General features: G+C 64.4%; 105 protein-coding genes and 5 tRNA genes. 32 read left to right on the top strand and 78 right to left on the bottom strand.

Features of this window, described 5'->3' with window-relative positions; translation table 11 throughout:
- Positions 1 to 178: 178 nt before the first annotated feature.
- From iolD to iolB, 3 genes are read left to right on the top strand one after another with little or no spacing between them, the layout of a single operon-like run.
- The gene (iolD, locus tag NCR34_RS09450) at positions 179 to 2,047 is read left to right on the top strand and encodes a 3D-(3,5/4)-trihydroxycyclohexane-1,2-dione acylhydrolase (decyclizing) (protein ID WP_250499701.1); all 1,869 of its coding nucleotides are present in this window, start codon (positions 179 to 181) and stop codon (positions 2,045 to 2,047) included.
- Positions 2,048 to 2,068: 21 nt separating this feature from the next.
- On the top strand, positions 2,069 to 2,971 hold the full coding sequence (iolE, locus tag NCR34_RS09455; RefSeq protein ID WP_250499702.1) for a myo-inosose-2 dehydratase: 903 nt from the start codon (positions 2,069 to 2,071) through the stop codon (positions 2,969 to 2,971).
- Entirely contained in the window at positions 2,968 to 3,774 is an 807-nt protein-coding gene (gene iolB / locus NCR34_RS09460) for a 5-deoxy-glucuronate isomerase (RefSeq protein WP_250499703.1), read from the top strand. Before iolE ends, iolB begins: the two co-directional genes overlap by 4 nt.
- A 1-nt stretch (position 3,775) precedes the next feature.
- Here the strand turns inward: iolB and NCR34_RS09465 are convergent, their stop codons facing one another.
- The 9 genes from NCR34_RS09465 to alaS all read right to left on the bottom strand — a co-directional run bounded on the left by NCR34_RS09465 (position 3,776) and on the right by alaS (position 13,176).
- Positions 3,776 to 4,474: an ABC transporter ATP-binding protein gene (locus tag NCR34_RS09465; protein ID WP_250499704.1), complete on the bottom strand. Its 699-nt coding sequence runs from the start codon at positions 4,472 to 4,474 to the stop codon at positions 3,776 to 3,778.
- Positions 4,471 to 5,208 carry an ABC transporter ATP-binding protein gene (locus NCR34_RS09470; protein ID WP_250499705.1) on the bottom strand — a complete coding sequence of 246 codons (738 nt, stop codon included), beginning with the start codon at positions 5,206 to 5,208 and terminating at the stop codon, positions 4,471 to 4,473. Before NCR34_RS09470 ends, NCR34_RS09465 begins: the two co-directional genes overlap by 4 nt.
- Complete coding sequence (locus NCR34_RS09475) at positions 5,205 to 6,317, bottom strand: branched-chain amino acid ABC transporter permease (RefSeq protein WP_250499706.1); 1,113 nt, start codon at positions 6,315 to 6,317, stop codon at positions 5,205 to 5,207. Before NCR34_RS09475 ends, NCR34_RS09470 begins: the two co-directional genes overlap by 4 nt.
- The gene (locus NCR34_RS09480; RefSeq protein ID WP_250499828.1) at positions 6,310 to 7,191 is read right to left on the bottom strand and encodes a branched-chain amino acid ABC transporter permease; all 882 of its coding nucleotides are present in this window, start codon (positions 7,189 to 7,191) and stop codon (positions 6,310 to 6,312) included. Before NCR34_RS09480 ends, NCR34_RS09475 begins: the two co-directional genes overlap by 8 nt.
- A 70-nt stretch (positions 7,192 to 7,261) precedes the next feature.
- Positions 7,262 to 7,699 (bottom strand): acyl-CoA thioesterase, encoded by a 438-nt coding sequence (locus NCR34_RS09485; RefSeq protein WP_250499707.1) that lies wholly within the window; start codon positions 7,697 to 7,699, stop codon positions 7,262 to 7,264.
- Positions 7,700 to 7,702: 3 nt separating this feature from the next.
- Entirely contained in the window at positions 7,703 to 8,851 is a 1,149-nt protein-coding gene (gene gbd, locus NCR34_RS09490) for a 4-hydroxybutyrate dehydrogenase (RefSeq protein ID WP_250499708.1), read from the bottom strand.
- A gap of 97 nt (positions 8,852 to 8,948) precedes the next feature.
- A complete protein-coding gene (locus tag NCR34_RS09495) occupies positions 8,949 to 10,004 on the bottom strand; it encodes a threonine aldolase family protein (protein ID WP_250499829.1) in 1,056 nt (351 codons plus the stop codon).
- 172 nt (positions 10,005 to 10,176) lie between these two features.
- Positions 10,177 to 10,413: a hypothetical protein gene (locus tag NCR34_RS09500; protein WP_206466657.1), complete on the bottom strand. Its 237-nt coding sequence runs from the start codon at positions 10,411 to 10,413 to the stop codon at positions 10,177 to 10,179.
- A gap of 138 nt (positions 10,414 to 10,551) precedes the next feature.
- Positions 10,552 to 13,176 carry an alanine--tRNA ligase gene (gene alaS / locus NCR34_RS09505; protein WP_250499709.1) on the bottom strand — a complete coding sequence of 875 codons (2,625 nt, stop codon included), beginning with the start codon at positions 13,174 to 13,176 and terminating at the stop codon, positions 10,552 to 10,554.
- Between the two features lie 258 nt (positions 13,177 to 13,434).
- Between alaS and NCR34_RS09510 the strand changes: the two genes are divergently transcribed.
- A complete protein-coding gene (locus tag NCR34_RS09510; RefSeq protein ID WP_250499710.1) occupies positions 13,435 to 14,655 on the top strand; it encodes a CaiB/BaiF CoA transferase family protein in 1,221 nt (406 codons plus the stop codon).
- Positions 14,656 to 14,662: 7 nt separating this feature from the next.
- On the opposite strand, the gene NCR34_RS09515 is transcribed toward NCR34_RS09510, so the two are convergent.
- Positions 14,663 to 14,875, bottom strand: a complete 213-nt coding sequence (locus NCR34_RS09515; protein WP_248320184.1) for an ornithine carbamoyltransferase — start codon at positions 14,873 to 14,875, stop codon at positions 14,663 to 14,665.
- A 314-nt stretch (positions 14,876 to 15,189) separates the two neighbouring features.
- On the opposite strand from NCR34_RS09515, the gene NCR34_RS09520 reads away from it, so the two are divergent.
- Entirely contained in the window at positions 15,190 to 16,899 is a 1,710-nt protein-coding gene (locus NCR34_RS09520; protein WP_250499711.1) for a glutamine--tRNA ligase/YqeY domain fusion protein, read from the top strand.
- A 76-nt stretch (positions 16,900 to 16,975) separates the two neighbouring features.
- Positions 16,976 to 17,893 (top strand): transporter substrate-binding domain-containing protein, encoded by a 918-nt coding sequence (locus NCR34_RS09525; protein ID WP_250499830.1) that lies wholly within the window; start codon positions 16,976 to 16,978, stop codon positions 17,891 to 17,893.
- Positions 17,894 to 17,909: 16 nt separating this feature from the next.
- On the opposite strand, the gene NCR34_RS09530 is transcribed toward NCR34_RS09525, so the two are convergent.
- From NCR34_RS09530 to NCR34_RS09550, 5 genes are all read right to left on the bottom strand, one after another.
- The gene (locus NCR34_RS09530; protein ID WP_250499712.1) at positions 17,910 to 18,371 is read right to left on the bottom strand and encodes an NUDIX hydrolase; all 462 of its coding nucleotides are present in this window, start codon (positions 18,369 to 18,371) and stop codon (positions 17,910 to 17,912) included.
- 22 nt (positions 18,372 to 18,393) lie between these two features.
- Positions 18,394 to 18,792 carry an RT0821/Lpp0805 family surface protein gene (locus tag NCR34_RS09535; RefSeq protein ID WP_250499713.1) on the bottom strand — a complete coding sequence of 133 codons (399 nt, stop codon included), beginning with the start codon at positions 18,790 to 18,792 and terminating at the stop codon, positions 18,394 to 18,396.
- 153 nt (positions 18,793 to 18,945) lie between these two features.
- Positions 18,946 to 19,401: a response regulator gene (locus NCR34_RS09540; RefSeq protein WP_250499714.1), complete on the bottom strand. Its 456-nt coding sequence runs from the start codon at positions 19,399 to 19,401 to the stop codon at positions 18,946 to 18,948.
- 268 nt (positions 19,402 to 19,669) lie between these two features.
- Positions 19,670 to 19,746 (bottom strand) — tRNA-Arg (locus tag NCR34_RS09545).
- Between the two features lie 79 nt (positions 19,747 to 19,825).
- Positions 19,826 to 20,656 (bottom strand): undecaprenyl-diphosphate phosphatase, encoded by an 831-nt coding sequence (locus NCR34_RS09550; protein ID WP_250472679.1) that lies wholly within the window; start codon positions 20,654 to 20,656, stop codon positions 19,826 to 19,828.
- Positions 20,657 to 21,165: 509 nt separating this feature from the next.
- On the opposite strand from NCR34_RS09550, the gene NCR34_RS09555 reads away from it, so the two are divergent.
- The 3 genes from NCR34_RS09555 to NCR34_RS09565 all read left to right on the top strand — a co-directional run bounded on the left by NCR34_RS09555 (position 21,166) and on the right by NCR34_RS09565 (position 23,250).
- Positions 21,166 to 22,071 (top strand): aldose epimerase family protein, encoded by a 906-nt coding sequence (locus NCR34_RS09555; protein WP_250499715.1) that lies wholly within the window; start codon positions 21,166 to 21,168, stop codon positions 22,069 to 22,071.
- A 119-nt stretch (positions 22,072 to 22,190) separates the two neighbouring features.
- A complete protein-coding gene (locus NCR34_RS09560) occupies positions 22,191 to 22,901 on the top strand; it encodes a peptidoglycan DD-metalloendopeptidase family protein (protein ID WP_250499716.1) in 711 nt (236 codons plus the stop codon).
- A gap of 28 nt (positions 22,902 to 22,929) precedes the next feature.
- Entirely contained in the window at positions 22,930 to 23,250 is a 321-nt protein-coding gene (locus NCR34_RS09565; RefSeq protein ID WP_502800067.1) for a hypothetical protein, read from the top strand.
- Positions 23,251 to 23,511: 261 nt separating this feature from the next.
- Here NCR34_RS09565 and NCR34_RS09570 read toward each other — a convergent pair whose 3' ends face one another.
- Positions 23,512 to 23,685 carry a hypothetical protein gene (locus NCR34_RS09570; protein WP_250499717.1) on the bottom strand — a complete coding sequence of 58 codons (174 nt, stop codon included), beginning with the start codon at positions 23,683 to 23,685 and terminating at the stop codon, positions 23,512 to 23,514.
- Positions 23,686 to 23,747: 62 nt separating this feature from the next.
- Positions 23,748 to 23,824: transfer RNA gene (locus NCR34_RS09575), tRNA-Pro, on the bottom strand.
- Between the two features lie 121 nt (positions 23,825 to 23,945).
- Between NCR34_RS09575 and NCR34_RS09580 the strand changes: the two genes are divergently transcribed.
- Entirely contained in the window at positions 23,946 to 24,404 is a 459-nt protein-coding gene (locus NCR34_RS09580; RefSeq protein WP_250499718.1) for a SixA phosphatase family protein, read from the top strand.
- 126 nt (positions 24,405 to 24,530) lie between these two features.
- Positions 24,531 to 25,352 carry a GNAT family N-acetyltransferase gene (locus NCR34_RS09585; RefSeq protein ID WP_250499719.1) on the top strand — a complete coding sequence of 274 codons (822 nt, stop codon included), beginning with the start codon at positions 24,531 to 24,533 and terminating at the stop codon, positions 25,350 to 25,352.
- Positions 25,353 to 25,367: 15 nt separating this feature from the next.
- On the opposite strand, the gene ppx is transcribed toward NCR34_RS09585, so the two are convergent.
- Positions 25,368 to 26,876, bottom strand: coding sequence for an exopolyphosphatase (gene ppx / locus NCR34_RS09590; protein WP_175944374.1), 1,509 nt, complete (start codon positions 26,874 to 26,876; stop codon positions 25,368 to 25,370).
- A 269-nt stretch (positions 26,877 to 27,145) separates the two neighbouring features.
- Between ppx and ppk1 the strand changes: the two genes are divergently transcribed.
- Positions 27,146 to 29,209: a polyphosphate kinase 1 gene (gene ppk1, locus NCR34_RS09595; RefSeq protein ID WP_175944377.1), complete on the top strand. Its 2,064-nt coding sequence runs from the start codon at positions 27,146 to 27,148 to the stop codon at positions 29,207 to 29,209.
- Positions 29,210 to 29,253: 44 nt separating this feature from the next.
- On the opposite strand, the gene phoR is transcribed toward ppk1, so the two are convergent.
- From phoR to NCR34_RS09650, 11 genes are all read right to left on the bottom strand, one after another.
- Positions 29,254 to 30,567: a phosphate regulon sensor histidine kinase PhoR gene (gene phoR / locus NCR34_RS09600; protein WP_250499720.1), complete on the bottom strand. Its 1,314-nt coding sequence runs from the start codon at positions 30,565 to 30,567 to the stop codon at positions 29,254 to 29,256.
- A gap of 39 nt (positions 30,568 to 30,606) precedes the next feature.
- Entirely contained in the window at positions 30,607 to 31,308 is a 702-nt protein-coding gene (gene phoB, locus NCR34_RS09605; RefSeq protein ID WP_159836615.1) for a phosphate regulon transcriptional regulator PhoB, read from the bottom strand.
- 40 nt (positions 31,309 to 31,348) lie between these two features.
- Positions 31,349 to 32,053, bottom strand: a complete 705-nt coding sequence (gene phoU, locus NCR34_RS09610; protein ID WP_250499721.1) for a phosphate signaling complex protein PhoU — start codon at positions 32,051 to 32,053, stop codon at positions 31,349 to 31,351.
- Positions 32,054 to 32,095: 42 nt separating this feature from the next.
- Entirely contained in the window at positions 32,096 to 32,971 is an 876-nt protein-coding gene (gene pstB, locus NCR34_RS09615; RefSeq protein WP_244846880.1) for a phosphate ABC transporter ATP-binding protein PstB, read from the bottom strand.
- Positions 32,972 to 32,986: 15 nt separating this feature from the next.
- A complete protein-coding gene (pstA, locus tag NCR34_RS09620) occupies positions 32,987 to 33,874 on the bottom strand; it encodes a phosphate ABC transporter permease PstA (RefSeq protein ID WP_175944385.1) in 888 nt (295 codons plus the stop codon).
- Positions 33,871 to 34,854 (bottom strand): phosphate ABC transporter permease PstC, encoded by a 984-nt coding sequence (gene pstC, locus NCR34_RS09625; RefSeq protein WP_244846881.1) that lies wholly within the window; start codon positions 34,852 to 34,854, stop codon positions 33,871 to 33,873. The genes pstA and pstC overlap by 4 nt, the downstream gene beginning before the upstream one ends.
- 175 nt (positions 34,855 to 35,029) lie before the next feature.
- Entirely contained in the window at positions 35,030 to 36,061 is a 1,032-nt protein-coding gene (pstS, locus tag NCR34_RS09630; protein WP_250499722.1) for a phosphate ABC transporter substrate-binding protein PstS, read from the bottom strand.
- Positions 36,062 to 36,267: 206 nt separating this feature from the next.
- Complete coding sequence (gene glmM, locus NCR34_RS09635) at positions 36,268 to 37,626, bottom strand: phosphoglucosamine mutase (protein WP_250472691.1); 1,359 nt, start codon at positions 37,624 to 37,626, stop codon at positions 36,268 to 36,270.
- A 106-nt stretch (positions 37,627 to 37,732) separates the two neighbouring features.
- Entirely contained in the window at positions 37,733 to 38,533 is an 801-nt protein-coding gene (gene folP / locus NCR34_RS09640) for a dihydropteroate synthase (RefSeq protein ID WP_250499723.1), read from the bottom strand.
- Positions 38,534 to 38,728: 195 nt separating this feature from the next.
- Positions 38,729 to 40,615, bottom strand: a complete 1,887-nt coding sequence (gene ftsH, locus NCR34_RS09645; RefSeq protein ID WP_175944393.1) for an ATP-dependent zinc metalloprotease FtsH — start codon at positions 40,613 to 40,615, stop codon at positions 38,729 to 38,731.
- A gap of 173 nt (positions 40,616 to 40,788) precedes the next feature.
- Positions 40,789 to 41,463, bottom strand: coding sequence for an RlmE family RNA methyltransferase (locus NCR34_RS09650; protein WP_250499724.1), 675 nt, complete (start codon positions 41,461 to 41,463; stop codon positions 40,789 to 40,791).
- A gap of 334 nt (positions 41,464 to 41,797) precedes the next feature.
- Between NCR34_RS09650 and NCR34_RS09655 the strand changes: the two genes are divergently transcribed.
- Entirely contained in the window at positions 41,798 to 42,337 is a 540-nt protein-coding gene (locus tag NCR34_RS09655) for a YhbY family RNA-binding protein (protein WP_250499725.1), read from the top strand.
- A 47-nt stretch (positions 42,338 to 42,384) separates the two neighbouring features.
- On the opposite strand, the gene NCR34_RS09660 is transcribed toward NCR34_RS09655, so the two are convergent.
- The 7 genes from NCR34_RS09660 to gloB all read right to left on the bottom strand — a co-directional run bounded on the left by NCR34_RS09660 (position 42,385) and on the right by gloB (position 52,430).
- A complete protein-coding gene (locus tag NCR34_RS09660) occupies positions 42,385 to 42,870 on the bottom strand; it encodes a DUF4149 domain-containing protein (RefSeq protein WP_284506523.1) in 486 nt (161 codons plus the stop codon).
- 35 nt (positions 42,871 to 42,905) lie between these two features.
- Positions 42,906 to 43,382, bottom strand: coding sequence for a transcription elongation factor GreA (gene greA / locus NCR34_RS09665; protein WP_175944399.1), 477 nt, complete (start codon positions 43,380 to 43,382; stop codon positions 42,906 to 42,908).
- A gap of 114 nt (positions 43,383 to 43,496) precedes the next feature.
- The gene (gene carB / locus NCR34_RS09670) at positions 43,497 to 46,751 is read right to left on the bottom strand and encodes a carbamoyl-phosphate synthase large subunit (RefSeq protein ID WP_250499726.1); all 3,255 of its coding nucleotides are present in this window, start codon (positions 46,749 to 46,751) and stop codon (positions 43,497 to 43,499) included.
- 21 nt (positions 46,752 to 46,772) lie between these two features.
- Positions 46,773 to 47,915: a glutamine-hydrolyzing carbamoyl-phosphate synthase small subunit gene (gene carA / locus NCR34_RS09675; protein WP_175944403.1), complete on the bottom strand. Its 1,143-nt coding sequence runs from the start codon at positions 47,913 to 47,915 to the stop codon at positions 46,773 to 46,775.
- Between the two features lie 522 nt (positions 47,916 to 48,437).
- Positions 48,438 to 49,670 carry an MFS transporter gene (locus NCR34_RS09680; protein ID WP_250499727.1) on the bottom strand — a complete coding sequence of 411 codons (1,233 nt, stop codon included), beginning with the start codon at positions 49,668 to 49,670 and terminating at the stop codon, positions 48,438 to 48,440.
- A gap of 109 nt (positions 49,671 to 49,779) precedes the next feature.
- Positions 49,780 to 51,432 carry a transglycosylase SLT domain-containing protein gene (locus NCR34_RS09685; protein ID WP_250499728.1) on the bottom strand — a complete coding sequence of 551 codons (1,653 nt, stop codon included), beginning with the start codon at positions 51,430 to 51,432 and terminating at the stop codon, positions 49,780 to 49,782.
- A gap of 149 nt (positions 51,433 to 51,581) precedes the next feature.
- The gene (gloB, locus tag NCR34_RS09690; RefSeq protein ID WP_250499729.1) at positions 51,582 to 52,430 is read right to left on the bottom strand and encodes a hydroxyacylglutathione hydrolase; all 849 of its coding nucleotides are present in this window, start codon (positions 52,428 to 52,430) and stop codon (positions 51,582 to 51,584) included.
- 17 nt (positions 52,431 to 52,447) lie between these two features.
- Here gloB and NCR34_RS09695 point away from each other — a divergent pair, with 17 nt between their 5' ends.
- The 4 genes from NCR34_RS09695 to NCR34_RS09710 all read left to right on the top strand — a co-directional run bounded on the left by NCR34_RS09695 (position 52,448) and on the right by NCR34_RS09710 (position 54,614).
- A complete protein-coding gene (locus tag NCR34_RS09695) occupies positions 52,448 to 53,251 on the top strand; it encodes a class I SAM-dependent methyltransferase (RefSeq protein WP_250499730.1) in 804 nt (267 codons plus the stop codon).
- A complete protein-coding gene (rnhA, locus tag NCR34_RS09700) occupies positions 53,251 to 53,712 on the top strand; it encodes a ribonuclease HI (RefSeq protein ID WP_175944412.1) in 462 nt (153 codons plus the stop codon). The genes NCR34_RS09695 and rnhA overlap by 1 nt, the downstream gene beginning before the upstream one ends.
- A gap of 22 nt (positions 53,713 to 53,734) precedes the next feature.
- The gene (dnaQ, locus tag NCR34_RS09705) at positions 53,735 to 54,472 is read left to right on the top strand and encodes a DNA polymerase III subunit epsilon (protein ID WP_250499731.1); all 738 of its coding nucleotides are present in this window, start codon (positions 53,735 to 53,737) and stop codon (positions 54,470 to 54,472) included.
- Positions 54,473 to 54,539: 67 nt separating this feature from the next.
- Positions 54,540 to 54,614: transfer RNA gene (locus tag NCR34_RS09710), tRNA-Val, on the top strand.
- A gap of 96 nt (positions 54,615 to 54,710) precedes the next feature.
- Here NCR34_RS09710 and NCR34_RS09715 read toward each other — a convergent pair.
- From NCR34_RS09715 to NCR34_RS09725, 3 genes are all read right to left on the bottom strand, one after another.
- Entirely contained in the window at positions 54,711 to 55,184 is a 474-nt protein-coding gene (locus NCR34_RS09715) for a DUF2214 family protein (protein WP_250499732.1), read from the bottom strand.
- Between the two features lie 53 nt (positions 55,185 to 55,237).
- Positions 55,238 to 56,035, bottom strand: coding sequence for a hypothetical protein (locus NCR34_RS09720; protein WP_250499733.1), 798 nt, complete (start codon positions 56,033 to 56,035; stop codon positions 55,238 to 55,240).
- A gap of 253 nt (positions 56,036 to 56,288) precedes the next feature.
- Positions 56,289 to 57,350, bottom strand: a complete 1,062-nt coding sequence (locus tag NCR34_RS09725) for a glycosyltransferase family 4 protein (protein WP_175944420.1) — start codon at positions 57,348 to 57,350, stop codon at positions 56,289 to 56,291.
- A gap of 805 nt (positions 57,351 to 58,155) precedes the next feature.
- Between NCR34_RS09725 and NCR34_RS09730 the strand changes: the two genes are divergently transcribed.
- A complete protein-coding gene (locus NCR34_RS09730) occupies positions 58,156 to 60,036 on the top strand; it encodes an ABC transporter ATP-binding protein (RefSeq protein WP_241269898.1) in 1,881 nt (626 codons plus the stop codon).
- A gap of 62 nt (positions 60,037 to 60,098) precedes the next feature.
- Here NCR34_RS09730 and otsA read toward each other — a convergent pair whose 3' ends face one another.
- Both otsA and otsB read right to left on the bottom strand, forming a co-directional pair.
- Positions 60,099 to 61,481: an alpha,alpha-trehalose-phosphate synthase (UDP-forming) gene (otsA, locus tag NCR34_RS09735; RefSeq protein ID WP_250499734.1), complete on the bottom strand. Its 1,383-nt coding sequence runs from the start codon at positions 61,479 to 61,481 to the stop codon at positions 60,099 to 60,101.
- The gene (gene otsB, locus NCR34_RS09740) at positions 61,478 to 62,230 is read right to left on the bottom strand and encodes a trehalose-phosphatase (RefSeq protein ID WP_250499735.1); all 753 of its coding nucleotides are present in this window, start codon (positions 62,228 to 62,230) and stop codon (positions 61,478 to 61,480) included. Before otsB ends, otsA begins: the two co-directional genes overlap by 4 nt.
- Positions 62,231 to 62,517: 287 nt before the next feature.
- Between otsB and NCR34_RS09745 the strand changes: the two genes are divergently transcribed.
- Together NCR34_RS09745 and NCR34_RS09750 are read left to right on the top strand one after the other, a co-directional pair.
- Positions 62,518 to 63,150 (top strand): SCO family protein, encoded by a 633-nt coding sequence (locus NCR34_RS09745; protein ID WP_250499736.1) that lies wholly within the window; start codon positions 62,518 to 62,520, stop codon positions 63,148 to 63,150.
- Entirely contained in the window at positions 63,150 to 64,013 is an 864-nt protein-coding gene (locus NCR34_RS09750; RefSeq protein ID WP_250499737.1) for a cytochrome c oxidase assembly protein, read from the top strand. Before NCR34_RS09745 ends, NCR34_RS09750 begins: the two co-directional genes overlap by 1 nt.
- 6 nt (positions 64,014 to 64,019) lie before the next feature.
- On the opposite strand, the gene NCR34_RS09755 is transcribed toward NCR34_RS09750, so the two are convergent.
- The 6 genes from NCR34_RS09755 to ltrA all read right to left on the bottom strand — a co-directional run bounded on the left by NCR34_RS09755 (position 64,020) and on the right by ltrA (position 69,766).
- Positions 64,020 to 64,514, bottom strand: a complete 495-nt coding sequence (locus NCR34_RS09755) for a GNAT family N-acetyltransferase (protein ID WP_250499738.1) — start codon at positions 64,512 to 64,514, stop codon at positions 64,020 to 64,022.
- Positions 64,515 to 64,629: 115 nt separating this feature from the next.
- Positions 64,630 to 64,703: transfer RNA gene (locus NCR34_RS09760), tRNA-Cys, on the bottom strand.
- Between the two features lie 80 nt (positions 64,704 to 64,783).
- Positions 64,784 to 64,859: transfer RNA gene (locus NCR34_RS09765), tRNA-Gly, on the bottom strand.
- Positions 64,860 to 65,017: 158 nt separating this feature from the next.
- Positions 65,018 to 65,614: a CDP-diacylglycerol--glycerol-3-phosphate 3-phosphatidyltransferase gene (gene pgsA / locus NCR34_RS09770; RefSeq protein ID WP_250499739.1), complete on the bottom strand. Its 597-nt coding sequence runs from the start codon at positions 65,612 to 65,614 to the stop codon at positions 65,018 to 65,020.
- Between the two features lie 118 nt (positions 65,615 to 65,732).
- Positions 65,733 to 67,901, bottom strand: coding sequence for an excinuclease ABC subunit UvrC (gene uvrC, locus NCR34_RS09775; protein ID WP_250499740.1), 2,169 nt, complete (start codon positions 67,899 to 67,901; stop codon positions 65,733 to 65,735).
- Positions 67,902 to 68,065: 164 nt separating this feature from the next.
- Complete coding sequence (gene ltrA, locus NCR34_RS09780; protein WP_250499741.1) at positions 68,066 to 69,766, bottom strand: group II intron reverse transcriptase/maturase; 1,701 nt, start codon at positions 69,764 to 69,766, stop codon at positions 68,066 to 68,068.
- Positions 69,767 to 70,908: 1,142 nt separating this feature from the next.
- Between ltrA and earP the strand changes: the two genes are divergently transcribed.
- From earP to NCR34_RS09800, 4 genes are all read left to right on the top strand, one after another.
- Positions 70,909 to 72,075 carry an elongation factor P maturation arginine rhamnosyltransferase EarP gene (gene earP / locus NCR34_RS09785; RefSeq protein ID WP_250499742.1) on the top strand — a complete coding sequence of 389 codons (1,167 nt, stop codon included), beginning with the start codon at positions 70,909 to 70,911 and terminating at the stop codon, positions 72,073 to 72,075.
- Positions 72,076 to 72,314: 239 nt separating this feature from the next.
- Positions 72,315 to 72,872 (top strand): elongation factor P, encoded by a 558-nt coding sequence (gene efp / locus NCR34_RS09790; RefSeq protein WP_175944441.1) that lies wholly within the window; start codon positions 72,315 to 72,317, stop codon positions 72,870 to 72,872.
- 105 nt (positions 72,873 to 72,977) lie between these two features.
- On the top strand, positions 72,978 to 73,502 hold the full coding sequence (locus tag NCR34_RS28190) for a BON domain-containing protein (RefSeq protein ID WP_350029428.1): 525 nt from the start codon (positions 72,978 to 72,980) through the stop codon (positions 73,500 to 73,502).
- Between the two features lie 185 nt (positions 73,503 to 73,687).
- Positions 73,688 to 75,079 carry a sigma-54-dependent transcriptional regulator gene (locus tag NCR34_RS09800; protein ID WP_250499743.1) on the top strand — a complete coding sequence of 464 codons (1,392 nt, stop codon included), beginning with the start codon at positions 73,688 to 73,690 and terminating at the stop codon, positions 75,077 to 75,079.
- A gap of 73 nt (positions 75,080 to 75,152) precedes the next feature.
- Here NCR34_RS09800 and nagZ read toward each other — a convergent pair whose 3' ends face one another.
- From nagZ to NCR34_RS09910, 22 genes are all read right to left on the bottom strand, one after another.
- Positions 75,153 to 76,181 (bottom strand): beta-N-acetylhexosaminidase, encoded by a 1,029-nt coding sequence (gene nagZ / locus NCR34_RS09805; RefSeq protein ID WP_250499834.1) that lies wholly within the window; start codon positions 76,179 to 76,181, stop codon positions 75,153 to 75,155.
- Positions 76,182 to 76,231: 50 nt separating this feature from the next.
- Positions 76,232 to 76,636 carry a holo-ACP synthase gene (acpS, locus tag NCR34_RS09810; protein WP_250472719.1) on the bottom strand — a complete coding sequence of 135 codons (405 nt, stop codon included), beginning with the start codon at positions 76,634 to 76,636 and terminating at the stop codon, positions 76,232 to 76,234.
- An 8-nt stretch (positions 76,637 to 76,644) separates the two neighbouring features.
- Positions 76,645 to 77,418, bottom strand: coding sequence for a pyridoxine 5'-phosphate synthase (pdxJ, locus tag NCR34_RS09815; protein ID WP_250499744.1), 774 nt, complete (start codon positions 77,416 to 77,418; stop codon positions 76,645 to 76,647).
- Entirely contained in the window at positions 77,415 to 78,287 is an 873-nt protein-coding gene (recO, locus tag NCR34_RS09820) for a DNA repair protein RecO (protein WP_250499745.1), read from the bottom strand. The genes pdxJ and recO overlap by 4 nt, the downstream gene beginning before the upstream one ends.
- 16 nt (positions 78,288 to 78,303) lie before the next feature.
- Positions 78,304 to 79,203, bottom strand: a complete 900-nt coding sequence (era, locus tag NCR34_RS09825; RefSeq protein ID WP_250499746.1) for a GTPase Era — start codon at positions 79,201 to 79,203, stop codon at positions 78,304 to 78,306.
- A 73-nt stretch (positions 79,204 to 79,276) separates the two neighbouring features.
- Positions 79,277 to 80,371, bottom strand: a complete 1,095-nt coding sequence (gene rnc, locus NCR34_RS09830) for a ribonuclease III (protein WP_250499747.1) — start codon at positions 80,369 to 80,371, stop codon at positions 79,277 to 79,279.
- 139 nt (positions 80,372 to 80,510) lie between these two features.
- Entirely contained in the window at positions 80,511 to 81,404 is an 894-nt protein-coding gene (lepB, locus tag NCR34_RS09835) for a signal peptidase I (RefSeq protein WP_244846912.1), read from the bottom strand.
- Positions 81,405 to 81,461: 57 nt separating this feature from the next.
- Positions 81,462 to 83,252, bottom strand: coding sequence for a translation elongation factor 4 (gene lepA / locus NCR34_RS09840; protein ID WP_250499748.1), 1,791 nt, complete (start codon positions 83,250 to 83,252; stop codon positions 81,462 to 81,464).
- Positions 83,253 to 83,376: 124 nt separating this feature from the next.
- Entirely contained in the window at positions 83,377 to 83,637 is a 261-nt protein-coding gene (locus NCR34_RS09845) for a glutaredoxin family protein (RefSeq protein ID WP_250499749.1), read from the bottom strand.
- Between the two features lie 9 nt (positions 83,638 to 83,646).
- Positions 83,647 to 85,188, bottom strand: a complete 1,542-nt coding sequence (locus NCR34_RS09850; protein ID WP_250499750.1) for a DegQ family serine endoprotease — start codon at positions 85,186 to 85,188, stop codon at positions 83,647 to 83,649.
- Positions 85,189 to 85,211: 23 nt separating this feature from the next.
- The gene (locus NCR34_RS09855) at positions 85,212 to 86,198 is read right to left on the bottom strand and encodes a MucB/RseB C-terminal domain-containing protein (protein WP_250499835.1); all 987 of its coding nucleotides are present in this window, start codon (positions 86,196 to 86,198) and stop codon (positions 85,212 to 85,214) included.
- A gap of 57 nt (positions 86,199 to 86,255) precedes the next feature.
- Positions 86,256 to 86,906: a sigma-E factor negative regulatory protein gene (locus NCR34_RS09860; RefSeq protein WP_250499751.1), complete on the bottom strand. Its 651-nt coding sequence runs from the start codon at positions 86,904 to 86,906 to the stop codon at positions 86,256 to 86,258.
- Positions 86,907 to 86,990: 84 nt separating this feature from the next.
- Positions 86,991 to 87,590 carry an RNA polymerase sigma factor RpoE gene (gene rpoE / locus NCR34_RS09865; protein WP_159836660.1) on the bottom strand — a complete coding sequence of 200 codons (600 nt, stop codon included), beginning with the start codon at positions 87,588 to 87,590 and terminating at the stop codon, positions 86,991 to 86,993.
- A gap of 95 nt (positions 87,591 to 87,685) precedes the next feature.
- Positions 87,686 to 88,147, bottom strand: a complete 462-nt coding sequence (locus tag NCR34_RS09870) for a protein YgfX (protein ID WP_250499752.1) — start codon at positions 88,145 to 88,147, stop codon at positions 87,686 to 87,688.
- A 32-nt stretch (positions 88,148 to 88,179) separates the two neighbouring features.
- Complete coding sequence (fabF, locus tag NCR34_RS09875; RefSeq protein WP_250499753.1) at positions 88,180 to 89,418, bottom strand: beta-ketoacyl-ACP synthase II; 1,239 nt, start codon at positions 89,416 to 89,418, stop codon at positions 88,180 to 88,182.
- Positions 89,419 to 89,564: 146 nt separating this feature from the next.
- Entirely contained in the window at positions 89,565 to 89,804 is a 240-nt protein-coding gene (acpP, locus tag NCR34_RS09880; RefSeq protein WP_004197638.1) for an acyl carrier protein, read from the bottom strand.
- Positions 89,805 to 90,043: 239 nt separating this feature from the next.
- Positions 90,044 to 90,784: a 3-oxoacyl-ACP reductase FabG gene (fabG, locus tag NCR34_RS09885; RefSeq protein WP_244846919.1), complete on the bottom strand. Its 741-nt coding sequence runs from the start codon at positions 90,782 to 90,784 to the stop codon at positions 90,044 to 90,046.
- Positions 90,785 to 90,795: 11 nt separating this feature from the next.
- Positions 90,796 to 91,728 (bottom strand): ACP S-malonyltransferase, encoded by a 933-nt coding sequence (fabD, locus tag NCR34_RS09890; protein WP_250499754.1) that lies wholly within the window; start codon positions 91,726 to 91,728, stop codon positions 90,796 to 90,798.
- A gap of 133 nt (positions 91,729 to 91,861) precedes the next feature.
- On the bottom strand, positions 91,862 to 92,851 hold the full coding sequence (locus tag NCR34_RS09895) for a beta-ketoacyl-ACP synthase III (RefSeq protein WP_175944475.1): 990 nt from the start codon (positions 92,849 to 92,851) through the stop codon (positions 91,862 to 91,864).
- A complete protein-coding gene (gene plsX, locus NCR34_RS09900; protein WP_250499755.1) occupies positions 92,851 to 94,002 on the bottom strand; it encodes a phosphate acyltransferase PlsX in 1,152 nt (383 codons plus the stop codon). Before plsX ends, NCR34_RS09895 begins: the two co-directional genes overlap by 1 nt.
- Before the next feature lie 139 nt (positions 94,003 to 94,141).
- The gene (rpmF, locus tag NCR34_RS09905; RefSeq protein ID WP_159836666.1) at positions 94,142 to 94,321 is read right to left on the bottom strand and encodes a 50S ribosomal protein L32; all 180 of its coding nucleotides are present in this window, start codon (positions 94,319 to 94,321) and stop codon (positions 94,142 to 94,144) included.
- Between the two features lie 133 nt (positions 94,322 to 94,454).
- A complete protein-coding gene (locus NCR34_RS09910; protein WP_175944479.1) occupies positions 94,455 to 95,072 on the bottom strand; it encodes a DUF177 domain-containing protein in 618 nt (205 codons plus the stop codon).
- Positions 95,073 to 95,343: 271 nt separating this feature from the next.
- Between NCR34_RS09910 and NCR34_RS09915 the strand changes: the two genes are divergently transcribed.
- Positions 95,344 to 95,955 carry a Maf-like protein gene (locus tag NCR34_RS09915; protein ID WP_250499756.1) on the top strand — a complete coding sequence of 204 codons (612 nt, stop codon included), beginning with the start codon at positions 95,344 to 95,346 and terminating at the stop codon, positions 95,953 to 95,955.
- The gene (locus NCR34_RS09920) at positions 95,952 to 96,671 is read left to right on the top strand and encodes an SAM-dependent methyltransferase (RefSeq protein ID WP_250499757.1); all 720 of its coding nucleotides are present in this window, start codon (positions 95,952 to 95,954) and stop codon (positions 96,669 to 96,671) included. Before NCR34_RS09915 ends, NCR34_RS09920 begins: the two co-directional genes overlap by 4 nt.
- A gap of 12 nt (positions 96,672 to 96,683) precedes the next feature.
- Here NCR34_RS09920 and NCR34_RS09925 read toward each other — a convergent pair whose 3' ends face one another.
- Genes NCR34_RS09925 through NCR34_RS09940 form a run of 4 tightly spaced genes read right to left on the bottom strand, consistent with a single transcriptional unit; the run spans position 96,684 to position 99,738 of the window.
- Positions 96,684 to 97,652 (bottom strand): S49 family peptidase, encoded by a 969-nt coding sequence (locus NCR34_RS09925; RefSeq protein WP_250499758.1) that lies wholly within the window; start codon positions 97,650 to 97,652, stop codon positions 96,684 to 96,686.
- A gap of 47 nt (positions 97,653 to 97,699) precedes the next feature.
- Positions 97,700 to 98,086, bottom strand: coding sequence for a Rieske (2Fe-2S) protein (locus NCR34_RS09930; protein WP_250499759.1), 387 nt, complete (start codon positions 98,084 to 98,086; stop codon positions 97,700 to 97,702).
- A complete protein-coding gene (locus NCR34_RS09935) occupies positions 98,083 to 98,742 on the bottom strand; it encodes an HAD-IA family hydrolase (protein WP_175944490.1) in 660 nt (219 codons plus the stop codon). Before NCR34_RS09935 ends, NCR34_RS09930 begins: the two co-directional genes overlap by 4 nt.
- Positions 98,743 to 99,738 (bottom strand): RluA family pseudouridine synthase, encoded by a 996-nt coding sequence (locus NCR34_RS09940; protein WP_248320253.1) that lies wholly within the window; start codon positions 99,736 to 99,738, stop codon positions 98,743 to 98,745.
- Between the two features lie 894 nt (positions 99,739 to 100,632).
- On the opposite strand from NCR34_RS09940, the gene NCR34_RS09945 reads away from it, so the two are divergent.
- The 6 genes from NCR34_RS09945 to NCR34_RS09970 all read left to right on the top strand — a co-directional run bounded on the left by NCR34_RS09945 (position 100,633) and on the right by NCR34_RS09970 (position 108,175).
- Positions 100,633 to 103,992, top strand: coding sequence for an Rne/Rng family ribonuclease (locus tag NCR34_RS09945; RefSeq protein WP_250499760.1), 3,360 nt, complete (start codon positions 100,633 to 100,635; stop codon positions 103,990 to 103,992).
- A 189-nt stretch (positions 103,993 to 104,181) separates the two neighbouring features.
- The gene (moaA, locus tag NCR34_RS09950) at positions 104,182 to 105,288 is read left to right on the top strand and encodes a GTP 3',8-cyclase MoaA (protein ID WP_250499761.1); all 1,107 of its coding nucleotides are present in this window, start codon (positions 104,182 to 104,184) and stop codon (positions 105,286 to 105,288) included.
- 84 nt (positions 105,289 to 105,372) lie between these two features.
- On the top strand, positions 105,373 to 105,927 hold the full coding sequence (mobA, locus tag NCR34_RS09955) for a molybdenum cofactor guanylyltransferase MobA (RefSeq protein ID WP_284506529.1): 555 nt from the start codon (positions 105,373 to 105,375) through the stop codon (positions 105,925 to 105,927).
- A 101-nt stretch (positions 105,928 to 106,028) separates the two neighbouring features.
- Positions 106,029 to 107,330: a molybdopterin molybdotransferase MoeA gene (gene moeA / locus NCR34_RS09960; protein WP_250499763.1), complete on the top strand. Its 1,302-nt coding sequence runs from the start codon at positions 106,029 to 106,031 to the stop codon at positions 107,328 to 107,330.
- Between the two features lie 84 nt (positions 107,331 to 107,414).
- Positions 107,415 to 107,690, top strand: coding sequence for a hypothetical protein (locus NCR34_RS09965; RefSeq protein ID WP_049655276.1), 276 nt, complete (start codon positions 107,415 to 107,417; stop codon positions 107,688 to 107,690).
- Positions 107,687 to 108,175, top strand: coding sequence for a GNAT family N-acetyltransferase (locus NCR34_RS09970; protein WP_250499764.1), 489 nt, complete (start codon positions 107,687 to 107,689; stop codon positions 108,173 to 108,175). The genes NCR34_RS09965 and NCR34_RS09970 overlap by 4 nt, the downstream gene beginning before the upstream one ends.
- Positions 108,176 to 108,182: 7 nt before the next feature.
- Here NCR34_RS09970 and NCR34_RS09975 read toward each other — a convergent pair whose 3' ends face one another.
- From NCR34_RS09975 to pncB, 5 genes are all read right to left on the bottom strand, one after another.
- The gene (locus NCR34_RS09975) at positions 108,183 to 109,640 is read right to left on the bottom strand and encodes a DNA recombination protein RmuC (RefSeq protein WP_250499765.1); all 1,458 of its coding nucleotides are present in this window, start codon (positions 109,638 to 109,640) and stop codon (positions 108,183 to 108,185) included.
- Positions 109,637 to 110,617: a 2-hydroxyacid dehydrogenase gene (locus NCR34_RS09980; RefSeq protein WP_250499766.1), complete on the bottom strand. Its 981-nt coding sequence runs from the start codon at positions 110,615 to 110,617 to the stop codon at positions 109,637 to 109,639. The genes NCR34_RS09975 and NCR34_RS09980 overlap by 4 nt, the downstream gene beginning before the upstream one ends.
- Before the next feature lie 9 nt (positions 110,618 to 110,626).
- Positions 110,627 to 112,045: a sodium:proton antiporter gene (locus NCR34_RS09985; protein ID WP_502800068.1), complete on the bottom strand. Its 1,419-nt coding sequence runs from the start codon at positions 112,043 to 112,045 to the stop codon at positions 110,627 to 110,629.
- Positions 112,042 to 112,713, bottom strand: coding sequence for a LutC/YkgG family protein (locus NCR34_RS09990; RefSeq protein WP_250499768.1), 672 nt, complete (start codon positions 112,711 to 112,713; stop codon positions 112,042 to 112,044). Before NCR34_RS09990 ends, NCR34_RS09985 begins: the two co-directional genes overlap by 4 nt.
- Positions 112,714 to 112,842: 129 nt before the next feature.
- Complete coding sequence (pncB, locus tag NCR34_RS09995; RefSeq protein ID WP_244846936.1) at positions 112,843 to 114,033, bottom strand: nicotinate phosphoribosyltransferase; 1,191 nt, start codon at positions 114,031 to 114,033, stop codon at positions 112,843 to 112,845.
- Positions 114,034 to 114,082: the final 49 nt, after the last annotated feature.

Raw genomic sequence — 114,082 nt, forward strand, 5'->3', positions numbered from 1 at the left:
AAACATTTTTGCTGCGGCGCGGGCAGGGTGGGTTGGGTTAAATATAAGGGTACCACAACAGCGCGGGGGGGGGGCGCGGAAGGTAACATCCGGGGGGGGGGGCGCCGCGCCCCGCGCCCCCGCCCCAGGACACGACAGCCAATATCAAGACCCTTCACGCAACTCAGGAGCAAGCCGCATGAACGCAGTGGCTTCCACCATCAGACTGACCGCCGCGCAGGCGCTCGTGCGCTATCTCGCGGCACTCTCCACTGAACACGGCGAGCCGCTGTTCGGCGGCGTATTCGCGATCTTCGGGCACGGCAATGTCGCGGGCATGGGCGAGGCGCTATACCGGCATCGCGAAGAACTGCCGACGTATCGCGCGCACAACGAGCAAGCGATGGCGCATAGCGCGATTGCCTTCGCCAAGGCGCACATGCGACGCCGCATGATGGCGGTGACGACATCCATCGGGCCGGGCGCGACAAACCTGGTCACAGCCGCCGCGCTCGCGCATGTCAACCGCTTGCCGGTGCTGCTGTTGCCCGGCGATATCTTCGTCTCGCGCGCGCCCGATCCGGTGTTGCAGCAAGTCGAAGATGCGCATGATGGCGGCGCATCGGCGAACGATGCGCTGAAGGCCGTGTCGCGTTACTTCGATCGCATCGTGCATCCCGCGCAGTTGTTGAGCGCGTTGCCGCGCGCCATTCGCGTGTTGACCGATGCCGCGCAATGCGGACCCGTGACGCTCGCGCTGCCGCAAGACGTGCAGGCAATGGCGTATGACTACCCTGCTTGGTTCTTCGAGCCGCGTGCAGTCGAGTTTCATGCGCCGGCTGCATCGTCGCGCGAGATCGAGCGTGCCGCTGCGTTGCTGCGTGAATCACGCGAGCCGATGATCGTGTCGGGCGGCGGCGTGCTGTATGGTCTCGCCACCGAGGCGCTGCGCGACTTCGCGCACAAGCACGGCATTCCGGTCGCGGAAACGCAGGCCGGCAAGGGCGCGCTCGCATGGGACGACGCGTTGAACGTGGGCGGCATCGGCGTGACGGGATCATCGTCCGCGAACGAACTGGCGCATGCGAGCGACTGCGTCATTGCCGTCGGCACGCGCTTGCAGGACTTCACGACGGGATCGAACACGCTCTTCACAGCGGCCAAGCTTCTCGCCATCAACGCGAATCCGTTCGATGCCCTGAAGCAAAACGCCGTGGCCGTCGAAGCGGATGCGCGTCTCGCGCTCGATGCGCTGTCAGATGCGCTCGGCGACTGGCGTGCCGCGCCCGAATGGACCACGCGCGCGCAACGTCTTGCGAACGACTGGCGCGAGACCGTCGCGCATGTGACGAACACGCCGCCGCCGGACGGCCGCCTGCCGCGCGAAGCGGAGGTGATCGGCGGGGTGCAACGTTCTCACGATGCGTCGCCGGCCGGCGATATCGTCGTATGCGCCGCAGGCACGCTGCCCGCCGACTTGCAGAAGCTGTGGCGCACGGGCGCGCCGGGCGGCTATCACGTCGAATACGGCTATTCGTGCATGGGCTATGAAATCGCGGGCGGCCTCGGCGTGAAGCTCGCGCGGCCCGAACGCGAAGTGATCGTGATCGTCGGCGACGGCAGCTATCTGATGATGAACAGCGAGTTGGCTACATCGGTGATGCTCGGCGCGAAGCTGATCGTCGTGTTGCTCGACAATCGCGGCTATGGCTGCATCAACCGCTTGCAGCAGGCGTGCGGCGGCGCGCCGTTCAACAATCTGCTCGACGATTGCAAGCAAGGAGAAGCGGGCGCGCCGCATATCGACTTCGCCATGCACGCGCGTTCGATGGGCGCGCTCGCGGAGCACGTAGCCAACGTCAATGAATTGCAGGACGCGATGAAGCGCGCGCGTGCTGCAGACCGCAGCTATCTGATCTCCATCGACACCGATCCCGCCCGCACCACCGAAGAAGGCGGATGGTGGTGGGAAGTGGCGGTGCCCGAAGTCTCGGATCGCGATGCGGTCATGTCCGCGCGTGCGAAGTATGAACGCGCGCTCAAGGCTCGCGCAGGCAACATCGACTAGGCATCAAAAGGACACGACACCATGCCCCTGAATGTCCGTATCGGCATCAATCCACTGTCATGGATGAACGACGACTTGCCTTCGCTCGGCGGCGAGACGCCGCTTTCCGTGGCGCTGACCGAAGGCAAGCGCATCGGCTATGAAGGCTTCGAGCTCGGCAACAAGTTTCCGCGCGAACCGCAAGCGTTGAAGGCGCTCCTCGCGCAATACGACCTCGCGCTCGTCTCCGGCTGGTATTCCGGCCAGCTTGCGCGACGCAGCGCGGAAGAAGAGATCGAAGCGGTAGGCCCGCACCTCGACCTGCTTGCGCAAAACGGCGCGACCGTCATGGTCTATGGCGAAGTCGCGGATTCGATTCAAGGCGCGCCCCGTCCGTTGTATCAGCGTCCGCGCTTCTTTTCGGATGCGCAATGGTCCCAGTACGCCGAGCGGCTGAACCGCTTTGCCGAGTACACGCTTTCTAAGGGCGTGCGCGTCGCCTATCATCATCACATGGGCGCGTATGTCGAAACCCCGGCCGACGTGGACCGTCTGATGGCGCTGACGAGCGATGACGTCGGCCTGCTCTTCGATGCAGGCCATATCACGTTCGCTGGCGGCGATGCGTTGAGCGTGCTGCAAAAGCACATCGCGCGCGTGTGCCATGTGCATTGCAAGGATGTGCGCACCGATATCGTGAAGCTCGCGCGTAACCGCAACTGGAGCTTTCTCGATGCGGTCATCAACGGCGCGTTCACCGTGCCGGGCGACGGCGCGGTGGATTATCCCGGCATCGTCGCGTGTCTTGCTGAGCATGACTATCGCGGCTGGCTCGTGGTGGAAGCGGAACAAGACCCCGTGATTGCGCCGAGCTATGCGTATGCCGACAAGGGCTATCGCACGCTGCGCGCGCTCGTCGATGCAACGTACAAGGAGGCGGCATGAGCCTGCTAGTGAAAGCATCGCGCGAAGGCCAGACCATCGCGCGCGTTACACCGGATTCCGCGGGCTGGAAGCATGTGGGCTTCGCCGCGTATCGCATGGATGCGGACGATGTCGTGCATGTGTACGACGCGGATCGCGAAAGCTGCATCGTCGTGCTGACGGGAACGGTCAGCATCGAAGCGGGCGACGAGCATTGGCAGTCGATCGGATCGCGCGACAGCGTGTTCGAAGACGCCGCGCCGTATGCGGTCTATGTGCCGCCGAAGCTTGCCGCCATCGTGCGCGCCGAGCGCGAAACGGAGCTTGCGGTGGCAACCGCGCCTGCAACGGGGCTTTATCCGCCGCGCCTCATCGAGCCATCGCAGATGAAACGCTCGACGCGCGGCAAACACGCGAATACGCGCTACGTTTGCGATATTCTCCCGCAAACTGAAACCGCCGAGTCGGTGCTCGTGGTGGAAGTGAGAACGCCCGGCGGACATGCATCGAGTTATCCTCCGCATAAGCATGATCAGGACAACGTACCGACTGAAAGCGCGCTCGAAGAGACGTACTATCATCGCTTGAACCCGCCGCAAGGCTTTGCGTTCCAGCGCGTCTATACCGACGAGCGCGATCTCGACGAAACCATGGCCGTGGAAGATCGCGATGTCGTGATGGTGCCGCGCGGCTATCACCCGGTCGTCGTGCCGTATGGCTACGACAACTACTATCTGAACGTGATGGCGGGCGACAAGCGGACGTGGCATTTCAAGAACGATCCGAAGCACGAATGGATCGTGGAGCGCGACAGCAAAGGCTGATTCACCCGACCGACAACCACTCGCGCATTACGTCGTCACGCTGCTCGAGTTGCGCGAGCGAACCGTCGAAGCGCACCGCGCCGTGTCCCATCACTGCGACGCGCGCATCGAGCATGCGCGCGATCGTGAGCCGCTCTTCGATCAGCAGTATCGCCACGCCGCGTTCGCGCAGCGTCGAGAGGCACGCGGCCACTTGCGCGATCACTTGCGGCGCGAGCCCTTCACCGGGCTCGTCGATGACGATGAGCGATGGATCGCCCATCAGTGTGCGCGCGAGCGACAGCATCTGTTGCTCGCCGCCGGATAGCGCGCCCGCCTTCACCGACGCACGCTCCTTCAACGCGGGAAACAGCGCGTAGGCATTGTCGAAATTGAAGCGCGAGCCTTTTCTTTCGCCGAGCGCGAGATTCTCGCGCACGCTCAAGGCGGGGAATACATCGCGCGTCTCCGGCACATAGCCGATGCCCAGCCGCGCGATGCGAAACGCGCGCTGTCCGACGAGTTGCACGTCGCGATAACGCATATCGCCCGCGCATCGCACGAGGCCCATGATCGCTTTCGCGAGCGTCGACCGGCCCGAACCATTGCGGCCCACAAGCGCGACCGCCTCGCCTTCCCCGACCGACAAGTTCACGCCGTGCAGCACTTGCGCCGCGCCGTACCACGCCCGCAAGTCCTCGATGCGCAGAAGCACGCTCATGGCGCGGCTCCCAGATAAGCCTTCTGCACATCATGACTGCGGCGGATCGCATCGGGCGTATCGGATGCGATCACGCGCCCTCGAACCAGCACCGATACGCGATCCGCAAGTGAGAACACCGCATCCATGTCGTGCTCGATGACGAGCAGCGTGCGCCCTTCCGTCGTCGCGCGAATCAACGCGAGCGCCCGCGCCGCTTCCGCGCGATTCATGCCCGCAGTGGGTTCGTCGAGCAGAATGAGCGGCGCATCCGTTGCGAGCGCGATGCCCAGATCCAGCGCGCGCTGCTCGGCATACGCGAGGCGCGCGGCGGGCTCGTCGGCGCGTGAAGAAAGACCGATGGCATCGAGCATCGCGCGGGCACGTCCGTCGATCGCGTGGGAGCGAAACCAGCGATCCACCCATCGCGAGGACGCCGCGCCGAGCACCGCGCACCGAAGGTTGTCGAACACGGACAGACGCGCGAACACGCTCGTCGTCTGGAAGCTGCGCGCGAGCACGCGGCTCACGCGCTGCGGCGGCTTGCCGGTGATATCGACGCCCTGCGCGACGATGCGGCCCGCGTTCGGCTGCGCGCGCCCCGAGATTAGATCGAAGAGCGTCGACTTGCCTGCGCCGTTCGGTCCGATGATCGCGTGGCGCTCGCCATTCTCGATGTGCAGATCGACGCCGCGCAAAACTTCCGTCGCGCCGAATCGCTTGACGATGCCTTCGACGTGTAGTGCCGACGTCATGGCGCGCGCTCCTTGCTCGCGCCCAAGCGAGCGAGCCAAAGCCCGAGCAACGCGCACGGCACCGCGATCCACCACGCGCCGCGCGGCGGCATGACCGCATCGGCATGCCGCGCATAGAGCGTCTCGACCGCGACCACGACTGCAACGCCCCACGCAATCGCGCTGAGCACGCGCAGGACGAGCGCGCGCCAATCACGCGTCACAAGGCCCGCGATGCCATCCGGCAACGCGACGACCGCCCACATGAAGAAAAGCCCGAGGTACATCGGCCAAGCGGCGGACACGCTCGCGACGCCTACGCTGAAAAACGTCAGGAGCACCGCGCCGATCACGGGACCGAAGAACGACGCCGTGCCGCCGATCACCGTTGCCACGAGCACGCCGGTCGAGCGCGCGAGCCCGACGCTTTCGGCCGACACCAATTCCATGTTGATAAGCGACAGCACGCCCGCGACGCCCGCGAAGAACGCCGACATCACGAGCATCGTGAAGCGCACGCGGCGCGGCGCGAAGCCGATGGCCGCGGCGCGCGCCGGGTTGTCGCGCACGGCGTTGGCGAGCCGGCACATCGGCGTGCGCGTGAACGCGAACATTGCGAGTGTCGAGAGGATGCACCAGCACGCGATCAGCGCATACGCCTGCCACAGCGGGCCGAACGTCCACGCGAAGAACCGCGGCCCGCTCGCGCGGTCAATGCTCACGCCGCCCTCGCCGCCGAACCAGCCGGGAACGAGCCACACACTCGCCGCGACGAGCTCGCCGATGCCGAGCGTGATCATCGCGAACGCGGTGCCCGCGCGCTGCGTCGAGATCGCGCCGATAGGCACCGCGGCGAGCGCGGCGGCGCATCCGCCGATGAGCGGCAACAGCGGCAAAGGCACGCGCAAGCCGTTGAAGACATGCGCGGCGGCGAACGCGCCGAGGCCCGCATACACCGCGTGCCCGAACGACAGCAAGCCGGTTTCGCCGAGCAGCAGGTTGTACGAAAGCGCGAAGACGATCAACGTCGCCGTCTGCGCGAGAAACGCGAGCAGCCACGATTGATGGAAGAAAACCGGCGGCAGCGCGAGCGCGGCCGTTAGCACGACGAACGGGACCGACCTATGCATCGCGCGTGCGCTCGCCCATGAATCCGTGCGGGCGCGCGGCGAGCATCGCCACGAGCAGCAGATACGGCAGCACCGGCGCAAGCTGCGCGACGGTGAGCGCACTCCACGCATCGGGCAATGCGATGCCGAACGATGCCGCGATGCTGCCTGCCGATGCCGTCGAGCCGACCGCGAAGGTCTGCGCGCAGCCGATCAGGAGCGACGCGACGAGCGCGCCCGACAGCGAGCCGATGCCGCCGATCACCACGACGACGAACACGATAGGCCCCACCGCATCGGCCATCGCGGGTTCGATCACGGCAAGCGGCGCGCCGATCACGCCCGCGAGCGCCGCGAGCGCGGTGCCGACCGCGAAGACCGTCGTGAACACGCGCGGCACGTCGTGTCCGAGCGTCTCGACGGTTGCCGGATGCGTCAGCGCTGCGCGCACGACGAGGCCGGTGCGGGATGTGCGCAGCACGATGGCGAGCGCGCCGAGCATCGCGATGGAAAGCGTCATCATGAAAACGCGATAGCGCGGGAAGGCCGCGCCGTACAGCGTGAAGAGCGGGCCGTCGAGCGCGCGGGGGATCGCCGCGGCCAAGGGACCGAGGCCCCAGATGAGCTTGACGCCCTCGCCGATCACCATGGCCGCGCCGAATGTCAGCAGCAGTTCCGCGAGCGCGCCGCGCGAATGCACGCGTCGCAGAAGATATCGCTCGAATAGCGCGCCGAGCGCGCCGACCACGAGCGGCGCTACAACCAGCGCGACCCAGAATCCGCTGTGAACGGCAAGCGCTTGACCGACATACGCACCCAGCATGTAGAAGCTCGCGTGCGCGAAGTTGAGGACGCCGAGCATCGAAAAGATCAGCGTGAGACCGGCCGACAGCATGAAAAGCAGCAGCCCGACACTCACGCCGTTCAGCAGGCTGACAGTGAACCACTGAAGCGACACGAAAACCTCAGGCGTTGACGAGCGGCTTCAACGCATCGACGAGAGGCGCGGGCAACAGCACCGGCTTGCGCGTCACGCGATCCACGTACACATGCACGAAATGCCCTTGCGCGGCCGCCTCGTCGGAGCCTTCCGCGAAGATGCCGACTTCATAGCGCACGCTCGACGTGCCGAGCCGCTCCACGCGCAAGCCCGCGTCGATGCGTTGCGGAAACGTCAGCGGCGCGAAGTAATTGCAGCGCGTCTCGACGACGAGCCCGATGGTCTCCCCTGCGGTGAAATCGAGCACGCCGTGGCGCAATAGATACTCGTTCACCACCGTATCGAAGTAGCTGTAATAGACCACGTTATTGACGTGCCCATACACGTCGTTGTCCGACCAGCGCGTGCTGATCGCGAGAAAGTGCGGGTAATCCGCTCGCGTGCTTGGAACCGGCTTCGTCATGGGTCAGAGCGATTCCATCAGCATGCGGCGATAGTCGTCGGCGCTCGCCTCGCGCGGGTTGGTCTTGTGGCAGTGATCCGCGAGCGCGCCTTTCACCACCTTGTCGAACATGCTTTCGTCCACGCCCATTTGCGACAGACGCGTCGGCAAGCCGAGGCGCTCGGTCATGTCGTGAAGCGCCTGCGCGACGTCCGCGTTATGTGCGAGATTCATCACGCGGCGCATGCGCTCGAAACGGCGCTCGGCGACGACGGTCGGCGCGCTCTCGTTGAAGCGCAGCACGGCGGGCAGAACGACCGCGTTCAGCGTGCCGTGATGCAGCGACGTGCGCCCGTTCACCGCGAGGCCGCCCAGCGGATGCGACAGCGAATGCACGCAGCCGAGTCCCTTTTGAAACGCCATCGCGCCTTGCATCGACGCCGACATCATGTGGAGGCGCGCGTCGCGGTCCTGACCGTCGCGCGTGGCCCGCTCGATGTTCGCCCACGCGCGTTCGAGCCCGTCCAGCGCGATGCCGTCCGCGGGCGGATTGAACGCCGGCGCGAGGAACGTTTCGATGCAATGCGCGATCGCGTCCATGCCGGTCGCGGCGGTGAGGCCGGGCGGCAGGCCGAGCGTGAGCGCAGGATCGCAGATGGCGGACTTCGGCAGCAGGTGCCAAGAATGAAAGCCGAGCTTGCGCCCGTCGTTCAGGATGATGATCGCGCCGCGCGCGACTTCGCTGCCGGTGCCCGATGTAGTCGGCACCGCGATGAGCGGCGCGGCGCGCTCGGTGATCTTGCCGCTGCCGCCTTCGATGGTCGCGTAGTGCGTGAGCGGTTCGTCGTGCGTGGCGGCAATCGCGACGCCCTTCGCAAGATCGATCGACGATCCGCCGCCGACCGCGATCACGCCGTCGCAGCCTTCGCGCTTGTACTGCGCGGCGGCTTGCATGACCATCGCTTCGGTCGGATTGGATGGCGTGTCGTCGAATACCGGCAGCGCGCCGAGCTTCGCGCTCTCGATCACGCGCGCGGACAGCCCCGCCGCCGCGACGCCCTTGTCGGTGATGACGAGCGGCCTTTTCATGCCGATGCGCGCGCATTCGCTTTGCAGCATGTCGAGCGAGTCGTAGCCGAGATGGATATGCGTCAGATAGAAGATGAAGGCCATGGCGGGCGGTGGCAGGCAATTAAGGGTGCGGCCATGTTGGAGCCGCGCGGCGAACGTGTCAATCGGGGTCCGCCGCGCGCGCGGGCACGCCGGACCATCAGCGGGCCGCGCTAAGCGCGCGCACTTCGTCGGTGAAACGCTCGACGGTTTCCTGCTTCGTGTCCCATGCGCACATCAGCCGGCAGCCGCCCGATCCGATGAACTGATAGAAGCGCCAGCCCTTCGCCCGCAGCGCCGCGGAAACATGCGCGGGCAGTTCCGCGAACACCGCGTTCGCCTCGGGCTTGAACAGCATGTTCACGCCGGGAATGTCCGCGAGGCGTTCGGCCATGAGTTGCGCCATGGCGTTCGCATGGCGGGCGTTGCGCAGCCATACGTCGTCATCGAGCAGGCCGAGCCACGGCGCGGAGATAAAGCGCATCTTCGATGCGAGCTGCCCGGCCTGCTTCAGGCGATACGCGAAATCCGTGGCGAGCGCCTTGTCGAAGAACACGACCGCCTCGCCCACCGGCAGACCGTTCTTCGTGCCGCCGAAGCACAGCACGTCGACGCCCGCGCGCCACGTGATCTCGGACGGATGCACGTTCAGCGTCGCCACGGCATTCGCGAAACGCGCGCCGTCCATATGCACCTTCAGGTGCCGGCGCTTCGCGATAGCGGCGATCGCGCGGACTTCCTCGACGGTATAGACGGTGCCCACTTCCGTCGCCTGCGTGAGCGCGACCACCTTCGGCTTCGGATAGTGGATGTCGGCGCGCTTCGTGACGAGTTCCTCGATGGCATCGGGCGTGAGCTTGCCGTTCTCGCCCTTCGCCGTGAGCAGCTTCGAGCCGCCGGAGAAGAACTCGGGGCCGCCGCATTCGTCGGTTTCTATATGCGCGAGTTCGTGGCAAATGACGGAGTGATACGACTGGCATAGCGAAGCCAACGCGAGCGAATTGGCCGCCGTGCCGTTGAAGACGAAGAAGACTTCGCAATCGGTCTGGAAGAGTTCGCGGATGCGGTCGCAAACGCGCGCGGTCCACGAATCGTCGCCGTATGCAGGTTCGTGGCCGCTCGTGTTGGCCTCGACGAGCGCGGCGAGCGCCTCGGGGCAGATGCCGGCGTAGTTGTCGGAGGCGAAATGCTGGGTGAGTGGCGTGGGCGCTGTCATGGGAATCGCTGTCATGGCTCGTGGCAACGCGCGGACGATATGCGTGACGCGTCCGCGCAATGCCGGCCATTTTAGCGGTTCGGTCGCGCGAGCGCGGTCACGCGATGTTGCTGTGCGCGCGCCCGGCGAAGGCGAGCGGCAAGTATGTCGTCAGCCGCCCGCGTGCTACGGCTTACTTGCCGCTCGGCGCGCTGGCTGCCGCTGCCTGTTGAGCCTTCTTGTCTTTCTTGTTGGCTTCGTGATGGCCGATCGCGCAGCCGCCGACCGCGCCCGCCGTGCCATGCTTGCCCGCCACGTGCCCCGCAACGCCGCCGACGGCCGCGCCTTCCATGCAGCCCTTCGCCTGCGCGGCTCCCGTCGAAGCGATCATCGCGGTGGCGAGCAAAACGGATGCGAATGTGCGATTCATGGTTCATCTCCCTTTGTGGTTGGATGAACCGGAGTTGCACGCCGTATGCCTGACAGCTTGTAATCAACAATGAGAACGGCCCGATCGACTTTCGCCGAATCGGGCCGCTTCAGACTGCTTCGCGCGAATGCGCTGCGTTTAGAGCTGTTGCTGCACCCAGCCCGTCACGCCCGCGAGCGCGGCCGGCAGCTTGGCCGGCTCCGTGCCGCCCGCCTGCGCCATGTCGGGACGCCCGCCGCCCTTGCCGCCCACTTGCTGAGCGACGAAGTTGACGAGTTCGCCCGCCTTCACCTTCTTCGACGCATCCGGCGTCACGCCCGCGATCAGGCTCACCTTGCCGCCATCGACCGATGCGAGCACGATGGCCGCGCTCTTCAGCTTGTCTTTCAGCTTGTCGACGGTTTCGCGCAGCGTCTTCACGTCCGCGCCTTCAAGCTCGGCGGCGAGCACGTGAACGCCGGAGACGTCAACCGCTTGCGAGACGAGTTCATCGCCCTGGCTCGATGCGAGCTTCGACTTGAGCGCGGCCAGTTCCTTTTCGAGCGACTTCACGTGCTCCTGAACCTGTCCGATGCGCTGCGTCAGTTCCGAAGGCTGCGCCTTCAGCACGCTCGCCGCCGCGTTGATGCGCGCGTCGAGGTCCTGCACGTAGCGCACCGCGTTGTCGCCGGTGATCGCCTCGACGCGGCGAATGCCCGCCGCCACGCCGCCTTCCATCACGATCTTGAAGAAGCCGATATCGCCCGTGCGCTGCACGTGCGTGCCGCCGCAGAGTTCGCGCGAGAAGCCGAGATCCAGCACGCGCACCGTGTCGCCGTATTTCTCGCCGAAGAGCGCCATCGCGCCGCCCTTCACCGCTTCGTCGTACGGCATGACGCGCACGACGCCCGGCGCGTTCGCCAGAATCTCCGCGTTCACGATTTCCTCGACGCGGCGGATCTGCTCGTCCGTCATCGGCGCGTTATGCGCGAAGTCGAAGCGCGTCTTGTCGGCATCGACGAGCGAGCCCTTCTGCTGCACGTGGCCGCCGAGCACTTCGCGCAGCGCCTTGTGCATCAGGTGCGTGGCCGAGTGATTGCGCGCGGTGCGGGCGCGGCGCACGGCGTCGATCTGCGCCTTCACCACGTCGCCGACCTTCAGCGTGCCCTGCGCGACCGTGCCGTGATGACCGACGACATCGGCCTGCACCTTCAGCGTGTCGGCCACTTCGAAGCGCGTCGACGCGTTGACGAGCACGCCCTGATCGCCGACCTGACCGCCCGATTCCGCGTAGAACGGCGTGTGGTCGAGCACGACGACCGCTTGTTGTCCCGCTTCGGCCTGCTGAACCGACGCGCCTTCCACATACAGCGCGACGATCTTCGCGTCGTCGAAAATCTCCTTCTCGTAGCCGTGGAACGTGGTCTTTGCGCCCGAGTATTCGAGGCCCTGCGCGAGCTTGAACTTGCCGGCCGCGCGCGCCTGATCGCGCTGGCGGGCCATCGCGTCGTCGAACGCGGGTTCGTCGACCGTCACGCCGCGCTCGCGGCACACGTCCGCCGTCAGATCCAGCGGGAAACCGTAGGTGTCGTGCAGCTTGAACGCGAGTTCGCCGTCCAGTTGCTTGACGCCCTTCTTTTCCAGCTCGGCGAGTTCGCCTTCGAGAATCGACATGCCGTGCTCGATCGTCTCGAAGAAGCGTTCTTCTTCCTGACGCAGCACGTCGGTGACACGCTGCTGCGCGTCTTTCAGTTCGGGATACGCCGCGCCCATTTCCGCGACGAGATCGGCCACGAGTTTGTGAAAGAACGCGCTCTTTTTGCCGAGCTTGTAGCCATGACGGATCGCGCGGCGCACGATACGGCGCAGCACGTAGCCGCGGCCTTCGTTGCCGGGAATCACGCCGTCGACGATCAAAAACGAGCACGCGCGGATGTGGTCCGCGATGACCTTCAGCGAGTTGTTCTCGAGATCGGCCGTGTTCGTTTCGCGGCCGGCGGCCTTGATGAGCGTCTGAAACAGGTCGATTTCGTAGTTGCTATGCACGTGCTGAAGCACGGCGGCGAGGCGTTCCAAGCCCATGCCCGTGTCGACGCACTGCTTCGGCAGCGGCGTCATGTTGCCCTGCGCGTCGCGGTTGAACTGCATGAACACGAGATTCCAGATCTCGATGAAGCGGTCGCCGTCTTCTTCAGGCGATCCCGGCGGGCCGCCCCAGATTTCCGGGCCGTGGTCGTAGAACACTTCGGAACACGGACCGCACGGGCCGGTGTCGGCCATCTGCCAGAAGTTGTCCGATGCGTAGCGCGCGCCCTTGTTGTCGCCGATGCGGATGATGCGCTCGGTCGGAACGCCGATTTCCTTCGCCCAGATGTCGTAGGCTTCGTCGTCTTCCTGATAGACGGTGACGGTGAGCTTCTCCGGCGGCAGCATGTAGACCTTCGTCAACAGCTCCCAGCAATAGTGGATGGCGTCGCGCTTGAAGTAGTCGCCGAACGAGAAGTTGCCGAGCATCTCGAAGAACGTGTGGTGCCGCGCGGTATAGCCGACGTTCTCCAGATCGTTATGCTTGCCGCCCGCGCGCACGCTGCGCTGCGCGGTGGTCGCGCGCGTGTACGGCCGCGATTCGGCGCCCAGGAACACGTCCTTGAACTGGACCATGCCCGAGTTCGTGAAAAGCAGCGTCGGGTCGTTGCCGGGCACGAGGCTCGACGAGCGGACGATCGTGTGGCCCTTCGATTCGAAGAACTTCAGGAATTTCTCGCGTATTTCGGCGGCTTTCATGGCGTACGGGGCGCGTCTGCGTTCTCTGATGCGGTTTTTGGTATTGCCCGGCACGGCCTTGCGACAAGGACTTTCGGCCAGGCAGAGGTAATCTTTGATTATACGGGATTCGCCGCGCGGCCCCGCCCGATAACGGTTTCAGCAAGCGCCGCCGGAAGTCGGCGCATACGCCCTGCTTTCGCGTCTGCGCGGTTTCGTGCGACAGTCGCGTGAAAGGCAGCCGATCCACCGAACCACATCAAGCGAGCGATATATCGAATGGGAGCACTGAGCCATATCCGCGTACTGGATCTCACCCGCGTGCTGGCGGGACCGTGGTGCGCGCAGACCCTGGCCGATCTCGGCGCGGACGTCATCAAGATCGAGCGGCCCGACACCGGCGACGACACGCGCCACTGGGGCCCGCCGTATCTGAAGACCCCGGACGGCGAGGACACGCGCGAAGCCGCCTATTATCTGGCGGCGAACCGCAACAAGCGCTCGGTGACGGTGGATATCGCGACGGAAGACGGCCAGCGCATCGTGCGCGAACTCGCCGCGCAAAGCGATGTGGTGCTGGAGAACTACAAGGTCGGCCAGTTGAAAAAGTACGGGCTCGACTATGAATCGCTGAAGCAGGTGAAGCCGGACATCGTCTATTGCTCGGTGACGGGCTTCGGGCAGACGGGTCCGTATGCGCAGCGCGCGGGCTACGACTTCATCATTCAGGGCATCGGCGGGTTCATGAGCATCACCGGCGAGCGCGACGGCCAGCCGGGCGGCGGCCCGCAGAAGGCCGGCGTCGCCATCGCGGACCTGATGACCGGCATGTATGCGACGGTCGGCGTGCTGGCGGCGCTGAGCCATCGCGACAGAACGGGCGAAGGCCAGTACATCGACATGGCGCTGCTCGACGTGCAGGTGGCGATGCTCGCCAACATGAACACGAACTTCCTCGCGAGCGGCAAGCCGCCGGTACGCTGGGGCAACGCGCACCCGAACATCGTGCCGTATCAGACCTTCCAGACGAGCGATGGCTGGATCATCGTCGCGGTCGGCAACGACGGGCAGTTCCGCAAGTTCGTCGAAGCGGGCGGACGCGCCGAGCTGGCCGACGATCCGCGTTTCGCGACGAACCCGTCGCGCGTGCGCAATCGCGATCTGCTCGTGCCGATTCTGGCCGACATGGTGCGCGCGCGCGGCAAGCACGCATGGCTCGCGGCGCTCGAAGCGGCGGGCGTGCCGTGCGGGCCGATCAACGATCTCGCGGAAGTGTTCGACGACCCGCAAGTGATCGCGCGGCGGATGCAGATCGACTTGCCGCATCCGGAAGGCGGCGCGGTGAAGCTCGTCGCGAGTCCGATCAAGATGAGCGCGACGCCGCCCGAAGCGCGCGCGCATCCGCCGATGCTCGGCGAGCATACGACGAGCGTGCTCGCCGACGTGCTCGGTTACGACGACGAGAAAATTGCGCGGTTGCGGGCGTCGAAGGCGATCTGAGCAGAGATCAGCGCACGCCCGCGCCGATCAGCCCGCCTGCCGCCGCGCCCGCGACGGTGCCGAGCGGCCCGCCCGTCACGAGATAGCCGAGCGCGCCGCCGGCAGCGGCGCCGACGCCGGCGTGCGCCTGCTGGCGCGACATCCCCGAGCACGCGGCGAGGCTGGAAACGAGCGCGGCGGCCGCGGCGAGCTTGATGGTCGTGGTAGCGATCTTCTTCATGGCTGGGTTCCTTCTTCTGCTTGTGTTGTCGTTGTGATGTCTTTTGTATCCTTCGCCGGGCCGTAACCCGACGTGGCGAGCCGATCATAAAATCCGCCCGATGCGGCTCACAAGGCGATTTACGTCCCGTTACGGTCGTTACGAAACGGCTCGCGCGCCACCCGCCGGCGGCGAGGCGCAACCCGCCTGCCCGCGCCGGTTGCGTAAGGTAGAATCGACCCGATATTCAGTCATGATTCGAACCCGTTCCGAGCCGCGCGGAACGGCTGCCGAACCGATCACACGCGAGCGCATCCGTTGGCACTCTTTTTCGCATGAACACCGATCGCAACGACGCCCCGGCGCCATCCAATTTCATCCGCAACATCATCGAAGACGACAACCGCTCCGGCAAATGGGCGCAGCGGGTCGAGACGCGTTTTCCGCCCGAGCCGAACGGCTACCTGCACATCGGCCATGCGAAAAGCATCTGCGTGAACTTCGGGCTGGCCGCGGACTACGGCGGCGTGTGCCATCTGCGTTTCGATGACACCAATCCCGAGAAGGAAAGCGTCGAGTACGTGGAGTCCATCATCGACGCCGTGAAGTGGCTCGGCTACGACTGGAACAAGGACGGCCGCGAGCATAAATACTTCGCGAGCGACTACTACGACAAGCTGTACGAGTTCGCCGAAATGCTGATCGCGAAGGGTCAGGCGTACGTCGACAGCCAGAGCGCCGAAGAGATGCGCGCGACGCGTGGCTCGGCCACCGAAGCGGGCATCAACTCGCCGTATCGCGACCGCACGCCCGAGGAGAATCTCGACCTCTTCCGCCGCATGAAGGCGGGCGAGTTCAAGGAAGGCGAGCACGTGCTGCGCGCGAAGATCGACATGGCGTCGCCGAACTTCAATATGCGCGATCCGGTCATCTACCGCATCCGCTTCGCGCATCACTATCGTACCGGCGACAAGTGGTGCATCTACCCGATGTACGACTACGCGCATTGCGTGTCGGATGCGCTCGAAAGCATCACGCATTCGCTGTGCACGCTGGAATTCGAGGATCACCGTCCGCTGTACGACTGGTTTCTCGCGCAGCTCGCGAACGACGGCGTCTTCAAGCGTCCGCTGCCGCAGCAAATCGAGTTTTCGCGCTTGAACCTCACGTACGCGATCACGAGCAAGCGCAAGCTCTTGCAACTCGTGCAGGAGAATCACGTCGATGGCTGGGACGATCCGCGCATGCCGACCATCGTCGGCGTGCGGCGTCGCGGCTTCACGCCGGAAAGCATCCGCCTGATGGTGGAGCGCGTCGGCGTGACGAAGGTCGATTCGTGGATCGACATGAGCGTGCTCGAAGGCGCGCTGCGTGACGATCTCGACGAGAAAGCGCCGCGCGCCATCGCCGTGCTGGATCCGCTCAAGCTCATTATCGACAACTATCCGGAAGGCCAGACCGACGAGTGCAGCGCGCCGGTGCATCCGCATCATCCGGACCGCGGCACGCGCACGTTTCCGTTTTCGCGCGAACTGTGGATCGAGCGCGAAGACTTTCAGGAAACGCCGCCGAAGGGCTATTTCCGGCTGTTTCCGGGCAACAAGGTGCGGCTGAAGTACGGCTTCGTCGTGGAATGCACGGGCGCGGACAAGGACGAAAACGGCAACGTGACCGCCGTCCACTGCAACTACTTCCCGGACAGCAAGTCGGGCACGGAAGGCGCGAACGCGTACAAGGTCAAGGGCACGATCCATTGGGTCAGCGCGGCGACGGCCTACCCCGCCGAAGTGCGCATCTACGACCGGCTCTTCAAGGAGCCGCAGCCGGGCGCGGGCGGCGCGGAGTTTCTGGACGCGCTGAACCCGGACTCGAAGCGCATCGTGAATGCGTATCTGGAGCCGAGCGCCCGCGAAGCCATGCCGGAAGACCGCTTCCAGTTCGAGCGGCACGGCTACTTCGTCGCGGACCGCGTGGATTCGCAGCCGGGCAAGCCGGTGTTCAACCGGATCGTCAGCTTGCGCGACAGCTGGGGCAAGCCGGCGTGATCGCATGAAGGCTCACGCTCCGAGCGAGGACACCATGAAAGCGCCGCAATCGCCCGCAGTTCGCATCGTCTGCGCGATGTCGGCGGCGCTTGCCCTCGCGTGCCCGGTCGCCCGCGCGGCCGCGGCGTCCGACATCGCTTCCGCGCAGGCGGCCGTCGACCAGTTGCCGCCATCGGCAACGCTGCGCAAGATCGCGGAGAACGGCGCCATCGTGCTGGGCGCGCGCGAGTCGTCGGTGCCGTTCTCGTACATGGTGCGGCAGCAGCCGACGGGCTATTCGTATGCCATCGCGCTGAAGGTGGTCGACGAAGTCAAGCGGCGGCTCAACATGCCGAATCTCGCGATCAAGAACGTGGTCGTCACGTCCGCGAACCGCATTTCCTACGTGGTCAACAACCAGATCGATCTGGAATGCGGCTCGACGGCGCATATCGCGGAGCGCGATCCGCTCGTCGCGTTTTCCAACAGCATCTTCCAGTACGGCATTCACATGGCGGTGAAGCGCAAGTCGGGCATTCGCGACTACGCGGATCTCGCCGGCAAGACCGTCGCGACGACGGCGGGCACGTCGGATGAGCGCATCCTTCGACAGATGACGATGGAGCGCAAGCTGAACATGCGCATCATCAGCGCGCGCGATCACGCGGAAGCGTTCGGAGCACTGAAGAACGATCGCGCGGTCGCGTTCGTGATGGACGATCCGTTGCTCTACGGACAGATCGCCGAGCAAGGCGCGGCGCGCAGCGACTATATGGTGACGGGCGAATCGCTCGCGACCGAGACGTACGGCTGCATGATGCGCAGAGGCGATCCGGTGTTCAAGCGCATGGTCGACGACGTGATCGCGAACATGCAGCGCAGCGGCGAAGCCGCGAAGCTCTACGAAGCGTGGTTCATGCAGCCGATTCCGCCCGACGGCATCAACCTGCGATTCCCGATGTCGCCGGAGATGAAGGCGCTCTTCGCGCATCCGAACGACCACCGGGTCGACTAAGGCGAAACTTCAGCGTTCAGTCGAGCGTTTCGTGCAGTTCCGCGAGCGAAAGCGTCGTTTGAAACAGCCGCGCGAGACTGCGGCTCGCGAAGCGGTCGACTTCCGCGGGACTGACCCAGCGGTACGCATCCATCTCCGGAATCATGGTGCCGTCGCTATAGCGCGGGAAGTACGACTCGCACACGCACTTGGCCAGGTCCACTTCATCGTCCGGGACGCGCACCGCGAAAAGGTGCAGGTCCTTGTCGCGCCGATAGACGAAGCGGCCGAGATCCTTCAGATGCGCGAGGCGCTCGGCCGACAGCACGATGCCCGTCTCTTCGACGAGCTCGCGCAACGCCGCGTCGCGCGGGCTCTCGTCCGGATCGGCCTGGCCCTTGGGCACGTCCCAGTGCGCGGTTTCGGTCGCATGGCACAGCAGGACGTCGCCCCGTGCGTTCAGAATGACGACCCCGCACGATACGGTGCGGCCGGTCATCGCGCGTTCGCTCCGCTCATGCTCATTGTTTTTTCAGCTTCCATTTGCCGTCGGCTTGCTTGCAGGCGGTCGGGGCCCACGTCTGCGTCTGCCCTTTCGCGTTGGCGACCAGCGTGATCTTGCGGCACTTGAGCCCGTCCGAATCAAACGTGTTCTGCGGCGTCACGGTGCCGTTGATCGGCACGGTGTTGCCGGTGCCTTGGTTGTTCCAGTCGAGCGATTCGCCGTCCTTCTTGGTATCGAGCGCGGTTTGCGCGGCCTTGTTGAGCGCCTGAAGATCGCGCTGCTTCATGTACGTGATCGGCGTGTTGTTCAGAAAGCCCAGGTTGGCCGCGAAAGCGCCCGCGCTGGCGACAGCGAACGCGACGGCCACGGTCGTGCGGATGCAGGCGCGAGCGGGCGCTCGATGATGGATCGGCATGAAGATTCTCCTCGTTGCGAAGTCGTGCGGCGCCGGGCGCGTCGACCTTCTCGCGCCAGCCGGCGTGCAGCGAGAATAGCATGAGGCGGCACCCGGTTTTCTGACCGATCTCGGCTCGCTTTCGAGCTCGCGCTTCGTGACTGGAGATGTCCGCTAGCGCACGAGGTGGCAGGCGAAGTACTCGTCGAGGATATCGGTCATCTGCCACACCGGACACGGGCGGCGACAATGACCGTCGTAGCCCGCTTCTTTCAGCACGGGGAGCGGCTCTTCCGGCAGAAAGCCGCTCATCGCGACGACGAGACGCGTCGCATCGCCCGGATGCGCCCGAAGTTCGCGAACGAGCGCGTAGTGAGCGCATCCGCCGATGCGCGTATCGATGAACAGCACGTGCGGATGCCATTCGCTGACGCCGTGCCTAAGCGACGACACGTCGGCGACGAATCGCGCGGGAAAGCCTTTGAGGTCGAACAGCTTGACGAGCGACTCGCCGAGCGCGCGCTCCGTCGACGCGACGAGCACGCGCCGCGCATCGCGTTCGACGCGCAGTTGCCTGCGGTTCCATAGCGCGCATTGCGCCGTACTCGATTCGTAGGCTCGTTTGTTCATGCGCCCTCTTTGGCGGATTCAATCGGTGCATCGCGCGCCGCGATGATGCAGGCGCGCACCGCAAGCGAGCGGCGTTTTGGACGTTCGAAGGCGTTGGTCGCGAGGCGCCGCGCGCGTGCGGACTACGGGCAGGAAGCGGGCCAGTTTGATGCGCGAATGATCTGAGCTTTATGCATTCAATAGGATTCCTAATTAAAGGAAGAAAACATGAAACCGGAGAGCCGAAACGACAAAGGGCCACGCAAAGCGTGGCCCTTCGATATTTCATTGGCCCGCCCTACACGATTCGAACGTGTGACCTACGGCTTAGAAGGCCGTTGCTCTATCCAACTGAGCTAAGGGCGGGTGACGGCTACGCGCGCAAGTCGCGCAGCCGGGAGAGCCGGGATTTTACCTCATCCGCCATGCCGCGCGGTCGCGGACATCAAACCGGCTGGGCGTGCATCATGAACCAGCCGAGGAAGAAGATGCCGGCGATCACGCAATACACGCCGAACGACGCGAGCTTGCCGTGGCCTTCGAAATAGCGCATCAGAAAGCGGACACTCAGGTAAGCGGCGATGCCCGTCAGCACGCCGCCGAGCACGGCGTCGAACAGCTGGCCCGGCGCGTGAAACAGCTTCGGCAATTCGAGCACGCCCGCCGCGAAGATGATCGGCGTGCCGAGCAGGAACGAGAATTCCGCCGCCGCTTCGGCCGTGAGACCGGCACCGACGCCCGCGATCATCGTCAGGCCGCTGCGCGAGAAGCCGGGAATCAGCGCGCCGATCTGAGCCAGGCCGACGAGAAACGCCTGTTTGAAGGTGAGCTTCTCCGGCGCGCGCGCGGCGCGGCTTTTTTGCAGGCGATCGCCGAGCCACAGCAGCACGCCGTTGACGATCAGCGCCGCCGCGACGATCCGCAGATCATGAAAAATCGCCTCCAGCCGCTTTTCGAGCAACAGACCGACGATGCCCGTCGGAATCGTGCCGATGATGAGCGCCCACATCATATGCGCGTCATCGTTGCGGCGTCCGCCGAAGGAGGCGAACCAGCCGCCGATCAGCGCAATCCAGCGCTTGCGGAAATACCAGAGCAGCGCGAGCGCCGTGCCGAGATGCAGCGCCACGAGAAACGGCAGCAACTGCGGCGCGTGCTTGTCGATATGCATGCCGATAAGACCGGGAACCAGCAATGTATGGCCGAGGCTGCTCACCGGAAAGAGTTCGGTTACGCCCTGAAGCACGCTGAGAAATACGAGAAACCAGAGAGTCACGCGTCGGTCCTTGTCGTGGAGGAGTGAAGGACGCGCCGCAAAATCGCTCGCCGCGCCGTATGACGCGAAGCAAGGACAAGAGGGAATAAATTGGTGCGGCGCGCAAGCCGGGACCGATTATGCCTAGGGGAAAACCCAGCGCCAAGCGGCTTGCGCACACAAATGGACACCGACAGGAGAACGTCGGCTAATCAGAAGAAAACGGAAAGCAGAGTCCAATAAAACCGAAAGAAACGCGTGACCGTTTATTAAGGTTTTATCCTTTGAGTTTATAGAGAAAGAGCGCCGTGCTCCCGCCGAAAAGGCTAAACATCGCGACGCCCATTGCCATCGCCAGATCCATGTCGACTCCTGTCCGTCTGGTTCCTCACATTAGGTACATATAACAACACATCGCGATAACGAGGGGCAGTCGCGGTTTCCCGCAGAGGGTTTATGCGTAGAACAATCCAAGGCAGAATCGACGAATCCTTGAACCAGTCGGCCATTGAACGGAGTGCGTTGCCATCATGTCATCCGAGAAAGACGTCATCGAAATCGAGCGCGACGGCGCGGTCATCCAGCTCGCGCCGCATGCGGGCGGCCGGCTCATGACCTGGCGCGTCGGCGGCGAGCCGGTCATCCACTGGCCGGATTCGCTCGACGAAATCGCCTGGTCGAATGCCGCAAAGATTCGCGGCGGCAATCCGTTGTTGTTCCCGTTTCTCGGTCGGCATTTCGTCGATGGCGAGATCGGCAAGTGGCGCGATCCGGACGGCGCCGTGCATGCGCTGCCGACGCACGGCTTCGCCCGCAATCTGCCCTTCTCTTCCACGCGCGATGCCGACGGCCACGGCGTGCGCATGACGCTCGTGGACAGCGACGCGACGCGCGAGGGCTACCCGTTCGCATTCCGTTTCGAGGCGGCCTACCGTCTCATCGATGGCGTGACGCTGGAGGTCGAACTCACGACATCCAATCCGGGCGAAGTCGCGCTGCCTTACTACGCGGGGCATCACTTCTACTTTCATCTGCCGCACGATCAGCGCGCGCAAAGCAGCGTCGAGCTGCCGCGCACGGAGCGGCGGCGTCAGTTGCCGGACGGCTCCATCACCGATGCCGAAACCGGCGCGCCGCGCTATTCGCTGGCGGATGCGAGTATCGTCGATTGCTTTCACTGCCTGACCGGGCCTTCTGATGAACCCGTGCGGCTCGTGCTGCCGAACCGCACCGTGAGCTTCCAGCTGCAACAGCCGGATTCGGTGCCGTGGTACGCCGTCACGACGTGGACCGAGTCGGATACGTCGGACTTCTATTGCGTCGAGCCGTGGATCGGCCTACCCGACGCCATCCACAACGGCCGGGGCCTGCGCTGGCTCGCGCCGGGCAAGACCGAGACCGCGTCGCTTCGGCTCGTGGTCACGTCAGCGGCCTAAGCGGCAGCGCGCGCTCGCGATAGCGGGCGCCTTTCTGTACGCAGAAATGCGGGACGGTAAAATCCTGCCTTCCTATCCGCCGCCGCCCGACGCGCGGCGGCGCTCTACGAGGTCAGGTTTTGCAGAAAAGAATTGGACAGGTCGTCCGCGCATCGGTCGTCGCATCGTTGGTCGCATCGTTGGTCACGATCCTCGCCGCGTGCGGATCAGCCCCGGTCGCGCCGGGATACTATCGCGTGCAGCGCGGCGACACGCTTTCGAAGATCGCGCGGGAAAACCGCACGTCGACCAGGAACATCGCGCGGTGGAACGCGCTCACGAATCCGGACGCCATCGAAGTCGGCCAGGTGCTGCGCGTCGAGCCGCCTGCTGGCAGCGCGAGCGCGTCCGGCGCGGCCTCGGCCGGCGCAGGCACCAGCGCAAAGAGCGAAGCAAAGGCCGATGCGCCGGCGAAACCGGGTCCGGGCGTCTCGCTGGTATGGCCGGCGCAAGGCAGCGTGATTCGCGGCTTCGACGGCAAGAATTCGAAAGGCATCGACATCGCGAACTCGGCGGGCACGCCGGTCGTGGCGGCGGCGACAGGCAGTGTCGTCTATGCGGGCAACGGCCTGCGCGGCTACGGCAACATGCTGATCGTCAAGCATAACGACGACTATCTGACCGCCTACGCCCACAATCGCACGCTGCTGGTGAAGGAAGGCCAGACGGTGCAGCAGGGGCAGCAGATCGCCGAAATGGGCGACACCGACAGCGATCGCACGATGCTGCACTTCGAGGTGCGCTACATGGGCCGCTCGACGGACCCGTCGCGCTATTTGCCGCCGCGCTAAGAGGCGCGCGGCCGTTACGAGGAAGACAATGAGATTCGCAAACACGATGACCGCGGCCGCGTTGTTCGCGGCGGCGGCCTTGAGCGGCGCGCTGACCGGCTGCGCGCACACCGCCACGATGACCTACCTGCCCTCGGGCGACACCGGCTTCGCCATCAACTGCAGCGGCAGCGACGCGAGCACGAGCTGGGCGGCGTGCTACAAGCAAGCGGGAGAAGTGTGCGGCGCGTACGGCTACGACGTGATTTCGAAAGACGCCGACAACGGCGCGACTTCCGGCGGATCGGTGGCGGGCATCTTCGGCGCGAACATCAAGAACCGTTCGATGGTGATCCGCTGCAAGCAGTAGGCTCGCGCATTCAAGCGTCCGAAGGCGTGTCTTTTCGCGCACTCGTTCGCGCGCGCCAGCGACCCGACGCCGGATCGATGCGGGCGGCGAACCCGAAAAGCGAAGCAAGCGCGAGAGGCGCGACCGCAGCGAAAACCCACAACAGATTCATGGCAAAACTCAGTTGCGACGAGTTGCCCCATCATAACCGTGCCGCAAAAATTTCGCCTCGGTCTGCGTTAGAGTCTCTTACTCAGTCGTTATGACCGATTCGCGTCGCCATCACTGCGGCTGAGTAGGCGCGATCAACATCGACGGCGGACGCGTGTCGGTCGGCACGCCGTGATAGTCGGGCGGATCTTGCGGAGCATGTTTCTGGCTGGAGGAATCGGCGCACGCGGATAGCGCGAGCGCGAAGACGGCGGAGCATGCGAACGACAAAGCGATACGCGGCATGAGGTTTCCTGGAAAAGACGAAGGGGTTACAAGCCGAGACTTGTAACCCCTTCGTTGTATCGTGGTCGGAGCGAAAGGATTCGAACCTTCGACCCTCTGATCCCAAATCAGATGCGCTACCAGGCTGCGCTACGCTCCGACGAGCCGCGTATTGTAGCGTCGATGCCCCATATCCGCAAATGCGTCCGCGCATTGACGCGACGAGCGGGCACGCAACGTTCTAAGCCTTTCGCAGAAGCCATCCATTCTGGAGACGATCGATGAACCTCATTCTCTGGCGTCACGCCGAAGCGGAAGACCAGGCGTCGAGCGACCTCGCGCGTCAGCTCACCTCGCGCGGACGCAAGCAGGCGCAAGGCATGGCGAAGTGGCTACGAGCGCGCATCGACGACGACGCTCTGTTTCTCGCCAGTCCCGCCACGCGCACGATCCAGACGGCCGAAGCGTTCGGCGACCGCTATCGCGTGGTGGACGATCTCGCGCCCGGCAAGACCGCGCAGCACGTGCTCGACGCCGCCGGCTGGCCGGATGGCGTCGGACAGACCGTCGTGGTGATCGGGCATCAGCCGACGCTCGGGCGCGTGGCCGCGTTGCTTCTGACCGGACACGAAGCGGACTGGTCCATCAAGAAAAGCGGCATCTGGTGGTTTCAGGGCCGCGCGCGCAGCGGCGACGGGCAAGTCGTGGTGCGCGCGGTGATGTGTCCGGACCTGCTCTGAGCGTCTAAATCGCGGGGCGTCGAGGCATATGTCGTTTCATCGAAACGTCACTGCCAAGCCATGCGAGCGTCACCCGGCATCCTTACATTGGCGGAAAGTTAGTCACCTTTCCGCCGAGGAATGCCAATGCACGATCTGCCGACGCCTTTCCTGCCCTTCGGAGCGTCATCGCTCTCGCTCGATTTGCGCCGCCACCTTCCGCGCACGGCCGAAACCGTCACGGGCCAGCACCGCTTGCAGGTCGCGTGGGCGCGCTCCGACGACGCGCTGCGCGAAGCGCAACGTCTGCGCTACCGCGTGTTCGCCGAGGGAATGGGCGCGCGTCTGACGGGCCCCGCCGGCCTCGACGTCGACGCCTTCGACGCCTATTGCGATCACCTGCTCGTGCGCGATCTCGATACGCTGAAGGTGGTCGGCACGTATCGCGTGTTGCCGCCGCATCAGGCCGCGCGCATCGGCCGTCTCTATGCGGAAAGCGAATTCGACGTGTCGCGTCTCACGCATCTGCGGCCGAAGCTCGTCGAAGTGGGCCGCTCGTGCGTGCATCCGGACTATCGCAACGGCGCGGTCATCATGTCGCTGTGGGGCGGGCTCGCCACGTACATGATGCAGAACGGCTACGAGACGATGCTCGGCTGCGCGAGCGTCGGCATGAACGACGGCGGTCATTACGCCGCGAATCTGTACGCTTCGCTGCCCGCCGACGCGCTCGCCGCGCATGAGTACCGCGCGTTCGCGCATACGCCGCTGCCGGTCGAGGAACTGCGCACGGGCGTCGCGGTGAGCCCGCCGCCGCTCGTCAAAGGCTATCTGCGCCTCGGCGCGAAGATTTGCGGCGCGCCGGCGTGGGACCCGGACTTCAACACGGCGGATTTTCTGACGCTATTCCGCCTCTCCGACATCAACGCGCGTTACGCGCGGCACTTCATGGGCGATGCGGGACGCTGAGCATCGGGCGGGCGGTTAGTCGGTGTAAATCACGCGATACGGCCGCCCGATCTTTTCCCATTCCATCGCTTCCTGCGCGAGGCTGTAGTCGGTCAGCGGATTGTTCGTCACCCACTCGCTCGGCAGACGCACTTCGAAGCCGCCGCCCGCGGCTTTGACTTCGATGCCGGGCAGGCCGACATCCGTGCGGCGGCGCGACAGAAGCGCGGCGAGTCGCAGGCAGAACAGCAGCGTCCAGTCGACGCCGCGCGCCTGCGCGAGCTTTCCGAGCTTGCCCGCGTGACCGAGCACGAGCGCCGCGAGCCGCGCTTGATCCGTGCGCGAGAAGCCGGGCATGTCGGCATTGCTCGCGATATACGCCGAATGCTTGTGATAGGCGCTGTGCGCGATCGACAAGCCGATCTCGTGCAGCGACGCCGCCCACGCGAGAAACATGCGGTTCTCCACGCTGCGCTCGCCGTCCGGCTCGCCGAGCTGGTCGTAGAAGCTGATCGCCAGATTGCCGATGCGCTCCGCCTGCGCGGCATCGACGCCGTAACGGCGCTTGAAGCCTTCGACCGTCACCGTGCGCATGTCCTGATGTTGCGAGCGGCCGAGCAGGTCGTACAGCACGCCGAGGCGCAGCGCGGCGTCGGTCGTATCGACGTATTCGATCCCCAGTTCCTCGAACACGCCGAGCATGATGGAAAGCCCGCCCGCGAGCACCGGAATGCGGTCCGGCTTCAGCGCGACGAGCTTCAGCCGGTTCACGTTCTCCGCCTTGATGAGCGCGCGCTTCAGCCGTTCCAGCCCGCCGCGCGAAATGCCGTGCGTGTATTCGGGATCGTTGAAGCCGTTCGCCTCGACCAGTTCGGCGAGCGCCCGCGCCGTGCCCGACGAGCCGATCGCCTGATCCCAGCCGGTCTGCTTGTATTCGCGCGAGATGATCTGAATCTCGCGCTTGGCGGCGAGCTCGGCCTGCCGCATCGTGTATTCGTCCACGTTGCCGGCCGGGAAAAACTGGCGGCTGTGGCTCACGCAGCCGATATAGAGGCTTTCCATGTGAATCGGCGTGTAATGCGCGCCGATGATGAATTCCGTCGATCCGCCGCCGATATCCACGACGAGCCGCTTGCCCGCGCTCGCCGGCACCGAATGCGCCGCGCCCGCGTAGATGAGGCGCGCTTCCTCGCGGCCCGCGATCACTTCGATCGGAAAACCGAGCGCGATTTCGGCTTCGATCAGAAAGTCGTGCGCGTTTTTTGCGACGCGCAGCGTGTTGGTGGCGACCGCGCGCACCTGATCCGGGTGGAAGTCGCGCAGACGCTCGCCGAAACGCTTCAGCGCATCCCAGCCGCGCAACTGCGACGCGCGATCGAGCATCTTGTCCTTCGAAAGACCGGCCGCGAGACGCACCGGCTCGCGCAACGCATCGACCTGATAGATCTGGCTGCCCGCGGGCGTTTCCTCGACCCGGCCGACGATCAGCCGGAAACTGTTCGATCCGAGGTCGACGGCGGCGAGAAGATGAGGATGTGTGACCATCGGATATCCAGAAATCGCGAAGTAAGGAAGCGCAACCGCGTGCCAGAGACACGCTGCCGAGAGACACGGATTTTATTTCATGCAGGCGCGAAGATCGGAAACCGAACGGAAGCGCGAACCGGAACCGGGAACGCGCGCGCCCGCTAGCGACGCTATCCGCAATGTGAGTAGAATTTGTGAAAATCGTTCTGTCACAATAAAGACATCCTAGTGTGAGATCATCCGAACGCTTTTCTGCCCTTCCGATCGAGACACCTTACGCCCAGCCGATGTCCATACGTTATCCGCTCTTCAACCGTGAACTAGGCATCTTAGGTTTCAACGAGCGGGTACTGGCGCAAGCCGCCGACACATCGGTGCCGCTGCTCGAACGTCTGCGCTTTATCTGCATTACGAGCAGCAATCTCGACGAATTTTTCGAAGTCCGCATGGCCGGGCTTCAGGAGCAGATGCGCGACAACCCCGGCACGCTCTCGCCGGACGGCATGTCGCTGCAACACGTCTACGATCTCGTCTCCGAACGCGCGCAACGCCTCGTGCATCAACAATACGCGATGCTGCACGAGACGGTACTGCCCGCGCTCGAAATGGAAGGAATTTATTTTCATGGCGCGGAGACCTGGACCGAACAGCAGACCGCGTGGGCGCGCGAATACTTCCAGAACGAACTGCTGCCGGTGCTGACGCCGATCGGGCTCGATCCTGCGCATCCTTTTCCGCGCGTGCTGAACAAGAGCCTGAACTTCGTCGTCGAACTGGAAGGCACCGACGCGTTCGGCCGCCAGGCGATGATGGGCATCGTGCAGGCGCCGCGCGCGTTGCCGCGCCTCGTGCGCATGCCGGAGGCGCTTTCGGGTTATCCGCATGGTTTCGTGCTGCTGAGTTCTTTCATGCAGCACTTCGTGAGCGAACTGTTTCCGCATCTGACGGTGCGCAACTGCAATCAGTTTCGCATTACGCGCAATAGCGAGCTTTTCGTCGACGAAGACGAAATCACGAACCTGCGCGTCGCGTTGCAGGGCGAACTGCCCGCGCGGCATCTCGGCAATGCGGTGCGGCTCGAAGTATCCGCGGAAACGCCGCCGCATCTCATTCGTCGCCTGCTCGACGAAAGCCAGCTCAATCCGCGCGACTGCTATCGCGTGAACGGGCCCGTCAATCTCGTGCGGCTCATGCAGTTGCCCGAAATGGTCGACCGGCCGGACCTCAAGTTCGTGCCGCATATTCCGTCGGTGCCGAAGTCGATTGCGAACACGACCAATCTCTTCGATGCCATCGATCAGGGCGATATCCTGCTGCATCATCCGTACGAGAGCTTTCAGCCCGTGCTGGAACTGCTGCTTCAAGCGGCCAAAGATCCGCAAGTGGTGGCGATCAAGCAGACCATCTACCGCACCGGCACCGATTCGCCGCTGATGGACGCGCTCATGCAGGCCGCGCGCAACGGCAAGGAAGTGACGGTGGTCGTCGAACTGCTCGCGCGCTTCGACGAAGAAACGAACATCAACTGGGCGTCGCAACTCGAAGCGGTGGGCGCGCATGTCGTCTACGGCGTCGTCGGCCACAAGTGTCACGCGAAGATGATGCTGATCGTGCGGCGCGTGTCGCAAGGCGGCAAGACCGTGCTCAAGCGTTACGCGCATCTGGGCACCGGCAACTATCATCCGCGCACGGCGCGTCTTTATACCGACTTCGGCCTCATGACCGCCGATCAGCAGATGTGCGAAGACGTGCATCACGTCTTCCAGCAGTTGACGGGCATCGGCGGCGAGCTTGCGCTGCATCAGCTATGGCAGTCGCCGTTCACGCTGCACGCCAAGCTGATCGAAGCGATTCGCGCCGAAGCCGAACATGCGCGCGCGGGCCGGCGGGCGCGCATCGTCGCGAAGATGAACGCGCTGCTGGAGCCGACCGTGATCGCGGCGCTCTACGAGGCATCGCATGCGGGCGTGAAGATCGACCTGATCGTGCGCGGCGTGTGTTCGCTGAAGCCGGGCGTCGAAGATCTGTCGGAGAACATCACGGTGCGCTCGATCGTCGGGCGTTTCCTCGAACATCACCGCATCTTCTATTTCTATGCGAACGGCAAGGAAGACGTGTATCTGTCGAGCGCCGACTGGATGGATCGCAACTTCTTTCGCCGCGTCGAAGTGGCGTTCCCGATCCGCGACCGGCGTCTGAAGCGCCGCGTAATTGCCGAAGGCTTGTCCGTGTGTCTCGGCGACAATCAATCGGCGTGGGTCATGCAAAGCGACGGGCACTATCGCAAGCGCCGTTCGGGCAAGGCGCTGCGCAACGCACAGTTGGGACTGCTCGCGAAGTTCTGTTCGTGATTCATGAAGGAACGGCGCGCAACAGCGCAGCGCGCCGTGCAGACTCAAGCCGCCACTGACTTGCGCAACGCCGTGCGCGACGCAGGAAAGCGCACCGTGAACGTGCTGCCCCGCCCCACTTCGCTTTTCACGTCGAGATCGGCATGATGTCGTTGCAGCACATGCTTGACGATGGCAAGCCCGAGACCCGTGCCGCCCGTATCGCGCGAACGGCTTCGATCCACGCGATAGAAACGCTCCGTCAAGCGCGGAATGTGCTCCGCCGGAATGCCGAGGCCGCTGTCGCGCACGGTAAAGACCGCGCGATCGTCCACGCGCTCCCATGAGACGTCGATGCTGCCGCCATCGGGCGTGTAGCGCACCGCGTTGGTCACGAGATTGCCGAGCGCGCTGACCAGTTCGGTTTCCGCGCCGGCCACGGTCAGCGCGTCGTCGTTATGAAAATGGATGCGATGACGCCCGCCCGAAAGACTGTTGGCGTCGTCTTCCAGATGACGCAGCACCGCGCGCATGTCGAGCAACTCGTCGCCGGGCGGATGGACATCGCCTTCCAGATTCGCCAGCACGAGCAGATCGCGCACGATGTTCTGCATGCGCATGGCCTGCTGGTTCATCATGTCGAGATAACGCGCGCGGTCGGCTTCGTCGAGCGGCAACTCGCGCATCGTTTCGAGAAAGCCCGAGAGCACGGTGAGTGGCGTCTTCAGTTCATGCGAGACATTCGCGACGAAATCGCGGCGCATGGAGTCGGTGCGCTCGAGTTCGGTAATGTCTTGCGTGAGAATCAGCTTGCGATTCTCGCCGTACGGGAACACCTGCACCGAGACAGTCCGCTGCCGGTTCGCGCCCATGCCCCGCATGATGAGCATCTCTTCGTAACGGTGCGAATTCAGATAGCGGATGAAATCCGGATGACGCACGAGATGCGTGATGTGCTGTCGCAGATCGCGCTTGGCGTCCAGCCCGAAGTGCTTCTCCGCGATGGCGTTGCACCATTCGATCTGGTCGTGATCGTCCAGCATCGCCACGCCGTTCGGCGATGCCTGAATCGCCTGGATGAAGCGCGAATGCTGCTGCTCGACCTGACGCACCTGCGCGTGCCAGCGTTTGGCGAGCTTGTGCAGGCGGTAATAGATCTCGCCCCAGATGCCGAGCGCGCTCGGCACCTGGCCGTACACCGGCGCGTCCAGGAGACGCCACAGCCGCTGCGTGTGATACGTGCTCACGAAGCTCTGCACGACCAGCATGACGACGGCGACCGCGAGCGCCGCGCGCACGCCCGCGAATGCGCCGATCGCGGCGCACAGCACCGCGAGGAGCGCGAGGGACACGATGGAACGCGTCCAGATGATGTTCATGTTGTCGGGAGATCGAAGAAGGCGAAGATGCGCGCGGGCTCACGCGCCCTTCGCGAGCCGGTAGCCGCTGCCGCGTACCGTTTCGATCATAGCATCGCAGCCCGCGGGCTTGAGCGCGGCGCGCAGACGCTTGATATGCACATCGACCGTGCGCTCCTCGACGAACACGTGATCCCCCCAGACCTGATCGAGCAGCTGCGTGCGGCTGTGCACGCGCTCCGGATGCGTCATGAAGAAATGCAGCAGGCGGAATTCCGTGGGCCCGAGATCGAGCTTGATGTCGTTGCCCGAATGATTCGCCGCCACGCGATGCGTCGCCGGATCGAGCCGCAGGCCGTTGATCGCGACGACGTCTTCCGTCAACTGCGGCGCGCGCCGGCGCAGCACGGCCTTGATGCGCGCCATCAGTTCTTTTGGGGAGAACGGCTTGGTCACATAATCGTCCGCGCCGATTTCGAGTCCGAGCACCTTGTCCTGCTCGTCGCCGCGCGCGGTGAGCATGATGATCGGAATATGCTTCGTGCGCTCGTTGTTGCGCAGCTCGCGCGCGAACGCGATGCCGGACTTCGCGGGCAGCATCCAGTCGAGCAGCACGAGGTCGGGCAGCACGTCGCTGATCAGGTTTTGCGCCTGCTCCGCGTTATAGGCGCGAATCGGGCAATGTCCCGCATGTTGCAGATTCACCGAGATCAGTTCGGAGATCGCGGGTTCGTCTTCGACGACGAGGATACTGCTGGGCATCGGCACCTCTTGACCTTTTTGCTTGAAGTGAATCGTTGGATTAACTGAGCGCCTCGCGTTCGAGCTGGTCGCGCGAGATGTGGCGCACGTCCGTGCCCTTCACGATGTAGATGATGAACTCGGCGATGTTCTTCGCGTGATCGCCGATGCGCTCCACCGCTTTCGCGATGAACAGATAATCGAGCCCCGCCGAAATGGTGCGCGGGTCTTCCATCATGTACGTCACGAGCTTGCGCACGAAGGCGCGGAATTCCTCGTCGATGGCTTTATCGTCGCGCACGATCTGCGCGGCGGCGACCGTATCGAGACGCGCGAACGCATCGAGCGCGCGGCGCAAGATCGACACGGCCATCTCGCCCGAGAGCTTGATTTCCGCGATGTTCACCGTGCGGCCCGCGCCGTCTTCGTTGATGCGCTTCACGCGCTTCGCGATCTTCTCGGCTTCGTCGCCGGCGCGTTCGAGATTCGTGATGGTCTTCGAGATCGCCATGAGCAGACGCAAGTCACGCGCGGCCGGCTGACGGCGCGCGATGATGTTGCTGCACTCCTCGTCGATCTCGACTTCCATCGTGTTCAGGCGCGCTTCCGCCGTGATCACCTGATCGGCGATCTGCACGTCGAATTCGTTCAGCGCCTGCATAGCCGCGGTGATCTGCGACTCGACGAGACCGCCCATTTCCAGCACTTTCGAGGACACCGCGTTCAGATCGGCGTCGAACTGGCTCGACAGATGTTTATCGGACATGTTCTGCTCCTGTAGTCCTTTGTTCGTTCGCTGACCGGCCGATCAGCCAAAGCGGCCCGTGATGTAGTCTTCCGTTTCCTTGCGGGCCGGCTTGATGAAGATCTTTTCCGTGTCGCCGAATTCGATCAATTCACCGAGGTACATATAAGCAGTGTAGTCCGAGCAGCGCGCGGCCTGCTGCATGTTGTGCGTGACGATCACGACCGTGTAGTCGCTCTTCAGCTCCGCGATCAGTTCTTCGATGCGGCCTGTGGAAATCGGATCGAGCGCCGAGCACGGTTCGTCGAGCAGCAGCACTTCCGGCCGGATGGCGATGCCCCGCGCGATGCACAGACGCTGCTGCTGGCCGCCCGAGAGCCCGTAGCCGCTTTGCGTGAGTTTGTCCTTCACTTCGGTCCAGAGCGCGGCTTTGGTCAGCGCCCATTCCACGCGGTCGTCCATCTCCGAGCGCGACAGTTGCTCGAACATCTTCACGCCGAACGCGATGTTGTCGTAGATCGACATCGGGAACGGCGTCGGCTTCTGGAACACCATGCCGACGCGCGCGCGCAAGAGCGAAATGTCCTTCGTCGTGTCGAGCAGATTGGCGCCGTCCATCAGAATCTCGCCTTCCGCGCGCTGCTCCGGATAGAGCGCGTACATCTTGTTGAACGTGCGCAAGAGCGTGGACTTGCCGCATCCCGACGGACCGATGAACGCGGTCACTTTCTTCTCCGGAATGCGCAAGTTGATGTTCTTCAGCGCGTGATACTTGTTGTAGAAGAAGTTGAGGTTGTTCACCTCGATCTTCGGCTTGATGGAATCCGCCGGCTGCGAACCATGCGTCGGACGTACGCTGCCCGGCGCGGGACCGCGCTCCACCGGCTTGTCTTCAGTCTTCGAATTCAGGTGGCTGACACCACTTTCGACCATGTTCATGGAATCACTCCACCCTTATTTCTTCGAGAAAATCGCGCGCGCCAGGATATTCAGACCCAGCACGCCGAGCGTAATCAGGAACACGCCGGCCCACGCGAGCGTTTGCCATTGCGGGAACGGGCTCATCGCGAACTTGTAGATCGTCACCGGCAAGTTCGCCACCGGCTGATTCATGTCGAGCGTGAAGAACTGGTTCGACAGCGCCGTGAAGAGCAGCGGCGCGGTCTCGCCCGCAATGCGCGCAACCGCCAGCAGCACGCCCGTCACGATGCCGCCGACCGACGCCTTCAGCGTGATCGACATCACCATCTTCCACTTCGGCGTGCCGAGCGCGAAGGCCGCCTCGCGCAGCGCGTTGGGCACGAGGTTCAGCATGTTCTCCGTCGTGCGGATGACGATGGGAATCTGCAAGAGTCCCAGAGCGATCACGCCGGCCCAGCCCGAGAAACGCCCCATCTTCGCGACGACGAGCGCGTACACGAAGAGACCGACGACGATGGACGGCGCGGACAACAGAATGTCGTTGATGAAGCGCGTCACGTTCGCGAGCCAGCGCTTCTGCCCGTATTCCGCGAGATAGACGCCCGCGAGAATGCCGAGCGGCGTGCCGATGCACGTTGCGAGCACGACGAGCATGAGACTGCCGACGATCGCGTTGGCGAGACCGCCGCCATCGGTGTTCGGCGGAGGCGTCGACTGCGTGAACAGTTCGACCGAAAGGCCGGAGACGCCGAGCTTCAGCGTCGTGAAGAGAATCCACACGAGCCACACGAGGCCGAACGCCATGGCCGCGAGCGAAAGCGTCAGCGCGATCGCGTTGGTGCCGCGGCGGCGGCGTTGCAGCTTCATGCGCGTGGCGACCGTGCGCTCGTGATCCTGATTGAACGTTGCGGGACGGCTCACTTTGCACCCTCCGCGCGCTGCATGCGCATCAAGAGCAGCTTCGACAGCGCGAGCACGATGAACGTGATGACGAACAGAATCAAACCGAGCTCCATCAGCGCGGATGTGTGCAGGCCGGGGCTCGCTTCCGCGAATTCGTTCGCGAGCGCCGAGGTGATGCTGTTGCCCGGAGAAAAGAGCGACACGTTGTCGAGCAGATTGGTGTTGCCGATCACGAAAGTCACCGCCATGGTCTCCCCGAGCGCGCGGCCGAGACCGAGCATGACGCCGCCGATCACGCCGGCGCGCGTGTACGGCAGCACGATCTTCCACATCACTTCCCACGTCGTGCAGCCGATGCCGTACGCCGATTCCTTCAGCAGCACCGGCGTGACTTCGAACACGTCGCGCATCACGGACGCGATGTACGGAATGATCATGATCGCGAGAATGACGCCTGCGCACAGAATGCCGATTCCGATGGGCGGTCCCTGAAACAACGCGCCGATGAGCGGCACGCCGCCGAGCAGCGCGCCGAGCGGCTTTTCGAAGTACGTCGCGAAGATCGGCGCGAACACGAGCAGGCCCCACATGCCGTAGACGATCGACGGAATCGCCGCGAGCAGTTCGATGGCGACGCCGAGCGGACGGCGCAGCCACGTCGGCGACAGTTCCGTCAGAAAGAGCGCGATGCCGAAGCTCACCGGCACCGCGATGATCAGCGCGATGATCGAGGTGGCGATGGTGCCGTAGATGGGCACGAGCGCGCCGAAGCTCTCGCTGGGCGGATCCCACTCCGCGCGCCAGAGAAAGCTGAGGCCGAATTTCTCGATGGTCGGCATCGACGCAATGATGAGCGAGACGATGATGCCGCCAAGCAGGAGCAGCGTCACGACGGCTGCCAGCCGGGTGATGCCGCCGAAAATGATGTCGCCGATACGGCTCGGCGCGCGCTGCGATTGCGCCGCCGGCGGTGCCGACGCTAAGTTGATGTCCGACATGGGAGCCTTGGTTACGCTACGTGTCAGACGCGCGGCAACCTTTCGATCGCCGCGCGGCTTGTTGCTGCTTCGTTGCTGCTTCTTTACTGCTTCTTCGCTGCTTCCTCTGCTTCGACTGTCCGCCGCTCCAGCTTAGGACAGTTTCAGCTTGTGCGACTGCGATACTTCTTTGCCATTACTCAGCGACCGGCTTGCCCGCGCTGTCCTTGACCTTCGCCTTCCACTGCGTGCGGATTTCCGACACGACCGACTCCGGCAGCGAGATGTAGTCGAGGTCGTTCGCAGCCTGGCCGCCGTTCTTGAACGCCCAGTCGAAGAACTTGAGCGTCTCGGTGCCTTGCGCCGCCTTCTCCTGCGTCGAATGCAGCAGCACGAAGGTCGCGCCGACGATCGGCCATGCGTCCTTGCCCGGCTCGTTCGTCAGGATCTGATAGAACGACTTCGACCAGTCCGCGCCCGCGGCCGCCGCCTTGAACGTCTCCGTCTTCGGCTCCACCACCGTGCCCGCCGAATTCTTCAGGCCGACGTAGGTCATGTGGTTCTGCTTCGCGTACGCCCACTCCACGTAGCCGATCGCGCCCGGCAGACGCTGCACGAATGCCGCGACGCCGTCGTTGCCCTTGCCGCCCGTGCCCGTCGGCCAATTGACCGTCGAACCCTCGCCCACCTTCGACTTCCAGTCGGCGTTGACCTTCGACAGATAGTTCGTCCAGATGAAGCTCGTGCCCGAGCCGTCGGCGCGGCGCACCACGGCGATGTCGGTATCCGGCAGCTTGACCTTCGGGTTCAGCGCGGCGATAGCCGGGTCGTTCCACTTCTTGATCTTGCCGAGATAGATGTCGCCGAGCACCTGGCCCGACAGCGTCAGTTCGCCCGCCTTCACGCCCGGCACGTTGATGACCGGCACCACGCCGCCGACCACCGTCGGAAACTGGAAGAGGCCGTCTTTCGCGAGTTCGTCATCTTTCAGCGGAGCGTCCGAGCCCGCGAAATCGACCGTCTTCGCGATGATTTGTTTGATGCCGCCCGACGAGCCGATGCCCTGATAGTTGACCTTGCCGCCGCCGCTTTTTTGATAGGCATCTGCCCACTTGGTGTAGATCGGAGCTGCGAAGGTACTGCCCGCGCCGGTGATATCGGCCGCTTGCGCAGAGATGGCCAGCATTGCGCCAATTACGCCAGCGAGCGCGGTGTGCATCAATTTCATGAGACCTCCAGGGTTGAATAGCGTGTGGGACGACACGCGAAATATAGGCAGTCTCTGTGACAGTAATGTGACTCTCGGTTAAGGACATGTGACAGGCGACTTTCAAACGGAAAGTCGATCGTGCGTTCATTCGTCAGGCTGCGAACGTGCAATAAAAAAGCGGGCCGAAGCCCGCTTTTCGCAAATGCGCGCTTTTCCGCGAACGCTTACGACGTGACGTCCTTCACGACCTGCGCAATCGTTTCCGCGTGCCGGACGGCGTCCGCCTGCGCGGCGGCTTCCACCATCACGCGCAACACCGGTTCCGTTCCCGACGCGCGAATCAAGACCCGGCCGCGCGATTCGAGGGAATGCTCGGCTTGCTCGACGGCGCGGCGGATGGCGTCGCTGTTTTTCCAGTCCGCGCCCGCTTTCATGCGCACGTTGATCAGCTTCTGCGGAAACAGGCTCACGCCGTCCAGCAGTTCGGCGAGCGTCTTGCCGCTGCGCTTGAGCGCCGCGAGCACGAGGAGCGCCGAGACGATGCCGTCGCCCGTCGAGTGACGATCCAGCGACAGAATGTGGCCCGAGCCTTCCGCGCCGAGTTGCCAGCCGTGCTCGCGCAGCTTTTCGAGCACGTAGCGGTCGCCGACCGCAGCGCGGACGAACTGCACGCCAGCCTCCTTCAGCGCGACTTCGACCGCCATGTTGGTCATCAGCGTGCCGACCGCGCCTTCCACGTTGCCGTGCGTCGCGATGCGGTCCTTCACCAGCACGTAAAGCAACTCGTCGCCGTTATAGAGGCGCCCGGCCGAATCGACGATCTGCAGGCGGTCCGCATCGCCATCCAGCGCAATGCCGATATCCGCGCCATGTTCCTTCACCGCGCGCACGAGCGCATCGGGGGCCGTCGCGCCGACGCCATCATTGATATTAAAGCCGTTCGGCGACACGCCGATCGGCACCACTTCCGCGCCGAGTTCGTGGAACACGTGCGGCGCGACGTCGTACGCCGCGCCGTGCGCGCAGTCGACCACCAGCTTCAGGCCACGCAAGTCGAAGCTCGCGGGGAACGTGCTCTTGCAGAATTCGATGTAACGGCCGCCCGCGTCATCGAGACGGCGCGCCTTGCCGAGCCGTTCGGACGGCGCGCAGTCCATCGGCTGTTCGAGTTGCGCCTCAATCTGATGTTCGACTTCGTCGGGCAGCTTGTTGCCATCGGCGGAGAAGAACTTGATGCCGTTGTCCTCGTAGGGATTGTGGGACGCGCTGATGACGACGCCCGCCGACAGCCGCAGCGCGCGCGTCAGATAGGCGACGCCGGGCGTGGGCATCGGGCCGGCGAGCATCACGTCGACGCCGGCTGCCGAGAAGCCGGACTCCAGCGCGGCTTCCAACATGTAGCCGGACACGCGCGTGTCCTTGCCGATGAGCACCGTCGGCCGGTTGCCCTTCTGTAGCGACCGGTCGCCGCCGGCGAGCACCTTGCCGGCCGCGTAGCCGAGCCTGAGCACGAAGTCCGGCGTGATCGGGGCCGCGCCGACGCGTCCGCGAATGCCGTCCGTTCCGAAATATCGTCTTGCCATTGTTGCCTGACCCTCCTCGCGGATTACGGCGCCTGTTTTGATCCGCGTTGTTCGTTGAAAGCTGCGAGCGCGAGCGCCTTCGCCGCAGTGCTACGACGCCAGCGCGTCAATCGTGCGCGCGATGCGCCGCCTGCCTGGTGGCTTGCCAAACCTTTAGTGCGTCTACGGTCTCGGCCACGTCGTGCACACGGATGATGGCCGCGCCGCGTTCGGCAGCGCACACCGCCGCCGCGATGCTTGCGAACACGCGCTCGCTCGCGCTGCGACCCGTGACGGCGCCGAGCATCGATTTGCGCGACATGCCGGCCAGTAGCACGCGACGCGTGCCGACTGGCAGCGTTGCCGCGAGTTCGGCAAGTAGCGTGTAATTATGCCCGACGGTTTTGCCGAAGCCGTAGCCGGGATCGAATGTGATGCGATTCGCCGCAATGCCCGCCGCCGTGAGCGCGGCGAGCCGCTCGGCAAAGAAGTCTCGCACCGAGGCGACCACGTCTTCATAGACCGGTTCGTGCAGTTGCATCGTGCGGGGCTCGCCGAGCATGTGCATCACGCACAGTCCGCAGTTGCTGTCCTTGACCGCATCGAGCGCGCCGTCCTGACGCAGCCCCCAGATGTCGTTGATCATGTCCGCACCGGCCTCGAGCGCGGCGCGCATCACGGCGGGCTTGTAGGTATCCACCGAAAGCGGAACCTGCACGCCGCGCAATGCTTCGACAATCGGGACGACGCGTTCGAGCTCTTCATCGAGCGGCACGGGCGGCGCACCGGGACGCGTCGATTCCCCGCCGATGTCGATCATGTCCGCGCCATCGGCAAGCATCTGCTCGGCGCGCGCCAGCGCCGCGTCGCGGGAAAGGAAGCGGCCGCCGTCAGAAAAGGAGTCCGGCGTGACGTTAAGGATACCCATGACGAGCGGTCGCTCGAACGTCAGCGTGAAACGGCCGCATTGCAGCGGCTCAGCGAGTGCGGGGGAGGAAGTGAGCGTGGTCAAGCGAATGGGCGAGAGCGAGTGACTGGGCGTTCGACCCGGTAGAACCCGGGCCTGAAAATAAAAATGGGCCGGCGTGTACTGCACGCCGGCCCATGATACGACTCGGGAAGCTTAGGCCGGCGCGGTTGCGCTACCCGGCTTCACTTCGGTGCCGCTATTGCCGCTCGAGGGCGAGTCGCCCGACGGCGGCGGCATGTTCTTCGGCGGACGCGGCGGACGGCCGGCCATGATGTCGCTGATCTGGTCCGCGTCGATGGTTTCCCATTCGAGCAGCGCCTTGGTCATGGCTTCGACCTTCTCGCGGTTGTCTTCCAGCAGCTTGCGCGCAAGCGCGTACTGCTCGTCGAGAATGCGGCGGATTTCAGCATCGACCTTTTGCAGCGTCGCTTCCGAAACCGTCTTCGACGCGAGCTTGCCGAACATGCCGTCCGGTTCCGTGTCGACGTACACCATCGTGCCGAGCACGTCGGACATGCCGTAACGCGTCACCATGTCGCGCGCCATCTTCGTTGCGCGCTCGAAGTCATTCGAAGCACCGGTCGACATCGAGTTGAGGAACACTTCTTCCGCTGCGCGACCGCCGAACAGGATCGCGATTTCTTCCAGCATCTTGTCGCGATACAGGTTCACGCGATCATGCTCCGGCAACTGCCACGTGACGCCCAGCGCCCAGCCGCGCGGCATGATCGTGACCTTGTGAACCGGGTCCGCATGCGGCAACAGCTTGGCGACCACCGCGTGGCCCGACTCGTGGTACGCCGTGTTGCGGCGTTCCTCTTCGCGCATGACCGCCGACTTGCGCTCCGGACCCATGAAGATCTTGTCCTTCGCGTCCTCGAAATCCTGCATTTCGACAATCCGCTTGCCGCGACGCGCCGCAAAGAGCGCCGCTTCGTTCACGAGGTTCGCGAGATCCGCACCGGAGAAGCCCGGCGTGCCGCGCGCGATCACCGATGCGTCCACGTCGTTCGCAATCGGCACCTTGCGCAGATGCACCTTCATGATGTGCTCGCGGCCGCGGATATCCGGCAAACCGACGTACACCTGACGGTCGAAACGACCCGGACGCAAGAGCGCCTTGTCCAGCACGTCTGAACGGTTCGTCGCTGCGATCACGATGACGCCGGAATTCGCCTCGAAGCCGTCCATTTCGACGAGCATCTGGTTCAGCGTCTGCTCGCGCTCGTCGTTGCCGCCGCCCATGCCCGCGCCGCGATGACGACCGACCGCGTCGATTTCGTCGATGAACACGATACACGGCGCATGCTTCTTCGCCTGCTCGAACATGTCGCGCACGCGGGCCGCGCCCACGCCGACGAACATTTCCACGAAGTCCGAACCCGAGATGCTGAAGAACGGCACCTTGGCTTCGCCCGCGATGGCGCGCGCCAGAAGCGTCTTACCGGTACCCGGAGGGCCGACCAGCAGCACGCCGCGCGGAATGCGCCCGCCGAGCTTCTGGAACTTCTGCGGATCGCGCAGGAAGTCCACCAATTCCGACACTTCTTCCTTGGCTTCGTCGCAGCCGGCCACGTCCGTGAAGTTGATCGCGTTGTTGTTTTCGTCGATCAGCCGCGCTCGCGACTTGCCGAACGAGAAGGCCCCGCCTTTGCCGCCTCCCTGCATCTGCCGCATCATGTAGAACCAGAAACCGATGATCAGGATCGTCGGCCCGAGGTAGTACAGCGCGGAGACGAGCGCATTCGGTTCATCGTCAGCCTTGCCGCTGACCTGAACGCCATATTTCATCAGATCGCCGACCATCCAGATGTCGCCGGGCGACACGATCTGGTACTTCTGGCCGTCTGTCGGAGTGACCGTGAGATTGCGCCCCTGAACCGTGACGTTCTTGACCTTGCCGTTCTTCGCGTCGTCCATGAACTGCGAATACGACACGCCTTCCTGGACGCGGGGCTTATCGAACTGCTTGAACACCGTAAACAGCACCAGTGCGATCACGAGCCACACTGCCGCTTTAGAGAACATATTGTTGTTCAAAGCACCACTCCTCACTCATAGACGGGCGCCTACATAAACCTTGCGGCGCCACCAAAGCATTCTAATCCAGACCGCTAACCCCTGCCATAAGGTTTCACTACCGCCTAAATAGCGTTAGATGGTCTTTTTTCGGCATAATCCGCGAAAATATCGCTGAAATTCGCCGACATCGTTTAAGCGGGTCCGGCAGCCGGATTTTTGAGCCGCCGCCCGAGGATGAAAGTCTCGGACGATTTATCCCGAGACGCCTTGGGCTTGCGCGGCGCGACGACTTTGAACTGGTGCTTGAACTTCTCGACGATCTGGCTGTAGCCGCTGCCATGAAAACATTTGACTAGCAGCGCACCCTCCGGTTTCAGATGGTTTTGAGCGAATTCCAGCGCCAGGTCGCAAAGATGCTCGATCCGCGCCGCATCCGCACTTGCTACTCCGGAGAGGTTGGGGGCCATGTCGGAGATTACAAGGTCGACTTGCCGCTCACCGACGATTTCGTCCAGTTGCGCGAGCACCGAGTCTTCGCGGAAGTCGCCCTGGATGAACGTGACGTCCGCGATCGGCTCCATCGGCAGGATATCGAGCGCGATGATCGTGCCGTCGATGCCGCCCTCGCGCTGCGCGTCGCGCTTCGAACCCTGCGCGAGCTTGTTGCGCGCATACTGGCTCCAGCTTCCGGGCGTCGAACCCAGATCGACGATGACCTGCCCCGGCCTGATGAGCTTGTCCTGCTCGTCGATCTCCTTGAGCTTGTACGCCGCGCGGGCCCGATAGCCCTCGCGCTGCGCCATCTTCACGTACGGATCGTTGATGTGGTCATGCAACCACGAATGATTGAAGCGATTCTTTGCCATTCAAGCTGAACTCATGCCGCATTCGTGCGGCGTGGAAGGTGTTTCGGTGGCGCGAGCAGTCCGCGCCGATGCGTGGTCTCGGGATTGCGTGCGCGAAATCTTGCAGCAACATGCGGCGCTTTTAGCGGATAATACGCGTCTTGTCGGCCGGAACGTTTCCGCGGGCGCCCGAATGCGCCCGGCAATCGCGTCTCCGGCCTATTTTGTTTTTGGCGGCGGTCCACCTCGACCGGCCGAACCCGGCCATCTTGCCGGCTTCTTCGCACTTCGCATTACGCGTTTGGCACGCCGTCAGGCCCGCGCCGCCCTATTTTAGTCGACTCCCCAATTTCTCATGCCAGCTCTCGAACTCTCTCCTGCCCAACGCTCCGACCTGCGCTCCCAGGCCCATGCGCTCAAGCCCGTCGTGCTCGTCGGCGCGGAGGGTTTGACGGATGCCGTGCTGAACGAAATCGGCGTGCACCTCGAAGCGCACCAACTCATCAAGATTCGCGTGTTCGGCGACGACCGCGAAGCGCGCATCGCCATTTACGACGAAATCTGCGACCGCCTGAACGCAGCGCCTATCCAGCATATCGGCAAGCTGCTCGTCATTTGGCGGCCGGAAGGCGCCGCGCCGGCCAAGAGCCGCAACACGCGCACGCGCAGCACCATGCCGCCGAGCGCGGCCGAAGCCATCGAGCGCCCTTCGAAGGGCCGCGCGCCGCGCATCGTCAAGGCCGTGAAAATCTCCCGCGATGCGCCTGCGTTCAAAAAGCCGAAGAAGCAGACGCTCAAAGTGCTCGGCAACGAGCGCGTGACCGCGGGCGGCAACGTCAAGCGCGCGAAGAAGCGTCAGACGAGCACGAAGCGCCAGCATCAGGCCGCGAAGTAAGCAGCGCGGCGCGAGAACGTCCGCGCCGCATGCGGCCACGGCGCGGATTAGCTCCGCGCGCGCTTGGCCGCCATCTTCGCCGATTTGTTCTTCGGCACGATGGCGCTAGGCGCACTGCCCGGCAAGCGCCACACGAGCGCGATGCCGAAAAGACATTCGATCAGATAGATGGCGCTCGATATGCCGTGCAGAATGCCGAACTGCCGCGCATACGGCGAACTGGCGAGATCGGTGCCGGCTGCCTGCGCCGCCATGCGCAGCGAGTTCATGAACGGCTGCAACGCGAAGTAACCGGCGAGCACGCACACCAGCATGACCGCGACAATCCACCGCACGCGCTTATAGTCCGCGATACCGCTTTTCACGAAGCGATTGCCGATCAGAATCAAAAGCAGCGCGCTGACGACGCCCACGAACGCCTCGATCCTGAAGTACTGCGCGGCCACCGATCCGGCCATGGCGGAGTCCAGCATCGAAAAGAGAACGGGCGTGGCAACGAGGCCGAGCGTCAGCAGGCTGCCGACCCAGAGCATGCTAACGATGCGAAAAACGCGGTGCGCGATGGCCATCAGACGTAACGGACAGCGATGATTTCGTACTCGCGCGCGCCGCCCGGCGCCTGCACCGACGCGACGTCGCCTTCCGACTTCGAAATGAGCGCGCGCGCAATCGGCGAGCTCACCGAGATCAGGCCGTGATCGATATCCGCTTCGTCGTCGCCGACGATCTGGTAGGTCACGGTGTCGCCGGATTCCAGGTCTTCCAGTTCGACCGTCGCGCCGAACACCACGCGGCCGTCGGCATCCACGGTGGTCGGGTCGATCACTTGCGCCGCCGCCAGCTTCGATTCAAGTTCGGCGATCCGGCCCTCGATGAAGCCCTGCTTCTCCTTCGCGGCATCGTATTCTGCGTTTTCAGACAGATCGCCCTGCGCGCGCGCTTCCGCGATCGCGTTGATGACCGCCGGACGCTCGACAGCCTTCAGGCGTTGCAATTCGTCGCGCAGCAACTCCGCGCCGCGCTTGGTCAAGGGAATCGTGCTCATAGACAACCCAAAGCAAAAAACAGCCGTAAAAAAATTACCGCGGTTAGCGCATCTCCCGTATGAGGAGATACCGCTCAACCGCGGCTCGTGTTACTTAGACCAGTCGTCGAAGCCTTAGTTTAGGCGAGCATGCAAGCCTTGTAAATCATAGACTTCCAAATCGCGCAGATAACGCAGGCCTTCCACGGCGGCACGCGCGCCCGACATCGTCGTGTAGTACGTGACCTTGTTGGCCTGCGCGCTCATGCGGATGGAGCGCGAATCGGCAATCGCCGCGCGGGTTTCATCGACCGTCGTGAAGACGAGCGCGATCTCGCCGTTCTTGATCATGTCGACGATATGCGGCCGGCCGTCCTTCACCTTGTTGACGACCTTCACCGGCACGCCCGCCGCCGCGATGGCCGCAGCCGTGCCCTTGGTCGCGACGATCGGATAGCCGAGCTCGTGCAGCATGCTCGCCACTTCGACCGCCTTCGGCTTGTCCGCGTCCATCACCGTCAAGAGCACCGTGCCCGATTCCGGCAAGCGCGAACCGGCCGCGAGTTGAGACTTGAAGAGCGCCTCGCCGAACGTGCGGCCCACGCCCATCACTTCGCCGGTCGAACGCATTTCCGGTCCGAGAACCGGATCGACCGTCGGGAACTTGACGAACGGGAACACCGCTTCCTTCACGCTGAAGTACGGCGGCACGATTTCCTTCGTCACGCCCTGCTGCGCGAGCGTCTGACCGACCATCGCGCGCGCGGCGATCTTCGCGAGCGGCAGGCTCGTCGCCTTCGACACATACGGCACCGTGCGCGATGCGCGCGGGTTCACTTCCAGCACGTAGATGACGTCCTTCTTCGTGCCGTCTTCCTGCGGAACCTGCTGGATGGCGAACTGCACGTTCATCAGGCCGACGACGTTCAGCGCCTTGGCCATCGCCGCCGTTTGACGCTTCAGCTCGTCGACGGTCGCATCCGACAGCGAATACGGCGGCAGCGAACAGGCCGAATCGCCCGAGTGCACGCCCGCCTGCTCGATGTGCTCCATCACGCCGCCGATGAACACGGCTTCGCCGTCCGAGATGCAGTCGACGTCGCATTCAATCGCGTCGTTCAGGAAGCGGTCGAGCAGCACCGGCGAATCGTTCGACACCTTCACGGCCTCGCGCATGTAGCGTTCGAGGTCGCGCGGCTCGTGCACGATTTCCATCGCGCGGCCGCCCAGCACGTACGAAGGACGCACGACGAGCGGATAACCGATCTCTTCGGCGAGCTTCAGCGCTTCGTCTTCGGTGCGCGCCGTGCGGTTCGGCGGCTGACGCAAGTCGAGATCCTTCAGCAGCTTCTGGAAGCGTTCGCGGTCTTCGGCGGCGTCGATCATGTCCGGCGACGTACCGATGATCGGCACGCCGTTCGCCTCGAGGTCCAGCGCGAGCTTGAGCGGCGTCTGGCCGCCGTACTGCACGATCACGCCGACCGGCTTTTCCAGATCGACGACTTCGAGCACGTCTTCGAGCGTCAGCGATTCGAAGTAAAGGCGGTCGGAGGTGTCGTAGTCCGTGGACACGGTCTCCGGATTGCAGTTGACCATGATGGTTTCATAGCCGTCTTCGCGCATGGCAAGCGCGGCGTGAACGCAGCAGTAGTCGAACTCGATGCCCTGCCCGATCCGGTTCGGCCCGCCGCCGAGCACCATGATCTTTTTCTTGTCCGTCGGATTCGCTTCGCACTCGTCCTCGTACGTCGAGTACATGTAGGCGGTCTTCGTCGCGAATTCGGCCGCGCACGTGTCGACGCGCTTGTACACCGGACGCACCTTCAGTTCATGGCGCTTCTTGCGCACGTCGGCTTGCGTCGAGCCCGTCAGCTTCGCGAGACGCCGATCCGAGAAGCCGCTCTTTTTCAGATACAGCAGTTCGTCACGCGTGAGGCTCTCGAGGGTGCGGCCTTGCAGCGCCTTTTCCTTCAGCACGATCTGTTCGATCTGCGCGAGGAACCACGGATCGATCGACGTTTCCTCGAAAATTTCCTCGGGCGTGAGGCCGAGGCGGAACGCGTCGCCGAGATACCAGATGCGGTCCGGGCCCGGCTCGCCGATCTCGCGGATCACTTCGTCGCGGCTCGTGGTCTTTTCGTCGAGACCGTCCACGCCGACTTCCAGACCGCGCAACGCCTTCTGGAACGACTCCTGGAACGTGCGGCCAATGGCCATCACTTCGCCGACCGACTTCATCTGCGTCGTGAGACGCGAATCGGCCTCGCGGAATTTCTCGAACGCGAAACGCGGCACCTTCGTCACGACATAGTCGATGGTCGGCTCGAACGATGCCGGCGTCTGTCCGCCGGTGATCTCGTTCTTGAGCTCGTCGAGCGTGTAGCCGCACGCGAGCTTCGCGGCGACCTTGGCGATCGGGAAGCCCGTCGCCTTCGATGCCAGAGCGGATGAGCGCGACACACGCGGATTCATCTCGATGACGACCATGCGGCCGTCCTTCGGGTTGATCGCGAACTGCACGTTCGAGCCGCCCGTGTCCACGCCGATCTCGCGCAGCACCGCGAGCGACGCGTTACGCAGCACCTGATACTCCTTGTCGGTGAGCGTCTGCGCGGGCGCGACGGTGATGGAGTCGCCGGTGTGCACGCCCATCGGATCGAGGTTTTCGATCGAGCACACGATGATGCAGTTGTCCTTTTTATCGCGGACCACTTCCATCTCGTACTCTTTCCAGCCGAGCAGCGATTCTTCGATCAAGAGCTCGCGCGTCGGCGATAGATCGAGACCGCGGCGGCAGATTTCTTCGAACTCTTCCTTGTTGTACGCGATGCCGCCGCCTGATCCACCCAGCGTGAACGACGGCCGGATCACGGTCGGATAACCGCCGCTGCCGGTCGCTTCGGCGATCTGCGCCTGCACGGCGAGCGCCTCTTCCATCGAATGCGCGATACCCGACTTGGCCGAACCGAGGCCGATCTTGGTCATCGCGTCCTTGAACTTCTGGCGGTCTTCCGCCTTGTCGATCGCTTCCGGCGACGCGCCGATCAGCTCGACGTTGTACTTGTCGAGCACGCCGTGATGGAACAGGTCGAGCGCGCAATTGAGCGCGGTCTGCCCGCCCATGGTCGGCAGGATCGCGTCCGGGCGCTCCTTCGCGATGATGCGCTCGACCACTTCCCACGAGATCGGCTCGATGTAGGTGACGTCCGCCGTGTTCGGATCGGTCATGATCGTCGCGGGATTGCTGTTGACGAGAATGACCTTGTAGCCTTCCTCGCGCAGCGCCTTGCACGCCTGCGCGCCGGAATAGTCGAACTCGCACGCCTGACCGATGATGATCGGGCCCGCGCCGATGATGAGAATGCTCTTGATGTCTGTGCGCTTCGGCATAACTGTGCTCAGTGGTGTTCTTTATGCGGCGACCTTCGCCGTCTCCATCAGCTTGATGAAGCGGTCGAACAGATACGCGATGTCGTGCGGGCCCGGCGACGCTTCCGGGTGGCCCTGGAAGCAGAACGCGGGCTTGTCGGTCAGCGCGAAGCCTTGCAGCGTGCCGTCGAAAAGCGAGACGTGCGTGACCTTGGCGTTCGCGGGGAGCGTCGCGGCATCGACCGCGAAGCCGTGGTTCTGCGACGTGATCACGACGCGGCCGTCTTCCATGTCCTTCACCGGATGATTCGCGCCGTGGTGGCCGGTCTTCATCTTCGTGGTCTTGGCGCCGACGGCGAGCCCCATGATCTGATGCCCGAGGCAGATGCCAAACGTGGGAATGCCGCGCTCGATGAATTCGCGCGTGGCGGCGATCGCGTAGTCGCACGGTTCCGGGTCGCCGGGGCCGTTCGACAGGAAGATGCCATCCGGGTTGAGCGCCAGCGCGTCGGCGGCGGTCGCTTCGGCGGGAAGCACGGTCACGTGGCAGCCGCGCTCGGCCAGCATGCGCAGAATGTTGTACTTCACGCCGTAATCGAACGCGACGACGCGGAATTTGGGCGCGTCCTGCGTTCCGTAGCCGCTGCCGAGGCGCCATTCGCGCTGGGTCCACTCGTAGCGCTCTTTCGTCGACACGACCTTCGCGAGGTCCATGCCGGCGAGTCCGGGGAACGAACGCGCGAGTTCGAGAGCCTTCGCTTCGTCGTCGCTGCCGGCGAGAATGCAGCCGTTCTGCGCGCCCTTGTCGCGCAAAATGCGCGTGAGCTTGCGCGTGTCGATGCCCGCAATGGCGGGGATGCCTTGCGCCTTCAGATAGTCGGAGAGGGTTTGCTCGGAACGGAAATTCGAAGCGAGCACCGGCAGATCACGGATGATGAGGCCGGCGGCATGGACTCGGCTGGCTTCGACATCTTCGGCGTTGACGCCGACGTTGCCGATATGCGGATACGTCAGGGTGACGATCTGGCGGGCGTAGCTCGGATCGGTCAGGATTTCCTGATAGCCGGTGATCGCGGTGTTGAACACCACTTCGCCGATCGTCGAACCTTCGGCGCCGATCGATTGACCACGAAAGACCGTGCCGTCGGCAAGTGCGAGAAGTGCTGGGGAGAATGACGGCAACACGGGAAGCTCCTTGGGGGAACACCCTGTTACCGACCTGTCTGTCCGAAATTCAGGCGTGGGGCCGCGGCACGAAGCGAGCGCGGGCATCCTTGCGCGAGGGCGGCGGCTTACACGCGGGAAACCCGGGAATCGCGGCTCGGACCAGCTTGCTCGCACTAAGCGAACGAGGTTGCGGAGCGGACGATTGCGTGCAGCGCGCGCTGCCAGGCGCAGCGAACGACGGTGTATGGGAGGTAGGCGCTAGGGTGCGGGTTGATATGCTCAAACCTTCGAATTATAGCGTGAAATCAGACGTTTCGCCAAATTTCGGAAGTCTCCGCTTGCCGCGGCCCGGTTTCCTGCGACACCTCTACGATGCAGTCCGGTCGGCCTTGTGTAGCACGCGGCTCGGCAACACGTACCAGACCGCGCTCGAGAGCTTCCATGCGATCAGCACGCCTTAGACCGGCACGTGCGCGCCGGCAGGAAGTGACCCGAGCGAAATTCGCGTTGGTTATCCCGCCGCACCTTCTCGCTATCCATCTACGATGCAGTCCGCCCAGCCTTGTGCAGCACGCGGCTCGGCAACACGTACCAGACCGCGCTCGCCAATTGCAACGCGATCAGAATGCTCCACACCGTCACATGCGCCGCTGCCGGATAGTGACCGCCTTCCGGCGTCCAGCGCGAAAGCACCGCGCCCACGCCGACCTGGAACCCGAAGATCAGCAGGAAGATCACGAGCGTAAGCGTCGTCGTCGCCCGGCCGATCATGTGCGAGGGGAAGTACTCCGCCATTACCGCGTAGCTCAAAATGCCCGTGCCGCCGAACACGCCGTACGCGGCAAGCAGCGTCGCGGGCGGCAGCGGCACGCGCAGCACCATCAGCACCTGCACGAGAACGTAGAGCGCCATTCCCACGCCGCAGAACGCGTAGACGGACACGCCGCGCCGCTCCATGCCGCGCGCCGCCGCGCCGAAGCCGACGCAACCGAGCATCATCGCGAAGCCGAGCACCGAGACGAGCGCGGCGGCGTGCGCGGGCGTCAGGTTCATCACGTCGAGCAGATAGGGGCGGATCCACAGCGATTGCATCGCGTAGAACACGCCCTGCGTGACGACGGAGAACGACGCGATCTTCCAGAACGCGCCGCTTTTGAGGATGTGCCAGGTGCCCTTGAACTGGCTGATGACGTCGGCCTGATGATGCGAGTCGGCGTTGCGCGGCGCGAAGAGCGCGATGGCTGCCGCGACGACGAGCGTGAACACGCCGAGGCCGATCGACACCTGCCGCCATGTCGTCGTCTGCAACAGCGATGCGAGCGGCGAGCCGACGACCACCCCGCCGAGCCCGCCGACCGCCATCGTGAAGCCGTTGACGAGCGGCAGGCGCGCGACCGGAAAATGCTGCGCGGACGCCTTGAACGCCGCGCTCAGACAGACGGAAACGCCTACGCCGATCAGCAAGCGCCCCACCATCAATCCGCCCAGCCCGTGCGACGCCCCGAACGTCCAGATGCCGGCCGCCGCGAACACCAACATGCCGGCGGTGACGCGGCGCGGCCCGTAGTGATCGAGCAGCACGCCGACCGGAATCTGCGCGATGGCGAAGCCGATGAAATAGAGCGACGTCAGCAAGCCGAGATCGGCGGCGGACAGACCGAGATCATGCGTGATGAGCGGCGCAAAGCCGAGGTTGACGCCGCGAAACACGTACGAGACGAAATACCCGGCGGCGAAGAGGAAGAACACCCGGAGACGAACGGAGGACGGCATGCGCTGGACAGTTGTTCTTTTGAAACGCCAGTTTAACTGCGCCGCCAAATGAAAACGCCGTCACCTTGGTGACGGCGTGGAATAAGCGGGAGCGCGCGCCGCGCTGGCCTTATTTCTTCTTGGCCTTGGAACCGCCCGAATGCACTGCGGCGTGCTTCTCCGTCCTGGCCGAGGCAGCGGACTTGGCGGAAGCACCCGTCTTCGGCGAGATCGTAGTCGACACGCGCGTGAGCGTATGTCCCGGCGCCTTGCCGTGCGGCGTTTTCGCGGTGACATGCGTGCCGATTCGGCTGACGCCGCCCGACGAACGGCTCGACGCCGCCACCGTCTCGACTCGCACCGGGCCCGGCTCGGCCGGCACGGCGCGACCGTAAGGAACGTGCAGCACGACCACTTGCCCCGGCATGAACATATCGCGATGCGTATGGTTCCAGGCGCGCACCTGCGCCACTGATACGTTGTAGCGGTCCGCCAGCGTCGCGATGGACTGCTTGCGGCGCACGCGAATGGCCATCTTGCGCGTGTCGGGCACGTCGCGCTCGACCGCGAGCATCGCGTTGGCGGCGACGTCCGCGCTGATGTCTTCGTCGTCGTCGTCCGTGCGCGGCACAACGATGGTCGAACCCGGCTTCAGACGCATGCCCGCCGGAATGCGGTTGACCGACATCAGCGTGTCCGCGTCGACGCCGATCTTCTCCGCGATGGCCGCGGGCCGCGCCCGCTCCGTCACTGTATATGTGGTCCACGACGACAACGCGCCCGTGTACGAACCGAGATTGCGCTGGAACGTGGCGGCGTTGTCGAACGGCAGCAGGATTTGCGGATTCGTCGCGCCGAGAATGACCGGCTTCGAGAACGACGGATTCAGCGAGCGGAATTCCTCGACGCTCATGCCGGCGAGCTTCGCGGCCATGGTCACGTCGATATCGCGCGCGGTCGTGACCGTGACGAAGTATGGGTGATTCGGAATGTCCGGCAGCGCGAGACCGTACTGCTGCGGATTCGTCACGATGTTCTTGACGGCCTGCAGCTTCGGCACGTAGTTACGCGTCTCGTTGGGCATGCGCAGGCTTTCGTAGTCGGTCGGCAAGCCGGCCGCTTCGTTGCGCGCGATTGCCCGCTGCACGTTGCCCTCGCCCCAGTTGTATGCGGCGAGCGCCAGGTGCCAGTCGCCGAACATGTCATGCAGACGCGAGAGATAGTCCAGCGCGGCGCTCGTCGACGCAAGCACGTCGCGGCGCTCGTCCTGCCACATGTTCTGCTTGAGGTTGTAGTCGCGGCCGGTGCCCGGCACGAACTGCCACATGCCGGCCGCCTTCGCGACCGACAGCGCCTGCGGGTTGTACGCCGACTCGATGAACGGCAGAAGCGCCAGTTCCGTCGGCATATGGCGCTGCTCCAGTTCCTCGACGATGTGATACAGGTACTTCTGCGAGCGCGTGGTCATGCGCTCGACGTAATCCGGACGCTGCGCGTACCAGTTCACCTGCATGTCGACGAGATCGCTTTGCAGGTCGGGAATCTGGAAGCCATTGCGAATGCGGCTCCACAAGTCCGCCGAACCGGCGAGCGAAGTGACAGGCGTCTTGTCGACGTTGATGGTTTCCTTGGCGGCTGCGGTGCGGCGAATCGTGTCCGCGACTTGTTGCTGCGAGGCGGCGGTAGGAGTGGCGGAAGTAGGATCGGAGGCGGGCGCTGTCGGCCCCTGGCTGGCGCACGCGGCCAGCGTCAGGACGGATAGCGCACTTAATGTTAGTCGCATGAACGTCTCGGCTTCCAAAAGATATGCTTGGAAATTTGGAGCCGATGGTACGGAACCGAACCTAGAACGTCAATAAGAATGCACGTAAAACCCCTGCAAAATCTTGCATCTATCGCCGTTCCTAAAGTATTGGATTAAGTTCCCTGCGATCAGCGGAAGTTATCCTTCCATCCGCGCAGCATGCGGAACGCCTCCGTCCGGTCGGCGACCGGCTCCTCGAACTGTGCGACAAGCGCCGCTCGAATTGCCGGCTGATCGACGCGCAAGAACGGATTTACCGCTTTTTCATGACCGATGGTCGTGGGCAGCGTCGGCTTGCCGGCAGCGCGCAGCGCCTGTGCTTCATCGCTCCAGCGCGAGAGCGCCGCGCTGTCCGGCTCGCAGGCCCGCGCGAAGCGAATGTTCGACAGCGTGTACTCGTGCGCGCAGTGCACGAGCGTCGCGTCCGGGAGCGCGGCGAGTGCGTCGAGCGACGTGAGCATTTGCTGCGGCGTGCCTTCGAAAAGACGCCCGCAGCCGCTCGCGAACAGCGTGTCGCCGCAAAAGACATGCGGCGTGCCGCTGCCGTCGTCTTCCTGGAAGTAAGCGATATGGCCGGCCGTATGGCCGGGCACATCCATGACCGTGAAGCTGAGCGCGGGCTGCGCGATGCGTGCCGTGTCGCCGCCCGCAAGCCGCTCGGTCAGATGCTCGATGCGCTCGCCGGCCGGTCCATACACCGGAATGCCCTCGTCCGATCGGCTATCGAGCAATGCTTTCACGCCGCCGACATGGTCGCGATGATGGTGCGTGAGTAAAATAGCGGTCAGCCGCCAGCCGCGTTCGGCGAGATAGGCCTCGACGGGTGCGGCGTCGCCCGGGTCGATCACGACGGCATCGCGCGAATCCGACACGAGCCAGATGTAGTTGTCTTCGAAGGCCGGGACCGGCACGTACTCGAGTTCGCGCCTGGGCGCGCGTTTGGACGAATCTTCAGCAAACGAATCCATGGCGATCATCTACGCGGCATCCGAACATGTCTGACCGAGCGATTATAGACTGGCCCGCCTGGACGAACTCCGCGCCCGGACGCTACGTGCTGGAGTGGGAGCAGGCGCAGCTCGACCGCGTGGTCTGCGACATCTTCGGCTATCACGCGCTTCAGCTCGGCATGCCACAACTGGATGCCTTGCGCGAGAATCGCATGACCGGGCGCGCCCTCGTGCTCGACGCCGATAGCGGCGCGAGCGCGCCGTACACGCTGCCGCGCACGTCCGCAAGAGGCACGAGCGCGCCGGAAGGACGCAGCACCGTCTGGTGCGAATTCCTGGATCTGCCGTTCGAAGCGCAGAGCGTCGATTTGCTCGTGCTGCCGCATACGCTGGAATTCTCGCGTGACCCGCATCGACTGTTGCGCGAAGCCGAGCGCGTGCTCGTGCCCGAAGGCCAGTTGATCATCCTGGGGTTCAATTCGCTCAGTTTGTGGGGCGCGCGGCAATCGCTCGGCAAGGTGGCGGGACGCCCGTTCGTGCCGGAAGCGCACGACATGATCGCGTTCACGCGCATCAAGGACTGGATCAAGCTGCTCGGCTTCGACCTTGAACGCGGGCGCTTCGGCTGCTATCGTCCGCCGCTGCTGACGGACAAATGGCTGCAGCGCTATGAATTCATGGAGCCCGCCGGCGACCGCTGGTGGCCCATCTTCGGCGCTGCGTACATGATCACCGCGGTGAAGCGCGTGCGCGGCATGCGGCTCATCGGTCCACGCAAGCTGATAAAAACCGCGCTCGCGCCCGGACTCGCTCCGGTCGCGGCCCCGCACACTCGCAACGAGCATTGATGACTGACGAATCCGCATCGGCCAAAGTAATCGACATCTATACTGACGGCGCCTGCAAAGGCAATCCCGGTCCGGGCGGCTGGGGCGCCCTTCTGCGTTTCGGCGCGCTCGAGAAGGAACTGTTCGGCGGCGAAGCCGCAACCACGAACAACCGCATGGAGTTGATGGCCGTGATCGCCGCCCTCGAGGCGTTGAAGCGGCCGTGCCACGCCGTGATTCACACCGACTCGCAATATGTGCAGAAAGGGATCAGCGAGTGGATTCACGGCTGGAAGAAAAAGAACTGGATGACGGCCGCCAAGACCCCCGTGAAGAACGCCGACTTGTGGAAGCGCCTCGACGCGCTCGTCGCGCAGCACGAGATCGAATGGCGCTGGGTCAAGGGTCACGCCGGGCATCCCGAAAACGAACGCGCCGATGCGCTCGCCAATCGCGGCGTGACATCGCTTGCCGAAAGCTGAACGCAGCACTACACCGAATCTCATGCGCCAACTGATACTGGACACCGAAACCACCGGCCTGAACGCTCGCACGGGCGACAGGATCATCGAAATCGGCTGCGTCGAGCTGATCAATCGCCGGCTGACGGGCAACAACCTGCACATCTACGTCAACCCTGAACGCGACAGCGACCCCGGCGCGCTGGCGGTGCACGGCCTCACCACCGAATTCCTGAGCGACAAGCCCAAGTTCGCGGAGATCGCCGCGCAGCTGCGCGATTTCATCGCGGGCGCGGAGCTGATCATCCACAACGCGCCCTTCGATATCGGCTTTCTCGACATGGAGTTCGCGCTGCTCGGGCTGCCGAAGGTGTCCGAGATCTGCGCCGGCGTGATCGACTCGCTCGCGCACGCGAAGCAGATGTTCCCCGGCAAGCGCAATTCGCTCGACGCGCTGTGCGACCGCTTCGGCATCAGCAACGCGCACCGCACGCTGCACGGCGCGCTGCTCGACTCCGAATTGCTCACCGAGGTCTATCTGGCGATGACGCGCGGCCAGGAGAGCCTCGTCATCGACATGCTGGGCGACGCGGAAACGGAAGGCGCGACGGCTGCGCCGCGCATCGCGCTGGACGACCTGGATCTGCCGGTGATCGCCGCGAGCGGCGAAGAACTCGCCGCGCACGAAGCGGTGCTCAACGATCTGGACAAGGCGCTCAAGGGCACGAGCGTGTGGCGGACGGAAGCGCCGCAGACCGAGCCGGATGCGGTCGCCGCATAATTTTTCGAAATTGCTTAAAGAATCGCTTTACGAGACGAGATAGTCCTGACATAATCTCAATCTCTTCGGGTGGTTAGCTCAGCGGTAGAGCACTGCCTTCACACGGCAGGGGTCACTGGTTCGATCCCAGTACTACCCACCAGAATTCTGGTGCTGGTAACGCCAAGACACCGAAGATTAAAAGGCCCAAGTCTAGCGACTTGGGCCTTTTTCATTTTCCGCCCGCAAACCCGGCACTTCACCTCGCCCAAACGCCCCGCGCCATCCCGGTCGCCGCAATCACCATCACGATGACGAGCGCCGCCTCGAGATCGCTCATCCACGCGAAGCGCCGCGCCCGCGTCAAGTCGATCGCCCCGCCCTGCGCCAGCGCCGCGCGCCAGCGGATCAACGCGAGCATCGGCGAGACTTCGATCAGCAGAATGACCACGAGCGCGGTCATCTTCAGGTGAAAAAGCGGCTCGTGCAGATAGTACGCACCGCCCTTCTCGAACCCGCCGAACGCGCGCGTCAGGCCGGTGACGATCAGGACGACAGCCGCGATGCCCCACACCGCGTCCGACCGGAACACGTCACGCAGACGCAATGCGTTCGCTTGCACCGATTCCGCCGCGTCCAGCCGGCGCAATGCGCGCGCACGCGCGAGCACCGAACCGAGCGCGAAGCCGAAGGCGAGCAGATGAAGCGCGGCGAGCAACCAACGTATCAGCATCCTTTCCTCCCACTATCGACAAGAAAGACCGGTACGGCTCGGCCCGACGCAGCTTAGACCTGGCTCAGCGTGGCGTCGAGCGCGCGTGCGGCGCTGCGGTCGCTCTCGGTGGAAAGCGGCGCGCGGAAAACCGTCGTGCGATTGTGACCGGCTGCAGCGGGCGAATCCCACAGCAGTTCCACTTTCGGACGCCGCGAGAACCAGCTTCGCCGCGCGATGCCATTCGATGCCACTGGCGCTGCGGCCGGCTGCGCCGATGCCGTCAGGACCGGCCATTTCACCGACAGTTCTCGTGCGTCGTACTGGCCGAGCTTGCGGCTCTCGGCCCAGACAATCGCCGTGCGCGTGACGGGATCGAGCGAAATGGCATAGCGGCCGATAGCGAAGCGCCGCGCCGCGATGTTCGTGCGCCACAGCGCGCGGGGCCGGCAAATCCACATCACCACCGCATAGAGCGCCGGCGCGACCGCCAGCCAGCCGTTCGTTTCAGCGAGCGTGTGCACGAAGCGCCGCCAGCCCGACGTCCAGACGAACGCGCCGATCGAGAAAATCGCGAAGCCGAAGGTCAGCAGCGCGAGCAGCCTCAGCGCTTGCCGAAGCCACTGCGGCAACGGATGCAGCGGACGCTCCATGCGCGGCTTCGCGCCCGGCAGCACGATCAGAAGGAAGATGAGGACGAGATTGAGGCAAGCCCACGGCGACGAAGTCATCGCGCGCACCGAGGAGAGATAGCCCATCTGCGACATCGAGAGCGCCCATCGCGCCGCGAGAATCACGCCGATGGCCCGCAGCGCGAACAGAGTCCCTGCGCCTGGTGCCGGGCTCGCGCTGGTTTGCTTGGTTCTCGCCAAAGGGTGCGCTCCTGTCCACGAACGTTGCCTGCCGCCGCTGTCTGTGCGAGCGGGCGGCCACTGCGCTTTGCGCAGCGCAAAGCTCGGACATTATAGGGAGATTACGGAGGGCGTCATCGGTTTCGCTTCGCGCATGCGGCGCGGCGCTCGAATTACGTCTGGACTGTGCCATTACGACAACGCCCCGCGCACCTTTCGGCGGGCGGGGCGTTCTCCGGGCCGCATCGCTGCGGCCACGGACAGTTCGCAGCTATCAGGCGTTCACTTCGCGCAGAACGGTGCGGCGCTTCTGGCGCAGCAGTTCCTCATAGTTCTGCACGTAGCGCGCCGCCATCACCTTCGACGAGAAGCGCGTCTCGAACGTCTCGCGGACCTTCGCGCGCGACAGCGAGTCGAGGCGCTTCACCGCGGCGATCGCCGAGAGTTCGTCTTCCACGACGAAGCCCGACACGCCGTTCTCGATCACTTCCGGCACCGAGCCGCGATTGAACGCGATCACCGGCGTGCCGCAGGCCATCGCCTCGATCATCACGAGGCCGAAGGGCTCCGGCCAGTCGATCGGGAACAGCAGCGCATGCGCGTTGCCGAGGAATTCGGTCTTCTCGGCCTCGCTGATCTCGCCGATGTACTCGACGTGCGGCAGCGCGAAGAGCGGCTTGATCTCTTCTTCGTAATAAGCGCGGTCGGCCTTGTCCAGCTTCGCGGCGATCTTGATCTTCATGCCCGCGGCCTGCGCGATGCGGATGGCGCGGTCCACGCGCTTCTCCGGCGAGATGCGGCCGAGGAACGCCAGATAGCCGGGCTTCACGTTCGGAATCGGCTTCAGCAGGTTTTCCGGCAGGCCGTGGTACACCGTCGAAAGCCAGTTGGCTTGCGGCAGCGGCTGGCGCTGATTGTCCGAAATCGACACTACCGGCACGTCCTTGAACGTATTGAAGATCGGCTGCAGTTCCGGCAGATCGAGACGGCCGTGCATCGTCGTCAGGAACGGCACCGGCTGGCGCGCGAACAGCGAGAACGGGTAATAGTCGATATGGAAGTGCAGCACGTCGAACTCGTCGGCGCGGCGGCGGACTTCTTCGAGCAGCAGCATGTGCGGCGCCATCGTGTCGCGGATGGTCGGGTCGAGGCGCAGCGCTTGCGGCCAGAAGGCTTCGAGCTTCGCGGACGTCTGCGAATCACCGCTCGCGAAGAGCGTGACGTCGTGTCCAGCCTCGACAAGAGCCTCGGTCAGATAAGACACCACGCGTTCCGTGCCGCCGTAGAGCTTCGGCGGAACAGCCTCGTGGAGGGGCGCGATTTGAGCGATTCGCATGATCGTGAAACTCCTAATAAAAGGTCAGGCAAGGTACTGCTGTCATGTTTGACATCGGGAGCGAATCGCTCGGCTCGGGCGAGAGCTTTTCGCGGCGCGTCGGCCTCGGCAGCGGCTGGTGCTCGAGTGAAAAAGCGGGTCGCTGATCACCGGCTCCACGCGGGCGTTGCCACAAGCAACTTCGGAGCCATATCTCAAAAACCGCCGCGCCCAGCAATAAACGCGCTCGGCCTCGGGCGGTTGACGACTTCCTACAGAAAGCTGTCAAAAAGTCTAAGTGAAAACCCGGAGCGCATTATGGAGCCTTTTACACCGGCGACAGGGAGTCATTTCAACTTATTTACCTTGTTACACCGGGGAAACATTTAACAAACCCCTGTTTATTAAGGTTGTTCTACATTGGAGCACGTGCCGCGGCGATGCACGGGCGGCGACTCGCTCTCTGCCGTTACGAGGCACGCCGAACGGGATGCTGGCGCATCCCATGCTTATATCGACGCTGCCGCGCGGGAAGCTCCCGGACAGGAGCACGCGCGGCGGGCCGCGCCAGCCGTCGCTTCATCGCAAAAATGCGCGCGATGTGCTTACAATGCGCGCCCAAGCCGAAAAGACGTGCTCGCGGTTATGACGCGAAGCGCACAGTCGATGTACGGACGACAACATCCGCCGTGCATCATTTGCCTGAACGACGTTCGCACGGCCGGTTACTGGCTACAATTCAGCGATGGAGACGGCGCCGCGCCGCCTCGGTTTCGATGTCAATCGCGCCGGCCACGCCGACGCATCGGACAGGCAGTGCATCCGCATGGCATCGCCCGAAGGCGCAACACACGCTCAACCGCTTTACGACCCAAAAAGACCATTGGACCAACTCACCGTCTCCCAGCGTAACGCGCACAACGCCAAGCTCGCGAGCTATGCGCACCGCCCGCTCGCGTTCCTGATGCGCTACATCCGCCGGCATCCGATCGCCCATGCCATCGTGCTCGCGAGCGTGTTCGCGGCCGTCGGGTGCGCGCTGGCGTCGCAATATGCGATCAAGCATCTGATCGACGTGCTCGGTCAAGGGCGCGGCCACCCCGGCCCGCTCTGGGGCGCGTTCATGATCCTGGTCGGCCTGATCGCCGCCGACAACCTGCTGTGGCGGGTAGGCGGCTGGGTCGGCGCGCATGTGTTCGTGATCGTCACGGGCGATCTGCGCAAAGACCTGTTCTCGTACCTCTCCGGCCATTCGCCGACGTACTTCTCCGAGAAGCAGCCCGGCATGTTGGCGAGCCGCATTACCGCGACCTCGAACGCCATCTACACATCCGAAAACGTGATGGCGTGGAACGTGTTGCCGCCGTGCATCGCGGTGCTGGGCGCGATCGTGATGATCGTCGCGGTCAATCCGTTGATGGCGGCGGGCCTCATGGCCGCCTCCATCATTCTCGCGCTCGTGCTCTACCGGCTCGCGAAGCGCGGCTCGGCGCGGCATCACAGCTTTGCGTCGAAGGCGGCGTCGGTGGATGGCGAGCTCGTCGACGTGATCGGCAACATGGCGCTCGTGCGCGCGTTCGGCATGACGTTCCGCGAGCAGAAACGCTTCGGCTCGACGGTGAAGGCCGAAATGGTCGCGCGCCAGCAAAGCCTGCTCTACCTCGAGAAGCTGCGCCTCTTCCACGCGGTCGTCACCGCGATTCTTTCCGCTGGCTTGCTCGGCTGGGCGCTGTGGCTGTGGTCGCAAGGCCGCGCGACCTCGGGCGATATCGTGCTCGTCAGCTCGCTCGGCTTCACCATTCTGCACGGCACGCGCGATCTCGCCGTCGCGCTCGTCGATGTGACGCAGCACGTCGCGCGTCTCGCCGAAGCCGTTCAGACGCTGCTGGAGCCGCACGGCATGCCGGACCGGTCGGACGCGACGGAGCTCGTGCCGCAAGGCGGACGCGTCGACTTCGAAGGCGTGACGTTCGCGTATCCGCGCCGCCGTCCGATTCTCGACAACTTCCATCTGCATATCGAGCCAGGCCAGCGCGTCGGCCTGATCGGCAAGTCGGGCGCGGGCAAGTCCACGGTGCTCGCCCTGCTGCAACGCTTCTACGAGACGCAGAAAGGCAGCATCAAGATCGACGGCCAGGACATCGCCTCGATCACGCAGGACAGCTTGCGTCACGCCATCGCGCTCGTGCCGCAGGATATCTCGCTGTTCCATCGCACGGTGTTCGAGAACATCGCGTACGGGCGTCCGGATGCGAGCCGCGAGGAAGTGCTCGCCGCCGCCCGCGAGGCGCGCTGCACGGACTTCATCGAGGCGATGCCGGAAGGTTTCGATACGATCGTCGGCGATCGCGGCGTGAAGCTGTCGGGCGGCCAGCGCCAGCGCATTGCGATCGCGCGAGCCATTCTGAAGAACGCGCCGATCCTGCTGCTCGACGAAGCCACGTCCGCGCTCGACAGCGCGTCGGAAGAAGCGATTCAGCAGGCGCTCGACCGGCTGATGATCGGCCGCACGGTCATCGCCATCGCGCACCGGCTCTCGACGCTGCAGAACTTCGACCGGATCATCGTGATGAGCGCGGGCCGCGTGATCGACGACGGCTCGCCGCAAGAGCTGCGCGAGCGGCCGGGGCTGTATCGCGAGTTGCTCGCGAAGCAACACGGCAAGCTGCCTTCCATCGTCGCGACGCCGCACAAGCAGCCGGCCTGACCTGACAAGCGAGTGCCGAGAAAGCCGCGTTTCCTGATTGGGGAAACGCGGCTTTTTTACGTCTATTGCGCTTTCAGATCCCGCAGGAAGTTGTCGCGCCACACGGACACGTTGTTGTCGCGCAATAGCGCATACATCTCCTGATGCCGGGCCCGGCGCTCGTCGAGCGGCATCGCGAGCGCGGTGGCGAGCGCATCCGCCATGCCGTCGATGTCCAGTGGATTCACGATCAGCGCCGCCGTCAGTTCACGCGCCGCGCCCGCGAATTGTGAAAGCACGAGCACGCCGGGATCGTCCGGATTCTGCGCGGACACGTATTCCTTCGCGACCAGATTCATGCCGTCGCGCAGCGGCGTCACAAGGCCGACATGCGCCTCGCGAAAGAGCGCGGCGAGCACCGGCCGCTCGTACTGGCGATGGATATAGCGGATCGGCGTCCAGTCCAGTTCCGCATAGCGCCCGTTGATGCGCCCCGATTCGGCTTCGAGCTGCTGGCGGATGTCACGGTAAGCGTCGACGTCCGTGCGCGTCGGCGGCGCGATCTGGAGCAACGACACGTTGTTGCGCTGCTGCGGATCGTGCTCGAACAGACGCTCGAACGCGCGGAAACGCTCGACGAGGCCCTTCGAGTAATCCAGCCGGTCGACGCTCATCACGAGCTTGCGCTGATGCAGCGTCTCCTTGACGATCTGCACGTCCCGACCGCCCTCGCCGTCCTTCGCGAGCGCGCGCACTTCGTCCGGGTAGACGCCGATCGGATACGCCGCCGCCTTCAGCGTCTGGCCGAACGCGCGAATCTCGACAGGCTGGTCCGCCTGCCGCGTGAGCGCCCCGCCCGCCTCGCTTTCGATGTAATCGCAGAACGCGCGCACGTCCGGCTCCGTCTGAAAGCCAAGCAGATCGAACGCGCAAAGCGCCTCGACCAGTTCGCGGTGACGCGGCACGCTCAACAGAATCTGCGACGCCGGAAACGGAATGTGCAGAAAGAAGCCGATGCGATTCTCGACGCCCAGCGCGCGCAATGCCTGCGCGAACGGAATCAGGTGATAGTCGTGGACCCAGATGACGTCGTCGGGCCGAAGCAGCGGCGCGAGCCGCGCGGCGAGCCAGTGATTCACGCGGCAGTAGCCTTCGTATTCGTGGCGATCGAACTCGATCAGGTCCGGACGATAGTGGAACGCGGGCCACAGCGTCGCGTTAGAAAAGCCGCGGTAATACTGGTCGTAGTCGCGCCGCACGAGCCCGATGGTCGCGAACGTCACCGGTCCGTGCTCCTCCAGCGTGATGCCGTCGGGCGGCGTGGAGAGCACTTCGCCGCTCCAGCCGAACCAGACGCCGCCGGTTTCCTTGAGCGCGTCGTAGACGCCGACCGCCAGCCCGCCCGCTGCCGGACCGCCCTCGGAAATCGGCGCGACCCGGTTCGAAACGATGATGAGACGGCTCACGCGTGCTTCCCCGCCGTTCCCGCGATCACTTGCAGCCAGTCGAGCAGCAGTTCCACCGATTCGATGCGCGAGCGCGCCACGGTCTCGCCCGGACCGACCTTGATGGACAGACCATCGAACTCGTTGACGACCGCGAAGCCTTTTTCGTCGGTCAGGTCGTCGCCGATGAACACAGGCTTACGGCCCGTGAAAGGCGGCTCGGCCATGAAGGCGCGCAACGCGCGGCCCTTGTCCACGTCCTTCGGCTTGATCTCGTACACCATCTTGCCGGGCTGGAGCACGTAGGCATCGGCGTAATCGTTCACGAGCCGCTCGGTCGCCGCGCGCGCGGCCGGCTCGCGGTCGGGCGCGTTGCGGTAGTGCAGCGCGAGCGCCGCGCCCTTGATCTCCAGCAGCATGCCGGGATTGGCGCTGACCACGCCCTCCAGCACGTGCTCCATGCGCAAGAGCCGCTCATCGTTGAAGCCGATGCGCTGGACATCGCCATTCGCGTCGCGCCGCTCGGCGCCGTGCATGCCCGCGACGGGCAGATCCGGAATCTGCAAAAACGAGTCGATATTGTCGATACCGCGCCCCGACACGACCGCGACCGCGTTGTTGGTCGCGCGTCTTAACGCAGCGAGAATGTCGGGCACCGATCGCGGCACGAAAATGCCGTCCGGCGTGGAAGCGAGTTCGACGAGCGTGCCGTCGAAATCGAAGAAAAATGCGGTCTCGGCGAGAGACAAGGAATCGGGAAGAATTTGCATCGGTCGTTGGCCTGTGGTTTCCCTTTGACGGCGCGCGGCGCGCGAAGTGTTGCGCATCTTACGTGCGCCAGCTTTCGGTCTGGAAAGCCGCGTGACTGACGGACGCATTCGGCGAGCCTTCCGTTCATCTTCGACGGAGCTTTCGGCACGCCGGGATTGTGCGGCAAATCGTCTCAAAAATGGTCCGCAACGTAGATGATGCGCCACCTCGGTCCGCAAAGGCGTGTATTTTGCGACAGATGTTCCTGCCGTCAAAGCCCGCCGCCTACCGCGGCCCGATCCTCCCGATGCACACTTCGTTCCCCGCTTCGCCTCTAACGCCGGCCGCGCGCTGGCGCCGGTTTGCCGCTCCGCTTGCTTTTCTCGCGCTCGCCGCGTGCTCGCGGCCGGGCGAGCCGTGGCATCTGACGGACGTTTCGGGACACTTGCCCGACCTGAACTTCTCGCTCACCGACGACAGCGGCGCGCCCGTGACCGGACGCTCGTTCGAGGGTCACACGACGCTCGTGTACTTCGGCTACACGCACTGTCCTGATGTGTGCCCCGAAACGATGGCGCGGCTGATGCAGGTTTTACAGCGCGTCGGACCGGACGCGGACAATGCGCGCATCCTGTTCGTCTCCGTCGATCCCGCGCGCGACACGCCGCCGCTCTTGCGCGCGTACGTCCGCGCGTTCGACGAAAAGCATGCCGTCGGGCTGACCGGCAGCGACCGGGCCATCGAAGCGGTCGCGCAGCGCTATCGCATCGCGTATCAGATGGAAAAGCGCGATCCGCGCGGCGCCTACGAGGTCTCGCACAGCTCAGGCGTCTATATCTTCGATCGCGAAGGCCACGCGCGCCTGCTCGCGACGGACCGCGATTCCATCGACGCGATTGCGGCCGATCTGCGCCGCATCATTCATTCGAAGGACGCGTGATGAGCACGCTCCTCTATTGGCTCGACCCGTGGGAGCCGTCGCCGACGGTCGTGATCGCGGTGCTCGTCGCCGCCGTGCTGTTCGCGCGCGGCGCGCGGCATGCGCGGGTGTCCATCTCGCGGCACATTGCGTTCTGGCTGGGCCTGGGCGCGCTCTACGTGGCGCTGCACACGCGGCTCGATTACTTCTTCGAGCACGAGTTCTTCATGCATCGGCTGCAACATCTCGTGCTGCATCACCTCGGGCCGTTTTTGATCGCGCTGTCGTATCCCGGCGCGGCGCTGCGCGCCGGGGTGCCGTTCGCGTGGCGGCAACGCTGGCTGCGCCCGCTCACCGAGACGCGAGCGGCGCGCATGTTCTTCGATATCGTGTTCAATCCGGCCGTCGCCGTGCTGCTATTCGTCGGCTTGATCTACTTCTGGCTGCTCTCGCCGATCCACTTCAAGGCGATGCTCGATGCCCGGCTCTATCGCGTGATGAACTGGAGCATGGTGATCGACGGGCTGCTGTTCTGGTGGCTCGTGCTGGACCCTCGGCCCGCGCCGCCCGCGCGGCTCGCGCCGGGACGCCGCATTCTCGTCGTGATCGCCGCCATTCCGCCGCAGATCATTCTCGGCGCCTTTATCTTTTTCACGCCGCACGAGCTGTATCCGATCTATTCGATCTGCGGCCGCGCGTTCACCTGGATCACGCCGATGCGCGATCAGCAGATCGGCGGTCTGTTGCTGTGGATTCCCGGCTCGATGATGAGCGTAATCGGCGCGTTGATCGCGCTGCGCCACTGGCTGCGGCTGTCGGCGCGCTCGCGGCTGCGTCAGGAGCGCGCGACGCGCATCGAGCCGGTGCGCGCGACCGCGTCATGAGCCAAATCATGAGCCGAAGCCGGGACGGCGCATCCAGACGTGCGGAATGCCGTCCTCGTCGTGCACGCCCGAGGACGCGACGAAACCGAATGCGCCATAGAACCGCTGCAAGTGCGCCTGCGCGTGCAGGCTGATGGGCTCGTCCGGCCATTGTTCGAGGATATGCTTCAGCGCGCGTTCGAGCATGGCGTTGCCGAGCTTCATGCCGCGAAAGCCGGCGGTCGTCAGCACGCGGCCGATGCGCACGTCTTTCTCGCTCGCGTCCGGATTGCCCGGCAGCAGTACGCGCAGATAGCCTGCGAGGCGCGGACGCTTGTCCCCTTCCCCGTACGCGAGAAGATGCCACGCGTTGGTATCGAGCCCGTCGATATCGCCATACACGCAATTCTGCTCGACGACGAACACCGCGCTGCGGGCGGCCAGCATGTCGTAAACTTCAGCGGGCGTCAGGTCGTCGAAGGGCTTCCAGCGCCATTGAATGTCGGAGAGTCGGTCGGTCATGGGAATAAGTATCGGATCGCACGGGCGTTCTGCGATTATGCCGCGCGGCCGGTTGAATCGGTGCCGAATGAAGCGCGGATAAAGAAAAAGCCCTGACGGGTCAGGGCTTTTCAAGTGGAGGCGCGAACCGGAGTCGAACCGGTCTAAACGGCTTTGCAGGCCGCTGCATAACCGCTTTGCTATCGCGCCGAAAGCGGTGTGGTGCGCGCCGGTCGAACGACGCCGGCTGACTCACCAAACAAAAAGGGAAGCGTTGCTTCCCCTTTGACTGGAGCGGGAGACGAGTCTCGAACTCGCGACCTCAACCTTGGCAAGGTTGCGCTCTACCAACTGAGCTACTCCCGCATTTCACTTCTTGCTTGAGCGCTTCGCTTATCTCACTTGCTGCTTTGCGTCGCGCATCAGAGAAACGAGATTATGTAGAAGGAAAAGCCGCCTGTCAACTGTCTCTCGTGCGGTTTATTCGCATTCGACGCAATTTTTTGCACTGCGCCGACATCGGCTCACAACATGCCGCCGCGCTCCCGAATTTGCGGCCACGCGAGCTTCATGTAGTACAGCATCGACCAGACGGTGAGAAAAGCCGCGACGTCGATGAGCCACAAGCCCCACACGCGCGTATCCATGACCCACTGCGTGCCCGCGATGCGCAGCGGGCCGTAGAACAGCAGCATCGGAATGGCGACCATCTGGCAGACGGTCTTGAACTTGCCGAGCGAATTCACCGCCACGCTCTTCGATGCGCCGATCTGCGCCATCCATTCGCGCAGCGCCGAAATGGTGATCTCCCGGCCGACGATCACGAGCGCGATCACCGCGTTCAGACGCGAAAGCTGCACGAGCACGAGGAGCGCGGCCGTCACCATCAGCTTGTCGGCGACCGGATCGAGGAACGCGCCGAACGCGGAGGTTTGATTGAGCTTGCGCGCGAGAAAGCCGTCGAACCAATCGGTGAGCGCGGCGAGCACGAAGATGATCATCGCGAGCAGATTGCGATGCTCCGGGCTCAACATCATGTCCGGCAGATAGAACACGCCCACGACGAGCGGAATCAGCACGATTCGCAACCACGTCAGAAAGATCGGTAAGTTGAACGGCATGGGCGATCAGCGAGTGAAGGACATGTAAGGGAGCCGCCATTGTGCCGTGTCGCTCTGCCGCTCACAAGGCGCGCGCCCCGCGCGGCGCGGCTCGCAGCGGGCCGCGCGGCGAGGCTCGTCAATGCAACTGCCGGTAAATCTGCTGCGCGAGCGCAAGCGAAATGCCTTCGACGCTCGCCAGGTCTTCGACGCTCGCCGCCTGCACGCCGCGCAATCCGCCGAAGCGCGACAGCAGCCGCTGACGCCGTTTCGCGCCAACGCCTTCCAGCTCCTCCAGACGCGACGTCTGGCGCGCTTTCGCGCGCTTCGCCCGCATGCCGGTGATCGCGAAGCGGTGCGCTTCGTCGCGAATCTGCGCGACGAGCATCAGCGCGGCGCTTTCCTTGCCGAGCTCGAGCGCCGGCCGCCCGTCCGCGAAGATCAAGGTCTCCAGGCCGACCTTGCGCCCTTCGCCCTTCGCCACGCCGACGAGCATGCCGTGATCCAGCCCGAGTTCAGAGAACACCTGCCGCGCGATCTCGACCTGCCCCTTCCCGCCGTCGATCAGCACGATGTTCGGCAGCGTGCCGCCCGCCGCGACCGCGGGTGCCGCATCGGGCGTGACGTTGGGATCGGCGGCGTCTTCGGGTTGCAGCGCAGCCGCTTCCTCGTTCGCGTTGGCGGCCGCCTGCGCGACCATCTTCTCGTAGCGGCGCGTGAGCACCTGGCGCATCGCGGCGTAGTCGTCGCCGGGCGTGATGCCGTTGATGTTGTAGCGGCGGTATTCGCCCGTCTGCATCTTGTGATGGTGATACACGACGCACGACGCCTGCGTCGCCTCGCCCATCGTATGGCTGATGTCGAAACATTCGATGCGCATGAGCGCGAGATCGTCCATGTCGAGCCCGAGCGTTTCCGCTAGCGAGCGGGTGCGCGCCTGCTGCGAGCCCTGCTCCGACAAGAGGCGTGCGAGCGCGAGCTTCGCGTTTTGCTCGGCCATCGAAAGCCATACGCGCTTCTGGCCCTGCGGCTGACGCAGCAGCGCGACCTTGTGCCCGGCCTGTTCGATGAGCAGATCGACGAGTTCGCGGCTCGGCGCATGCGTCACGATCAGCACCGGCGGCACGCGATTGCCGATGTAGTGCTGCGCCATGAAGGCTTCGAGCACTTCGGATTCGAGGGTGCCTTCGCGGGGTTCGGGAGTGGCTTTGGTGTCTGCGGCGGCATCGGGTGGCGCTTCGGCTTCGATCTCCGATTCGGCGTTGGCATTGGCTGTGGCGTCGGCTTCGTCGTTCACGTCAAAGTTCGCGTTCGCTTCCAAGCCTGAGGACACGTCCACATCCGCGCCAACGTCGCCCTCGACCGCGATTTCCCCCGGCTCGCCATCCTCGATGTCGTCTTCGTCACCGCCGAGCGCCACCGCGCTTTCCACATGCGCCGGGAAATACGCCTTGTCGCCCAGATGCCGCCCACCGCGCACCATCGCGAGATTCACGCACACCTTGCCGCCCAGCGCGACGACCGCGAGGATATCCACGTCGCTGTCGCTGCCGACTTCGATCGCCTGCTGATGCAGCACCGTCGAGAGCGAACTCATCTGGTTGCGCACGGCCGCTGCCTGCTCGAACTTGAGGTCGGCGGCGAACGCGTGCATCTTCTGCTCCAGTTCCTTCATCACCTCGCCCTGCCGCCCGAGCAGAAAGCGCGACGCGTTCGCCACGTCGCGGGCGTAATCCTCCTCGGTGATGAGGCCGGTGCACGGCGCGGTGCATCGCCCGATCTGATGCAGCAGACACGGACGCGTGCGGTTGCTGAACACCGAATCCTCGCACGTGCGCAACTGGAACACGCGCTGCAGGATCTGGATGCTCTCGCGCACGGCCCACGCGCTCGGAAACGGCCCGAAATACTGGTTCTTCTTGTCCACCGCGCCACGGTAGTACGCCATGCGCGGAAACTGATGCCCGGTAAGCTTGAGAAACGGATACGACTTGTCGTCGCGAAACAGGATGTTGTAGCGCGGCGCGAGCGCCTTGATCAGATTGTTCTCGAGCAGCAACGCTTCGGCTTCCGAGCGCGTCACCGTCGTCTCGATCTTGCGGATGCGCGTGACCATCATCGCGATGCGCGGCGAATGCAGCGTCTTCGTGAAGTAGCTCGATACGCGCTTCTTCAGATTGCGCGCCTTGCCGACGTAGAGCACATTGCCGTCGCCGTCGTAATAGCGGTACACGCCCGGCAGATGCGGCAGTTGCGCGAGCGTCTTCTTCGGGTCGAAATGGGATTCGGGGGCGTCGGTCTGAGTCATGCAGCGAATATCGCGACGAAGCGCGAAGGGACAAGGGCGGCGGCAAGCCGTGGGGCGGACGGTATCTGTCGGGTAGCCCGACTTTCTCGCGAAAGCCGGGCCCCCCGAGAACCGTACGTGCGAGTTTCCCCGCATACGGCTCAAATCTACAAACAAAGTTCTGTCTACGACAGAACCGGCTTAGTTACAACTAGTTTTCCAGCATGCACTTGCCGGTGGCAGTGCGGGTGAAGCAGCGCCCGGTTGGACAAGGCGTCGGTGCCACCATGCATCCGATATTCCAGATGATGGTCGTGCCAACCCGTTTCGTCCGTCAAGGCACAGCCACAATGCGCGCATAGCCCGCTTTGTGACAGGTATAGCGCGGCCCATTGCTTCCGGTAACGCATCTGTTCCCACATGCGCCCTTGCCGCAATGTCTCGCCATACTGCTCCCACTTCGGATCAAAAGGATTGAACTCGCCCTTGATCCTCGTGTGCCGTTTGATAGCTGTACCGCTAAGCTGGTACAGCTCATTCAGCCCCCAACTGCCGTCCTCGCGCTCCGTGCGGACGGCAAACATCCAATTCCGGGCACCAACAGAGTGAAAGTACTTCTGCTTCACCCATACAGCGCTCTTCTGCGGATGCCTCCGCTTCGACCACCGCCAGAGCTTCCGAAAAATCAGATGCTCCATCCGGCTGTACGTCTGCTTGGCCGAGACCGGACGGTGATACTGCGCCCATCCGCGCAACATCGGGTTCAGCAGTTGGACCAGAACCTCCTGCTTTACCGTTTTGTTGCCGCTGATCGTTTCCGCCACCTTGCGATAAAACGCTTGCGCGTTTTTCTTGCTCGGCTTGATGAGCAGCTTTCCCGAGTACTTCCGGAAATTCCACCCAAGGAAATCGAAGCCTTCATCAATGTGGGTGATCCGCGTTTTTGCCTCTGACAGTTGCAGGCCTCGAACAGCAAGGAATGCTTCCACCCAAGGCCTGACCTCGTTTTCCAGAATCTCTTTGGAGTCGCCGGTGATCACGAAGTCATCCGCGTATCGCACCACATTCACTTTCAGCTTCTTTGCCTTTGCGATCCCGAATTTCGCACCGAGGTGCGCAATCAGTTCACGCTCCAGCCCGTTCAGCGTCACGTTTGCCAGCGTCGGGGAGATGATGCCTCCCTGCGGCGTACCGGCCTCAGTCGCCTGTAGCTGCCCCTTGTAAATCAGGCCAGCCTTCAACCACTTCCGGAGAATTTCCCTGTCCATGGGGACATGGTTTTCCAGCCAATCGTGGTTGATGTGGTCAAAGCAGCCTTTGATATCCGCTTCCAGTACCCATCGGGACGAATTCCTCCGGGACGTGCAAGCTCGTACCTGACCCATAGCGTCAGCCGTTGAGCGATTGATCCGGAACCCATACGAGTTCGGGTCGCTCGTCGACTCTGCTACCGGCTCCAAGGCCAGCAGATACAAGGCTTGCATCGCCCTGTCCCGCATGGTCGGAATGCCCAAAGGACGCTCCTTTCCATTGGCCTTGGGGATAAAAACTCTCCGTAATGGCAAAGGGTTATATCCGCGCCGCTTCAACCTGCCGATGGCTTCCCACCGGCTCTCAGGCGAGTCCCACAGTTCGCAATCGACTCCAGCCGTTCGCGCACCCTGGTTCTGCGTAACACGTCGTATCGCATACAGCTTCGCGGACAACGTGCGAGTCAGCATCCGTTGCAGGGCTTTCACCCTGCGCCAATCACCTTCCCGCGTCGCCTTCGCAATTCGAATCTGCATCCCTCGCACGTTCCGCTCAACTTTCCGCCAATTGACGGCATTCCAGTTGACAGGCGCGTGGGAAAGCGCAGATCCGGTCTTTCGACCAGATACTTTCATGCTGCTCTCCTACTTGGAAAAAGTCCCCAGGCAGAAGGCGCATCTCCCCAGAGGGGCAGACACACCCCTCTAGGGAACAACAGACACCTCAATAGGAGCGCGTGCGCCCCTATCTCGGACAAACACCTCAGTACGGGCGCATGCACCTGTACCTGACCAAGTTACAGAGGGTAGTCAGCCGCCTTGCGACGGTAGACCAGACGGAAGTCTGCCCGCTTTCGCGTGGGATAATGTCTCAACCCCTATCCGTGCCATTACAACCCGGCATTCGCTTTTTCCGTCCTCCCATACCCGCATGATCAACAACGTTCCTTACGGTCCGTCTGCCAGCCGTACAGCGCTGGCGACCATACGGGCTTACCACGTTCCCGGCATGTCACACGACTGACGTAGGTTCTGCCTATCCCCCGGTGGTGCTGTAACGACGTAGCCCAAATTCTAAGTGGGCTATCCGACCACGTACCGTTTTGGTTAGAGCCCGATGTTTCAAGCAGCTTTGGCTCCTCACTGGTAACGAGGTTTATCAGCAGTTCACTTACATTAACCTTATCAGCCAGCCTAGCTCCTCAACCCCCTCGCTGCTGGGAGTCTCCGAACAATCCCCTCACGGGAACGGTCCGCCCGATACCTCCGGGGGCTACATTGTCCGAGGAGCTTCACACCCCACCGTTGCCAGTGACGCATGTCCTCGTAGGCTACTGCTGGTCGTACAGCAGGTTCACTGCCCTCCCCCGAACTGCAGGTCGGGCCGAACAATGACATCCCGAGCTTTCGCTCGTATCGTGTAGCGGGTTCACCACACTAGGCGGCGAACGCTGCAAACAACACTCCGCTTTGTCAGCGGAAGTGAAGCCGCTGACTGGGCGGAATCTGGTGATAACCAGACTAATGCAACACGTTCCACGGCCAAGCTGCACCGCGGTTCGTTCCATCCAGGAAGTGGCCGAAACCACCCCTACTACAAGGGCGCGGCCCACAAGGGGGCCGCCTGCGGAGGGTAGAGCGACCGAAACCGAAGTCTCAGGCGATATCCCTCTAGTCGATGCCTCTTAACGCGAGGCCCACGGACACGAGCGTGCGTGTCGCACTAGAATCGCCAGTTTAGATCATTACGGCGCGGTCCCGCCGGCCGCCCTCTCGCCATGTCCACCGCCTCCACCACATCGTCCCCCGCGGAACTCGCCTGCGACATCTTCTGCGCGGTCGTCGACAACTTCGGCGATATCGGCGTGTGCTGGCGGCTCGCGCGTCAACTGCGCGCGGAACATGGCTGGCGCGTGCGGCTTTTCGTCGACGACCTCGCGGTTTTCCACGCGCTCTGCCCCGCCGTCGATGCGTCGCTCGCGCGGCAGGAGGCGGCAGGCGTCGTCATCGAGCACTGGCGCGAGCCCGCGCACGCCGGCGACATCATCCAGATCGCGGATGTCGTCGTCGAAGCCTTCGCCTGCGAACTGCCGCACGCGTACATCGCGGCGATGGCCCGGCGCGAGCGCAAGCCGGTTTGGATCAATCTCGAATATCTGAGCGGCGAGGACTGGGTCGCGGACTTCCATCTGCGGCCCTCGCCGCATCCGCGCTATCCGCTCGACAAGACCTTCTTTTTTCCCGGCCTCGGCGCGGGCACGGGCGGCGTGTTGAAGGAGCGCGATCTCGACAGCGCGCGCATGCGCTTCGATGCAGCGGCGTGGTGGCGAGAACGCGTGGGCATCGCGCGTCCGGACGACGGCTCGACGGTCGTTTCCCTCTTCGCGTACGAGAATCCCGCCGTCGATGCGCTGCTCGCGCAATGGCGCGACGGCGCGGCGCCTATCGTTCTTCTTGTGCCCGAGGGCCGCATTTCCGGCGCGGTCGCGCGCTTCTTCGGGCTGCCCAAGTTCGCGGCGGGCACGTCGGCGCGGGCGGGCGCGCTTCAGGCGCACGCGCTCGGATTCGTCGAGCAACCGCGTTTCGACGAACTGCTGTGGGCGTCCGATATCAACTTCGTGCGTGGCGAAGACTCGTTCGTGCGCGCGCAGTGGGCGCGAAAGCCTTTCGTCTGGCACATCTATCCGCAGGCCGACGACGCGCATCTGCCGAAACTCGACGCCGCGCTCGCGCACCTCACGCGCGGCCTGTCGCCAGCGGCGGAACAGTCGATCAGCCGCTTCTGGCACGCATGGAACGGCGCGGGCACGCCGGACTGGGCGGACTTCTGGCGGCATCGAAGCGAATTGGAGTCGCGGGCCTCGTCCTGGGCGGATGAACTGGCGAGCGTCGGCGATTTGGCCGGCAATCTGGTCACTCATGTGACTGCCCGCATGGCGGCGTGACGGAGGCGAACGCGCCGTCGTCCGTATCGCATGAAACCGCGCGCGGTGCCGGCCCGGCTCGCCAAATAAGCAAAAACTCAGTTAAAATAAGCGGTTATCCGATGAGCAAGCCGCTTTCTGTCGCGCGAATCTGTCGCGGCCCATGACGAAAACGTTCTGACAGCGCCGCGAGTCCGATCAGCCACTATCAACATTAATTAGCCAAGTCTGGCCATATTCATTCGTAAGGATCCAGTTTTATGAAGACCGCACAAGAACTCCGCGTCGGCAACGTCGTCATGATCGGCAACGATGCCATGGTCGTGCAGCGCGCCGAATACAACAAGTCCGGCCGTAACGCAGCGGTCGTGAAAATGAAGTTCAAGAACCTGCTGACCAACGCGGGCATGGAAACCGTCTATAAGGCGGACGACAAGTTCGACGTCGTCGTGCTGGACCGCAAGGAAGTGACGTACTCGTACTTCGCCGACCCGATGTACGTGTTCATGGACGCCGACTACAACCAGTACGAAGTCGAAGCCGAAATGATGGGCGACGCGCTCAACTACCTCGAAGACGGCATGGCGTGCGAAGTCGTGTTCTACAACGAGAAGGCCATCTCGGTCGAACTGCCGACCACGCTGGTTCGCGAAATCGTCTACACGGAACCGGCCGTCAAGGGCGATACGTCGTCGGGCAAGGTGCTGAAGACCGCCAAGCTCCACACCGGCTTCGAACTGCAAGTGCCGCTCTTCTGCAACATCGGCGACAAGATCGAAATCGACACGCGCACGAACGAGTACCGCAGCCGGGCGTAAGACGTAACCATTACGCTCTTACGCCGCACGCGGGCCGGCGGTTCCGAAACCGCCTCCCGCCGCTGTCACAAAAACGCGCCCCATCGCGGGCGCTTTTTCTTTTGCATGAAGTTTTTGACAATTTCAGGCAAACTTTACCGGTCATTGTTGCAATGTCGTGGTGTTGCGCGTTCCGAACGGCTGTCCTTCGCTCCCCTTTTCCCCGAGAAATCAGGCACCGGGGTGGACGGCAGTTCGTCAATAATCGCTTGGCACAATTCCTGCTCGGTTCGTTTGATACGGACTAAACAACACGACATGCGCAACTCGCCGTCTCTCTGTGGCCGACTGCTGATCGTCGCGACGCTCGCTTTGCCCGCCTTCTTCCTGGCGGCATGCGCGTCTGCACCGACCACGGAGTCCGCCGGAGATTACGCGTCGGATGCCTCGGTGACCGCGCGCGTGAAAACGGCCCTCTTGGCCGACCCGGGATTGAAGTCGCTCGCGGTAAGCGTGTCGACGTATCGCGGCGTCGTGGTGCTGTCCGGAACCGTGAACTCGGAGGAACAGATTCGGAAGGCCGTCGCAGTAACTCGCAGCGTGTCGGGGGTGCAATCCGTCAACAACGATCTGCACGTGAAGCCGCAATGACGCACTAGCCCCATCCAATCGCAGGACAAAAAGAAAACCGCAGCGGGATGCCACGCCGATCCAATGTTCGACCGGGACGAGACGCCGCAGCCCGCCCACGAGCGCCCGAGTTTCAAGCGCCGCCCTCGCCTGGCGACGCATGCGGCAACGGCAATTACAGTCCATTTTGATACGTTGTGTCTGCCATGCCACACGCTCTGATTGTCGAAGACGATCCCAACAGCCTTTCCGGCCTGTCCGCGATTTTGTCCGCCGACGGCTTCTCGGTCGACACCGCGACGACGCTCGCCGAAGCTCGTTCCGCCTTGACGCGCTTCATTCCGGACGTCGTGCTGATCGACCTGAACCTGCCCGACGGCAGCGGCCTCGACCTCCTGCCGAGCCTGCCCTCGCAACCGCCCGACGGCGCGCTCCCCGTTATCGTGATGACGGGCAATGCGACGGTCGAGAGCGCGATCGAAGGTCTGCGCCACGGTATTTGGGATTACTTGCTGAAGCCCGTCAACATTCCGCGTCTGCGCAGCCTGCTCGCGCGCATTCCGCGTCCTTACGAGCTGACGGAAGAAGTGCAGGCGCTGCGCTCGACGCTGCGCGAACTCGGCCATTTCGGCGACATGCTCGGACGCAGCGTGCCGATGCAGCACGTCTACGATCAGATCGAGCACACCGCGCCCACGGAAGCCGCCGTGCTCATCAGCGGCGAGCCGGGCACCGGCAAGAAGCTCGCGGCGCACACGATCCATCAGCTGAGCCGCCGTCGCAAGGGGCCGTTCATCAGCTTCGATTGCTCGACGATCCGCGAAGAAGGCGCGCACCGCTCGATGGACAGCGTTCTTTTCGGCCACGAGCGGAACGCGTTCGCCGGCGCGGAAAACCGCGAGCCGGGCCTGCTCGAACAAGCGGGCGGCGGCACGCTGTTCCTCGATCAGATCGACTCGCTGCCCGCCGCGCAACAGGAAGCGTTGTTGCGCGCGCTGGACTCGCAGACGTTCATGCGCGTGGGCGGCAGCAATCGCATCATGACGGACTTCCGCCTGATCGCCGCGCTGCGCGCGCCGGCCCGCGATGCCGTGTCGAGCGGCGCCCTGCGCGAAGACCTGTTCCAGCGCCTGTCGGCCTCGTCGATCGTCTTGCCGCCGCTGCGCGAACGCGACGACGACATCGCGCTCATGGCCGAGCAGTTCGTCGACGAGTTGAACCGCGAGAACCACATCGCCGGCATCACGAGCGGGTCGCCGAAGCGCATCAGCCCGGCTTTCCTGCGCGAGTGTCTCGCGAACGAATGGCCGGGCAACGTGCGCGAAATGCGCGAGCGCGTGCGCCGCGCGTATCACGCATCGGGCGAGACCATCGACACCTTGCGCGTCGACGAGCCGGGCGGAATCGGCGGGCGCGGGCTCAATGGCAGCAGCGTGCAAGTGACGGTGGGCACGGCGCTCGCCGATGTCGAGGACATGCTGATCCGCGCGACGCTCGAAGCGGTCGGCGGCACGCGGCATCGGGCGGCGACGCTGCTCGGCATCAGTCCCAAGACGCTCTACAACAAGCTCCAGCGCATGAAGCTGGAATCGTCGTAAAGCGGCGCGATTCGCCAAATAAAAACGCCACGGCAAGCAACTGCCGTGGCGTTTTGTCATTCGGGCGAGCCGTTCAGCCCAAGGCGGTTTTCACGAGCTGGCGCGCCGCCTGATATTCCGGCTGGCTTTGCAGCTTGCTCCAGCGCAGCGCCTTGCCGCGCGGACGCATCTGCTTGATGCGCTGCTGCGACGCTTTCGTCGGCGTGAAGCGCAATTGCTCCAGCACCTTGCCCGCCTCGTCCGGCTGATTGCAGATCAGCACCATGTCGCAACCCGCCGTGAGCGCGGCCGTCGCGGCTTCGGTGAGCGTGCCGCCGGCGCGGGCGGCTTCCATCGAGAGGTCGTCGCTGAAGATGGCGCCGTTGAAGCCCAGCTTGCCGCGCAGAATGTCTTGCAGCCAGATGCGCGAAAAACCGGCGGGCTTGTCGTCGACCTTTGTGTAAATGACGTGCGCCGGAATCACCGACGCGAGCGACAACCCGAGCCAGTCGTACGGCCGCACGTCGGCGGCGAGAATCTCGTCGAGCGGGCGATCATCCGTCGGCAAGGCGACGTGCGAGTCCGCCGCCGCGAAACCATGCCCCGGAAAATGCTTGCCGCAGTTCGCCATGCCCGCGAGCGCAAGACCGTGATTCAGGCTCTTCGCGAGCATCGTCACCACGCGCGGATCGCTATGCAGCGCGCGGTCGCCGATCACCTGCGATTGTCCGTAGTTCAGATCGAGCACCGGCGTGAAGCTCATGTCGATGCCGCACGCGCGCAATTCCGACGCGAGCACGTAGCCGAACGCGGTGGCCGCCTTGCTCGCGGCCAGAACATCGCGGTCCCACAACGCGCCGAGCTTGCCCGGCGCGGGCAGCACCGTGAAGCCGTCGGTGCGAAAACGCTGCACGCGCCCGCCTTCGTGATCGACCGCGATCAGAATGTCGTCGCGCACCGCGCGGATCGCGTCGGTGAGCGCCACCAGTTGCGCGCGGTCCTGAAAATGCCGCGCGAAGAGAATGATGCCGCCCGTCATAGGATGCGAAAGGCGCTCGATATCCGCGTCGTTGAGCGTCGTGCCGGCGACGTCGAACATGACGGGGCCGGGAATGCGTTTCATCGGATTCAATTGGCTTCTTGTTGTGATGTAAGTGTGATGATTCGGCGCGATCACGCCTTGTCCGCAATTTCCGCGATAACGAACGTCACCGCGTAGTCGCGCTCGTCGCTGAGCGTCACTTGCGCCGTGATGCCGCGTTGCGCGAGCCATTCGGCCAGTTCGCCCGATGCCGCGATCACCGGCTTGCCGCTCGGCTCGTTGAGCGTTTGCAGCGCGCGCCAGGTCATCGGCCAGCGCATGCCGAGGCCGATGGCCTTCGAGAACGCTTCCTTCGCGGAAAAGCGCGTGGCGAGAAACGCGAGGCCGCGCACTTCGGAGCGCGCGCGCCGCGCGTGATAGATGCGCAGTTCGTCGGGGCCGAGCACTTTCTCGGCGAAGCGCCCGTTGGTGCGCTCCATGACGCCCGCGACGCGGCTGACTTGCACGAGGTCCGTGCCGATTCCGTAGATCGCCATGGCTGTGCTTAACGCTTCGTTTGCGCGGCGAGACGCGAGGCGACCATGATCGCCTTCATCTCGCGCACCGCGTGGTCCCAGCCCGCGAAGATCGCGTGCGCGACGATCGCGTGCCCGATGTTCAATTCGACGATGCCATCAAGCGCGGCGATCGGCTGCACGTTGGTGTAATGCAGTCCGTGGCCCGCGTTCACTTTCAGGCCGAGCGAATTGCCGAACTCCACGCTTCTCGCAACGCGCTCGAACTCGCGCTGCTGCTCGGCTTCGTCGTGCGCTTCGGCGTAGCGGCCCGTATGCAGCTCGATGACGGGCGCGCCGGCTTCCTTCGCCGCGCGAATCTGCGTCTCGTCGGGATCGATGAACAGCGACACGCGGCTGCCCGCCCCCGCGAGCTGCGCGCACGCGGCCTTCACCGCTTCGAACTGGCCGGCGACGTCGAGTCCGCCTTCGGTCGTCAATTCCTGGCGCTTTTCCGGCACGAGGCAGACATCGTGCGGCTTGATTTCGCACGCAATATCGAGCATTTCGCGCGTGACGGCGCATTCCAGATTCATGCGCGTTTTCAAAAGCGGCCGCAGCGTGCGCACGTCGGCATCGACGATATGACGGCGATCCTCGCGCAAATGCAGCGTGATGGCGTCCGCGCCCGCTTCTTCGGCGGCGAGCGCGGCGCGGATAGGATCGGGATACGACGTCCCGCGTGCGTTGCGCAGCGTGGCGACGTGATCGATGTTCACGCCGAGATCGATCACGCTTGCGGGCGATGAGAGAAAGAAGCTCATAGGTTTTGCAGGTCGATCAGAATCTGACGGGTGGCGAGCGGCGCGCCGCCCAGATGGTAGTTGAGCAGAAAGCGCATCAGCGTCTTGCTCTGCGCGCCGGTTTGCGGGCTGCTGTAGTCGTCGCGCTCCATGTCGATCAGCGTCTGGCCCGCGATGACCGGCCATTGCGCGGGAAGGTCGTCGGAGGCTTCGCGCACGCCGCGCTCGGGATCGAACGTGTAGCGGCCTTCGGGCAGCACGGCGGAACGCGCGACCGTGCGCGTGAGCGCCATCGCGTAGCCGGTTTCGCGCAACAGCACGCGTTCGAACGAGCGCAGCACCTGAATGGCGGGCTCGTCGTGCGCGAGCCGCGACAGCGTGAGCACGTAATGATTGAAGAGCGCGGGATGCGGGTCTTCGCGCGCGCAGAACTTGACGAGCAGTTCGTTGACGTAGAAGCCGCACAGGAGCGCGTCGCCTCGCAGCGGCAGCATGCCGCCGACCCATTCGGCGGTGGTCAGCGTGCGGACCTCGCCCTTGCCGGTCCACGAAAGGCCGAGCGGCTGAAAAGTTTGCAGCACGCCGCGCAGCGCGGAATGCGGCCGCTTCGCGCCCTTCGCGACGAGCGCAATGCGCCCGTGATCGCGCGAGAACACGTCAATGATGAGACTCGTCTCGCGATACGGATAGCTATGCAGCACGAAGCCCGGCTGCTCGCTGACGCGAAAGTCGGAGCGCGGGCGCGGGCGTTGCGCGTTCGTGCCAGCGGCGGCTGTGGACGACGATGCGCGCCGCCGCTTCGGCGACGGTCGTTCGCTCGCGCCGATGTCGTCCTCGGGACGATCGTCGGCGGGCGGGGTCATCCACGCGTCGTTCGAGCCGGCGTCCATGAGCGTCGTCCGGGCCTCACTCGTAGCCGTACGCGCGCAGGCCTGCTTCGTTGTCGGCCCAGCCGCTTTTCACCTTGACGAAGGTTTCCAGATACACGGGACCGTCGAAGAGCTTTTCCATGTCGAGCCGCGCCTCGGTGCTGATCTGCTTCAGCTTCGCGCCCTTCTGGCCGATGATCATCGCCTTGTGGCCGTCGCGCTCCACGAGAATGGTCGCGAACACGCGGCGCAGGCGCCCTTCGGTCTCGAACTTGTCGATAAGCACGGTGCTGGTGTACGGCAGTTCATCGCCAGTCCAGCGGAACACTTTCTCGCGCAGAATCTCGGCAGCGAGGAAGCGCTCGCTGCGGTCGGTCAGATCGTCCTCGCCGTAAATCGGCTCGCCTTCAGGCAGATACGGCTTCACGACCGACATGAGCCGCTTGATGTCGTCCGGATTCTTCGCCGAGAGCGGCACGATTTCGCGGAAGTCGCGCCGCGCGGACATCTGCTGCATGAACGGAAAGAGCGAATCCTTGTCGCCGACGCGGTCGAGCTTGTTCGCGATCAGAAGCGTCGGCGTGCCGGCCGGAATCAGGTCGAGCACTTTCTCGTCGTCGGGACCGAAGCGACCGGCTTCGATCACGAACAGGATCGCATCCACCGACGTCAGCGTGGACGTCACCGCGCGATTCAGCGAGCGGTTGAGCGCCCCGCTGTGGCGCGTCTGGAAGCCGGGCGTGTCGACGAAGATGTACTGCGCGTCGTCGACCGTGTTGATGCCGGTGATGCGATGGCGCGTCGTCTGCGCCTTGCGCGACGTGATGCTCACCTTCTGGCCGACGAGCGCGTTCATGAGCGTCGACTTGCCGACGTTGGGCCGGCCGACGATGGCGACCATGCCGCAGCGGAAACCGGATGATGTGGGAGCGTTCATAGTGATGTGCGGCGAAGGTTCGTTGAGCGCGATGTTGCGAGGGCGCGATGGCGCATGTGCGGCTGAATGCGCGTCAGTGGCCGGCGTCGGCGGCGCGCACGACGCGGCTGGCCGGGGCGTCGTCGCCGGCGGTGCTGCGCGCGTCGTCGGTGGGCGGCGCGTTGTCGGCGCTCGCATCCGGCGTTTGCGCCGCTTCGCTCTTCACCGCCTTCTCCGGGCGATGAATGACGTGCCGCTCTGGCTTCTCGGCGGCCGCGTACGACGCAGCGGATGGCTCGACGTGCGTTGCGCGAATGACCGCAAGCGGCGCGGCGGGCGTCTGCTCGGCGGACGCGCCCGCATCGGCGGAATGGTTGCGCTGACGATCGCGCTCGCGGCGCTCCGGCGAGCGCAAGTCGAGCGCGGCCTGCACGCCGGTCACGCCCGGCACCACTTCCACCTGCGCGAGCTTGGCCGCGCGCGCGCCCTTGCGCTTGGGCTTCACGCCGAGCGTGGGCGCCGCGGCCATGACTTCATCGAGCGCCTTCTTGGCCGCCGCCTGTTCCGCCGCGCGCCGGCTCGCGCCGGAGCCGGACACTTTCACGTCGAGCTTGGGCACCGAGCATTCGACTTCGAACTGCTGGTTGTGCGCGGCGCCGTGAGTGGCGACCACGGTGTAAGTCGGCAGCGCGATCTTGTGGCCCTGCAAATATTCCTGAAGCAGCGTCTTCGCGTCCTTGCCGATGGTGCGCGGATCGATGTGATCCAGCACCGGCGTGTAGAGTCGCTTGATGACGGCAAACGCGGCGTCGAAGCCGCCGTCGAGAAAAATCGCGCCGAAGATGGCTTCGAGCGTGTCCGCCAAAATCGAAGGACGCCGGAAGCCGCCGCTGCGCAGTTCGCCTTCGCCCAGACGCAAGCCTTCGGACACATTGAGCGCCTGCGCGATTTCGTAAAGCGATTGCTGTTTGACGAGGTTCGCCCGCACGCGCGAGAGGTCGCCTTCGTCGAGCTTGCTGAAACGTTGGAACAAAAGCGCCGCCACCACGCAATTGAGAACGGAGTCGCCGAGAAATTCGAGCCGTTCGTTGTGCGTGGCGCTGTGACTGCGGTGGGTCATCGCCTGGCGCAGCAATTCCGCATTGCGAAATTCATACTGCAGCCGGCTTTCCAACGGAGAAGATGGCATGGACAGAGTATAACGCGCCCGCGCGGGCGGCCGATTCCGCCCGGCGAGCCGGGAAAACGCGTGGCGAGACGGTCTTAGCCGCGCTTCTTCACGCCGTTTCGAAGCAGCGCCGACGCGCGCGCGACGGCACCGCGATGGATCACTCGAATGAGCCGATGCGCTTCAGGTTGCTGAAGTTCATCCAGATGAAGAACGCGCGGCCGACGATATTGTTGTCCGGCACGAAGCCCCAGTAGCGGCTGTCGGCGCTGTTGTCGCGGTTGTCGCCCATCATGAAGTAATGGCCCGGCGGCACCTTGCACGTCACGCCTTGCGCGTTGTAGACGCAGTTGTCGCGGTACGGAAAGTCGTCCGCGCCGACGACGAACGGCGGCACTTGCGGATTATTCAGGATGGCGTTTTTGCGGCCGTCGAGATCTTCGATGAATTGCTTCGCGTAGCCGATGCGCTCGTCGTCGAAGTAGTCCGGCTGCGGGGTTTCGGGAACCGGCTTGCCGTTGATCGTGAGCTGCTTGTTTTCGTACGCGACGGTATCGCCCGGCAGGCCGATCACGCGCTTGATGTAGTCGACCGATTCGTCTTTCGGATAGCGGAACACGACCACATCGCCGCGCGTGAGCGGCTTGCCTTGCGTCAGCTTCGTGTTGCTGATCGGCAGGCGCAGGCCGTACTCGTATTTGTTCACCAGAATGAAGTCGCCGACGAGCAGCGTCGGCACCATCGACCCGGACGGAATCTTGAACGGCTCGACGATGAACGAGCGCACCACGAACACCGCGAGAATCACCGGAAAGAAGCTCGCCGTGTATTCGAGCCACCATGGCTGGCGCAGCGCCTCGTTGCGCAGGCGCGCGCGCGTTTGATCGGCGTTTTCATCGGCAAACCGCTCGCCGACGCGTTCCTGCTGGCGGTCGAACTCGGCCACAGCAGCGTCCGCCGCGCGGCGGCGCTGTTTGACGAACACCAGTTTGTCCAGCACCCATGCAATACCCGTCACCACGACGAGGATCAAGAGAATCAATGCGAAATTCATCAATCGCTTCCGGTTGTTATCGTCGGTTGTTGTTCTGCGCCCGGCGGCGCGCGAACGTCACTCGTCCACGCGTAGGATGGCGAGGAAAGCCTCTTGCGGAATCTCGACAGAGCCGACCTGCTTCATGCGCTTCTTGCCCGCCTTCTGCTTTTCGAGCAGCTTCTTCTTGCGCGTGATGTCGCCGCCGTAGCACTTCGCGAGCACGTTCTTGCGCAGCGCCTTGATGTTTTCGCGCGCGATGATGTTCGAGCCGATGGTCGCCTGAATCGCCACGTCGTACATCTGGCGCGGGATCAGCTCGCGCATCTTCGACGCGACTTCGCGGCCGCGGCTCTGGCTTTGCGAGCGGTGAACGATGACGGACAAGGCATCGACCTTATCGCCGTTGATCAGCATGTCGACCTTCACGACATCCGCCGCGCGGTATTCCTTGAACTCGTAGTCCATCGACGCATAGCCGCGCGACGTCGACTTCAGGCGGTCGAAGAAGTCGAGCACGATTTCCGCCATCGGGATTTCATAGGTCAACTGCACCTGACGGCCGTGGTACTGCATGTTGATCTGCTGGCCACGCTTGTTCGTGCACAGCGTGATGACGGAGCCGACATACTCCTGCGGCATGTACAGATTCACCGTGACGATCGGCTCGCGCACTTCCTCGATCTTCGACGGCTCCGGCATCTTCGCCGGATTCTCGACCTGAATAGTGCTGCCGTCGCGCTGGACGACTTCGTACACCACCGTCGGCGCGGTGGTGATCAGGTCCATGTCGAATTCGCGCTCCAGCCGTTCCTGCACGATCTCCATGTGCAGAAGGCCGAGGAAGCCGCAGCGGAAGCCGAAGCCCAGCGCCTGCGACACTTCCGGCTCGAATTGCAGCGAGGCGTCGTTGAGCTTCAGCTTTTCGAGCGATTCGCGCAGCGAGTCGTATTGATTCGCTTCGACCGGATACAGCCCCGCGAAAACCTGCGGCTTCACCTCCTTGAAGCCCGGCAGCGGCTCGGCGGCCGGACGATTCGCGACCGTCACGGTGTCGCCGACCTTCGCGGCCGTCAGTTCCTTGATGCCCGCGATCACGAAGCCGACCTGCCCCGCCGACAATTGCGACAGGTTCGTCGACTTGGGCGCGAACACGCCGAGATGCTCGACCGGATATTGAGCGCCGGTCGCCATCATCTTGATCTTGTCCTTCGGCTTCAACGTGCCGTTGAAGATGCGCACGAGCATCACGACGCCGACGTAATTGTCGAACCACGAGTCGATGATGAGCGCCTGCAGCGGCGCGTCCGGATCGCCCTGCGGCGGCGGCACTTTCGCGATCAGCGATTCGAGCACATCTTCCACGCCGAGGCCGGTCTTCGCGCTGCAATGCACGGCGTCCGTCGCGTCGATGCCGATCACGTCTTCGATCTCGGCGATCGCGTTTTCCGGATTCGCGGCCGGCAAGTCGATCTTGTTCAGCACCGGCACGACTTCGACGCCCAGTTCGATTGCCGTGTAGCAATTCGCCACGGTCTGCGCCTCGACGCCCTGACTCGCGTCGACGACGAGCAGCGCGCCTTCGCAAGCGGAAAGCGAACGGCTGACTTCGTACGAGAAGTCGACGTGTCCGGGGGTATCGATCAGATTGAGGTTGTAGACCTGGCCGTCGCGCGCCTTGTAGGTGAGCGCCGCCGTTTGCGCCTTGATGGTGATGCCGCGCTCGCGTTCCAGGTCCATCGAATCGAGCACCTGCGCTTCCATCTCACGATCGGACAGCCCGCCGCACAACTGGATGATGCGGTCCGCGAGCGTGGACTTGCCGTGATCGATGTGCGCAATGATCGAAAAGTTACGAATATGATTCATTCAGTGCCGATCAAGCGAAAAAGGCGCGCCCTCACACATGCGGAGCACGCCTTGAAAAATTGGGGGAAAACTTCTGCATTTTAGCCGAAAAGGGGGTGGACAGGCGTTTCGGCGTTCGGCGGCCCTATGAGCGGCGCGAGGCGAGCGCCGCCAGGACGGCATCCACGTCGAGCCGGTGCTCGCACACCTCGACGCCGTCCAGCATCAGCACCGGCACGCGCTCGTTGTAGCGCGTCTCGAGCAGCGGATCGTCGTCGATATCGATCCACTCGATCGCCACGCCGAAGCGTTGCGCGATCGGCTCGAGCTCCGCGCGCATGTCTTCACACAGATGGCACCACGCGCGCCCGTACAGCACGAAATGCGCGGCGTGGTCCGCCCTCATCGCGCGGCGTTACTTCTGCGCCGGCACGCGCGGGCGCAGCGGCACGAACTGCGTGTTGTCGCCACGGCGCACGAGAATCGCGACCATCTTGCTGGCATCGAGCCCCTGCGCGATGGACTCGAACTGCTTCGCGCTCGTGACGTCCGTGTCGCCGATCCGCATGATGATGTCGCCCTTCTGGAAGCCCGCGCGCGCCGCCGGTCCTTCGACGGCATCTACCTGCACGCCGCCGTTGAGCTTGAGCGCCTTCTTCTGCTCGGCCGGAATGTCGCTCACCGCGAGGCCGAGCGAATTGCTCGCGCGCTCCTTCGGCTGCGGCGCGCGGCGCTGCTCGGTCTTCGCGACCTTATCCGGCTGCATTTCCGCGATGGTGATCGGCAGATCGCGCGACTGGCCCTTGCGCCAGATGGTGATCGTCGCTTTCATGCCCGGCTTGCTGTCGCCGACCATGCGGGGCAGGTCGGTCGCCGTTTCCACGTTCACGCCGTTGAACTTGAGGATGATGTCGCCCGGCTGGATGCCCGCCTTGTCGGCCGGACCGCCCGCCTCGACGCTGCTGACGAGCGCGCCCTGCGCCTTCGGCAAGCCGAGCGAATCGGCCACGTCCTTCGTCACCTCGCCGATCGCGACCGCAATGCGCCCGCGCGTGACCCTGCCCGACGTCTTCAGCTGATCCGCCACGCGCATCGCCTCGTCGATCGGAATCGCGAACGAGATGCCCATGAAGCCGCCGGTGCGGCTATAAATCTGCGAATTGATGCCGATGACTTCGCCCGCCATGTTGATGAGCGGCCCGCCCGAGTTGCCGGGATTCACCGCGACATCGGTCTGGATGAACGGCAGGTAGTCGCCCGTGTCGCGGCCCTTGGCGCTGACGATGCCGGCCGTCACCGTATTGTCGAGACCGAACGGCGAGCCGATGGCGAGCACCCATTCGCCGACGCGCACCTTGTTCGAATCGCCGATGGTGATGGCCGGCAGATTCGACGCGCTGATCTTCACGACCGCGACGTCCGTGCGCTCATCGACGCCGACGAGCCGCGCCTTGAACTCGCGCTTGTCGGTGAGCGTGACGTAGATGGTGTCCGCGTCGTCGACGACGTGCGCGTTGGTCATCACGTAGCCGTCCGTCGAGAGGATGAAGCCCGAGCCGACGCCGCTGCTCTGCTCCGAGTTGTCCTGACTGTCATCGGGCGGAAGGCTGCGGCTGCCGCCCTTGCCCTGATCGCCTCCGCCGCCGCCACCACCGCCGCCGCCACCGTTGCCGCGCGGCGAGCCCGGCTGCCCCGGCATCGGAATGCCGAAGAAGCGCCGGAAGAACTCCGACATGTCGCCTTCGTCGAGGCCCGGCGGCAAGCCGCGCATCTCGCCCGACGAGCCGACGCGCGAGGTCGTGCGGATGTTCACGACCGAAGGCCCGACCTTGTCGACGAGCGAGGTGAAGTCCGGCAGATTCACCGTGGGCGCTGCCGCCGCCGCGTTCGAGAGGAACGGCAGGCACACGGCGAGCGCCGCGGCCGCGATTAACTTGCGCAGCGAGTAGTTGCTCATGGATGGAAGGCCGAGGGATTCGATTACTTGGAAGGCTTGTATTCTATGGTAGAAGCAAATTGCTGCAACGTGGCTTGCGGCACTTCGCCCAGCAAAGTAATCCAGAAATCGCCGCGACGCTTCACGAGCACATGCGTTGCGCCGTTATTGCCCGCGCCTTCCTTGCGGGAATTCTTCTCGACCGGCTCGACGAACACGGAAATGGCAGCGAGGCCGTCCGAGAACACTGCCTGATCGACGGGAATCGGCGGCTGGCCCTGCTCGCTCGACGCCATCGGCCGGCGCAGTTCGCGGATCAGCCTGAAGCCGGGAATGGTCGGCCTGATCTGCCAGCCCTGCGCCTGCAAGTCGACCGGCTGCACCGGCGGGCGCACGACGTTCCAGCCCGCCGTGGCGCGCATGCCGTTCGCGATCGAGGCTTTATCGATTGCCCCGCCGATACGCACCTGCGAGAACGAAAGCTGTTCGAGCACCTGGCCGTCCGGATCGAGCGTCTGCGCGCGCAGCAAGAGACCGGTCTTCGCGTCCGCCCACAGCTTGTAGGCGAAACGATAGGCGTCTTTCGGGTCGAGCTCGATCACCTGACTCTCGATGCCCGCGACGCGGTCGGTGCCGAGCAGCTTCGGCTCGTACACCGCGAGTACCTGATCGCCGCTCGTGGCGAGCAGCGACGGAAACGAATCCTTGCTCTGCCGATGCTCCATGACGAGCAGATGCCGCTCCGGCACGAACGTGAGCATGTCGTCGTCGTGGCGCAGCATCCGCCGCGGCGCGCCGTCGAGACTTTCGAGCGATTCGTAGTCTCCGTCGCCGTGGGTGGCGACGTGCGTGATGCGCGACGACTGCACCGTCGCGCCGCGCTGATAAAGGAAGGTGCCCTCGTAATTCTGCTGCTGGGCCGCTTCCTGAATGCGGTTGAGCAGGTTGGCGGCGGTTTTGCGATCCGGCGCGTTGCCGCTGTCAGCGAACGATGCGGATGCCGCGCACAACAACGCGGCTGCGCACAACATGAATGCCGGCAGCCGCCCCCAATATCTAGTTTTATTCAACCGCACACCTGCCTTCAGTTATTGGCTCTGCGTTGTCACCGCCGCGCGAATCAGTGGCATGGCGCCGGGCATCGCAGGCTGCTGCGAGAACTGCTGATGCGCTTCGAGGTACTGATCGAGATTCGCGTCGCGGATGATGTTCGCCTCGACGACCGGCGCGGCGGTGGTCACGGCCGGCACCGACGCGAGCGCGACACGCTGCACCGAATCCGGCTGCGCGACGCTCGCCACTTGCGCGCCCGAGCGGACGCCGACTCCCTGCATTTGCGGCACGACGATCCACGTGAGCGTGGCCGCGGCGGCCGCGACCGCGAACGCCGGCATCACGCGCCGACGCAGCATGCCACTGCGCGCCTTTTGCGCCGAAGCCGATGCCGCAGGCAGGGCCGCAGGCGCCAGCACGTGCGCTTCGGCCTCGAAGCGCGCCGCGAACGACGCCATGAACGCGTGGCTGCGCGCCGGGCTTTCGGCGAGATCGTCGGAACGCAGCGCGTCGCCGATGAGATGATAGTCGGACCACGCCGCGCGGTCCTCGCTCGTCAGTTCCGCCAGGAACTGACCGATGTTTCCGATTTCGCCGAGCGATTCACCGTCGACGAACGCCGACATGCGCTCCCCGCGCGAGCTTGCCTGCGAATTTCCCTGCGCCTGCATCGAGACCGACCCCATGATGCTCCCCAATCCTTCGAAACCAGCCGTAGTGACACCACCTAACCCAGATATCGCGTCCCTGTCCCGAAGTTTCCAGCCGTCTTACCAGCGTTTGCCTTCGGGTGTGTCCAACAACGGACGCAATTTTGCCGCAATGGCTTCCCGAGCACGGAAAATTCTCGATCTGACGGTGCCGATCGGGCAGTCCATCATCTCCGCGATTTCCTCGTAACTCAATCCTTCGATTTCCCGGAGCGTGATGGCGGTGCGCAATTCCTCGGGCAGCAGCGCCATCGCAGCATTGACCGTTTGAGCGATCTGCTTGCTCATCAACATCGACTCGGGCGTGTTGATATCCCTTAGTTGGTCGGCGTCGGAGAAAGTTTCCGCTTCTTCCGCATCTGCTTCGGTAGAAGTGGGAGCGCGGCGTCCCTGCGTCGCGAGGTAGTTTTTCGCCGTGTTGACGGCAATGCGGTACAGCCAGGTGTAGAACGCCGATTCGCCGCGAAACTGCGGCAGCGCGCGGTAGGCCTTGATGAAGGCGTCCTGGGCGACGTCCTCGACTTCGGCGGGATCGCGCACGAGGCGCGAGATCAGTCGAATGATCTTGCGGTGGTATTTGGCGACCAACAGTTCGAACGCGGCTTTGTCGCCCTTCTGCACGCGTTCGACCAGCACTTGGTCGATTTCTTTTTCGCTCACCTGGGAATCCGTTTGACTTTGGGCTGTTGCGCGGACGGGTATTGTAGCGTCACGGACTTCGCGTTATCCCGGACGCTCATCTACCGTTACAGTCGTTACAGGTAGGCGCTGGCGGCGCGGCGGGCGCGCACGACAAGCTGGCGGAAGGTGTCGGAATCGATGGAATCCGCTGCCACCAGAAGCGCGCGCGGCCTGCCTTTTTCCGATGACAACGTGAGCGCGACGACCACGCCCCATTGCGCGCAGCCGACGATGCGCCGGTACTGCGCGCAGCCCGCGCGGTTCCACACCGTGAGGCCGTCCGCGTGCAGGCCGATGGCGGCCGGTTGGCGCAGCGTCCAGCGCACGGCCGCCAGGGCGAGGGCCGCTAGACACGCTAGCGCGGCCACGGTCGCGTGAAGCGGCCCAAATTGCGCGAAGACCGCCCGGAAGACGGCCGCGTCCGCCAGCACGACAAAACCGATGAGCGCTGCGAGCAGAAAACGCGAAGGCCGCATGGGGATGCGCGGCGGTGTGCCCGCTTCCCCATGCGGCCGATTCAGATGCGCGCCCGTCATCGTGTCCCCCGTCCTTGACGAGCGCGCCGTGCTCAGAAACGCTTGAAGACGAGCGAGCCGTTCGTGCCGCCGAAGCCGAACGAGTTCTTCACCGCGACGTCGATCTTCATTTCCCGCGCCGTGTTCGCGCAGTAATCCAGGTCGCACTGCGGGTCCTGATTGAAGATGTTGATGGTCGGCGGCGAGATCTGATGATGCACGGCCAGCACGGTAAACACCGACTCCAGCCCGCCCGCGCCACCGAGCAGGTGCCCGGTCATCGACTTCGTGGAGTTCACGACGATGTTCTTCGCGTGATCGCCGAGCGCGCGCTTGATGCCGATGGTCTCCGCGATGTCGCCGAGCGGCGTGGACGTGCCGTGCGCGTTCACGTAGTTGACCTCGTCCGCGTTGACCTTCGCGTTTTTCAGCGCGTTGACCATCGCGCGGCGGCCGCCGTCGCCGTCTTCGGGCGGCGCCGTCATGTGGTAAGCGTCGCCGCTCATGCCGTAGCCCAGCACTTCGGCGTAGATCTTCGCGCCGCGCGCTTTGGCATGTTCGTATTCTTCGAGCACCATGACGCCCGCGCCTTCGCCGAGCACGAAGCCGTCGCGGTCCGTATCCCACGGGCGGCTGGCCGTCGCCGGGTCGTCGTTGCGCTGCGAGAGCGCGCGCGCCGCCGCGAAGCCGCCGATACCGAGCGGGGAAACGGTCGCTTCCGCGCCGCCCGCGATCATTACGTCGGCGTCGCCGTATTCGATCAGGCGCGACGCTTCGCCGATGCAGTGCAGGCCGGTGGTACACGCCGTGACCATCGACAGATTCGGACCCTTGAGGCCGAAGCGGATCGACAGATGGCCGGAGATCATGTTGATGATCGACGCCGGGACGAAGAACGGCGAAATGCGGCGCGGACCGCGATTGAGCAGTTCGGTCTGCGTGACTTCGATCATCGGCAGCCCGCCGATGCCCGAGCCGACCACGACGCCCACGCGTTCCGCGTTTTCGTCGGTGATCGCAAGGCCGCTGTCCTGCATCGCCTGAACGCCTGCCGCGAAGCCGTAATGGATAAAGGTATCCATGTGGCGCGCTTCCTTGGCGGGCATGTAGTCTTCGATGTTGAAGCCCTTCACCTCGCCCGCGAAACGCGTGGAGAAGTTCGCGGCGTCGAACTTCGTGATGTTGGCGATGCCCGACTTGCCCGCCACCAGATTGGCCCAGCCGTCGGCAACGGTATTGCCGACAGGCGAAACGAGCCCAAGGCCTGTAACAACAACTCGACGACGGCTCACGTTAACCCCTTATCCATAGAATGACGAAAAGCAAAAGCCACAGCGGCCACAGGAAACCGCCCTGTGTGCCCTGTGGCTGTTAAATCGGTCTTTGCAGCGACGATGCTTCAAGCTCGAAGAGCGACGGGTCGCTGGCGCGTCCGGCCTTAGGCCTTGACGTTGGCGCGAGCGTAGTCGATCGCTTGCTGAACCGTGGTGATCTTCTCGGCTTCTTCATCGGGGATTTCCATGCCGAACTCGTCTTCCAGCGCCATCACCAGTTCCACCGTGTCGAGCGAGTCAGCGCCCAGATCGTTCACGAACGACGCTTCGTTCTTGATTTCGGCTTCCGCCACGCCCAGTTGTTCGGCGACGATCTTCTTCACGCGCTGTTCGATGTTGTCCATGCAGCCCTCCGAGGGAATAAAAGTTCAAAAATACGAGTGCGCGCATTTTATCAGGTTTGTACCCGCAAAATACGGCGCGTCAGTTCCATGCTTCGCCGCCTGCTGCGCTTCATCAAGGCGCGAGCCGTTGGCCTGCATCGTTCGTTGCTGCCGCGCTGTACGGGGCGCGCATGCCGGTGAGAGCATTTTGCGCGCCCGTGTGCCGCGCGGATATTAAGCGATATTCGGCGAAATGCCTATTACATGTACATGCCGCCGTTCACGTGAAGCGTCGTGCCCGTGATGTAACCGGCGAACGGCGACGCGAGGAACGCCACCGCATGCGCGATGTCTTCCGGGCTGCCGAGCCGGCCCAGCGGGATCTGCGCGGTCAGCGCGGTGCGCTGTTCTTCCGGCAACACCTTCGTCATGTCGGTGTCGATGAAGCCCGGCGCGATGCAGTTCACCGTGATGCCACGGCTGCCGATCTCGCGTGCTAGCGCGCGCGTCATCCCCGCGACGCCGGCCTTCGCCGCCGCGTAGTTCGCCTGACCGGGATTGCCCGACGAGCCCACCACCGACGTGATGTTGATGATGCGCCCGCCGCGCGCCTTCATCATCGGGCGCAGGACGGCTCGCGACAGGCGGAAGACCGCGCGCAGATTCGTGTCGATGACGGCGTCGAATTCGTCGTCCTTCATGCGCATGGCGAGCTGATCTTTCGTGATGCCCGCGTTGTTCACGAGCACGTTGAGGCCGCCGAACTCCTTCACGGTGGCATCGATGAACGCGTCGGCCGCTGCGGCGTCGTTCACGTTCAGCACCGCGCCGCGGCCCTTGCCGCCCGCCTGCGCCAGCGCTTCGCTGATGCCCGCCGCGCCGCTTTCGCTCGTGGCCGTGCCGATGACCGTCGCGCCCTGACGAGCCAGTTCCAGCGCGATGGCGCGCCCGATGCCGCGCGACGCTCCCGTGACGATAGCTACCTGATTGTCCAAGTTCATGTGGTTGCCTCTTATCCAGCGATCAGTTTGCGCGTTTCTTCGAGCGAGGCGGGATCGAACACCGCGCCGCCGACCAGATTGCCGTCGATGCGCTTCGTCAGCCCCGCGAGCACTTTGCCCGGACCGCATTCGATCACGTGCGTGACGCCTTCACGCGCCATCGCCTGCACGCACTCGACCCAGCGCACCGGGCCTGCGGCTTGACGCACGAGCGCGTCCTTGATCGCGGCGGGGTCCGAGACCTTCGCAACATCGATGTTATTGATCAGCGGAATGCGCGGCGGCTCGATGCGCACGTTCGCGAGATAGTCGCGCAGTTTGTCCGATGCCGGCTTCAGCAACGACGAATGGAACGGCGCGGACACGGGCAGCGGCAACGCGCGCTTCGCGCCCTTCGCCTTCGCCACTTCGCATGCCTTTTCGACCGCCGCCTTCGCGCCCGCGATCACCACTTGCGACGGCGCATTGAAGTTCACCGCTTCCACGACGCCCGCCGACGCGCTTTCGGCGCAGACTGCGCGCACCGTGTCGTCGTCGAGACCGAGAATCGCCGCCATGCCGCCCTCGCCGACCGGCACCGCGCTTTGCATCGCCTGGGCGCGAAAGCGCACGAGCGGCACCGCGTCCGCGAATGCGAGCGCGCCGGCCGCGACCAGTGCCGTGTATTCGCCGAGGCTGTGACCCGCGACCAGTGCCGGCGCGAGGCCGGTTTCCTTTTCCCACACGCGGTAGATGGCGTACGCGGCCGTGAGCATGACCGGCTGCGTGTTCGTCGTCAGATTGAGCTCTTCGGCCGGACCTTCGGCGATCAGCTTCGCGAGATCCTGACCGAGCGCATCCGATGCCTGCTGCACCGTCTCGCGCACCACGGCGTGATCGGCAAAGGCGTTGAGCATGCCGATCGATTGCGAGCCTTGGCCCGGGAAAACGAACGCAAATTTCATATCGTCCTCGTTGGATTGGAAGGATCCGCGTGTGCGTCGAGGGCGCGCGCGGCGTCGCCGGTTGCACGCGCGGCGCGCAGCTTCATCGACAGCGGATCAGTTGCAGATTAATGGAGGGAGACGGATGAAAGAATCAGTAGCGGAAGACCGACGCGCCCCACGTGAAGCCGCCGCCGACGCCTTCGATCAGCACGTTCTGTCCGCGCTTGATGCGGCCGTCGCGCACCGCGACGTCGAGCGCGAGCGGAATCGACGCCGCCGAGGTATTGCCGTGGTCGCCGACCGTCACCACCATGCGCTCCTGCGGCAAGTGCAGCTTGCGGCAGGTGCTCTGCATGATGCGGATGTTCGCCTGATGCGGAATGAGCCAGTCGATTTCCTGCGGCGTGAGATGCGCTTTCTGGAGCGCTTCGATCGCGACCTTCTCCAGCACGTTCACGGCGAGCTTGAACACCGCCTGGCCGTCCATGTGCAGGAACGCGCTGCCGCTCACGACGCCGCCGTTCACATTGCCCGGCGTGCAGAGAATGTCGGCGTAGCTGCCGTCCGCGTGCAGCGCGCTGGCGAGCACGCCCGGCTCTTCCGACGCCTGAAGCACCACTGCGCCCGCGCCGTCGCCGAACAGCACGCAGGTCGTGCGGTCCTTGAAGTCGAGAATGCGCGAGAAGGTCTCCGCGCCGACGACGAGCGCCGTGCGATGCATGCCGCTACGAATGAAGCTGTCCGCCGTCGCCATGCCGTACGCGAAGCCCGAGCACACGGCCTGCACGTCGAACGCGGCGCCGTTGTTCTTGATGCCCAGCTTGTTCTGCAACAGGCACGCGGTGCTCGGAAACACGAAGTCGGGCGTCGATGTGGCGACGATGATGAGGTCGATCGACTGCGGATCGATGCCCGCCGCCGCGATGGCCTTCTGCGAAGCGATGAGCGCGAGATCGCTCGTGGTCTGATCCGGAGCCGCGAAGTGCCGCGCGTGGATGCCCGTGCGCGCGACGATCCATTCGTCGCTCGTCTCGACGCCTTGCTGCGAGAGACGGTCCGCCAATGCCTGATTCGTGATGCGCTCGGACGGCAGATAGCTGCCAGTGCCGAGCACGCGAGCGTAGAGATTGGATTGAGCCATTATGCCTTCGTGTGTTGCGCGGTGCCGGACGCGTCCGGCGGGTTAGGCGAGGGGTTAGGCGAGGAATTCGGCTGAAGCGCGAGCGCGTCGGCGGACGCATCGGCAGCCGGCGCGCTCGTGCCCGCGTCTTGTGCGGACGGCGCGGACAGCGCATTTTCCTCCATCGCGCGCACGAGGCGTTCGAGCACGCCATTTTTGACGGCATCATACCCGCGTTTGATCGCCCACTCAAAGCCGTACGCTTCCGCGGAGCCGTGACTTTTGATCACGAGCCCGCGCAGGCCGAGGAGCGCCGCGCCGTTGTATTGCGCCGGATCGACGCGCTTTCTGAACCGCTTGAGCACGGGCATGGCGACGAGCGCCATCAGCTTGCTCGAAAGCGAGCGCGTGAATTCTTCCTTGATCATGTCGGAGAGCATCTTGGCGAGCCCTTCCGACGTTTTCAGCGCCACATTGCCGACGAAGCCGTCGCAGACGACGACATCGGTCGTGCCTTTGTAGATGTCGTTGCCTTCCACGTTGCCGTAGAAGTTGAGCGTGCTCGCGCGCAGCAGCTCGCCCGCGCGCTTGATCGTTTCGTTGCCCTTGATGACTTCTTCGCCGATGTTGAGCAGCCCGATGGTCGGCCGCTCGCGGCCTTCGATCGCGGACACGAGCGCGTGGCCCATTTCGGCGAACTGCAACAGATGCTCGGGCTCGCAATCGACGTTCGCGCCGAGATCCAGCACGGTCGTGTAGCCCTTCTGGCTCGGCATCGCGAAGGCGATGGCCGGCCGTTCGATGCCCGCGAGCGTTTTGAGCACGTAGCGCGACACCGCCATGAGCGCGCCGGTATTGCCCGCGGAAATGCAGGTCTGCGCCTCGCCTTCCTTCACGAGGTTGAGCGCCACGCGCATCGACGAATCTTTTTTCTTGCGCAGCGCGACTTCGACCGGGTCGTCCATGGCGACGACTTCGGTTGCTGGAACGACGGTCAGACGCGGCTCGTCGAGCGCCTTCGACTTTTTCAGCTGGGCGCGGATCGCCTGTTCGATGCCGACGAGCATCAGGTGCGCGTCGGGATGCGAGCGCACGAAATTGACAGCGGCGGGAACGGTCACGGCCGGACCGTGGTCGCCTCCCATGCAGTCAATGGTTATCTTTACGGTCATGGAAAGCGACGAATTTCAGGCACAAAAAAGCGGCAGTGAAATGCCGCCTTCTTGTCGTACCGGGAAAGTGTCAACAGCGTGCCAGGCGCGAGCCACCGCAAAACGGCGTTGCGCACGCGGCAAAGCAGAGAACGAACGCTTAGTCGTTCTTCGTCTTGACGACTTTCTTGCCACGATAGTAGCCGTTCGGGCTCACGTGGTGACGCAGATGCGCTTCGCCCGTGCTCGGCTCGACAGCCAGCGGCGCCGTCGGGAGGAAGTCGTGGGAACGGTGCATGCCGCGCTTGGACGGCGACTTCTTGTTTTGCTGAACTGCCATGATTACTCCAGAAAAATTTTGCGAATTCTAACACAGGGCGGCCTGTCTCCGCGTTCGCGGAAAACTGCGGCCGTCCCGGCCCACCGCTAGAAGCGGGAGATTGCGTGCGGCGAGGATTCGCCGCACCGCGCCATCAATGCTTCTTGTCGTCCGGACCGCTCGTCTTGAGCTTTTCCAGAACGGCAAACGGATTCGGTTTCTCGGCTTCCTCGCCGCCTTCGTCGGCCTCGTCCTCGGCGCTGCCTGCGAGCAGGCTTTCATGCACTTCCGGACAGACGCTGTGCTTCGGCACGAGCGGCAAGGAAAGCAACAACTCTTCTTCGATCAAGTCGATGAGATCGAACTGGCGCGAGCCGACGATCACTTCGATTTCATCTTCGTCGAGCGGATACTCGTCTGCTTCTTCCTCCGTCGCGACGATCCGATACGTCGCGTCGACGTCGAGATGCTGCGAGTACGGCGAAAGACAGCGCTGGCACGTGAGCCACACCGAACCGTGCACCGCGAGGCGCAGATACGGCTGCGGCGCTTCCGTGCCGTCGTCCTGCAATTCCGGCTGGGTCGAGCCCTCGCCCTGCCAGGTGAAGACCGTGTCGTCCTCTGGCGCGTCCGCCGGTACTTCGGCTAACATGCGCGGCATTTGCGACGTACGCAACGCGCCCGCTGCCTGCCGTTTGTTCTCGGCGAAGTCGTAAAGGTCGAGCGCGCGCAGATCAGCGAGGCTCGCAGGTTTGCCAGGATTCTGAGTCATGCGCGCTCCTGCCTTATGCCGGGTTGTTCGTTCTCTCATCGGCCGACGCAGCGTTTCTTCGTGCGGCTTGCATCGGTTTGCATGCACTCAGTATGCACTGCCCGCCGGCTCAGAGCACGCCAGGCACGTACTCATTTGCATTCCCGCCCGCGCCAATACCCTGACAGCCGATGAAAAGCCCAAAATCATATAGGCTTTATTCTTTCGAGTCAAATAGTTAAGGCTGCGTACGCGGTCTGTGGCTTATCCACCCATTTCACCGGTTTTCAATATGTCGATTCCTCAAGCGCCGCGCCTCGTGCTGGCGTCCAGTTCGCCGTATCGGCGCGAGTTGCTGCAGCGCCTGCGCATTCCGTTCGACGTCGTTTCGCCCGATATCGACGAAGCCCCGCTCGAAGGCGAATCGCCCGAAGCCACCGCCGTGCGCCTCTCGATCGCGAAGGCGCGCGCCGCTGCCGAACGCATGACGGACGCGGCGGACGCGCTCGTAATCGGCTCGGATCAGGTCGCGACATTCGATGGCCGTCAGCTCGGCAAGCCCGGCACACACGACAACGCCGTCGAACAGCTTCGGTCGATGCGCGGCCGCAGCGTCGAATTCCACTCCGCGCTCGCCCTCTTCGACGCGCGCACGGGCGACGTGCAATCCGCCGATATCGTCACGCGCGTGCGCTTTCGCGATTATTCCGACGCCGAAATCGAAGCGTACTTGCGCGCCGAAACGCCCTACGACTGCGCGGGGAGCGCCAAATCCGAAGGTCTGGGCATCGCGCTCCTGGACGCGATCGACTCCGACGACCCGACAGCACTCATCGGCCTGCCGCTCATCGCGCTGACGAAGATGCTGCGAGCCGCCGGCTTTGCGGTTCTGGGGGCGGCATGAGCGGCATCCTCTATTTGATCCCGAACACGCTGGGCGAAGGCGACGCCGCCGCGCTCGCGTCCGTGCTTCCCGAGCCGGTGCGCGCGCAGGCTGCGGCGCTCGGTTACTACATCGGCGAAAACGCGAAGACGACACGGGCGTTTCTGAAGAAAGTCGGCACCGAACGGCCGATTCAGGAAATCGAGATACGCGAGTTGAACGTGAACACGCCGCGCGCCGAAATCGACCGGCTACTTGCGCCGATCCTCGCGGGCACCGACGCCGGCCTCGTTTCGGAAGCCGGCTGCCCCGCCGTCGCCGATCCCGGCGCGCTGCTGGTGCGGCGGGCGCACGAGCGCGGCGTCAAAGTGGTGCCGTTCGTCGGTCCGAGCTCGATCCTGCTCGCGCTGATGGCGTCGGGCATGAACGGCCAGAGCTTCGCGTTCAACGGCTATCTGCCGGTTGACGCAGCGGAACGCGGCAAGCGCCTGCGCGAGCTCGAACAGTTGTCGCGCAAGGCGAATCAGACGCAGATTTTCATCGAAACGCCGTACCGCAATCGCGCGATGCTCGACACGCTCGTCGCGGCTTGCGCGCCTTCGACGCTGATTTGCGTGGCCGTGGACCTGACGCTGCCCGGCGAACAAATCGTCACGCGCACGGCAGCCGACTGGAAAAAGCACGCCGCGCCGGACCTGCACAAGCGCCCGGCCATTTTTCTGCTGCTCGCGTCGTAAGCGCGTTACGAATCAGCGCAACTGCACCTTGCCGCCGAGCGTCAGCGCGCGCACGGCGGCATCGCCCACGGAAGCGCCGAAGCGCCGCACCACGCGCTCGCTGATGCTTTCCTTCTGCGTGTAATCCACGATATCCGGCTGCTTGATGATCTCGCGCGCTACGTAATTCGCGTCGCCGAAGCCGTCCGCGAGACCGAGTTGCACGCTTTTCTCGCCCGTCCAGAACATGCCGGAGAAGAGGTCCGGATCGTCCTTCAGACGCTTGCCGCGTCCCTCTTTCACCGCGTCGATGAACTGCGTGTGAATCTCGTCGAGCATGTCCTGAGCGTGCGCGGTCATTTGCGGCGTTTCGGGCGAGAACGGATCGAACGCGCCCTTGTTCGCGCCAGACGTGTGCATGCGGCGCTGGATGCCGAGCTTGTCCATCAGGCCCGTGAAGCCAAAGCCGTCCATCAGCACGCCGATCGACCCGACGATGCTCGCGCGATCCACGTAGATGCGGTCGGCCGCCGCCGCGACGTAATAGCCGCCCGACGCGCACATGTCGTCGACGACCACGTAAAGCGGCGTCTTCGGATACTTCGCGCGCAGCCGGCGAATTTCGCGATTGATGATGCCCGCCTGCACCGGACTGCCGCCCGGACTATTGATTCGCAGGATCACGCCCGCCGTGCCGTCGTCTTCGAACGCGCTTTGCAGCGCGCCGTCGATGTTGTCGGCGCTCGCGTCGCTGTTCGCGGAGATCTCGCCCTGGAGGTCGATCAGCGCCGTGTGCTTGCCGGACTTGGCGACGTGATCGCCGGTGAAATCGAACACGCCCCACGCGATCAGCCCGAGCACGGCGAGAAAGACGAAGCGGAAAAAGATGCGCCAGCGGCGCGCGGCGCGTTGCTCGCGAATGGCGGCGAGCGCGACGCGTTCCAGCGCGTCGCGCTCCCAGTTGTCGTTGCCGCGCGGGTTGGGCGAAAGGTTATCGGACATGCGTGGTCTTCCGGTCGTACGGCCGGGTCAAAGGAAAAAAGGGGAAATCAGGCGGGGCGAAGCGCGTCGTCTGGCAGCCAGAAGACTGCGCGCCCTTCCGGCGTCTCGCGTTCTTCGACCGCGACGGGTCGAAGCCGCGCGCCGCGGCACGGGCCGCCGACGCACTTGCCGGTGTCCGGCTCGTAGATCGCGCCGTGCGTCGCGCACATCAAGTATAGGCCCGAGCTTTCGAAGAACTGGCCCTCGGCCCAGTCGAGTTCCATCGGCACGTGCGCGCAGCGGTTCAGGTAGCCGTACGGCTTGCCGTCGTAGCGGACGAAGAAAACGACCGCCTCGCCGCTCGCGTCCTGCGCGCCCATCCGCACGCCCGCGCCGCCATCGACCAGTTCGTCCGCTGCGCAGACGCGCACCGCCTCTCGTGTCGGCTCGGTCATGCGTGCTCCCGCAGCCAGCCGGCCAGCGACGCGACGCTATCCGCGCAGAAACGCGGCTGCAACGCGGTGAGCGAATCCGCCGGATGCGCGCCGTACGCGACGCCCACGCCCGCCGCGCCCGCGTTGATGGCCATTTGCAGGTCGTGCGTGGTGTCGCCGATCATCAGCGTGCGGGACAGATCCTGCCCGAGTTCACGCGTGAGTTCCTGAAGCATCGCCGGGTGCGGCTTCGAGAAGGTTTCGTCGGCGCAGCGCGTGCCGTCGAAAACGCTCGTCAGGCGCGACTGATCCAGCGCCCGGTTCAGCCCGACGCGGCTCTTGCCCGTCGCCACCGCCAGAAAATAGCCCTCGTCGCGCAATTCCTGCAGCAGTTCGCGCACGCCGGCGAAGAGCTCGGTTTGCTGGCCCATCGTCAGGAAATGGAAGCGATACCGCTCGGCGAGGCGCGGATAGTCCTTCGTGTCGAGCGTCGGCGCGCAGATTTGCAGCGCGTCCTTGAGACCCAGGCCGATCACGTAGCTCGCGGATTCGTCGGCGGGCACGGGCAGGCCGAGATCGCGGCACGCCGCCTGAATGCTCCGCGTGATATGGACGGTCGAATCCATGAGCGTGCCGTCCCAGTCGAAAACGATCAGATCGAATTGCTGCCGCGCCATTTATGTCTCTCGGTTTTTGAGTTGTTCGATGAAGCGCTTGCACTCGGCGGGCAGCGGCGCTTCGAACTGCAGCGGCGCGCCCGTCGCGGGATGCGTGATTTTCAGTCGATAGGCGTGCAAAAACATGCGCTTGAGCGAAGGCATCGCGCTCGGCCGCGCAAGTTCCTTGTTCAGCGCGAAGTCGCCGTATTTCGCGTCGCCCGCAATCGGCAGGCCGATGCTCTGCATATGCACGCGAATCTGGTGCGTGCGGCCGGTCTTGAGTTCCGCCTCGACCCACGCGTAATCCGTCCAGCGTTCGATCAAGTTGAACACCGTATGCGACGCCAGCCCGTTTTCCTGGACGCGCACGCGCCGCTCGCCGTCCGCCGCCACGTATTTGTGCAGCGGCGCCTTCACGATGCGCCGCCGGCCCCAGTCGCTCGGCCAGTCGCCGTGTCCGAGCGCGTAATATCGCTTGTCGACGCGATTTTCGCGAATCTGCTCGTGCAGATTGACGAGCGCCGCGCGCTTTTTAGCGAGCATGAGCACGCCGGACGTCTCCCGGTCCAGCCGATGCACCAGCTCCAGAAACTTCGCGTGCGGCCGCGCGTTGCGCAATTGTTCGATGACGCCGAACGCGACGCCGCTGCCGCCATGCACCGCGACGCCCGACGGCTTGTCGATGACGATCAGGTGCTCGTCTTCGAAGAGAATCGGGAATTCGGCGGCGGGCGCATTCGACGACACCGGCGCTTCGTCGGCCTGAGCGATGCGAATGGGCGGCACGCGCACGACATCGCCCAACTCCAGCCGGTACGCCGCGTCGATGCGGCCCTTGTTCACGCGCACTTCGCCGCTGCGGAGAATCCGGTAAATATGGCTCTTGGGCACGCCCTTGCAGACGCGCAAAAGGAAGTTGTCGATGCGCTGTCCGGCAGCGGTTTCATCGACTTCGATCATCGACGTGCGCTCGCTTGCAACTTGTTTATGGGATGTTTTGCCTAACTCATTCATTCTGAATATAATTTGCGAGCAGCCTGAAAAGGCCGGACTCGACTCAGTTACCCATGAGGAGCTACGGCGCGATTCATCAGACTGTACAGGTGCAAGCGATAAACCATTATTTTACTTGCGCCCAGGGCCGGTTGCTCGCCCGGAAAATCGAGCAACGAGTTGCACGCACGGCGATATCACCGGCAGGGACGGAGCCCACAGGCGCGTTCGGTCGGGTCGATCGCCGATCGGTAACGGATTTTTGGTCAAAAAGAATTTCATCGGCGAGAACAGATGGCATCCGGGCGTTCAACCGGCTGCCCGCCCAATTTAGCCCTGCCATCGAGCAAGGGGCGAAGACGGCACATCGGGGCTCGCCGATTTGCGAACAACGGCGACGCATCTCGCTGCTGCGCTGATTCCTGCGAAGCGCGAGACGCAAAAAAACGCCGCAACGAGGCGAGACACGGCAAGCAGGCGGGAGCACGTAGCCCGCGGCTGCCGGCGCGGCACGTCCGCGAAGACGAAGATCGGTAACGAAGCATCGCGCCGGTTCGCGCGACACCGCTCTTCCTTTCGCGAACGCCGTCGGGAGGGAAAGGCTCTGTTGAAAGAGCGCTGCGGCTTTCCGTGCGTCCATTTCGAGACGCGGAAAGCCCCGCGCCGCCGTTCGTCCTTGCCACGGGCCGCATCGCCTCCGCGCGCTGCCGTTGTCGCATGTGCCCCTTGGCCCGGCCGCCGCATTCGTCGGCCCGATGCCAGCTTTCGGCAATTCTCCCGCCTAAAATCCGCTCCGGCGTGCTTTTGTGACAACACAAAAAGCGTGGCACGCCCGCCCTCCCGCTTCGCGCCGATGTTCGAATCCGCGCCGATTCGCCAGACGAGGAAGGGTCAAAGCCGCTCTGGAGCCGTTCAATGAAACGCATGCTGTTCAATGCGACGCAGCAAGAAGAACTGCGCGTCGCCATCGTCGATGGACAGAAGCTCATCGACATCGACATCGAAACCGCCGGGCGCGAACAGCGCAAAGGCAACATCTACAAGGGAGTCGTCACCCGCATCGAGCCGTCGCTCGAAGCCTGCTTCGTCAACTACGGCGAAGACCGCCACGGTTTTCTGCCGTTCAAGGAAGTCGCCCGCCAGTATTTCCGCGACGGCGTCGAGATGCGCTCCGCGCGCATCCAGGACGCGCTGCGCGAAGGCCAGGAACTCATCGTTCAGGTCGAAAAAGAAGAGCGCGGCAACAAGGGCGCGGCGCTGACCACGTTCATTTCGCTGGCCGGCCGCTATCTGGTGCTGATGCCGAACAACCCGCGCGGCGGCGGCGTGTCGCGCAGAATCGAAGGCGACGAGCGGCAGGAACTGCGCGAAACCATGGCGCAGTTGGAACTGCCCGAAGGCATGAGCATCATCGCGCGGACTGCCGGCATCGGCCGTTCGGCGGAAGAGCTCCAGTGGGACCTGAACTACCTGATGCAACTGTGGCGCGCGATCGAAGCCGCGTCGCAAAGCGGCGTCGCCGGCCAGCCGATGCTCATCTATCTCGAATCGAGCCTCGTCATCCGCGCGATTCGCGACTACTTCCAGCCGGATATCGGCGAAATCCTCATCGACACGACCGAAATCCATGACCAGGCGCGCGCCTTCATGGATATCGTGATGCCCGACAACCTGCAAAAGGTGAAGCGCTATCACGACGACGTGCCGCTCTTCTCGCGCTTCCAGATCGAGCATCAGATCGAAACGGCGTACTCGCGCACGGTGCCGCTGCCCTCGGGCGGCGCGATCGTGATCGATCACACCGAGGCGCTCGTCGCCATCGACGTGAACTCGGCGCGCGCCACCAAGGGCGCGGATATCGAGGAAACCGCCACGCGCACCAATCTCGAAGCCGCCGACGAAGTCGCGCGCCAGTTGCGCCTGCGCGATCTGGGCGGCCTGATCGTGATCGACTTCATCGACATGGAGTCGGCCAAGAGCCAGCGCGAAGTCGAGCAGCGCCTGAAAGACGCGCTCAAGCACGACCGCGCGCGCGTGCAGATGGGCAAGATCTCGCGCTTCGGCTTGATGGAGCTGTCGCGTCAGCGGCTGCGTCCGGCGCTGTCGGAAGGCAGCCACGTGACCTGCCCGCGTTGCAACGGCACGGGCCATATCCGCGATACCGAATCGTCCGCGCTGCAAGTCCTGCGGATCATCCAGGAAGAAGCGATGAAGGAAAACACCGCGGCAATTCATTGCCAGGTGCCGGTCGAGGTGACCGCCTTCCTGCTGAACGAAAAGCGCTCGGAAATCAACAAGATCGAGTCGCGCTTCAAGGTGAACGTCGTTCTGATTCCGAACAAGCATCTGGAGACGCCGCATTACAAGCTGGAGCGCCTGCGTCACGACGATGCGCGTCTGGACGATCCGCGCGCCTCGTGGAAGATGGCCGTCGAAGCGGCGAGCGAACTCGAATCCGAGACCGGCTACAGCAAGCGCGCCGAGGAAGTGAAGCCGAAGCAGGAAGCGGCGGTCAAGGGCATCACGCCCGAGAAGCCGGCGCCGAGCGCGCCGGTCAAGCCCGCGCCTGTCGAGGCCGCGCCCGCGCCCGCGCCGACCCCGGTGCCGGCAACCGGCGGCTTCATCGCCTGGATCAAAAACCTCTTTGGCATTCAGCCCGAAGTGAAGCCTGCGCCGGCGCCCGTCGAAGCGCAGCCGGCAGCGCGCCCGCAGCGCGAGCGTACGGAACGCGGCGAGCGTGGCGAGCGCACGGGCGGCGGCGACCGCAATCGCAATCGTCGTGGCGGCGCGGGCCGTGAAGGCGCGCCCGCGAATGGCGCGGCGACAGCCGGCAACGGTGCGAGCCGTCAGCCCGCGCGTCGCGAAGATCGCGAAGGACGTGGCACGCGTGAAGGCCGCGAGCCGCGTGAAGGACGCGAAGGCCGTGAACTGCGCGAAGTCCGCGAGCCGCGCGAAGCCCGGGAACCGCGCGAGGCGCGTGAACCCCGCGAGACGCGCGAACCGCGTGAGGCCCGCGAACCGCGCGAGGCTCGTGAGCCGCGTGAAGCGCGCGAACCGCGCGATCGCGGCCAGGAACGTGGCGCCGAGCGCGCACCGCGTCCGGAAGCCGCCGAGCGTCAGGAACGCCGCGAGCGTCCGGACCGTGGGGAGCGTGGCGAGCGCGCCGAACGGACGGACCGTGCCGAGCGTCCCGAACGCGCTGAGCGCCCCGAGCGTGCCGAGCGCCGCAAGCCGCAGCCGGAAGCCGCCGTCGAAGCATTGACGCAAGGCGAGACGGCAGCATCGGAGATCGCGGACACCGCGCCGCTCAATGCCGACGCTTTGCCGCAAGACATCGATGCCCTCTCCGCCGATCAGGCGGCAGCCGCGCGCGAAGGCGAAGAGCGCCGTCGCCGCCGCCGGGGTCGCCGTGGCGGTCGCCGTGATCGCGATGAAGAAGGCATGACGGTGAACCACGCCGCCGATGTCGCGGAAGCCGAAGGCGCAGCCGAAAGCACGTCGGCGCAAGCCGGTGTCTTCGACGCCGAAGCCGCGCAGGAAGCCGCCGCACGCCGTGAAACGCGTCCGGTTGCAGCCGAGTCGGAGCCGGTTGCGGACAGCCGCCAGGCGCAGCCGCAGGAAGTCGCGCCCGTAGCAGCGCCGGCCACGCAAGCCGAGCCGTTGCGAGCGAGCGAAGAAGCGAAGGCAGAAGCCAACGCGGACTCGCAGCCTGCGCCCGATATGTTCGCGAAGCCCGCAGCGGCACCTGCCGTCGAGAACCCGTTCGGGCCGTCGTCGAAGGTCGCGGAAACGAAGCCGGTCGATCCGTTCGCGCCGGTGGTCGTGGACGAGCCGAAGCCCGTCGAAGCTGCGAGCCACGCCGAAACGGCGCCCGAAGCACCCGTGGCACCCGTGGTCTCGGAGCCGGTGAAAACCGCCGCCATCGCTTCGACGCCGGCTGCGACCGCCGTCGAGCCGATCCAGTCGGAAGCCGCGCCGATGGCGCAGCCCGAAGTGACGATCGAGCCGCAGGTTCCGGTCGTGTCGGAGCCGGTGAAGCCTGCCGCGACGCAACCGACGCCCGCCGCATCGTCGACGGGAACGGACGCGTTGAAGCCGATGCTCGACACCGCCGGCCTCGTCTGGGTGAACACGGACGCCGACAAGCTGCGCGCGGCCAATGCCGCCGCCGCGCAGGAACCGGCGCCGGTGCGCGTGCCGCGCGAGCGCAAGCCGCTCCCGCCGCTCGACACCGCCCCGATGCAGCAGGTGGAAACCGGCAAGAGCGCGCACTGACCGGGTCGCGCGGCCGTCTCTCGGGCCGCGCGATGTGGCACGCGAACGCCATCGGCCTCCGGTCGATGGCGTTTTTTCTTTCCGCACTAGTGGAAAGCCCGGTCCGCCGAGCCTGGCCGTGCCCGGCCGGACTTGCCCGCTTCCGCTAAAATGGGCTGATCGCCTTTTGGACCGAAGTCCCGAGCAGCCATGTCCCGACGCATCATCCCGTTAGCCGATGTCAGCGCGATCCCGGATTTCGCCGGCGCCGCCGCAGCGCCATCCGGCTTGCTGACGGACACGCTCGCGCGTCCCCTGCGCGACTTGCGCATTTCGGTCACGGATCGCTGCAACTTCCGCTGCGTCTACTGCATGCCGCGCGATGTCTTCGACAAGGACTATCCGTTTCTCCCCCATTCCGCGCTGCTGTCGTTCGAGGAAATCGAGCGGCTCGCACGCGTGTTCGTCGCGCATGGCGTCGAAAAAATTCGCCTGACGGGCGGCGAGCCACTGCTGCGCAAGAACATCGAATTCCTGATCGGCCGGCTCGCGCAACTGCGCACGCCCGAGGGCCGGCCGCTCGACATCACGCTCACGACCAACGGTTCGCTGCTCGCGCGCAAGGCGCGGTCGCTGAAGGACGCGGGCCTCTCGCGCGTCACGGTGAGCCTCGATGCGCTCGACGACGCCCTCTTTCGCCGCATGAACGACGCCGATTTCGCCGTCGCCGACGTGCTCGACGGCATCGCGGCGGCGCAAGCGGTCGGTCTTGCGCCGATCAAGGTGAACATGGTCGTCAAGCGCGGCACGAACGACCAGGAAATCGTGCCGATGGCGCGCCATTTCCGAGGCAGCGGCGTGGTTCTGCGCTTCATCGAATACATGGACGTCGGCGCGTCCAATGGCTGGAACATGAGCGAAGTGCTGCCGTCCGCAGAGGTGGTCGAGTGCATCGCCGCGCACTTCCCGCTCGCGCCGCTCGAAGCGCACACCGCCGCCGAGACCGCGCAGCGCTGGGGTTATCGGGATGGCAGCGGCGAAATCGGCGTGATCTCGAGCGTGACGCGCGCCTTCTGCGGCTCGTGCACGCGCGCCCGGCTTTCCACCGAAGGCAAGCTGTATCTGTGCCTCTTCGCGTCCGCAGGAAACGACCTGCGCGCCCTCATTCGCGGCGGCGCGAGCGATGAAGACGTGGCCACGGCCATCTCCCGCATCTGGGAAGCGCGCGGCGACCGCTACTCGCAGTTGCGCGGCAGCGCGTCGGCGGCCTCGCGGGAAGACGGTCCGCGCGTGGAAATGTCGTACATCGGCGGCTGAGTTTTTTAAGTGATCGCGACTGCGAGCGCCGCTTCGGCTTCGAACATCACCGGGCTCGTGCTCGCGGGCGGGCGCGGCTCGCGCATGGGCGGCGTCGACAAGGGCATGCAGCCGTTTCTCGGCGAACCGCTCGCGCTGCACGTGCTGCGCCGCCTGGCGCCGCAAGCGAGCGCCATGCTGATCAGCGCCAACCGGAACATCGACGCGTATTCGAAACTTGCCGCGCCGTTCGGCGCCCGCGTGATCGCGGACACGCTCGGCGACTACCCCGGCCCGCTCGCGGGCATCGCGGCGGCTTTGCGCGCGGCGCACACGGAGTTCGCGCTGATCGCGCCGTGCGACGCGCCGTTCGTCGATGAACGGCTCGGCCTTCTGCTCGGCGAAGCGCTCGACGCCGAAAACGCCGACATCGCCTATGCCGCGACGATCGAACCAGCCGGCGAACGCATCGCGCATCCGGTCTTCGCGCTCGTTCGCGCCTCGCTCGCCGACGATCTCGACGCCCGGCTCGCGGCCGGCGAGCGCAAAGTTCGCGCGTGGTACGCGCGCCACAAGGCGGTGCAAGTGCCATTTCACGAGGATCGCGCGTTTTACAATATTAATGATTTACGCCAGCTAGCCGAGCTGGAGCGCCGGTAACGAGACGCCCGGCGCTCGCACAGCGTTGCGCCAGCCCACCGGCGGCCTTTCGTCACGCGGCGTCTGCCGCTTCTCGCGCACGTCGCGCCTCACGCCAGTTCATGACCACGTTGAAGCCACTGTCCGGTTGCGTCGCTCACTACGATCCGAATGCGTTGCCCGTCGAGGCGGCGCAGGAAATCGTGCGTCAATGGGCGATGCCGCGCGGGCAGGCGCAGGTGGAGCGCGTCGCCCTCTTCGATGCGCTGAACCGCGTGCTCGCCGCAGACGTCGTCTCGCCCATCGACGTGCCGGCGTTCGACAACTCCGCGATGGACGGCTATGCGTTCTCCGGCGCGGCGCTCGCGTCGGCAACGCAGTCTTTAACGCTCGAAGTCGCGGGCGCCGCGCTCGCCGGCCGGCCGTTCACGGGTCGCCCGACGCCGAGCGAATGCGTGCGCATCATGACCGGCGCGCTGATGCCCGAGGGCTGCGATACCGTCGTGCCGCAAGAACTCGTCACCCGCGAAGGCGACGCGATTCGCTTTCCCGCCGATGCCGTCCGCGCGGGCCAGAACCGGCGTCTGTCGGGCGAAGACCTCGCGCGCGGCAAGCCGGCGTTGCGCGCGGGCCGCATCGTGCGCGCGTCCGATCTCGGCTTGCTGGCGTCGCTCGGCATCGCGGAGATTGACGTGCAAAAGCGCCTCGTCGTCGCGTTCTTCTCGACCGGCGACGAACTGCGCTCCGTCGGCGAACCGCTGACGCCCGGCACGCTGTACGACAGCAATCGCTACACGCTTTTTGCGATGCTGCGCCGGCTGAATGTCGAAACCGTCGATCTGGGCATCGTCCGCGACGATCGCGCGTCGCTGGAAAAAGCGCTGCGCAAGGCGACGGAAGCGGCGGACGTGGTCATCAGCTCGGGCGGCGTGTCCGTGGGCGACGCCGACTTCACCCGCGAACTAATGAACTCGCTCGGCGACGTGGCGTTCTGGAAAATCGCGATGCGCCCCGGACGACCGCTCGCGTTCGGCCGTTTGTGGTCCGGTCCGCGTGCGGGCACCGGCAAGTCGGCGCTCTTTTTCGGCTTGCCGGGCAATCCGGTCGCGGTCATGGCGACCTTCTACTTCATCGTGCGCGAGGCGCTCATCGCAATGTCCGGTGCCGCGCGGCAAGCGCCGATCGTGATCCGGGCGCGTTGCAGCGAGCCGCTCCGCAAGCGCGCGGGCCGCACCGAGTTTCAGCGCGGCATCGCCACGCGCGACGCCGCCGGACTGTGGCGCGTCGTGACGACCGGCCCGCAAGGGTCGGGCGTGCTGAGTTCGATGAGCGATGCGAACTGCTTCATCGTGCTGGAACACGCCCGCGCCGATGTCGACGCGGGCGACGAAGTGAACATCGTGCCGTTCGACGGCCTCATCTGACAGCGAACAGTTAATAGCGAACTCATCATGCGCGAAGCCGCGGCGACCCACATTCCAACTATCGATAGACGGGGTTCTCCTCCCATGAAAAAGCAGATCTCATCCATCGCACCGGGACAGACGGCCAAGGCGCTGATCCTCGTGTATCTGACCTTCAGCGTGCCGATCGTGCTGCTCGGCGTCGTGGTCGCATTCGTGCGCTACGGCTCAGTCGAGGTGAGCACGGTCACGAGCGCGCTGCTCCTCAACGCGATTCTCGGCTTCGTGCTGCTGTGGATTGCCTGCCACGCGTATAACTGGGTGGCGTCGCGCTTCGGCGGCATCGAAATCGTGCTGTCCGACGCACCGGAAGAAGCATGAGCGCCGCGTCCATTCGACCGGCCACGCCCGCCGACATCGGCGCCATCTACGGCCTGATGCTCGAACTCGCGGAGTTCGAGAAGCTCACGCATCTCTTTATCGTGACGCAGGACGGCTTGCGCGACGCGCTCTTCGGCGCGCGCCCGGCAGCGGAGGCGCTCGTCGCGGAGCAGGCAGGCGAAGTCGTCGCCTATGCCCTCTTCTTCCACAACTTCTCGACCTTTCTCGGCAAGCGCGGTCTCTATCTCGAAGACCTCTACGTGCGCCCTGCGCTGCGCGGCAGCGGCGTAGGCACGATGATGCTGAAGAAACTGGCCGCGCTCGCCGTCGAGCGTCAGTGCGGACGCTTCGAATGGTCGGTGCTCGACTGGAACCAGAACGCCATCGACTTCTACGAGAAGATGGGCGCGACGGTGCTGCCGGACTGGCGCGTTGTGCGCATTACCGGCGATTCGCTGGATCGCCTCGCGGACGGCGCCGCCTGAGCGCGCTTCACACTTCGTCGTCGCTCTCGGGCGACGACAGATCTCCGAGCACGCCCGCCGCCTTCTCGTGCGGCAGCGCCTCCACGTCGCGCAGGCGCTTGCCCATCTGACGCGTGCGCGTCTGCGCCGCCTCGATCGACCGCGTGACGGTTTCCAGCTGCGCCTTGGTGCGCGCGAGCACGTCGCCGAACTTGCCGAACTCAGTCTTCACCGCGCCGAGCACTTGCCACACTTCGCTCGACCGCTTCTCGATGGCGAGCGTCCGGAATCCCATTTGCAGGCTGTTGAGCAGCGCGGTGAGCGTCGTCGGGCCAGCGACGCTCACGCGGTACTCGCGTTGCAAGAAGTCGCTCAGGCCCGGGCGACGCAGCACTTCCGCGTACAAGCCTTCGGTCGGCAGGAAGAGCAACGCGAAATCCGTCGTATAAGGCGGCGCGACGTACTTCTGCGCGATCGCCCGGGCCTCAGCGCGCAAGCGTCCTTCGAGCGCACGCGACGCCTCCTCCACCGCGACGGGATCGGCGCGCTCTTGCGCATCGATGAGACGCTCGTAGTCTTCGCGCGGAAACTTGGCGTCGATGGGCAGCCACACGGGCGTCGCGACATCGCCCGATGAACCGGCGATACCCGGCGCGTCGTGCCGGCCCGGCAGCTTGATCGCGAACTCGACGCGTTCGTTGCTGTTCGGCACGGTCGCGACGTTCTTCGCGTACTGGTCGGGCGTGAGCAACTGCTCCAGCAGCGATTCAAGTTGCACTTCGCCCCAGATGCCGCGCGTCTTGACGTTGGTGAGCACCTTCTTCAGATCGCCGACGCCCGCAGCCAGCGACTGCATCTCGCCCAGCCCGCGATGCACCTGCTCCAGCCTTTCCGACACCAGCCGAAACGATTCGCCGAGCCGCTGCTCCAGCGTCGCGTGCAGTTTCTCGTCGACTGTGCGGCGCATTTCTTCGAGCTTCGCGGCGTTGTTCGCTTCGATGTCCTTAAGACGCGCTTCCAGCGTCGCGCGCACTTCCGCCAGACGCCGGTCGTTCGCTTCCGAAAGTTGCGCGAGATGCAGCGTCATGGAATCGGCGAAACGCTTGAGCGCGTTGCTCTGATCCTCGCGCGCCTGCTGGCTCTGCTGCGCGAGTTGCTGGGCGAGCGCGTCGAACTGCGCGTTCTGCACGCTCGACGTGCTCGCCAATTGCGTGGCGAGCGTCTGATGAAACTGCGCGAAGCCGCCCTGCGATTCCATGCGCGAGACGCGTGCATGTTCCGCGATATCGCCGCGCAGTCCGCGTTCGAGCCGCTCCTGCGCGCGCGCATGCGCTTCGCCCATGTCGTTTACGCGATCGGTGAGCGCGGCGAATTCCTCGTCGATATCGACAGACGCGCCACGCCGCATGACAGCGACGAGCGCGATCAACGCGATGACGAGCGCGACCGCCAGCAACGCGAGCGCGCCGTACAGCAATTCGATCATGAGCCGAGCACGCCGGGGTTGATCGGATTCGGCGGATTGCCGGCGCGCGGGCCTTCGCCGAGCGCGGCGATCAGATTGTCCGCGGCGAGATTCGCCATCGCGCGACGCGTTGTCTCCGTCGCGCTCGCGATATGCGGCGTGAGCACGACGTTCTCCAGCGCGAGGAAACCGGGATTCAGATTCGGTTCGCCTTCGAACACGTCGATGCCCGCTGCCGCGATGCGCTTGTCGCGCAGCGCTTCGATCAACGCCGCGTCATCGACGATTCCGCCGCGCGCGATGTTCGTCAACGTGGCCGTCGGCTTCATCAGCGCGAGCTCGGCCGCGCCGATCGTGTGGTGGCTTTCCTTCGAGTACGGCAGCACGAGCACGACGTGGTCCGCGCGCTTGAGCAGATCTTCCTTCGACGCGTATTCCGCGTTGAGCTGCGCCTCGATCTCGGGCGCGACGCGCGAGCGGTTGTGATAGATCACCCGCATGTCGAAGCCGCTCGCACGCCGCGCGAGCGCCTGCCCGATGCGTCCCATGCCGATCACGCCGAGCGTCGAGCCATACACGTCGACGCCGAGAAACGAATCGTAGGACCACTTCTGCCACTTGCCCGCGCGCAGAAAGTGCTCCGACTCGGTGACGCGGCGCGCCGCCGCCATCATCAGCGCCCAGCCGAAATCGGCGGTGCTTTCGTTGAGCACATGCGGCGTGTTAGTGCCGAGCACCTTGTGCGCGTCGAACGCCTGCATGTCGAAGTTGTTGTAGCCGACCGCCATGTTGGCCACGACTTTCAGGTTCGGGGCGCCCGCCAGTTCCTTCTCGCCGACCATCTCGCCGGCCGTGAACGCGCCGTCCTTATCGGCGAGCCGGCGCGCGAATTCGTCTTGCGGCAGCACGTCGCCCAGGTTCACGTCGACTTCGAAATACTGTTTCAGGCGCTCGATCACGTCAGGAAACGTAGGGCGAGCCACAAGCACTTTCTTCATCTCATGCTCCTAGAAAAATAGCCAGCCGGTGACGGCGAAAAGCGGCAACAGCACGACGCACGACCAGCCGAGGTAGCCGAAGAAACCCGGCATGCGCACGCCGCGCGATTCCGCGATCGCCTTCACCATGAAATTCGGCGCATTGCCGATATACGAATTCGCGCCCATGAACACCGCGCCCGCCGAGATGGCGGCGAGCGTCGTGGCGCCCGTGGTCATCAGCGTGTTTGCGTCGCCGCCCGCGAGGTTGAAGAACACGAGGTAGGTCGGCGCATTGTCGAGGAACGACGAGAGCAGCCCCGTCGCCCAGAAATAGGCGAGATGAGCAGGCTCGCCGTTCGCATCCGATACCGCGCGCACGATTGCGGCGAACGCCCCCGCCTCGCCGGCACGGAGGATGGTGATGACCGGCGCGATGGTGACGAAAATCGCCGCGAAGAGCTTGGCGACTTCGATCATCGGCGCCCAGTTGAATGCGTTGCCCGCGCGGGCGCGCTTGGGCGTGAGCGCGAGCGAGGCAAGGAGCACGAGCACCAGCGCCGCATCGCGCACGACGTTCTGCAACGCGACGTGCGTGCCGAATACATCGAATGCGACGCCCGGCTTCCACAAGCCGCTCATCAGCACGAGCCCGATGATGACCGCGAGCAGTGCGAAGTTGATGGTGCCGTCGACGCCGAGCGTGGGCGTGTCCGGCGTCGGATCGAGAAACGGCCGCCGCGACTCGCCTTTGCTATGCCAGAAGTAGCTGTCGAGCGCGTAGAAGAGCGCGAGCAGCACGCCGCAAACGAAGAGCGTCGGCAGCGCGAGATGCAGCGTCGTCCAGAAGAAATCGACGCCGTTCAGAAAGCCGAGAAAGAGCGGCGGGTCGCCGAGCGGCGACAGGGAACCGCCCGCATTCGCCACCAAAAAGATGAAGAAGACGACGACATGCGCGACATGCTTGCGATTGTCGTTGGCCCGCAAGAGCGGACGGATCAGCAGCATGGCCGCGCCCGTCGTCCCCATGATGCTGGCGAGCGCGGTGCCGAGCGCGAGCAACGCGGTGTTCACGCGCGGCGAGCCGTGCAGATTGCCGCGCACGCAGATGCCGCCCGCCACCGTATAGAGCGCGGCGAGCAAGATGATGAACGGCACGTACTCTTCGAGCATCGCGTGGACGAGCACGCCGAACGCCGTGCCGATGCCGAACGCGAACGCGAACGGGACGAGGAACGCCAGCGCCCACGCCGCCGCGATCTTGCCGAAATGGTGATGCCACACTTTGCCGGCGACGAGCGGAAACACCGCGATGGACAGCAGGATGCCGATGAACGGAACGCCCCACGCCGCCGACAGCGACGCGCCGTCGAGCGCGGCGGCCGAAGCGTCGGAGATCGCGCATAGCGACAGCAGAAAGCCCAAAACGAAACGCGGCACTGTCCTCACGCTCCCCGCACGATGATGGCGTGGACACGATACGGGCCATGCGCGCCGAGCACGATGGTCTGTTCGATATCGCCGGTGCGGGACGGCCCCGACACGAAGTTGACGGCGCGCGGCAACTCGCCCCGCTCGGCGCGCATCAGCGCGAAGGCGTCTTCGTGCGCGGCGACGATGCGCGACGCCGGCACGATGGCGATATGCGTCTGCGGCAGAAGCGCGCCGGACGCGGGCGTCTCCGGTCCCGACAGCAGCACGATGGAGCCGGTCTCCGCTGCCGCGCAAAAGCAGCCGGTGATGCCGACGAGGTCCGCATCGACGGGCTTGCGCAGCGACGCGGCGATGCCCGCTTGCATCCACGGCAGATCAGCGAGCGCCGGCCACGCGACGACATGGCGCGACAGCCCGAGCGCGTCGAGATAGCGCGCGGCTTCGGCGGGAGCGTCGGCAAGCGCCTCGACTTCCGCGACGCTCGTCGAAAGTCGCTCGGCCTCCAGACGAAATCGCGCGATCAGTTCGTCGCGCGTGGCGGGAAGCGGCGGACGCGGACCGGCGGGATGACGCGCGAGATACTCTTCCACAGCGGCACGCTCGGCCTCGGTCGGCGCGCCTTTCCTGCCCTGCGCGCTGCGAATGCGCGCGAGAATGTTGCGGCGCGCGGCCGATGTGTCCATGGTGCCGTCCTCGTGGATGCGTGCGTGGGAACGTCGCGGCGGTGTCTGCGCGACGTAAGACTGAAGCCGATTATATCGACCGGTCCGGGCGTACGGACCTCGGCCGAACGGCATAGGCCGCGTGCGGTGTCAGCTTTCCTCGACCGGCTGCTCGATGCCGAACACCTGACGCAAGTAAGCGAGATACGCCTTGTCGTCGCACATGTTCTTGCCGGGCGAATCGGAGAGCTTCGCCACCGGCTGGCCGTTGCAGCGGACCATCTTGATGACGATCTGCAGCGGCTGATAACCGAGATCGTTCGTGAGATTCGTGCCGACGCCGAACGCCAGCTGGCAGCGGCCACGGAAACGCTCGTAGAGTTGCAGCACCTTGGGAATGTCGAGCGCGTCCGAAAACACGAGCACCTTCGTGCGCGGATCGCAGCGATTTTCTTCGTAATGCCGGATGAGGCGCTCGCCCCAGTCGAACGGATCGCCCGAATCGTGGCGCGCGCCGTCGAAGAGCTTGCAGAAGTACATGTCGAAGTCGCGCAGGAACGCCTTCATGCCGTACACGTCCGACAGCGCGATACCGAGGTCGCCGCGATATTCCTTCGCCCACATCTCGAAGCCGAAGATCTGCGAATCGCGCAGGCGCGGTCCCAGCGCCTGACACGCCTGCAAATACTCGTGCGCCATCGTGCCGAGCGGCCGCAGGCCGTGCTTCATCGCGTAGAACACGTTGCTCGTGCCCGCGAACTGTTCGCCGAGCCGCTCCTTGAGCGTCAGCACCACTTCCTCGTGCCACTGCTTCGAGAAACGGCGGCGCGTGCCGTAATCGGCGATCTTGCAGTCCGAGTACTCGGGCGGCGTGGCGAGCAGCTTGATCTTGTCGCGCAGGCGCTCGCGGCCGGTTTCGTACTCCGGCCGACGCTGCGTGTTGCGGAAGTAGACCTCGTTGACGATCGCGAGCACCGGAATCTCGAACAGGATCGTATGCAGCCACGGCCCTTCGATCAGGATGTCGATCTCGCCGTTGTTCTTCGGCGATGGCGAAATCCGGATGGACTTCTCGTTCAGATGAAAGAGCGCGAGAAAGTCGATGAAATCGCTCTTCATGAAGCGCATGCGCCGCAGATAGTCGAGCTCTTCTTCACGGAAGCGCAGATTGCAGAGCTGGCGCACTTCGTCGCGAATCTCGTCGATGTACGGCACGAGATCCACATTCGGCGTGCGGCAGCGGAAGCGATATTCCACGTGCGCAGCCGGGAAGTGATGCAGCACGACCTGCATCATCGTGAACTTGTAGAGGTCGGTATCGAGCAGCGAATTGATGATCATGGTTTGGCTGGAACATCGAGCGATGAGACCGCGCGCCGTCTTGCTGCGG

It is taken from the genome of Caballeronia sp. GAWG1-5s-s, from assembly GCF_023631445.1.
In the GTDB taxonomy this organism is placed as follows: Bacteria; Pseudomonadota; Gammaproteobacteria; order Burkholderiales; family Burkholderiaceae; genus Caballeronia.

Coding starts and splice junctions, on each gene's coding strand:
- iolD (WP_250499701.1), top strand. CDS start 179: ATGAACGCAGTGGCTTCCACCATCAGACTGACCGCCGCGCAGGCGCTC.
- iolE (WP_250499702.1), top strand. CDS start 2,069: ATGCCCCTGAATGTCCGTATCGGCATCAATCCACTGTCATGGATGAAC.
- iolB (WP_250499703.1), top strand. CDS start 2,968: ATGAGCCTGCTAGTGAAAGCATCGCGCGAAGGCCAGACCATCGCGCGC.
- NCR34_RS09465 (WP_250499704.1), bottom strand. CDS start 4,474: ATGAGCGTGCTTCTGCGCATCGAGGACTTGCGGGCGTGGTACGGCGCG.
- NCR34_RS09470 (WP_250499705.1), bottom strand. CDS start 5,208: ATGACGTCGGCACTACACGTCGAAGGCATCGTCAAGCGATTCGGCGCG.
- NCR34_RS09475 (WP_250499706.1), bottom strand. CDS start 6,317: ATGCATAGGTCGGTCCCGTTCGTCGTGCTAACGGCCGCGCTCGCGCTG.
- NCR34_RS09480 (WP_250499828.1), bottom strand. CDS start 7,191: ATGCTGTCGGCCGGTCTCACGCTGATCTTTTCGATGCTCGGCGTCCTC.
- NCR34_RS09485 (WP_250499707.1), bottom strand. CDS start 7,699: ATGACGAAGCCGGTTCCAAGCACGCGAGCGGATTACCCGCACTTTCTC.
- gbd (WP_250499708.1), bottom strand. CDS start 8,851: ATGGCCTTCATCTTCTATCTGACGCATATCCATCTCGGCTACGACTCG.
- NCR34_RS09495 (WP_250499829.1), bottom strand. CDS start 10,004: ATGACAGCGCCCACGCCACTCACCCAGCATTTCGCCTCCGACAACTAC.
- NCR34_RS09500 (WP_206466657.1), bottom strand. CDS start 10,413: ATGAATCGCACATTCGCATCCGTTTTGCTCGCCACCGCGATGATCGCT.
- alaS (WP_250499709.1), bottom strand. CDS start 13,176: ATGAAAGCCGCCGAAATACGCGAGAAATTCCTGAAGTTCTTCGAATCG.
- NCR34_RS09510 (WP_250499710.1), top strand. CDS start 13,435: ATGGGAGCACTGAGCCATATCCGCGTACTGGATCTCACCCGCGTGCTG.
- NCR34_RS09515 (WP_248320184.1), bottom strand. CDS start 14,875: ATGAAGAAGATCGCTACCACGACCATCAAGCTCGCCGCGGCCGCCGCG.
- NCR34_RS09520 (WP_250499711.1), top strand. CDS start 15,190: ATGAACACCGATCGCAACGACGCCCCGGCGCCATCCAATTTCATCCGC.
- NCR34_RS09525 (WP_250499830.1), top strand. CDS start 16,976: ATGTCGGCGGCGCTTGCCCTCGCGTGCCCGGTCGCCCGCGCGGCCGCG.
- NCR34_RS09530 (WP_250499712.1), bottom strand. CDS start 18,371: ATGACCGGCCGCACCGTATCGTGCGGGGTCGTCATTCTGAACGCACGG.
- NCR34_RS09535 (WP_250499713.1), bottom strand. CDS start 18,792: ATGCCGATCCATCATCGAGCGCCCGCTCGCGCCTGCATCCGCACGACC.
- NCR34_RS09540 (WP_250499714.1), bottom strand. CDS start 19,401: ATGAACAAACGAGCCTACGAATCGAGTACGGCGCAATGCGCGCTATGG.
- NCR34_RS09555 (WP_250499715.1), top strand. CDS start 21,166: ATGTCATCCGAGAAAGACGTCATCGAAATCGAGCGCGACGGCGCGGTC.
- NCR34_RS09565 (WP_502800067.1), top strand. CDS start 22,930: ATGAGATTCGCAAACACGATGACCGCGGCCGCGTTGTTCGCGGCGGCG.
- NCR34_RS09570 (WP_250499717.1), bottom strand. CDS start 23,685: ATGCCGCGTATCGCTTTGTCGTTCGCATGCTCCGCCGTCTTCGCGCTC.
- NCR34_RS09580 (WP_250499718.1), top strand. CDS start 23,946: ATGAACCTCATTCTCTGGCGTCACGCCGAAGCGGAAGACCAGGCGTCG.
- NCR34_RS09585 (WP_250499719.1), top strand. CDS start 24,531: ATGCACGATCTGCCGACGCCTTTCCTGCCCTTCGGAGCGTCATCGCTC.
- ppx (WP_175944374.1), bottom strand. CDS start 26,876: ATGGTCACACATCCTCATCTTCTCGCCGCCGTCGACCTCGGATCGAAC.
- ppk1 (WP_175944377.1), top strand. CDS start 27,146: ATGTCCATACGTTATCCGCTCTTCAACCGTGAACTAGGCATCTTAGGT.
- phoR (WP_250499720.1), bottom strand. CDS start 30,567: ATGAACATCATCTGGACGCGTTCCATCGTGTCCCTCGCGCTCCTCGCG.
- phoB (WP_159836615.1), bottom strand. CDS start 31,308: ATGCCCAGCAGTATCCTCGTCGTCGAAGACGAACCCGCGATCTCCGAA.
- phoU (WP_250499721.1), bottom strand. CDS start 32,053: ATGTCCGATAAACATCTGTCGAGCCAGTTCGACGCCGATCTGAACGCG.
- pstB (WP_244846880.1), bottom strand. CDS start 32,971: ATGAACATGGTCGAAAGTGGTGTCAGCCACCTGAATTCGAAGACTGAA.
- pstC (WP_244846881.1), bottom strand. CDS start 34,854: ATGTCGGACATCAACTTAGCGTCGGCACCGCCGGCGGCGCAATCGCAG.
- pstS (WP_250499722.1), bottom strand. CDS start 36,061: ATGAAATTGATGCACACCGCGCTCGCTGGCGTAATTGGCGCAATGCTG.
- glmM (WP_250472691.1), bottom strand. CDS start 37,626: ATGGCAAGACGATATTTCGGAACGGACGGCATTCGCGGACGCGTCGGC.
- folP (WP_250499723.1), bottom strand. CDS start 38,533: ATGGGTATCCTTAACGTCACGCCGGACTCCTTTTCTGACGGCGGCCGC.
- NCR34_RS09650 (WP_250499724.1), bottom strand. CDS start 41,463: ATGGCAAAGAATCGCTTCAATCATTCGTGGTTGCATGACCACATCAAC.
- NCR34_RS09655 (WP_250499725.1), top strand. CDS start 41,798: ATGCCAGCTCTCGAACTCTCTCCTGCCCAACGCTCCGACCTGCGCTCC.
- NCR34_RS09660 (WP_284506523.1), bottom strand. CDS start 42,870: ATGCTCTGGGTCGGCAGCCTGCTGACGCTCGGCCTCGTTGCCACGCCC.
- greA (WP_175944399.1), bottom strand. CDS start 43,382: ATGAGCACGATTCCCTTGACCAAGCGCGGCGCGGAGTTGCTGCGCGAC.
- carB (WP_250499726.1), bottom strand. CDS start 46,751: ATGCCGAAGCGCACAGACATCAAGAGCATTCTCATCATCGGCGCGGGC.
- NCR34_RS09680 (WP_250499727.1), bottom strand. CDS start 49,670: ATGCCGTCCTCCGTTCGTCTCCGGGTGTTCTTCCTCTTCGCCGCCGGG.
- NCR34_RS09685 (WP_250499728.1), bottom strand. CDS start 51,432: ATGCGACTAACATTAAGTGCGCTATCCGTCCTGACGCTGGCCGCGTGC.
- gloB (WP_250499729.1), bottom strand. CDS start 52,430: ATGATCGCCATGGATTCGTTTGCTGAAGATTCGTCCAAACGCGCGCCC.
- NCR34_RS09695 (WP_250499730.1), top strand. CDS start 52,448: ATGTCTGACCGAGCGATTATAGACTGGCCCGCCTGGACGAACTCCGCG.
- rnhA (WP_175944412.1), top strand. CDS start 53,251: ATGACTGACGAATCCGCATCGGCCAAAGTAATCGACATCTATACTGAC.
- dnaQ (WP_250499731.1), top strand. CDS start 53,735: ATGCGCCAACTGATACTGGACACCGAAACCACCGGCCTGAACGCTCGC.
- NCR34_RS09715 (WP_250499732.1), bottom strand. CDS start 55,184: ATGCTGATACGTTGGTTGCTCGCCGCGCTTCATCTGCTCGCCTTCGGC.
- NCR34_RS09725 (WP_175944420.1), bottom strand. CDS start 57,350: ATGCGAATCGCTCAAATCGCGCCCCTCCACGAGGCTGTTCCGCCGAAG.
- NCR34_RS09730 (WP_241269898.1), top strand. CDS start 58,156: ATGGCATCGCCCGAAGGCGCAACACACGCTCAACCGCTTTACGACCCA.
- otsB (WP_250499735.1), bottom strand. CDS start 62,230: ATGCAAATTCTTCCCGATTCCTTGTCTCTCGCCGAGACCGCATTTTTC.
- NCR34_RS09745 (WP_250499736.1), top strand. CDS start 62,518: ATGCACACTTCGTTCCCCGCTTCGCCTCTAACGCCGGCCGCGCGCTGG.
- NCR34_RS09750 (WP_250499737.1), top strand. CDS start 63,150: ATGAGCACGCTCCTCTATTGGCTCGACCCGTGGGAGCCGTCGCCGACG.
- NCR34_RS09755 (WP_250499738.1), bottom strand. CDS start 64,514: ATGACCGACCGACTCTCCGACATTCAATGGCGCTGGAAGCCCTTCGAC.
- pgsA (WP_250499739.1), bottom strand. CDS start 65,614: ATGCCGTTCAACTTACCGATCTTTCTGACGTGGTTGCGAATCGTGCTG.
- uvrC (WP_250499740.1), bottom strand. CDS start 67,901: ATGACTCAGACCGACGCCCCCGAATCCCATTTCGACCCGAAGAAGACG.
- ltrA (WP_250499741.1), bottom strand. CDS start 69,766: ATGAAAGTATCTGGTCGAAAGACCGGATCTGCGCTTTCCCACGCGCCT.
- earP (WP_250499742.1), top strand. CDS start 70,909: ATGTCCACCGCCTCCACCACATCGTCCCCCGCGGAACTCGCCTGCGAC.
- efp (WP_175944441.1), top strand. CDS start 72,315: ATGAAGACCGCACAAGAACTCCGCGTCGGCAACGTCGTCATGATCGGC.
- NCR34_RS28190 (WP_350029428.1), top strand. CDS start 72,978: ATGAAGTTTTTGACAATTTCAGGCAAACTTTACCGGTCATTGTTGCAA.
- NCR34_RS09800 (WP_250499743.1), top strand. CDS start 73,688: ATGCCACACGCTCTGATTGTCGAAGACGATCCCAACAGCCTTTCCGGC.
- nagZ (WP_250499834.1), bottom strand. CDS start 76,181: ATGAAACGCATTCCCGGCCCCGTCATGTTCGACGTCGCCGGCACGACG.
- acpS (WP_250472719.1), bottom strand. CDS start 76,636: ATGGCGATCTACGGAATCGGCACGGACCTCGTGCAAGTCAGCCGCGTC.
- pdxJ (WP_250499744.1), bottom strand. CDS start 77,418: ATGAGCTTCTTTCTCTCATCGCCCGCAAGCGTGATCGATCTCGGCGTG.
- recO (WP_250499745.1), bottom strand. CDS start 78,287: ATGGACGCCGGCTCGAACGACGCGTGGATGACCCCGCCCGCCGACGAT.
- era (WP_250499746.1), bottom strand. CDS start 79,203: ATGAACGCTCCCACATCATCCGGTTTCCGCTGCGGCATGGTCGCCATC.
- rnc (WP_250499747.1), bottom strand. CDS start 80,371: ATGCCATCTTCTCCGTTGGAAAGCCGGCTGCAGTATGAATTTCGCAAT.
- lepB (WP_244846912.1), bottom strand. CDS start 81,404: ATGAATTTCGCATTGATTCTCTTGATCCTCGTCGTGGTGACGGGTATT.
- lepA (WP_250499748.1), bottom strand. CDS start 83,252: ATGAATCATATTCGTAACTTTTCGATCATTGCGCACATCGATCACGGC.
- NCR34_RS09845 (WP_250499749.1), bottom strand. CDS start 83,637: ATGAGGGCGGACCACGCCGCGCATTTCGTGCTGTACGGGCGCGCGTGG.
- NCR34_RS09850 (WP_250499750.1), bottom strand. CDS start 85,188: ATGAGCAACTACTCGCTGCGCAAGTTAATCGCGGCCGCGGCGCTCGCC.
- NCR34_RS09855 (WP_250499835.1), bottom strand. CDS start 86,198: ATGTTGTGCGCAGCCGCGTTGTTGTGCGCGGCATCCGCATCGTTCGCT.
- NCR34_RS09860 (WP_250499751.1), bottom strand. CDS start 86,906: ATGGGGTCGGTCTCGATGCAGGCGCAGGGAAATTCGCAGGCAAGCTCG.
- NCR34_RS09870 (WP_250499752.1), bottom strand. CDS start 88,147: ATGACGGGCGCGCATCTGAATCGGCCGCATGGGGAAGCGGGCACACCG.
- acpP (WP_004197638.1), bottom strand. CDS start 89,804: ATGGACAACATCGAACAGCGCGTGAAGAAGATCGTCGCCGAACAACTG.
- fabG (WP_244846919.1), bottom strand. CDS start 90,784: ATGAACTTGGACAATCAGGTAGCTATCGTCACGGGAGCGTCGCGCGGC.
- fabD (WP_250499754.1), bottom strand. CDS start 91,728: ATGAAATTTGCGTTCGTTTTCCCGGGCCAAGGCTCGCAATCGATCGGC.
- NCR34_RS09895 (WP_175944475.1), bottom strand. CDS start 92,851: ATGGCTCAATCCAATCTCTACGCTCGCGTGCTCGGCACTGGCAGCTAT.
- plsX (WP_250499755.1), bottom strand. CDS start 94,002: ATGACCGTAAAGATAACCATTGACTGCATGGGAGGCGACCACGGTCCG.
- rpmF (WP_159836666.1), bottom strand. CDS start 94,321: ATGGCAGTTCAGCAAAACAAGAAGTCGCCGTCCAAGCGCGGCATGCAC.
- NCR34_RS09910 (WP_175944479.1), bottom strand. CDS start 95,072: ATGACTCAGAATCCTGGCAAACCTGCGAGCCTCGCTGATCTGCGCGCG.
- NCR34_RS09915 (WP_250499756.1), top strand. CDS start 95,344: ATGTCGATTCCTCAAGCGCCGCGCCTCGTGCTGGCGTCCAGTTCGCCG.
- NCR34_RS09920 (WP_250499757.1), top strand. CDS start 95,952: ATGAGCGGCATCCTCTATTTGATCCCGAACACGCTGGGCGAAGGCGAC.
- NCR34_RS09925 (WP_250499758.1), bottom strand. CDS start 97,652: ATGTCCGATAACCTTTCGCCCAACCCGCGCGGCAACGACAACTGGGAG.
- NCR34_RS09930 (WP_250499759.1), bottom strand. CDS start 98,086: ATGACCGAGCCGACACGAGAGGCGGTGCGCGTCTGCGCAGCGGACGAA.
- NCR34_RS09935 (WP_175944490.1), bottom strand. CDS start 98,742: ATGGCGCGGCAGCAATTCGATCTGATCGTTTTCGACTGGGACGGCACG.
- NCR34_RS09940 (WP_248320253.1), bottom strand. CDS start 99,738: ATGAATGAGTTAGGCAAAACATCCCATAAACAAGTTGCAAGCGAGCGC.
- NCR34_RS09945 (WP_250499760.1), top strand. CDS start 100,633: ATGAAACGCATGCTGTTCAATGCGACGCAGCAAGAAGAACTGCGCGTC.
- moaA (WP_250499761.1), top strand. CDS start 104,182: ATGTCCCGACGCATCATCCCGTTAGCCGATGTCAGCGCGATCCCGGAT.
- mobA (WP_284506529.1), top strand. CDS start 105,373: ATGGGCGGCGTCGACAAGGGCATGCAGCCGTTTCTCGGCGAACCGCTC.
- moeA (WP_250499763.1), top strand. CDS start 106,029: ATGACCACGTTGAAGCCACTGTCCGGTTGCGTCGCTCACTACGATCCG.
- NCR34_RS09965 (WP_049655276.1), top strand. CDS start 107,415: ATGAAAAAGCAGATCTCATCCATCGCACCGGGACAGACGGCCAAGGCG.
- NCR34_RS09970 (WP_250499764.1), top strand. CDS start 107,687: ATGAGCGCCGCGTCCATTCGACCGGCCACGCCCGCCGACATCGGCGCC.
- NCR34_RS09975 (WP_250499765.1), bottom strand. CDS start 109,640: ATGATCGAATTGCTGTACGGCGCGCTCGCGTTGCTGGCGGTCGCGCTC.
- NCR34_RS09980 (WP_250499766.1), bottom strand. CDS start 110,617: ATGAAGAAAGTGCTTGTGGCTCGCCCTACGTTTCCTGACGTGATCGAG.
- NCR34_RS09990 (WP_250499768.1), bottom strand. CDS start 112,713: ATGGACACATCGGCCGCGCGCCGCAACATTCTCGCGCGCATTCGCAGC.
- pncB (WP_244846936.1), bottom strand. CDS start 114,033: ATGATCATCAATTCGCTGCTCGATACCGACCTCTACAAGTTCACGATG.